Origin of the sequence: Nocardia sp. NPDC050630 (assembly GCF_044457245.1) — a bacterium.
Classification (GTDB): domain Bacteria; phylum Actinomycetota; class Actinomycetes; order Mycobacteriales; family Mycobacteriaceae; genus Nocardia.
Genome location: NZ_JBITGN010000011.1, coordinates 57672 through 173014, shown reverse-complemented (window position 1 = coordinate 173014; position 115343 = coordinate 57672). Strand labels below are relative to the sequence as shown.

108 protein-coding genes and 2 pseudogenes (1 of these 110 only partly in view) are annotated in these 115343 nt (G+C 66.2%); 62 read left to right on the top strand and 48 right to left on the bottom strand.

The window, feature by feature from the left end; genetic code table 11:
- Positions 1–939 precede the first annotated feature (939 nt).
- From ACIBG0_RS26330 to ACIBG0_RS26315, 4 genes and pseudogenes are all read left to right on the top strand, one after another.
- Positions 940–1161 (top strand): annotated as a pseudogene (locus ACIBG0_RS26330) (catalase); the annotation flags it as partial.
- A gap of 48 nt (positions 1162–1209) precedes the next feature.
- The gene (locus ACIBG0_RS26325) at positions 1210–1461 is read left to right on the top strand and encodes a catalase-related domain-containing protein (protein ID WP_397035867.1); all 252 of its coding nucleotides are present in this window, start codon (positions 1210–1212) and stop codon (positions 1459–1461) included.
- 245 nt (positions 1462–1706) lie between these two features.
- Entirely contained in the window at positions 1707–2747 is a 1041-nt protein-coding gene (locus ACIBG0_RS26320; RefSeq protein ID WP_397035865.1) for a catalase family peroxidase, read from the top strand.
- Positions 2737–3303 (top strand): cytochrome b, encoded by a 567-nt coding sequence (locus ACIBG0_RS26315; RefSeq protein WP_397035709.1) that lies wholly within the window; start codon positions 2737–2739, stop codon positions 3301–3303. The genes ACIBG0_RS26320 and ACIBG0_RS26315 overlap by 11 nt, the downstream gene beginning before the upstream one ends.
- Positions 3304–3377: 74 nt before the next feature.
- On the opposite strand, the gene ACIBG0_RS26310 is transcribed toward ACIBG0_RS26315, so the two are convergent.
- Complete coding sequence (locus ACIBG0_RS26310; protein WP_327100400.1) at positions 3378–3524, bottom strand: hypothetical protein; 147 nt, start codon at positions 3522–3524, stop codon at positions 3378–3380.
- A gap of 202 nt (positions 3525–3726) precedes the next feature.
- Positions 3727–3888 carry a hypothetical protein gene (locus ACIBG0_RS26305; RefSeq protein ID WP_397035707.1) on the bottom strand — a complete coding sequence of 54 codons (162 nt, stop codon included), beginning with the start codon at positions 3886–3888 and terminating at the stop codon, positions 3727–3729.
- Between the two features lie 181 nt (positions 3889–4069).
- On the opposite strand from ACIBG0_RS26305, the gene ACIBG0_RS26300 reads away from it, so the two are divergent.
- Positions 4070–5188 (top strand): NADH:flavin oxidoreductase, encoded by a 1119-nt coding sequence (locus ACIBG0_RS26300; protein WP_397035705.1) that lies wholly within the window; start codon positions 4070–4072, stop codon positions 5186–5188.
- A gap of 15 nt (positions 5189–5203) precedes the next feature.
- On the opposite strand, the gene ACIBG0_RS26295 is transcribed toward ACIBG0_RS26300, so the two are convergent.
- A complete protein-coding gene (locus ACIBG0_RS26295) occupies positions 5204–5359 on the bottom strand; it encodes a hypothetical protein (protein ID WP_397035703.1) in 156 nt (51 codons plus the stop codon).
- 90 nt (positions 5360–5449) lie between these two features.
- Here ACIBG0_RS26295 and ACIBG0_RS26290 point away from each other — a divergent pair, with 90 nt between their 5' ends.
- Together ACIBG0_RS26290 and ACIBG0_RS26285 are read left to right on the top strand one after the other, a co-directional pair.
- Positions 5450–8185, top strand: coding sequence for an AAA family ATPase (locus ACIBG0_RS26290; RefSeq protein WP_397035702.1), 2736 nt, complete (start codon positions 5450–5452; stop codon positions 8183–8185).
- 147 nt (positions 8186–8332) lie between these two features.
- A complete protein-coding gene (locus tag ACIBG0_RS26285) occupies positions 8333–9061 on the top strand; it encodes an SDR family oxidoreductase (RefSeq protein ID WP_397035701.1) in 729 nt (242 codons plus the stop codon).
- 164 nt (positions 9062–9225) lie between these two features.
- Here the strand turns inward: ACIBG0_RS26285 and ACIBG0_RS26280 are convergent, their stop codons facing one another.
- Entirely contained in the window at positions 9226–11982 is a 2757-nt protein-coding gene (locus ACIBG0_RS26280; protein WP_397035700.1) for an AAA family ATPase, read from the bottom strand.
- 349 nt (positions 11983–12331) lie between these two features.
- Between ACIBG0_RS26280 and ACIBG0_RS26275 the strand changes: the two genes are divergently transcribed.
- The 4 genes from ACIBG0_RS26275 to ACIBG0_RS26260 all read left to right on the top strand — a co-directional run bounded on the left by ACIBG0_RS26275 (position 12332) and on the right by ACIBG0_RS26260 (position 15167).
- Positions 12332–13060, top strand: coding sequence for a sigma-70 family RNA polymerase sigma factor (locus ACIBG0_RS26275; RefSeq protein WP_397035699.1), 729 nt, complete (start codon positions 12332–12334; stop codon positions 13058–13060).
- A gap of 86 nt (positions 13061–13146) precedes the next feature.
- Positions 13147–13527 carry an alpha/beta hydrolase gene (locus ACIBG0_RS26270; protein WP_397035698.1) on the top strand — a complete coding sequence of 127 codons (381 nt, stop codon included), beginning with the start codon at positions 13147–13149 and terminating at the stop codon, positions 13525–13527.
- On the top strand, positions 13527–13799 hold the full coding sequence (locus tag ACIBG0_RS26265) for an alpha/beta fold hydrolase (protein ID WP_397035696.1): 273 nt from the start codon (positions 13527–13529) through the stop codon (positions 13797–13799). The genes ACIBG0_RS26270 and ACIBG0_RS26265 overlap by 1 nt, the downstream gene beginning before the upstream one ends.
- A gap of 96 nt (positions 13800–13895) precedes the next feature.
- The gene (locus ACIBG0_RS26260) at positions 13896–15167 is read left to right on the top strand and encodes a low temperature requirement protein A (protein WP_397035694.1); all 1272 of its coding nucleotides are present in this window, start codon (positions 13896–13898) and stop codon (positions 15165–15167) included.
- Positions 15168–15272: 105 nt separating this feature from the next.
- On the opposite strand, the gene ACIBG0_RS26255 is transcribed toward ACIBG0_RS26260, so the two are convergent.
- From ACIBG0_RS26255 to ACIBG0_RS26240, 4 genes are all read right to left on the bottom strand, one after another.
- Positions 15273–17006: an L-aspartate oxidase gene (locus tag ACIBG0_RS26255; protein WP_397035692.1), complete on the bottom strand. Its 1734-nt coding sequence runs from the start codon at positions 17004–17006 to the stop codon at positions 15273–15275.
- A 65-nt stretch (positions 17007–17071) separates the two neighbouring features.
- Positions 17072–17812: an SDR family oxidoreductase gene (locus ACIBG0_RS26250; RefSeq protein WP_397035691.1), complete on the bottom strand. Its 741-nt coding sequence runs from the start codon at positions 17810–17812 to the stop codon at positions 17072–17074.
- On the bottom strand, positions 17809–18228 hold the full coding sequence (locus tag ACIBG0_RS26245) for an alpha/beta fold hydrolase (RefSeq protein ID WP_397035689.1): 420 nt from the start codon (positions 18226–18228) through the stop codon (positions 17809–17811). Before ACIBG0_RS26245 ends, ACIBG0_RS26250 begins: the two co-directional genes overlap by 4 nt.
- 4 nt (positions 18229–18232) lie before the next feature.
- Positions 18233–19279: a ferritin-like protein gene (locus ACIBG0_RS26240; RefSeq protein WP_397035687.1), complete on the bottom strand. Its 1047-nt coding sequence runs from the start codon at positions 19277–19279 to the stop codon at positions 18233–18235.
- Between the two features lie 166 nt (positions 19280–19445).
- Between ACIBG0_RS26240 and ACIBG0_RS26235 the strand changes: the two genes are divergently transcribed.
- From ACIBG0_RS26235 to ACIBG0_RS26220, 4 genes are all read left to right on the top strand, one after another.
- On the top strand, positions 19446–19883 hold the full coding sequence (locus tag ACIBG0_RS26235) for a cupin domain-containing protein (protein ID WP_397035685.1): 438 nt from the start codon (positions 19446–19448) through the stop codon (positions 19881–19883).
- Between the two features lie 18 nt (positions 19884–19901).
- On the top strand, positions 19902–20792 hold the full coding sequence (locus ACIBG0_RS26230; protein ID WP_397035683.1) for a hypothetical protein: 891 nt from the start codon (positions 19902–19904) through the stop codon (positions 20790–20792).
- Positions 20789–21262, top strand: a complete 474-nt coding sequence (locus ACIBG0_RS26225; protein WP_397035681.1) for a nitroreductase family deazaflavin-dependent oxidoreductase — start codon at positions 20789–20791, stop codon at positions 21260–21262. Before ACIBG0_RS26230 ends, ACIBG0_RS26225 begins: the two co-directional genes overlap by 4 nt.
- A 109-nt stretch (positions 21263–21371) precedes the next feature.
- On the top strand, positions 21372–21638 hold the full coding sequence (locus ACIBG0_RS26220) for a helix-turn-helix domain-containing protein (RefSeq protein ID WP_397035680.1): 267 nt from the start codon (positions 21372–21374) through the stop codon (positions 21636–21638).
- On the opposite strand, the gene ACIBG0_RS26215 is transcribed toward ACIBG0_RS26220, so the two are convergent.
- The 5 genes from ACIBG0_RS26215 to ACIBG0_RS26195 all read right to left on the bottom strand — a co-directional run bounded on the left by ACIBG0_RS26215 (position 21620) and on the right by ACIBG0_RS26195 (position 26355).
- A complete protein-coding gene (locus ACIBG0_RS26215; protein ID WP_397035678.1) occupies positions 21620–22195 on the bottom strand; it encodes a dihydrofolate reductase family protein in 576 nt (191 codons plus the stop codon). The two genes, ACIBG0_RS26220 and ACIBG0_RS26215, sit on opposite strands and share 19 nt — an antisense overlap.
- 195 nt (positions 22196–22390) lie before the next feature.
- Positions 22391–23365, bottom strand: coding sequence for a carbohydrate kinase (locus ACIBG0_RS26210; RefSeq protein ID WP_397035676.1), 975 nt, complete (start codon positions 23363–23365; stop codon positions 22391–22393).
- The gene (locus tag ACIBG0_RS26205) at positions 23352–24194 is read right to left on the bottom strand and encodes an ATP-binding cassette domain-containing protein (RefSeq protein WP_397035674.1); all 843 of its coding nucleotides are present in this window, start codon (positions 24192–24194) and stop codon (positions 23352–23354) included. Before ACIBG0_RS26205 ends, ACIBG0_RS26210 begins: the two co-directional genes overlap by 14 nt.
- Positions 24191–25189, bottom strand: coding sequence for an ABC transporter permease (locus tag ACIBG0_RS26200; RefSeq protein WP_397035672.1), 999 nt, complete (start codon positions 25187–25189; stop codon positions 24191–24193). The genes ACIBG0_RS26205 and ACIBG0_RS26200 overlap by 4 nt, the downstream gene beginning before the upstream one ends.
- A gap of 137 nt (positions 25190–25326) precedes the next feature.
- Entirely contained in the window at positions 25327–26355 is a 1029-nt protein-coding gene (locus ACIBG0_RS26195; protein ID WP_397035670.1) for a sugar ABC transporter substrate-binding protein, read from the bottom strand.
- Positions 26356–26488: 133 nt separating this feature from the next.
- On the opposite strand from ACIBG0_RS26195, the gene ACIBG0_RS26190 reads away from it, so the two are divergent.
- Positions 26489–27550, top strand: a complete 1062-nt coding sequence (locus tag ACIBG0_RS26190; RefSeq protein WP_397035669.1) for a LacI family DNA-binding transcriptional regulator — start codon at positions 26489–26491, stop codon at positions 27548–27550.
- A gap of 207 nt (positions 27551–27757) precedes the next feature.
- Here the strand turns inward: ACIBG0_RS26190 and ACIBG0_RS26185 are convergent, their stop codons facing one another.
- Positions 27758–28738 (bottom strand): aldo/keto reductase, encoded by a 981-nt coding sequence (locus tag ACIBG0_RS26185; protein WP_397035667.1) that lies wholly within the window; start codon positions 28736–28738, stop codon positions 27758–27760.
- A 184-nt stretch (positions 28739–28922) separates the two neighbouring features.
- The gene (locus tag ACIBG0_RS26180; protein ID WP_397035665.1) at positions 28923–29768 is read right to left on the bottom strand and encodes an SDR family oxidoreductase; all 846 of its coding nucleotides are present in this window, start codon (positions 29766–29768) and stop codon (positions 28923–28925) included.
- A gap of 245 nt (positions 29769–30013) precedes the next feature.
- Here ACIBG0_RS26180 and ACIBG0_RS26175 point away from each other — a divergent pair, with 245 nt between their 5' ends.
- Positions 30014–30928: a helix-turn-helix transcriptional regulator gene (locus ACIBG0_RS26175; protein WP_397035664.1), complete on the top strand. Its 915-nt coding sequence runs from the start codon at positions 30014–30016 to the stop codon at positions 30926–30928.
- Between the two features lie 243 nt (positions 30929–31171).
- Here ACIBG0_RS26175 and ACIBG0_RS26170 read toward each other — a convergent pair whose 3' ends face one another.
- The 3 genes from ACIBG0_RS26170 to ACIBG0_RS26160 form a co-directional block, all read right to left on the bottom strand.
- Positions 31172–32164: an isopenicillin N synthase family dioxygenase gene (locus ACIBG0_RS26170; protein WP_397035662.1), complete on the bottom strand. Its 993-nt coding sequence runs from the start codon at positions 32162–32164 to the stop codon at positions 31172–31174.
- A gap of 257 nt (positions 32165–32421) precedes the next feature.
- Positions 32422–32871, bottom strand: coding sequence for a cupin domain-containing protein (locus tag ACIBG0_RS26165; protein ID WP_397035660.1), 450 nt, complete (start codon positions 32869–32871; stop codon positions 32422–32424).
- Positions 32872–32916: 45 nt separating this feature from the next.
- Complete coding sequence (locus tag ACIBG0_RS26160) at positions 32917–33837, bottom strand: MBL fold metallo-hydrolase (protein WP_397035658.1); 921 nt, start codon at positions 33835–33837, stop codon at positions 32917–32919.
- A gap of 195 nt (positions 33838–34032) precedes the next feature.
- Here ACIBG0_RS26160 and ACIBG0_RS26155 point away from each other — a divergent pair, with 195 nt between their 5' ends.
- From ACIBG0_RS26155 to ACIBG0_RS26140, 4 genes are all read left to right on the top strand, one after another.
- Complete coding sequence (locus tag ACIBG0_RS26155; RefSeq protein WP_397035656.1) at positions 34033–35637, top strand: AtzH-like domain-containing protein; 1605 nt, start codon at positions 34033–34035, stop codon at positions 35635–35637.
- Positions 35637–36383 (top strand): cysteine hydrolase family protein, encoded by a 747-nt coding sequence (locus tag ACIBG0_RS26150; protein WP_397035655.1) that lies wholly within the window; start codon positions 35637–35639, stop codon positions 36381–36383. The genes ACIBG0_RS26155 and ACIBG0_RS26150 overlap by 1 nt, the downstream gene beginning before the upstream one ends.
- Before the next feature lie 221 nt (positions 36384–36604).
- Positions 36605–37180 carry a TetR/AcrR family transcriptional regulator gene (locus ACIBG0_RS26145; protein WP_397035653.1) on the top strand — a complete coding sequence of 192 codons (576 nt, stop codon included), beginning with the start codon at positions 36605–36607 and terminating at the stop codon, positions 37178–37180.
- 71 nt (positions 37181–37251) lie between these two features.
- Positions 37252–38040 (top strand): SDR family oxidoreductase, encoded by a 789-nt coding sequence (locus ACIBG0_RS26140; RefSeq protein WP_397035652.1) that lies wholly within the window; start codon positions 37252–37254, stop codon positions 38038–38040.
- A gap of 150 nt (positions 38041–38190) precedes the next feature.
- On the opposite strand, the gene ACIBG0_RS26135 is transcribed toward ACIBG0_RS26140, so the two are convergent.
- Positions 38191–39141 (bottom strand): PDR/VanB family oxidoreductase, encoded by a 951-nt coding sequence (locus tag ACIBG0_RS26135; protein WP_397035650.1) that lies wholly within the window; start codon positions 39139–39141, stop codon positions 38191–38193.
- Between the two features lie 32 nt (positions 39142–39173).
- Positions 39174–39851 carry a helix-turn-helix domain-containing protein gene (locus ACIBG0_RS26130; RefSeq protein ID WP_397035648.1) on the bottom strand — a complete coding sequence of 226 codons (678 nt, stop codon included), beginning with the start codon at positions 39849–39851 and terminating at the stop codon, positions 39174–39176.
- A 199-nt stretch (positions 39852–40050) separates the two neighbouring features.
- Here ACIBG0_RS26130 and ACIBG0_RS26125 point away from each other — a divergent pair, with 199 nt between their 5' ends.
- Genes ACIBG0_RS26125 through ACIBG0_RS26095 form a run of 7 tightly spaced genes read left to right on the top strand, consistent with a single transcriptional unit; the run spans position 40051 to position 47620 of the window.
- Positions 40051–41310, top strand: a complete 1260-nt coding sequence (locus ACIBG0_RS26125; protein ID WP_397035646.1) for an amidohydrolase family protein — start codon at positions 40051–40053, stop codon at positions 41308–41310.
- A gap of 8 nt (positions 41311–41318) precedes the next feature.
- The gene (locus tag ACIBG0_RS26120; protein ID WP_397035863.1) at positions 41319–42086 is read left to right on the top strand and encodes an ABC transporter ATP-binding protein; all 768 of its coding nucleotides are present in this window, start codon (positions 41319–41321) and stop codon (positions 42084–42086) included.
- Positions 42083–42928, top strand: coding sequence for an ABC transporter permease (locus ACIBG0_RS26115; RefSeq protein WP_397035644.1), 846 nt, complete (start codon positions 42083–42085; stop codon positions 42926–42928). Before ACIBG0_RS26120 ends, ACIBG0_RS26115 begins: the two co-directional genes overlap by 4 nt.
- Before the next feature lie 36 nt (positions 42929–42964).
- Positions 42965–44143, top strand: coding sequence for an ABC transporter substrate-binding protein (locus tag ACIBG0_RS26110; RefSeq protein WP_397035642.1), 1179 nt, complete (start codon positions 42965–42967; stop codon positions 44141–44143).
- A gap of 8 nt (positions 44144–44151) precedes the next feature.
- Positions 44152–45468, top strand: coding sequence for an FAD-binding oxidoreductase (locus ACIBG0_RS26105; RefSeq protein WP_397035862.1), 1317 nt, complete (start codon positions 44152–44154; stop codon positions 45466–45468).
- Positions 45465–46235 (top strand): creatininase family protein, encoded by a 771-nt coding sequence (locus ACIBG0_RS26100; RefSeq protein WP_397035640.1) that lies wholly within the window; start codon positions 45465–45467, stop codon positions 46233–46235. The genes ACIBG0_RS26105 and ACIBG0_RS26100 overlap by 4 nt, the downstream gene beginning before the upstream one ends.
- A complete protein-coding gene (locus ACIBG0_RS26095) occupies positions 46232–47620 on the top strand; it encodes an amidohydrolase family protein (RefSeq protein ID WP_397035638.1) in 1389 nt (462 codons plus the stop codon). The genes ACIBG0_RS26100 and ACIBG0_RS26095 overlap by 4 nt, the downstream gene beginning before the upstream one ends.
- A gap of 273 nt (positions 47621–47893) precedes the next feature.
- Here the strand turns inward: ACIBG0_RS26095 and ACIBG0_RS26090 are convergent, their stop codons facing one another.
- The gene (locus ACIBG0_RS26090) at positions 47894–48067 is read right to left on the bottom strand and encodes a hypothetical protein (protein WP_397035636.1); all 174 of its coding nucleotides are present in this window, start codon (positions 48065–48067) and stop codon (positions 47894–47896) included.
- A gap of 201 nt (positions 48068–48268) precedes the next feature.
- Here ACIBG0_RS26090 and ACIBG0_RS26085 point away from each other — a divergent pair, with 201 nt between their 5' ends.
- Complete coding sequence (locus tag ACIBG0_RS26085; RefSeq protein ID WP_397035635.1) at positions 48269–49861, top strand: HD domain-containing phosphohydrolase; 1593 nt, start codon at positions 48269–48271, stop codon at positions 49859–49861.
- Between the two features lie 239 nt (positions 49862–50100).
- On the opposite strand, the gene ACIBG0_RS26080 is transcribed toward ACIBG0_RS26085, so the two are convergent.
- Positions 50101–51915 carry an ATP-binding cassette domain-containing protein gene (locus tag ACIBG0_RS26080; RefSeq protein WP_397035633.1) on the bottom strand — a complete coding sequence of 605 codons (1815 nt, stop codon included), beginning with the start codon at positions 51913–51915 and terminating at the stop codon, positions 50101–50103.
- Between the two features lie 268 nt (positions 51916–52183).
- Between ACIBG0_RS26080 and ACIBG0_RS26075 the strand changes: the two genes are divergently transcribed.
- From ACIBG0_RS26075 to ACIBG0_RS26030, 10 genes are all read left to right on the top strand, one after another.
- Positions 52184–55438: an AfsR/SARP family transcriptional regulator gene (locus tag ACIBG0_RS26075; RefSeq protein WP_397035632.1), complete on the top strand. Its 3255-nt coding sequence runs from the start codon at positions 52184–52186 to the stop codon at positions 55436–55438.
- Between the two features lie 73 nt (positions 55439–55511).
- Entirely contained in the window at positions 55512–55949 is a 438-nt protein-coding gene (locus ACIBG0_RS26070) for a DUF4267 domain-containing protein (protein WP_397035631.1), read from the top strand.
- Between the two features lie 7 nt (positions 55950–55956).
- On the top strand, positions 55957–56409 hold the full coding sequence (locus ACIBG0_RS26065; RefSeq protein WP_397035629.1) for a DUF2871 domain-containing protein: 453 nt from the start codon (positions 55957–55959) through the stop codon (positions 56407–56409).
- A complete protein-coding gene (locus tag ACIBG0_RS26060) occupies positions 56406–57869 on the top strand; it encodes an amidase family protein (protein ID WP_397035626.1) in 1464 nt (487 codons plus the stop codon). The genes ACIBG0_RS26065 and ACIBG0_RS26060 overlap by 4 nt, the downstream gene beginning before the upstream one ends.
- A gap of 26 nt (positions 57870–57895) precedes the next feature.
- The gene (locus ACIBG0_RS26055) at positions 57896–59203 is read left to right on the top strand and encodes an FAD-binding oxidoreductase (RefSeq protein WP_397035624.1); all 1308 of its coding nucleotides are present in this window, start codon (positions 57896–57898) and stop codon (positions 59201–59203) included.
- A gap of 414 nt (positions 59204–59617) precedes the next feature.
- A complete protein-coding gene (locus ACIBG0_RS26050) occupies positions 59618–60070 on the top strand; it encodes a CBS domain-containing protein (RefSeq protein ID WP_329408195.1) in 453 nt (150 codons plus the stop codon).
- 28 nt (positions 60071–60098) lie between these two features.
- Positions 60099–61388 (top strand): SLC13 family permease, encoded by a 1290-nt coding sequence (locus ACIBG0_RS26045; protein WP_397035622.1) that lies wholly within the window; start codon positions 60099–60101, stop codon positions 61386–61388.
- Between the two features lie 545 nt (positions 61389–61933).
- Positions 61934–62746, top strand: a complete 813-nt coding sequence (locus ACIBG0_RS26040) for a DUF1206 domain-containing protein (RefSeq protein WP_397035621.1) — start codon at positions 61934–61936, stop codon at positions 62744–62746.
- Between the two features lie 258 nt (positions 62747–63004).
- Entirely contained in the window at positions 63005–63661 is a 657-nt protein-coding gene (locus ACIBG0_RS26035; protein ID WP_397035860.1) for a CatB-related O-acetyltransferase, read from the top strand.
- Between the two features lie 227 nt (positions 63662–63888).
- Positions 63889–64971, top strand: coding sequence for a fatty acid desaturase family protein (locus ACIBG0_RS26030; RefSeq protein WP_397035619.1), 1083 nt, complete (start codon positions 63889–63891; stop codon positions 64969–64971).
- Between the two features lie 188 nt (positions 64972–65159).
- On the opposite strand, the gene ACIBG0_RS26025 is transcribed toward ACIBG0_RS26030, so the two are convergent.
- The 4 genes from ACIBG0_RS26025 to ACIBG0_RS26010 all read right to left on the bottom strand — a co-directional run bounded on the left by ACIBG0_RS26025 (position 65160) and on the right by ACIBG0_RS26010 (position 68900).
- On the bottom strand, positions 65160–66323 hold the full coding sequence (locus tag ACIBG0_RS26025) for an oxygenase MpaB family protein (protein WP_397035617.1): 1164 nt from the start codon (positions 66321–66323) through the stop codon (positions 65160–65162).
- A gap of 25 nt (positions 66324–66348) precedes the next feature.
- The gene (locus ACIBG0_RS26020; protein WP_397035615.1) at positions 66349–67401 is read right to left on the bottom strand and encodes a polyprenyl synthetase family protein; all 1053 of its coding nucleotides are present in this window, start codon (positions 67399–67401) and stop codon (positions 66349–66351) included.
- Positions 67394–67675: a hypothetical protein gene (locus ACIBG0_RS26015; RefSeq protein ID WP_397035613.1), complete on the bottom strand. Its 282-nt coding sequence runs from the start codon at positions 67673–67675 to the stop codon at positions 67394–67396. Before ACIBG0_RS26015 ends, ACIBG0_RS26020 begins: the two co-directional genes overlap by 8 nt.
- Positions 67676–68237: 562 nt before the next feature.
- Positions 68238–68900: a GntR family transcriptional regulator gene (locus ACIBG0_RS26010; protein ID WP_397035611.1), complete on the bottom strand. Its 663-nt coding sequence runs from the start codon at positions 68898–68900 to the stop codon at positions 68238–68240.
- Positions 68901–69025: 125 nt separating this feature from the next.
- Between ACIBG0_RS26010 and ACIBG0_RS26005 the strand changes: the two genes are divergently transcribed.
- The 3 genes from ACIBG0_RS26005 (at position 69026) to ACIBG0_RS25995 (ending at position 73429) form a co-directional block, all read left to right on the top strand.
- The gene (locus ACIBG0_RS26005) at positions 69026–70381 is read left to right on the top strand and encodes a malonyl-CoA decarboxylase domain-containing protein (protein ID WP_397035610.1); all 1356 of its coding nucleotides are present in this window, start codon (positions 69026–69028) and stop codon (positions 70379–70381) included.
- A 44-nt stretch (positions 70382–70425) separates the two neighbouring features.
- On the top strand, positions 70426–71949 hold the full coding sequence (locus ACIBG0_RS26000) for an AMP-binding protein (protein WP_397035608.1): 1524 nt from the start codon (positions 70426–70428) through the stop codon (positions 71947–71949).
- Between the two features lie 166 nt (positions 71950–72115).
- On the top strand, positions 72116–73429 hold the full coding sequence (locus ACIBG0_RS25995; RefSeq protein WP_397035607.1) for an MFS transporter: 1314 nt from the start codon (positions 72116–72118) through the stop codon (positions 73427–73429).
- Positions 73430–73584: 155 nt separating this feature from the next.
- Here the strand turns inward: ACIBG0_RS25995 and ACIBG0_RS25990 are convergent, their stop codons facing one another.
- Genes ACIBG0_RS25990 through ACIBG0_RS25980 form a run of 3 tightly spaced genes read right to left on the bottom strand, consistent with a single transcriptional unit; the run spans position 73585 to position 77134 of the window.
- Complete coding sequence (locus tag ACIBG0_RS25990) at positions 73585–74604, bottom strand: dihydrodipicolinate synthase family protein (RefSeq protein ID WP_397035605.1); 1020 nt, start codon at positions 74602–74604, stop codon at positions 73585–73587.
- A gap of 55 nt (positions 74605–74659) precedes the next feature.
- Positions 74660–76144, bottom strand: coding sequence for an NAD-dependent succinate-semialdehyde dehydrogenase (locus ACIBG0_RS25985; RefSeq protein WP_397035604.1), 1485 nt, complete (start codon positions 76142–76144; stop codon positions 74660–74662).
- Between the two features lie 9 nt (positions 76145–76153).
- Complete coding sequence (locus tag ACIBG0_RS25980) at positions 76154–77134, bottom strand: ornithine cyclodeaminase family protein (protein WP_397035602.1); 981 nt, start codon at positions 77132–77134, stop codon at positions 76154–76156.
- Positions 77135–77272: 138 nt separating this feature from the next.
- On the opposite strand from ACIBG0_RS25980, the gene ACIBG0_RS25975 reads away from it, so the two are divergent.
- The 5 genes from ACIBG0_RS25975 to fdhD all read left to right on the top strand — a co-directional run bounded on the left by ACIBG0_RS25975 (position 77273) and on the right by fdhD (position 83045).
- Entirely contained in the window at positions 77273–77962 is a 690-nt protein-coding gene (locus tag ACIBG0_RS25975; RefSeq protein WP_397035600.1) for a GntR family transcriptional regulator, read from the top strand.
- Positions 77963–78141: 179 nt separating this feature from the next.
- Positions 78142–79227, top strand: coding sequence for an S-(hydroxymethyl)mycothiol dehydrogenase (locus ACIBG0_RS25970; protein ID WP_397035599.1), 1086 nt, complete (start codon positions 78142–78144; stop codon positions 79225–79227).
- Entirely contained in the window at positions 79224–79856 is a 633-nt protein-coding gene (locus ACIBG0_RS25965; RefSeq protein ID WP_397035597.1) for an MBL fold metallo-hydrolase, read from the top strand. Before ACIBG0_RS25970 ends, ACIBG0_RS25965 begins: the two co-directional genes overlap by 4 nt.
- 43 nt (positions 79857–79899) lie before the next feature.
- Positions 79900–82215, top strand: coding sequence for an FdhF/YdeP family oxidoreductase (locus ACIBG0_RS25960; RefSeq protein WP_397035858.1), 2316 nt, complete (start codon positions 79900–79902; stop codon positions 82213–82215).
- On the top strand, positions 82212–83045 hold the full coding sequence (gene fdhD, locus ACIBG0_RS25955) for a formate dehydrogenase accessory sulfurtransferase FdhD (RefSeq protein ID WP_397035595.1): 834 nt from the start codon (positions 82212–82214) through the stop codon (positions 83043–83045). Before ACIBG0_RS25960 ends, fdhD begins: the two co-directional genes overlap by 4 nt.
- Before the next feature lie 51 nt (positions 83046–83096).
- On the opposite strand, the gene ACIBG0_RS25950 is transcribed toward fdhD, so the two are convergent.
- The gene (locus ACIBG0_RS25950) at positions 83097–84023 is read right to left on the bottom strand and encodes a LysR substrate-binding domain-containing protein (RefSeq protein ID WP_397035593.1); all 927 of its coding nucleotides are present in this window, start codon (positions 84021–84023) and stop codon (positions 83097–83099) included.
- Positions 84024–84123: 100 nt separating this feature from the next.
- On the opposite strand from ACIBG0_RS25950, the gene ACIBG0_RS25945 reads away from it, so the two are divergent.
- Genes ACIBG0_RS25945 through ACIBG0_RS25935 form a run of 3 tightly spaced genes read left to right on the top strand, consistent with a single transcriptional unit; the run spans position 84124 to position 86812 of the window.
- Positions 84124–85302: a cytochrome P450 gene (locus tag ACIBG0_RS25945; protein WP_397035591.1), complete on the top strand. Its 1179-nt coding sequence runs from the start codon at positions 84124–84126 to the stop codon at positions 85300–85302.
- The gene (locus ACIBG0_RS25940) at positions 85302–85637 is read left to right on the top strand and encodes a non-heme iron oxygenase ferredoxin subunit (protein ID WP_397035590.1); all 336 of its coding nucleotides are present in this window, start codon (positions 85302–85304) and stop codon (positions 85635–85637) included. Before ACIBG0_RS25945 ends, ACIBG0_RS25940 begins: the two co-directional genes overlap by 1 nt.
- Positions 85634–86812: an NAD(P)/FAD-dependent oxidoreductase gene (locus tag ACIBG0_RS25935; RefSeq protein WP_397035588.1), complete on the top strand. Its 1179-nt coding sequence runs from the start codon at positions 85634–85636 to the stop codon at positions 86810–86812. The genes ACIBG0_RS25940 and ACIBG0_RS25935 overlap by 4 nt, the downstream gene beginning before the upstream one ends.
- A gap of 106 nt (positions 86813–86918) precedes the next feature.
- Here ACIBG0_RS25935 and ACIBG0_RS25930 read toward each other — a convergent pair whose 3' ends face one another.
- Entirely contained in the window at positions 86919–87386 is a 468-nt protein-coding gene (locus ACIBG0_RS25930; protein ID WP_397035586.1) for a nitroreductase/quinone reductase family protein, read from the bottom strand.
- A 72-nt stretch (positions 87387–87458) separates the two neighbouring features.
- Positions 87459–87911: a MarR family winged helix-turn-helix transcriptional regulator gene (locus ACIBG0_RS25925; protein WP_397035584.1), complete on the bottom strand. Its 453-nt coding sequence runs from the start codon at positions 87909–87911 to the stop codon at positions 87459–87461.
- An 88-nt stretch (positions 87912–87999) separates the two neighbouring features.
- On the opposite strand from ACIBG0_RS25925, the gene ACIBG0_RS25920 reads away from it, so the two are divergent.
- Complete coding sequence (locus ACIBG0_RS25920) at positions 88000–88350, top strand: DoxX family protein (protein ID WP_397035856.1); 351 nt, start codon at positions 88000–88002, stop codon at positions 88348–88350.
- A gap of 24 nt (positions 88351–88374) precedes the next feature.
- Here the strand turns inward: ACIBG0_RS25920 and pabB are convergent.
- The 7 genes and pseudogenes from pabB to ACIBG0_RS25885 all read right to left on the bottom strand — a co-directional run.
- Positions 88375–89394: pseudogene (pabB, locus tag ACIBG0_RS25915) on the bottom strand (aminodeoxychorismate synthase component I); the annotation flags it as partial.
- A gap of 119 nt (positions 89395–89513) precedes the next feature.
- Positions 89514–90383, bottom strand: a complete 870-nt coding sequence (gene folD, locus ACIBG0_RS25910) for a bifunctional methylenetetrahydrofolate dehydrogenase/methenyltetrahydrofolate cyclohydrolase FolD (protein WP_397035582.1) — start codon at positions 90381–90383, stop codon at positions 89514–89516.
- A gap of 9 nt (positions 90384–90392) precedes the next feature.
- Positions 90393–91259, bottom strand: coding sequence for a methylenetetrahydrofolate reductase (locus ACIBG0_RS25905; protein WP_397035580.1), 867 nt, complete (start codon positions 91257–91259; stop codon positions 90393–90395).
- Positions 91256–92161: a formyltetrahydrofolate deformylase gene (purU, locus tag ACIBG0_RS25900; RefSeq protein WP_397035578.1), complete on the bottom strand. Its 906-nt coding sequence runs from the start codon at positions 92159–92161 to the stop codon at positions 91256–91258. The genes ACIBG0_RS25905 and purU overlap by 4 nt, the downstream gene beginning before the upstream one ends.
- A 103-nt stretch (positions 92162–92264) precedes the next feature.
- Positions 92265–93644, bottom strand: coding sequence for a hypothetical protein (locus tag ACIBG0_RS25895; RefSeq protein WP_397035576.1), 1380 nt, complete (start codon positions 93642–93644; stop codon positions 92265–92267).
- A 224-nt stretch (positions 93645–93868) separates the two neighbouring features.
- Positions 93869–95059 carry a cytochrome P450 gene (locus ACIBG0_RS25890; protein ID WP_397035574.1) on the bottom strand — a complete coding sequence of 397 codons (1191 nt, stop codon included), beginning with the start codon at positions 95057–95059 and terminating at the stop codon, positions 93869–93871.
- A gap of 33 nt (positions 95060–95092) precedes the next feature.
- Positions 95093–95284, bottom strand: coding sequence for a ferredoxin (locus ACIBG0_RS25885; protein WP_397035572.1), 192 nt, complete (start codon positions 95282–95284; stop codon positions 95093–95095).
- Between the two features lie 194 nt (positions 95285–95478).
- Between ACIBG0_RS25885 and ACIBG0_RS25880 the strand changes: the two genes are divergently transcribed.
- The 5 genes from ACIBG0_RS25880 to ACIBG0_RS25860 all read left to right on the top strand — a co-directional run bounded on the left by ACIBG0_RS25880 (position 95479) and on the right by ACIBG0_RS25860 (position 99790).
- On the top strand, positions 95479–96345 hold the full coding sequence (locus ACIBG0_RS25880) for an ABC transporter substrate-binding protein (protein ID WP_397035571.1): 867 nt from the start codon (positions 95479–95481) through the stop codon (positions 96343–96345).
- Positions 96342–96788: a hydroxyphenylacetyl-CoA thioesterase PaaI gene (gene paaI, locus ACIBG0_RS25875; protein WP_397035569.1), complete on the top strand. Its 447-nt coding sequence runs from the start codon at positions 96342–96344 to the stop codon at positions 96786–96788. The genes ACIBG0_RS25880 and paaI overlap by 4 nt, the downstream gene beginning before the upstream one ends.
- Positions 96789–96891: 103 nt before the next feature.
- Positions 96892–98406, top strand: a complete 1515-nt coding sequence (locus ACIBG0_RS25870; RefSeq protein ID WP_397035567.1) for a bifunctional 3-(3-hydroxy-phenyl)propionate/3-hydroxycinnamic acid hydroxylase — start codon at positions 96892–96894, stop codon at positions 98404–98406.
- Positions 98407–98444: 38 nt separating this feature from the next.
- On the top strand, positions 98445–99383 hold the full coding sequence (locus ACIBG0_RS25865) for a VOC family protein (RefSeq protein ID WP_397035565.1): 939 nt from the start codon (positions 98445–98447) through the stop codon (positions 99381–99383).
- 260 nt (positions 99384–99643) lie between these two features.
- Positions 99644–99790, top strand: a complete 147-nt coding sequence (locus ACIBG0_RS25860; RefSeq protein WP_397035563.1) for a hypothetical protein — start codon at positions 99644–99646, stop codon at positions 99788–99790.
- A 133-nt stretch (positions 99791–99923) separates the two neighbouring features.
- On the opposite strand, the gene ACIBG0_RS25855 is transcribed toward ACIBG0_RS25860, so the two are convergent.
- Genes ACIBG0_RS25855 through ACIBG0_RS25840 form a run of 4 tightly spaced genes read right to left on the bottom strand, consistent with a single transcriptional unit; the run spans position 99924 to position 104443 of the window.
- Positions 99924–100895 (bottom strand): fumarylacetoacetate hydrolase family protein, encoded by a 972-nt coding sequence (locus ACIBG0_RS25855; protein WP_397035562.1) that lies wholly within the window; start codon positions 100893–100895, stop codon positions 99924–99926.
- A complete protein-coding gene (locus tag ACIBG0_RS25850; protein WP_397035561.1) occupies positions 100892–102838 on the bottom strand; it encodes an acetoacetate--CoA ligase in 1947 nt (648 codons plus the stop codon). Before ACIBG0_RS25850 ends, ACIBG0_RS25855 begins: the two co-directional genes overlap by 4 nt.
- Positions 102835–103410: a cupin domain-containing protein gene (locus ACIBG0_RS25845; protein ID WP_397035560.1), complete on the bottom strand. Its 576-nt coding sequence runs from the start codon at positions 103408–103410 to the stop codon at positions 102835–102837. The genes ACIBG0_RS25850 and ACIBG0_RS25845 overlap by 4 nt, the downstream gene beginning before the upstream one ends.
- A 13-nt stretch (positions 103411–103423) precedes the next feature.
- Positions 103424–104443, bottom strand: a complete 1020-nt coding sequence (locus ACIBG0_RS25840; protein ID WP_397035558.1) for a fumarylacetoacetate hydrolase family protein — start codon at positions 104441–104443, stop codon at positions 103424–103426.
- Between the two features lie 103 nt (positions 104444–104546).
- Here ACIBG0_RS25840 and ACIBG0_RS25835 point away from each other — a divergent pair, with 103 nt between their 5' ends.
- On the top strand, positions 104547–105143 hold the full coding sequence (locus ACIBG0_RS25835) for a TetR/AcrR family transcriptional regulator (RefSeq protein WP_397035556.1): 597 nt from the start codon (positions 104547–104549) through the stop codon (positions 105141–105143).
- Positions 105144–105176: 33 nt separating this feature from the next.
- Here ACIBG0_RS25835 and fahA read toward each other — a convergent pair whose 3' ends face one another.
- The 5 genes from fahA to ACIBG0_RS25810 form a co-directional block, all read right to left on the bottom strand.
- Positions 105177–106382 (bottom strand): fumarylacetoacetase, encoded by a 1206-nt coding sequence (gene fahA / locus ACIBG0_RS25830; RefSeq protein ID WP_397035555.1) that lies wholly within the window; start codon positions 106380–106382, stop codon positions 105177–105179.
- Positions 106379–107212 carry a hypothetical protein gene (locus tag ACIBG0_RS25825; protein WP_397035553.1) on the bottom strand — a complete coding sequence of 278 codons (834 nt, stop codon included), beginning with the start codon at positions 107210–107212 and terminating at the stop codon, positions 106379–106381. The genes fahA and ACIBG0_RS25825 overlap by 4 nt, the downstream gene beginning before the upstream one ends.
- Positions 107209–108402: a homogentisate 1,2-dioxygenase gene (locus tag ACIBG0_RS25820; RefSeq protein ID WP_397035551.1), complete on the bottom strand. Its 1194-nt coding sequence runs from the start codon at positions 108400–108402 to the stop codon at positions 107209–107211. The genes ACIBG0_RS25825 and ACIBG0_RS25820 overlap by 4 nt, the downstream gene beginning before the upstream one ends.
- A gap of 84 nt (positions 108403–108486) precedes the next feature.
- The gene (locus ACIBG0_RS25815; RefSeq protein ID WP_397035550.1) at positions 108487–110100 is read right to left on the bottom strand and encodes an FAD-dependent monooxygenase; all 1614 of its coding nucleotides are present in this window, start codon (positions 110098–110100) and stop codon (positions 108487–108489) included.
- Positions 110101–110110: 10 nt separating this feature from the next.
- Positions 110111–111073, bottom strand: coding sequence for an MBL fold metallo-hydrolase (locus tag ACIBG0_RS25810; RefSeq protein ID WP_397035549.1), 963 nt, complete (start codon positions 111071–111073; stop codon positions 110111–110113).
- 120 nt (positions 111074–111193) lie between these two features.
- On the opposite strand from ACIBG0_RS25810, the gene ACIBG0_RS25805 reads away from it, so the two are divergent.
- The 5 genes from ACIBG0_RS25805 to ACIBG0_RS25785 all read left to right on the top strand — a co-directional run.
- Positions 111194–111733: a MarR family winged helix-turn-helix transcriptional regulator gene (locus ACIBG0_RS25805; protein WP_397035548.1), complete on the top strand. Its 540-nt coding sequence runs from the start codon at positions 111194–111196 to the stop codon at positions 111731–111733.
- 157 nt (positions 111734–111890) lie between these two features.
- Positions 111891–112565 carry a TetR/AcrR family transcriptional regulator gene (locus ACIBG0_RS25800; protein ID WP_397035547.1) on the top strand — a complete coding sequence of 225 codons (675 nt, stop codon included), beginning with the start codon at positions 111891–111893 and terminating at the stop codon, positions 112563–112565.
- 276 nt (positions 112566–112841) lie between these two features.
- The gene (locus tag ACIBG0_RS25795; protein ID WP_397035546.1) at positions 112842–113693 is read left to right on the top strand and encodes a hypothetical protein; all 852 of its coding nucleotides are present in this window, start codon (positions 112842–112844) and stop codon (positions 113691–113693) included.
- Between the two features lie 182 nt (positions 113694–113875).
- Complete coding sequence (locus ACIBG0_RS25790) at positions 113876–114319, top strand: hypothetical protein (RefSeq protein ID WP_397035545.1); 444 nt, start codon at positions 113876–113878, stop codon at positions 114317–114319.
- A 102-nt stretch (positions 114320–114421) separates the two neighbouring features.
- On the top strand, positions 114422–115343 hold the 5' portion of the coding sequence (locus ACIBG0_RS25785; RefSeq protein WP_397035544.1) for a PLP-dependent cysteine synthase family protein. It continues 206 nt past the right edge of the window; only the first 922 of its 1128 coding nucleotides appear in the window; the start codon lies at positions 114422–114424; the stop codon falls past the right edge of the window.

Below are 115343 nucleotides of genomic sequence, written 5' to 3'. Positions count from 1 at the left end.
ATGGCAGCGTCCGGTAACGAACGTTCGCGAGACACCCTGTGCCGCTTGTGAATGTTCGAACTCGTCTGTACTGCTGACGTGGGGGTTCGGCTCTGTTTGCGGCGGACTTCGAACATCGGCATGTCACGAACTCGCCTGCACTATTGTGCTTTTGGTTTGAACACGTATGCACGGTCAGACTCGGTCGCCTCGGATGCGGGCGTGCAGGTGCATTGAACCGCCAATTCAGCAAGTTTCGATATCACACCGCCGGCGTCGGAACTTCCACGGATCCGGTACGGGAACTGAAGTCCGGCTGCAGATTGATCCCTGGCGAGACAAACGCGGCGACCTCCTCGGAGTCCAACAGGTAGCGCACTGCCAGGCCGACCCCCAAGAGTGGCCCAGCACCCCCAGCTATCGATACCCGCGGCTCGGCGCACTGCCTCGATATCGGCGACACGCCTCGCGCCAGGCGCCATAAAAGTTGGGCCGATCGACCAACGCCCGCAGGGGCATCGCGATCTCTCAGACGGGATACGTACTGGTTCCGCTTGGTGCCGGTGGTTGTTCGGCGGCTGGTTCCGGGGGTGCGGTAGCGGTCAACGCGGCGGCGGCTTGTGTAGCGGCGGAAAGTGTTTCGATCGGCCAGGCCCGATCACGCATCGACACCGGACGGTGTCGCTTCCAGTCGGCGACGCCCGATGGCCGCCAGCCACCCTCGACCCGCTACAGCGGTGATCTCACTGACAGGCCCTCGGTCTGATTGGCGGAAGAGTAGGATTTTTTTCCGCAGAGCAGTGCGGGTGTAGCGGCGTTTTCGGCGCTCGAAGCACTGACGATGATCGGCGATTTATATGTTGCGCGGTGTGATGTCGCGACGGTATGTCGATTTGTGAGCTACAGGTTCGCCGCGCTAGGTCACTGCCCCGGATTTCCACACACATCGGAGGTCGGGAGATGAATACCTCACAGTCGAAACTGACAACAGATTCGGGTATTCCGGTTGAAAGCGACGAGCTTTCGCTGACTGTCGATCCCGGAGGCCCGATTCTGCTGCAGGATGCCTATCTGATCGAGCAGATGGCTCAGTTCAACCGGGAGCGGATCACCGAGCGGCAACCGCACGCAAAGGGCAGCGGCGCGTTCGGCCGGTTCGAGGTCACCGGTGACCTCAGTGCCGACAGCGAGCACTACCCACCCGCCAGTTGGTACACCGACGGCGACATCGTGCGTACCGCCTATGAACGACACCGCGAAGACGAGGATTGGGGCCAAGCGGGAACCCTCGTCCGCACCGTGAGGGATGCTGCAGCACGCGATCGCCTCGTCGACAACATCGTGAGCCACCTGCTGGCCGACGTGACCGAGCCGGTCCTGAAGCGTGTCTTCGAATACCTGCGCAACGTCGATACCAGCCTGGGGGACCGAGTCGAACACGACGTTCACGCACACAAAGGTGTCCACGCGGCCAAGTACTGATCACAGCCGCATCGACCTGAGGCGCATCGCAGGCAAGGAGTCCAGGCGATCGCCCGCGATAGGTGAACCGCTCCGGATCCGGCATCGAGACCAGTAGCGCAGGCGGCGGAAAGGCAAGGTGGCGAGTGCAAGGCAGCAATGATTCCGGCCATCGGGACGAGTCGGACACCCAGCCCGACCACGGTGCCGATCCCGCACCGGATCGATGGCTGAACCGGGTCACGCTCACCCGGCGAAGCGCGCTGATGGGGATGACGACGGTGGCCGGTGTCGCCGCGGTGGACGTTGGTGCGTTTGCCTTCGCGGGCGGCTGGCTGCGGCCCGACGCGCTGACACCTGGACGGTTCGTCGACCGGTTCGAACATGCGTACGGGCGTCACGACGGTTTCCGGCGCAACCATGCCAAGGGCCTCAGCGCCAGCGGCACCTTCCAAAGCAACGGTGCCGCTACCGCGGTGTGCAAGGCGACCGTGTTCAAAGCCGGGACGGTTCCGGTGATCGGCCGGTTTTCGCTTTCCGGCGGGCTGCCCGATCAGCCCGACAAACCGGACACAGTTCGCGGCCTGGCACTGCTGTTCTTACCGCCCGGTGGCCAACAGTGGCGCACCGCGATGGTCAACATCCCGGTCTTCGTCGACAGCACACCGCAGGGATTCTACGAACGACTGCTCGCCACCAAGCCGGTGCTAGAGACCGGCAAGCCCGACCCGCAGCTGATGGCCGCGTTTTTGGACCGCCACCCCGAGTCCTCCGCCGCCATGAAGATCATCAACCAGTCCCCGCCCAGTTCGGGGTTCGCCAACAGCACCTTTCACGGGCTCAACGCGTTTCATTTCACCAACGACACGGGCGCCACCGCTCCCGTCCGCTGGGTGGCAGTCCCGTTACAAAACGGTCAGCCCACCGGTGCCCCGCCGTCGGCACGGAACGACTACCTGTTCGACGCCCTGATCGACGCGGTGGCGCGCGGTCCGCTGAGCTGGCGGCTGATCCTGACCATCGGCGACCCCGAGGACCCCACCAACGATGCCACCAAGCGGTGGCCGGATTCACGGCCCACGATCGACGCCGGCACCATCACGATCAACGCCGTCCAGACCGAGGCCGCAGGAAACGCACGCGACATCAACTTCGACCCGACCGTGTTACCCGACGGCATCGCAGTATCCGACGATCCGCTGCTGAGCGCGCGCTCTGCCGTCTACGCCCGCTCATTCACCCGCCGCGCCGCTGAGCCCAAGCGGCCGAGCGAGGTCAACGTCGCCCAGGTGCGCGATGAGCGATAACCCCGGCCGCTTCACCCTTCTTTCGAGACTGTTGCACTGGTCGATGGCGGCAATGGTCATCGCCCAACTGCTCCTCGGCGTCACCATGGTGGCGTCGCTGAGCTACTACCCCCTGCTGCTGGCCATCCACCGACCGCTCGGCATCACGATCCTCGTTTTCGCAGTGGTGCGGTTGGTCAATCGACTCACGCATCGGCCGCCGCCATTCCTGGCCACGATGAGCCGCCGGGAACGCAAGATCGCGACGTGGTCGGAATATCTGCTGTACGCGCTACTGTTTGTGCAACCCCTGATCGGCTGGGCAATGCTCGCGGCGGCCCACTACCCGATCATCCTCTTCGGGCCGCTCCACCTTCCCGGTATCGCGCCGCACAACATCACCCTGTACGGCGTGCTGCGAATCGGCCACTCAATTCTCGCGTTCCTGCTCTTCTTGACCTTTACCGCTCACATGAGTGCAGTCGTGTTTCATACCCTCGTGCTGCGCGACCGGCTCATCGACCGTATGGCACTGTGGCCGACCAAATCTGCCGCCGCAGCGGATCACCAGGCCTGAGCTGGGCAGGATCACGAGGCGCCGACGGCTTCGGCGTCCACTGCCGCGATCCGGCCACTCTCGCGGCAGCCGGACTAAATGAAGCCGATAGCGGCCAGCCCGTCGACGATCGGACCGGCCGTGTCAGTCAGCATCAGCCGTGAGCCGACCAATACGCCGAGGACCACCGCGAGCATCGCGACGGCAATGCCGACGCCCCGAAGGAATCGCCAGTCGAACATGTCCGCCACCCTAGTCTCGAGACCGGGCGCGCGCTCTGAACTGCGGAAACGCTTCGCAGGTTGGCGCCTTGGCGGGGCGTGTCGAACATGGGAACGGGGACGACCTGCGGTTTTCGGGTGGGCGGTTGGCGATCCTTGGGCATGTGCTCGCGCCCGCGCTCGCCGAGGGCCTGCCATTCCGGGACGGTCATGACCTTCTCGACTACGGACAGGGTTCGGCACCGGTCGCCGCCAGGGTCAGCGGCAGGAAGACATCGTGGGGCCCTTCGAAGGTGAACAGGCCGTCGGCGCCGCACGCGACCAATTCGTTTGCCCGCGAGACGGCTTCGTCGCGACGACCGTTCAGCTGGAGACCGATCTTCATTGTTGCGCCGTCCTGCCCGCGGCCACCAGCGCATACAGCGCGTCGGCCATCCTCGACACGAACAGCTCGGCCTCCTGGCTGCCACGCGAGAGCGCGTGGAATGTCGTTGTCCCGCGAGTATCGCTGTTCGAGTGGGACCCGGCCGATTGCCCGAAAGCCCCGACACTGGCAGGGTGTCGCCGTGGACCCCCTGTTCTCGCCGCTGCGCGTCAGATCGCTGACGCTGCCCAACCGCATCGTCATGTCCCCCATGACCCGGCGGCACTCGCCGGCCGGAGTACCCGGCGCCGACGTCGCCGCCTACTACCGCAGGCGAGCCGACGGCGGCACCGGACTGGTCATCACCGAGGGCATCGGGATCGATCACCCGACGGCGGTCGACTGTGTGAAAGTGCCTCGGCTGCACGGTGAATCGGCGCTGGCCGGATGGCGGCACGTGGTCGACGGTGTGCACGAGGCGGGCGGCCGGATCGTGCCGCAGCTCTGGCACGTTGGCCCGCTGTGGGGTGCGATGAGTGCGGTGGACCCGACACCGACTCCGCTGCGCCCGTCCGGGTTGTGGGGCCGGGTCGGCCGCACCGGATACCCGCAGCGGTACCTGACCTGGGCCACCACCCCGACCGCCGCGATGACCGAGCGCGACATCGAGGACGTCATCGCCGCCTATGTACGCTCGGCGCGCAATGCCGTCGACGTCGGCTTCGACGGCATCGCCCTGCACGCGGGCCACGGCTACCTCCTCGACGCGTTCCTCTGGGACGCCACCAACCAGCGCACCGACCACTGGGGCGGCGACTTGCGCCGACGGACGAACTTTCCGGTCGAAGTGGTGCGCGCGGTCCGCCGCGCGATCGGCCCCGACCTGCCGATCTTCTACCGGTTCTCCCAGCACAAGCAGCAGGACTACACCGCCCGCATCGCCCGCACCCCGGACGAGCTGGCCGTGATCCTCACCGCCCTGGTCGAGGCGGGCGTCGACGTTCTCGACGCCAGCACCCACCGTTTCGACCAGCCCGCCTTCGACGGCAGCGACCTGACCCTGGCCGGTTGGGCCAAGAAGCTGACCGGGGCGCCGAGCATGGCCGTCGGCAGCATCGGTCTGAGTAAGTCGTTGCGCGAGAACGGCATTCCCGAACCCGCATCGCTCGACGAGATGTACCGGCGGTTGTCGGACGAGGAGTTCGATCTGGTCGCGATCGGTCGCCTCCATCTGGCCGACCCGGCCCTGGCCAATACCCTCCGCTCCGGCGGCCCGCTCCCCGCGTTCGACCGTGAGCGTCACGCGGACGTGCTGTTCTGATCCACGATCCACGGCCTAGGGGTCGCGGAGCAGCTGCTCGATCCGTGCAGCGCAGAACGCGGTCACAGCGGTCTCCGGCGGTAGCTGTAGCCGGTGCGCCATCCGCAGCAGCGGGATACTGAGCAGGACGGCCGCCCGTATCTCGTTGTAGCGCAGGTTGCGCACCGTCATCCCGCTTCCAAATGCGAAGCTTTCGAGTCAGGATGATCACTCCATGATTGCTGGACCGGCTCAGATCTACCGCAGTGAAGGCAGGCGAGGGTGACGTTTCGGGGGCATCTCGAACTAGTGGGGCGGGGGTCGGAGTGCGCTGCCCTTGATCAGCTGATCGTGGCCGTCCGCATGGGTGAGAGCCGTGTGCTCGTCGTGCATGGCGCGCCGGGAGTAGGGAAGTCCGCGCTGCTCCAGTACCTGGAGAGTTCGGCGACTAGCCTGCGGGTGCTGCGTGCGGTCGGTGTCGAGTCCGAGATGGAGCTGGCGTTCGCCACCTTGCACCAGTTGTGTGTACCGCTGCTGGATTCGCTGAAAGAACTCCCCGCGCCGCAGCGCGACGCGCTCGAGACAGTCTTCGGGATGCGAGCAGGCACCCCGCCGGAACGCTTCCTGGTCGGACTGGCGGTGCTCAGTCTCCTGTCGGATGCCTCGGAGAGCGGTCCGGTGCTGTGCGTGGTCGACGACGCGCAGTGGATGGACCGGGCCTCGGCACAGGTCCTCGGCTTCGTGGCCCGTCGGCTGCTCGCGGAGTCGGTCGCGCTGGTCTTCGCCACCCGCAAGTGGACTCAGGATCTGCTCGGCCTACCGGAGCTGGAGGTCATGGGGCTCGGCAAGACCGACGCCCACGCCCTGCTCGACTCGGCGACCCCGACCCGGCTCGATCACCACATCCGTGATCGGATCGTGGCCGAGGCCAGGGGGAACCCGCTCGCCCTGCTCGAGCTGCCCCGCGAGCGCACCGTCACCCAGCTGGCGGGCGGGTTCGGCCTGCTGCACACCGATACACTGCCCAACCGGATCGAACAGAGCTTCCTTGCGCGGATCGAAGGACTGTCCGAGCAGAGTCGGCTGCTTCTGCTGATCGCCGCCGCCGAGCCCGTCGGTGATCCCGCACTCGTGTGGCGTGCGGCCGAACGGCTCGGTCTCACACCGGCGACGGCCCTCGACGATGTGACGGAAGGGCTGCTGTCCTTCGACATTCGCGTAACCTTCCGCCACCCACTCGTGCGGTCGGCGGTGTACCGAGCCGCCACGGACGAGGATCGCCGGGCGGTGCATCTGGCGTTGGCGGAGGTCACCGACCCGCGGGTCGACCCGGACCGCCGTGCCTGGCACCTGGCGTCCGCCACCGCCGAACCGGATGAGACCGTCGCGGCGGAACTCGAGCGGTCCGCCGACCGTGCGCAGGCGCGCGGCGGGCTGGCCGCCGCTGCCGCCTTCCTACAGCGGTCCGTTGCCCTGACCATCGACACCTCGCGGCGCGCCGAGCGCGCCGTGGCGGCCGCGGACGCCAGCGTCCGGGCGGGTGACCTGGATGCCGCACGGAGACTCGTCGACATCGCGGAGCTCGATGCGGGAAGCGAATTGATCCGCGCGCGAGCCCATTTGGTAAGAGGTCGCATCGCGCACGCGGCGGGCTTCAATCACGAGGCGCCGCCGATATTGCTGGCGGCGGCGCGGCGGCTCGAGCCCTTCGACATGGATCTCGCACGGGAAACCTATCTTCTCGCCTGGGGTGCGGCGGCGTGGGGTGCCGGTGATGGTGAGAGCCTCGCGGCGATCTCCGGGGCGATAAGGGACCTCCCTCCCCGCGAGGGCAGCCCGCGTCCCATCGATCTGGTGCTCGCGGGCTGCGCGCTGCTCGTCACCGAAGGTCGGAGCACCGCGATCACCACGTTGCGAAGCGCGATGACCGCACTTGTGGACCTGCCCGTGCCGGACCTCCTGAAATGGGGTTGGGCGGCTTGCGGCCTGAGCCCGGCAGTCTGGGACGAACAGGTCATGATCGAGACGTACGTCAGAGCGGCCGAGGTGGTGCGTACCGCCGGGATCTTGACCGAGCTTCCTATTTATCTCGCCTCGTTGGGGGCAGCGACCTCGTTGATCGGGGACTTCGCCGGCGCGGCCGGGATCGTCGCCGAATCCGAGGGCATCGCGGCCGCCACGGGTATCCCCCTCGCCCCGTACACCACGATCATCCTGACGGCGATGCAGGGCAAGGAGGCCGAAGCGTCGGCGCTGATCGACGCCACCATCGAACAGGCCGGAGCCGATGGCCAGTTGACCGGTGTCACCACCGCGCACTGGGCGGCCGCGATCCTCTACAACGGCCTCGCCCGTTACGAGGAAGCGCTGTCGGCGGCCCAGGCCAGCACCCGGATCGCCCAGCTGATCGTCTCGGTGTGGGTACTGCCCGAGCTCATCGAGGCGGCAGTGCGCGCGGGCGACGACAAGGTTGCCGGCGGCGCACTCGAGCGTCTGGTCGAGGCGGCAGCGGCGGCCGACACGGACTGGGCGCAGGGGATCCTGGCGCGCTGCCAGGCGCTGCTGGCCGAAGGAACCACGGCGAACGACCTCTACCGCGAAGCGATCGAGCGGTTGAGCCGGACGCTGTTGCGCCCCGAGATGGCGCGTGCCCATCTGCTGTACGGCGAGTGGTTGCGCCGGCAATCACGGCGCGTCGACGCACGGCATCAATTGCGCACCGCCTACGACATGTTCGTCTCGATCGGCATGGCGGCCTTCGCCGAACGGGCCCGCCGCGAGCTGCTCGCCAGCGGTGAGAAGGTCAAGAAGCGCACCGTCGAAGCATCGCGCGACGAGCTGACGCCGCAGGAAAGGCAGATCGCGTTGCTCGTCGGAGAAGGCCTCTCCAACCCGGAGGTGGGCGCTCGGCTCTTTCTCAGCCCACGGACGGTCGAGTGGCATCTGCGCAAAATCTTCACGAAGCTGTCGATCACTTCCCGTCGACAGCTTCGGGGTGCCTTGCCACACGGCGAATGATGCCCGTGCCAATCCCTGGTCTGCGTGGACCAGGGGCTCTCCCGGGGGCGACCGGGCAGCCGGACGCGCGAGTCTGACCGCGTCGGCTGTACGTGCCGAACGCGTCCTCGACCCAGGGAAATGAGGCAGTCTATGTCAGATCGGCCGTTGGACGGAGCCGTCGCGCTCGTCACCGGCGCCAGCAGCAGCATCGGCGAGGCGACCGCGCGGCGACTCGTCCGTGAGGGAGCGTCGGTCGCCTTGGTCGCGCGCGGCGGCGACCGCCTGGACCGCGTCGCGGACGACATCATGACCCTGGGCGGTCATGCCGTCGCGGTGGCGGCAGATATCACCGAGCCGGCGCTCGCCTACCAAGCGGTGGAGGACACACACGATCGGCTCGGACGCCTGGACGTCCTGGTCAACAGCGCCAGCATCATGGTGCTCGACACGGCGCTGCACTCCCCGATCGAGGAGTGGGACCGGATGATCTCGCTCAATGTGTCGGCGCTCCTGCACATCACACACGCCGCAGTCCCGTACCTGATCGACGCGGCCGCGACATCGCCACGGCGGGTCGCGGACCTGGTGAACGTGGGCTCGGCGGCCGGGCGGGTCGCCCGGCCCGTCGGCAGTGTCTACAACCTGACCAAGTTCGGCCTGAACGGGTTCACCGAATCGCTTCGCCAGGAACTGCTTCCCGAATGCGTGCGGGTCAGTGTAGTGGCGCCCGGGGTCGTAGGCGGGGCCGCCTACGACGCCGCTTGCCGGCAGGTGGGCCGGAGGGAAGCACTGCGGCCGGAGGACATCGCGGACACGATCGCCTACATCGTCACGCGCGATCGGCGAGTGGCCGTCAACGAGATAGTGCTCCGGGGAGGCGGGCAAACATGGTAGCAGGCACGTCACATCCGGGCGGGGCCGCGCTGTCCTTGATCGTGAAAGGCGTCCGGCCGAGTCACGAGGTAAGAGCACGGAACACCGGGTTTCAGGCGGCTCCTCGGAGTATGCGTCAAGCAGAGCGTGGCTGGTCCTACCCCGCCGCCGGACGCCTTTTATCCTCAGCTGTCCAGCGCTGCGCGGAGCTCTTTCCGCGAGGTGCGGTCGAGCTTGGTGAACACCTTGCGCAGATGCCATTCGACCGTGCGGGGACTGATAAACAACTCGGCGCCGATCTCGGAGTTCGTCAGTCCATCTCCGGCGAGCCGGGCGATCTGGGCTTCCTGCGCGGTGAGGGTCGCACGTGCCTCGACCGCGCGCTGGCGTACCGATTCGCCGGTGGCCAGGAGTTCGCGACGGGCGCGCTCGGCGAAAGCGCTTGCGCCGAAACGGTTCAGCATCTCGTAGGCGGTTCGCAGTTGCTCGCGTGCCTCGACGCGCCGATTCTCGCGGCGCAGCCACTCGCCGTACACCAGGTGGGTACGCGCGAGGTGCACTGCGACCCGGCTGCGCGCGAGGTGCTCGATCGCCTCGCGGTACAGCAGGTCGGCGGCCTGGCCGTCACTGAGCAGCGCTTTCGACCGGGCCAGGATGCCGAGGGCCCATTCCGTGCCGCTGGCGTTGGCTCGCTCCTCGAGTTCTCGCAGCGCTGTCGCGGCAGCCTCGTGGGCATCGGCACGGGCAGCCGCTTCCACCAGTTCGGCGAGAGAAAAGCCGAAAGCCCCCAGATCGTCGTGCTGGCAGCCCTTTTTCGCGCTGGCCAGGGCGGCCTCGTACTGACCGAGACCGTTGTACAGCACCGCGAGCAAGTAGTCGCGCAACCCGATTGCTCGCCCCTCGCCCCAGGTGGTCGCCCATCGTGCCTTGTCCTGGATCAGCGCCGAAGCCTGGGCATCCTGCCCACGCCAGGCAATCAGCAGCAGCGAAGCGTATCCGAGGGGCGAGTTGCCGGTCGCCTTCGTGATCGCGTCGGACTCTTCGACCAACGCCGAGGCCATCTCGAACTCTCCGGCGTGCAGATGCACGGCAGCGCGGTAGGTGAGGGCCAGAGGAAGGAAGTTGAGGGCACCGGTCTCGCGCGCGGTCCGGACCCCGTACGTGGTCAGTTCATGCCAGGTCTCGTCATCCCACATGTCGGCGGCGGCCAGCCCAGCGAGCCAGAGCCAGCGCATGGTGTCGTCCCTGTTGTGACCGGCACCCCTCCGAAACGCCCGCAGAGCAAGCTTCAACAGTGCCGCACCCCCGACGAAGCCCTCGGCGAACCGCGCCGCCAGGCCATCGAGAAGCGTGTCGACCAGCCGCGGTGGTCGCGGCCCGGGCGGTGCGGTGCGAGCTGCCTCGGCCACCCGTCGCACTCCGCCTTCGTCGAGGCGGCCAGCGAAAACCGCTGATCCGATTGCTTCAAGGTACGCCTCACGCGCTTGCTCCTCGTCGAGGAGTGCCAGCTGATCGGCCGCGTCGAGCAGCAACGGCAGCGCATCACCGCCACGCCTGCGCGCGAACACGATCTGGCCGCGCAGCCGGGCCAGCCGCCCGCGCTGAAGCTCGTCCAACGGGCCCATCTCCGCCGCGGCGAGAAGCTCGAGCGCAGCATCGGGGGCACCGGCCTCGAACGCGGCCTGCGCCGCCGCGACCGCCCGCGCTCCACGTCTGCCCGGATCAGGCGTGAGACCGGTCGCACGTCTGAGGAACGCGGCCGCCGCCGCGATACCGCCGCGGGCTTGGGCCCTGTCGGCTGAACGTTCCAGTTCGCCCGCCACCGCCTCGTCCGGTTCGACCGCCGCGCTGGCGCGATGCCAGGCTCGGCGATCCGGGTCCGATACTGGATCGGTCACCTCGGCCAGCGCGCGATGCACGTCCCGGCGCCGTCCGGGATCCGCCGCGCGATAGGCCGCCGAACGCACCAGCGGATGGCGGAATCGCACCCGCGCGCCGAACTCGACCAGCCCCGACGCCTCGGCTGTCGCCGCAGCGTCGGCCCCGATATCGAGTCGGTCGGCCACCAGCCGCAACAACGATACGTCCCCCACCGGTTCGGCTGCTGCCACCAGCAACAGCCGTTGTGTCGCATCCGGAAGTGAGGCGATACGCCGCAGGAAACTCCGCTCGATCCGACTCACCACAGGCCGAGCGTCCGGACGCCCGAACCCGCCGGCCAGCTCCGCCGCTGTAAATCCTCGTGGCAACTCCAGCAAAGCCAGCGGGTTACCGCGCGCTTCGGCAACGATCCGGTCCATGACGCGCTCGTCGAGCCGCCCGGGAACCGCCGATTCCAACAGTGCACGGGCGTCGCCGTCACGCAGACCCCGGACCACAAGCTCCGGCAAACCCGCCAACGGGTCATCGTCCGGATCGGGCGTCGGGGTTCGCACCGCGAATACCAGCGCCACCCGCTCCGCGAGCAGTCGGCGCGCGACGAAGGCCAACGTCTGTGCGGACACCCGGTCCAGCCACTGAGCGTCGTCCACCACGCAGACCAGCGGCTGTCCCTCCGCCACCTCGGCCAGCAGGCTGAGCACCGCCAACCCGACCAGGAAACGGTCCGGCGCGCTCCCCGTGCTCAGACCGAACGCGATGGCCAACGCCTCGTGCTGCGGCCCGGGAAGGCGATCGAGATGCTCCAACATCGGCGCGCACAGCTGGTGTAACCCGGCGAACGCCAGCTCCATCTGGGACTCGACACCGGCAGCCCGCACGATCCGGCAGCCTGTCGCGCTTCGCGCCAGGTACTCCACCAACGCGGACTTGCCGATTCCCGCCTCACCACGAAGCACCAGGACCTGACTCCGGCCGGATCCGGCCTCCGCCAGCAACCGCTCCAGCGCCTCACACTCACTACGCCTGCCACGCAGCCCGCGCAGCGAATGCTTGCTCGACATCACCACCACCGCCGAATCTACAAGAGCCCTACGCAGTCAGCGGCAGGCCCGCTAATGATCTCACCCGTGTGAGCACGGTCTACAGAGCCACCTGGGTGGCCTGCCGCACAGTCTTGCCATCGGAACGTCGCCGCGGCCATTGCCGACGTGCGTTTGGCCGCAATAGCGATCCCAGGGAAGAGACGACGGGCACGTGTCCCTGGCCCCGCGTCCCCAGGGATTTGCCCGGGATTGCCAAGGGCGCGACCAGACCCCGTGCGGGGCGACGGTGGCTATGCGGCTCAGTGGAGCCGCCCATAGCGATCGCCGAGCCGGATGGCGGTCGAGGCCACACGAAAGGACGACCCACATGTGCTTGACGAGCACCACCAACGTCACGTCCGAGCCTGATTCGTCGCCTGGTCGTCTTTCGCCGGAAGCCGCCCGATACGTGGCGGACTTCCAGGGCGTTCGTCCGCGCCTGTTCGGGATTGCGTACCAGATGCTGGGGCGAGTGGCCGACGCCGAAGACGTCGTACAGGACGTCTGGCTCCGCTGGCAGGGCGCCGACCGAGCACTCGTGCGTGATCGGATCGCGTTCCTGGTGACGATCACGACACGGGTCACCCTGAATGCCGTCGGCTCGGCCCGCGCTCGCCGCGAGGTTTCTGTCGATCACTGGCTACCAGGGCAGGTTGTCGCCTCCGAGGATCCGTCACAGGTGACCGAAAGGTCGGTGGACCTCGAACGCGCCGTCGTGCTTCTGCTGCAACGGTTGTCACCCACTGAGCGCGCCGTTTTCGTACTTCGCGAGGCGTTCGACTATCCGTTCCGCGATATCGCCGAGAAGCTCCGGATCAGCGAGGCCAACGCGCGCCAGATCGGGAGGCGAGCTCGCGCGCACCTCGCCGGGCCACGGCACGAGCCTGTTCATCGGGCGGCCCGCGACCGGTTGCTGAGGGCCATCCTCGACGCCGCTCAGGATGGCGCTGTAGCAGATCTGGAACGTCTGCTCGCCCACGACGTCGTTTCCCATTCCGTGCCTGATCGGAAGATGAGCCGACAGCACCTGAAAGCGGTCATGGCGACGAGACCGTAAGCCGGGCAAGGCATTCGTGCCGTCTCGTCACAGAACCCGAGGGATGCACTGTCCTTGGTATCAGTGACAGCACAGAAGGCAGTCAGATGAAGAAGCCAATCCTCGAACCGCTGGCGCTGAAGTTCGCCGACGCCACCGCCCAACCTCCGTTCCTGTATGAGCTCGGGCCCGACGGCGCGCGTAAGGTGCTCGACGACATCCAGGCTGCGCCGATCGACAAGATCCCCGTGCGGGAGAAGTGGGTCACAGGCCCCGCCGAGGTCGGTGACGTGCGGCTCCGCATCGTCGAACCCGTTGGCCCCGAAGACAAGTTGCCGGCCGTCCTCTACATCCATGGCGGCGGCTGGATTCTCGGCGACGCGGGCACCCATGACCGGCTAGTCCGCGAGCTGGCTGTCGGGGCGAACGCCGCGGTGGTGTTCGTCGGCAGTTCGCCGCCGATGTGCCCCATGGTCAGGCGGTCGTGATGAGTGCGACCCAACGCCCCGTCACCGAAATCGTCCTCACCACGGGACTGCCTACCGAAACCCCGGCCTGGAAGTCGATCCCGTCGTGGTTGGTCTACAGCGACGCGGACCTCAACATTCCGGTAGCCCTGCACCGCTTCATGGCCGACCGAGCGGGCGCCAAAGCGACCCGCGAGGTACCCGGTGCGTCCCACGCCCTCAGCGTCTCCCAACCGGACGCGGTGACGGCATCGATCCTCGACGCCGTGCACGCGACCGTTTCGTCGCGGTAGCTGTCGTTGCCCGGTGTCCGGGCAGCGGGCCACCCGCCCAGCCACCCGGGCACCCCATCGGTCCAACACCTGGACAAATCTCAGGAGTCGCCGCAGATGAACATGACACCATCTCCGTTCCCGGCCGACAGTAAACGCGGTGGACCGCTGCGTGTTCGGATGCGCGGTCGGTCCATCGACGAACCCCATCGTGCGTCGACGCAGCTGGAATTGCTCTTCGACCTCACCTTCGTGGTCGCTGTCGCCGGTATTGTGGCGCGGCTCGGGCACGCTGTCGGCGAAGGTCATCCGGCGTCGTCTGTGGTGCCGTTCCTACAGGTCTTTTTCGCCATCTGGTGGGCGTGGATGAACTTCACATGGTTCGCATCGTCCTATGACACCGATGACATTCCGTATCGCCTGCTGACATTGCTTCAGATGGTCGGGGTGCTGGTGCTTGCCGCGGGTGTCCCCGCCGCGTTCGAGCACGACAACTACACCGCGATCACCGTCGGCTACCTGGTGATGCGGAGTTGTCTTGTGGCGCAATGGCTCCGGGCAGCTCGCGAGGACCCACCGGGCCGACGGACCGCTGGGCGGTATGCGGCAGGCATCGCGGCATTGGAAGTGCTGTGGTTGGCTCGGCTGGTACTAGCTGAACTCGGGGCGCTGCCGGGAGCGGCGTCACGGCTGGTGTTCGTCGCGCTCGTCGCCTTGGAGCTCGCGGTTCCCGTGTGGGCCGAGCGGGAGCGTGGCACCGCATGGCATCCGCACCACATCGCCGAGCGCTACACGCTTTTCACGATCATTCTGCTTGGTGAGAGCGTGCTCGCGGTATCCACCGGTGTGGCCGACGCACTCGATGGCGGTTTCCGCCTGTCGCTTGTTGTGGTCGCGTTGTCGGGGCTGGTTCTGCTGTTCGCATTGTGGTGGCTGTATGAGCTACAGCCCGGTGGTGACGGGCTGGCGGAGCGGCGAACTCGGTCGTTCCTGTGGGGCTATGGCCATTATGCGATCTTCGCGTCGCTCGCGGCACTCGGTGCTGGCTTGGAAGTCGCTGTGCGCAACAGCGACAATCGTGGCGGCTCACCGCTTGTCGCAGGCTATGCCGTGGCGATTCCGGCCGCCGTATTCCTGGTATTGCTGTGGGCGGCTCACGCCGGCCTGGCGTTAACGTCGCGGATTCGCCCGCGCGTGCTGTTCACAACGGCGGCAGCAGTTCTCGTCGCGCCGGTTGCCACGGTTGAGATCCCGAACTCGACCGTTGCCGCGATTGCGCTGGCTGCCACCGCGGCCCTGGCCCTCTCGCTGCGTGGCGGAATCCCCTTGGGCCGCGACGACACGCGCGATACGGACCCCGCCGATGGTGACCCTGATCCAGAAACGTGAGGTGAACGCCGCGACGTACTTCGCCACCCGCGACCGCACGAATACCGGTGCCCATGCTCGGTCAACATACGGAATGCGGGCGCTGAGAACGCCCGCACGCCGCGATCATTCGACCAGCTTCCCGTCCGCCGAGACGTCCCGCATCAGCCGCGCGATGTCGACTGGAATATCGGGGATCTCCTCCCGCTCGAGCCGACCGGGACCTGACCACACAAAGTTCACGCGCAGCCCAGGATCGAGTTCGGGGTAGTCCGAACGGTTGTGGCAGCCACGGGTTTCGCGCCGTTGCAGGGCCGCTTCGAGCGTGGCGCGCGCCGCGAGTGCCGACGATTTCAGATCGAAGGCGAGCGCCAGATCCTGGAAGCCTGCCGCGTCGGGATGTACGCCGATATTCGCCATCCGATCCTCGGTCTCATCGAGCTCGGACAGCCCGGCCCGAATCCCGGCCTCGTCCCGGACCACACCGGCATGTTCGGTCATGGTGTTGCGCAGGGCGCGTTGCAGAGCTCGAACATTCTCCCCGCCGTCCGCCGCCAAGAGCGCGTCGACCTCGGCGCGTGCTTCGGAGAGCGCACCCTCCGACCGCCGCTGGGCGCACAGTTCGGCCGAGTACCGCGCCGCGGCCTCACCGACGATCCGGCCGTAGACGAGCAGTTCGATCAGCGAGTTGCCGCCGAGCCGGTTGGCGCCGTGCAGACCGCTGGAAGCTTCGCCGATCGCGTAGAGGCCCTCGACGCCGGTGCCGTGATCCTCCGGCCGCACCCACACGCCGCCCATCGAATAGTGTGCGGTGGGGGCGATTTCGATCGGATCGCGGGTGATGTCGAGCATTTGCAGTTCCAGCATCGTCTGGTAGACCCGCGGCAGCCGCCGCATGATCGTCTCGCGTGGCAGGTGTGAAACATCCAGCCAGACACCGCCGTTCGGGGTGCCCCTGCCCTCCTTGATCTCGGTATAGGCGGCCAGTGCGACGCGGTCGCGGGTCGAGAGCTCCATCCGGTCCGAGTCGTACCGCTTCATGAACCGCTCACCCTCGGCGTTGCGGAGGATGCCGCCTTCGCCGCGTGCGGCTTCCGAAACCAGTGTCCCGGCGGCATTCTCGGGTTCGATGAGCCCGGACGGATGGAATTGCACGAGCTCCGGATCACGGATACGACCGCCCGCGAGCACGGCCAGCCGGAACGAGTCCCCGGTGTTCTCATCACGCCGGGAGGAGGTGCGACGCCAGATCCGGGTATGCCCGCCTGCCGCGAGAATCACGGCATCGGCCCGGAACACGTAGCGCTCGCCCGTGTCGAGATCGAACCCGTACGCACCGAATACCACGTTGTCGCGCACCAAGATTCGGGTCACATAGCAGGTGTCGATGATCTGGATGCCGAGTTGGGCGGCACGATTCACCAAAGTCCGCTGGATCTCGAGGCCGGTGTAGTCACCGGCGAACGCCGTGCGCCGGTAGGTGTGCGCGCCGAAGAATCGCAGCGAGATCCGCCCGTCGGATTCGCGAGCGAACGGCATTCCCCAGCGCTCGAGGTCTTCGATTCCACGCGCGGCGTTCTCGGCCACGATCCGGGCGGTATCAGGTCGCGCCAGCAGATAGCTTTCCGTGATCGTGTCCGCGGCGTGTTGTTGCCAGCTGTCCTCGGCGTCCATCGTCGACAGCGCGGCATTGATACCACCGGCGGCGAGCGTGGTGTGTGCGTCCGCCTTCGGCCGCTTGCCGACCACCAGTACGTCGATGCCGCGCTCTGCCAGTTCGATCGCCGCACGAAGGCCGGATCCGCCGGTGCCGATGACGAGTACCGACGTCGCAATCTGACGTTCGTACGAATTGATCATCGATTCGTTCCCTTCGAAATGGAGGCAGTACGCGCGGGCGGCTGTCTGCTGCCCGCGCGATCAGGTCAGTTGCTGGCCAACCACTCCGACAGCCGCGTCTGCGCCAGTTGTGCGTCACGGCCGGGCAGCAGTTCGAGCTTCGGCAGCGCCCCGAAATACCGAGCCTGGGGATCGGTGACCACGGTGCGTGGATCCGAACGCACGGTCAGCACGGTGCCGATCCACTGGTCGAGGCCGAATACCTCCGGACCCGCGACCTCGATGGTGCCGTTCATCGGGGCGCCCGCCGCCATGCGGCCAACCGCCGCCGCCACATCGTCCGCGGCCAGCGGCTGCATACTGGCACCCGAGAGCCTCACCTCGCCGTCAACGGTCGAGGAATCGGCTATGCCACCCGCGAATTCGAAGAACTGCGTGGCGCGCACGATCGAGTACGGCAGGGCCGACCCCTTGATCAGCTCCTCTTGCGCCACCTTCGCCCGCAAGTACCCGGACTCCGGCAACCGTTCCGAACCCACCACCGACAGGGCGACGTAGTGTCCGACGTCGGCCGTACCGGCGGCCTCGAGCAGGTTCGTCGTGGAGGTCCGGAAGAACTCCATGACATCGTTGTCGGCGAACGACGGCGAGTTGGAGACGTCGACCACCACGTTTGCGTCCTGGAGTACCTCTTTGACGCCCTCACCGGTGAGGGTGTTCACGCCCGTGTTGGGCGCGGCCGCAACCGCTTGGTGGCCATGCTCACTCAGTCGTGCGACGAGCTTCGAGCCGATCAGCCCGGTGCCGCCTATAACGACGATCTTCATGATCGATCCTTCCGTTCGAACGTTGCTGCGGGTCCGGCGAGACTCCGCTGCATCAAGGACAGGACGGTCGACGATTCCGTGACAGCACTCCGGTTCAGAGGTGGTCGGCGTCGATGTGCAGAGTCGACGATGTCGCGCGCAATCGCCGACTGGTGGCCGCTGCGCACTGTCTGCGCGGACAGGAAGGTGGTCAGGCCGTAGCCGCGCAGGAACGGGACGATCACCCGGTACCAGTCCGCTGCCAGTTGCGAGCCGACGTCGGCGTAGCTGTAGACGTCATAGGGCCAGACGTGCAACAGGATGACGGGTTGACCTGCGCCGGGCCCGTATTCGGCGTAGCCGACATCGAGTACACCGGCGTTGATCTGCTTGATCGGGCCGGGTGTGGTGTTGGAAGAACGTGGAGTCGTTGTCATTCGATTACGCGCGATCCTCGGGTGCCACGTACTCGAAGGTCGGGCCCGCGGTGGTCCGTCCGTCACCGCTGGGCATCTTCATGAGTGCCTGGGCCTGGGACTTCAAGGCGTACATCGCCCCTACCGCGTCTCTCATCTGCGACGGGCTGCCGTTGAAAGTGTCCTCCAACAGATAGAGCACAAGACAGTAGGTGTTGTTGAATTCCTCCTGCGCGCGGCGGATCGCGCTGCCTTCCGGATAATCGGTCGTCCGCGGGTTGGGTCGCATCGGCTGAATTTTGCTGGGGTCGAGCAGGATTGGTTCACCAGTAGGTCCGGAATGTGGAGTGTCACCGAGGCGGAAACGTCGGCCTTTCTTCAGTTCGAGGAAGCGGTAGTAGTGGGCGACTTGGTCGCGATCGGGGTGGAAAACGTCCTTGTCTCCGTCCCACACCTCGGTCCGTGCCGCGCCTTCGCCCTGCTCGACGATCTCCGCCAGCGCGGCGAGCGCGGACTTGAGGTCATGTACGGGAATCACCTGTCCGCCACCGCTGTTGAAATGCATCTCGTTGAGCTGTCGGTTCGGGTCGCCGCTGAAGACAGCCTCTTCGCCGAGGGTGTCGACCAGAGTGCGGATGCCGGCTTCGACGGAGACGTAGAACTGCCCGATCGTGTGGTACCCATCGGTTTCGGGTGGCGCGTCGGCTGTGGCGGGTTTCTCGATTTTCAAAAACAGTTCGAGAGCCTCCGGTCCGAAAGGTGCGAGATTCACCTGTACGGACGGGTCCCCGTGTGGCAGCGGATGTGGGTACTGCGGCAGCAATTCGGGCGCGTCGAGTGTGGGCTTGCCGCCCACGGCGTTCAGCAGATTCGCCGCCAGCGCCAGATGCAGCATCTCCTCCACGAACACACTGCTGATGGCCTGTGCCGCTTCGGCATTACTGCCCGGTTCCAGGGAGTACAGCGCACACAGATACGGCGGTATGGTCGCATGCTCGAGCTCGATCGCCCATTGCAGATGGCGACGTAGATCGTCCAATGTCTCGATGGGGTGAGCGCCACCGATGCCCATGATCGAACCTCTTCTCGGCAAGTCGTCAGGTTGTGTCGGCAACTTGGACAAGGCATCCCGGCAATCTGTGACAAGCTACGAGACCTTTTGGCCTGCTGTCACAACGCCGAGCCGTCCGTGGTCCTAGATGTCGACCCAGCGACAGACAACGAGCGAAGGGACCCCGATGAACCATGGAACAGCAGCGTCGAAGGCAAGTAACAGCGTGTGGGAGACGGCACTCACCGTCGTTCAAGAGGCCACGCCGCCCTTCATTCCGCAAGGGGCACACGCGAGGACCGTTGTCATCGACTATCCCCCGGGCGACCCGGGTGCGCCGCCGCACCGGCACCCGGGTGGCCCCGCGTTCGGCTACGTGATCGAAGGCGAGATGCTGTTCGAACTGGAGGGTGAGCCTCCTCGCGTCGTCAAGGCCGGTGAAGCTTTCTGGGAGCCCGGCGGCGACGTCATCCACTATTCGGACGGCAACAACCGCGACGACGTCGGACTCCGTTTCGTCGTCACCATGATCTGCGATCCCGGCCAGCCCATGCTCGTTCTCGTCGACGACGAGGAACTGCGCGCTCACGGCGGCCGTCGCGTCCCGACCAAGCCGAAAGCGTAAGTAAGGAAGGGCATTTCGATGTCGAAAATCCTGCTGCAAACGACGATCACCGAGCACGCCGATGACTGGGACATCAGCCGGTTCTCGCTGCTGGCCGACGAGCTGCGCGCCGCGGGGCACGACGTCACCGCGCGCAACCGGGTCAGCCACGGCGAGAACGACCCGATCCTGAGCCGTCTCGACAATCTGAACTTCGACCAGCTGTGGCTGCTGGCCGTCGACGTCGGGGACGGCCTCACCGACACCGAGTCGCAGGCAATCGTGCGGTTCCGCGCGAACGGGGGCGGGGTGCTCACCGCGCGTGACCACCAAGACCTGGGTAGCTGCCTGCTGAGACTCGGATCCTTGGGCGAGGTGAACCACTTCCACGACAAGAATCCCGACACCAGCAGGATGCGCGACGACCAGGACACGCCGACCATCTCGTGGCCCAACTACCACTCCGGCGCCAACGGCGACTATCAACCTGTCCTCACCGAAGAACCGGTGCACGATCTCTTGCGCACCAACGCATCTGCCAGCGGCCGCATCGAATGGTTCCCGGCCCACCCGCACGAAGGCGCGGTATCGGCGTGCGTGCCGTACGCCACCGTGCTCGCGCAGGGCCGAAGCACGGTGTCGGGCCGCCGATTCAACCTCGCTGTCGTGCTGGACGGGGAGGTCGCGGCAGACGGACGGCCGATGGGCCGGGCACTCGCCGAATCGACGTTCCACCACTTCGCCGACTACAACTGGGATCTCGACCGCTGGGCACCCTCCTTCGTCAGCGAGACACCGGGCACGCAGATCAAGGCCGACCCATCTCGGCTCGCGATCTACAAGGACTACGTCCGCAATATCGCGACGTGGCTGCACCCGGCGACCCGGGATCGATCGCCGGCCGTGAAGTCCATTACGGGAATCGCGTGACCGCCGTGTACCTGCCCAGCCCACATGACCGGGCGCGTGAGCAGGCCGCCCGGTATGAGGCAACCAGCGGGCGCGAGGGAGGCACGCTGGATGGGCGGCCAGTGGTCATCCTGACCACCACAGGAGCCAGAACAGGCCATATCCGCAAGAACCCCATAATGCGGATCAAGGATGGCGACACCTACGTCGCCGTGGCGTCTAACGGCGGAGCCACCACCAACCCGTCGTGGTACCACAACCTCATCGCACACCCGGAGGTGTGGTTGCAGGACGGTGAGATGATCCACCGATTCCGGGCTCGCGAGGTGCGCGGGGAGGAGAAAGCGCGCTGGTGGGTGGTCGCCGACCGCGCGTGGTCCCACTTCGCGGCCTTCCGTGCCGAAGCCGGCGATCGTGAGATCCCTGTGATTGTGCTGGAACCGATGACGCCCCGCGATCACAACGCAAAGTCTGCTTCGACGGTCAGTTGACCCTGAACAAATCGCCGGTCGTCACCGTTCCCATCTGTAGCGCGTCCCGCCGGGGGCACGAACCCGCGGCAACCGGACCATTGCGACACTACGGGGTTCGCCGCCAGCAGTGGCCGAGCGGACGCTCGAGCGCCGTTTCCGGGCGGTGACGGGGCTTACGCAGGGTGCCGTCCGGCAGATCGGACGTGCCCGCACCGCCGCACTACTGCTGACCTCGGGTGAGGCTCCGGGCGAGGTCGTCAACAAGCTCGGGTACTACGACGAGCCCCATCTCGCCCGCGCGCTGCGCCGGTACGTCGGGCGGACGGCCCGGCAGCTGCGCGCCCAGACCGGCGGCGCGATCGCGCTCGATCCCGCTCAGTGCACGACCTCGTAGACGAGCTTGGCCACTCCGTTGGAGTAGGTCGCCGACTCCCGCAGCCGCAGCGTCTGCTCGTCGCGGTCCGACCGGCCGAACAGGCTCTTACCCGCCCCCAGAAGAACCGGGAACACGAGCAGGTTGTACCGGTCGATCAGGTCGGCGTCCGACAGGCGCCGGGCCAGCTCGGCACTGCCATGAATGTAGATCGCGCCGCCGTCGGTCTGCTTCAGCTTCGCGACGTCGTCTTCCGATCGCAGGATCGTGATCGGGCCCCACCCGTCGATTAGCGCGTCATCGGTCAGGCTGGAAGAGACGACGAACTTGGGCAGGTCCTTGTATGCGGCATGATCGTCCGAATCGCGCCAGATCGGGGCGAACGCCTCGTAACTGCGGCGGCCGAACATCAACGCAGTGGTGTCGGCGAGTTCCTCCCCCTTGAGCGAGAACGCCTCGGGCACGAACTCGGTTTCCATCACCCACCCACCGCTGCGGTGCCCCTCGGCTTTGCCGCCCGGCGAGTCCACGACGCCGTCCAGCGACATGAAGCCGGTGTAGACGAGTTCGCGTGTCATCAGTTCCTCCCACTTATGAGCATCGGATTTGCCTGCGGTCAGCCTATGAACAGCCGCGCCCACTGTCTTGGACGAAACCGACACCACCAGCCGCACCCGGCATGCACAGCGCCGGATCTCGCATGATTTTTCAGATTGTTGCCGGGATAGCCCCCTCAATGCCTCGACTTATGGCTGGCCGAACCACCCGATCCGTCACCGACCTGTGAACAGCTCGGCGGCCGTCGGCGGGTCCGCTCCGCGGCGGCCGCAGGTCAGCGCTGCGACCATGGTGGCCTCGTCGAGAATGGCGGTGAGGACGTGCTTCGGGATGGCACGCAGGGCTTCTCGGCATGCGGCGCCGAGCAGATGGTGATCGCGCAGACCGGCGAGAATGCCTGCCGTGAATGCGTCTCCGGCGCCGACCGTGTCGATCACCTCGACGGGGCGGCCGGGGCGATGGATGGGAGTGGCGTCTATGGCAGTGGCGGCAAGTGCGCCGTCGGGGCCCAGTGTCACGATCACGAGAGCAGGGCCGCGGGCGGACCAGTCGGCGACCACCTCCTCGGGGTTGCGGCCCGGGTACAGCCAAGACAGATCCTCGGCGCTAGCCTTCACGATGTCGGCACGAGCGATCATGGCGTGTACTCGGTCCAGGATGTTGTCGCGAATCATCAACTGCGGGCGGAAATTCGGGTCGTAGCTGATGGTGGCCCTAGACCGGGCACGGTCCACCAGGCGGGTCAAGGCGTCGGCGCCAGGGGGCACGGTCAGCGCCAGTGAGCCGGTGTGCAAGGCCAGCACGCTGCCGTCGAGAGCGGTGGACAGTTCGGAGTCGGTCCACTGCCAGTCGGCCGTGCCGTCGACGCGAAAGTCATAGTGCGCCATGCCATCCGGGTCGACATCGACGATCGCCAGTGAGGTCGGCTCGGTGGCGTCCACAACATGATCGAGAGCGACGGCGTTGTCCCGCAGGTGGTTTCGGATGCGATGGCCCAGCGGGTCGCCGCCCAAGCGGGCCAGCATCCGAACCGGCACGCCCAGCCGGGCCAAGCCGACGGCCACGTTCGCGGGGCTGCCACCGGGCACCGCCTGGAAGCGATCGGGGGCGTCGGTGAGTACCAGGTCCACCAGCGCCTCCCCCGCGACCGCGATCAGGCCGCGATCGGCCACGGCCTCAGTGGTGGACACGGTTGTTGTCGACCTCCGCGCCGGCCATCGCACCGGTCATGATCGCCACCGCATCGGACATGGAGAATTCGTGCGGGCGGATCACCGCGACTCGGCGGCCGAGCCGCTGGATGTGCACCCGGTCGGCGATCTCGAACACGTTCGGCATGTTGTGGCTGATCACAATGACGGCCAAGCCGCGGTCGCGGACCTCGCGGATCAGATCCAGCACCATACCGGTCTCCTTGACACCCAGCGCTGCCGTTGGCTCGTCCATGATCACCACGTGCCGCGCGAAGGCCGCGCCGCGCGCGACCGCGACACCCTGGCGCTGGCCGCCGGACAGTGTCTCCACCGCTTGCTTCATAGATCGGATCCCGATCTTCAGATTCGACATGTGCTGCTGCGATTCTCGTACCATGCGATCCTTGTCGATCATCCGGAACACCGAGCCGAGGATGCCGCGGCGCCGCAGTTCCCGGCCCAGGAACAGGTTGTCGGCGATATCGAGGGCTGGTGCCACCGCCAGCTCCTGATAGACGGTCTCGATACCTGCCCGGCGGGCGTCGGTCGGACGCCGGAAGCGCACCCGTTTGCCGTCGAGCAGGATCTCGCCCTCATCCGGGATCAGCGCCCCCGACAGTGCCTTGATCAGCGAGGATTTCCCGGCACCATTGTCGCCGATGACCGCGAGGATCTCGTTCGGCAGCAGGTCGAAATCCGCGCCGTCGAGCGCAGTGACCTGACCGTAGCGTTTCACCAGGCCCGTTGCCTGCAGCACCGGCTGTACCGCGGCCTGAGCTCCGTCGCCTACGGTGGTGGCGTCGCCTGCGGTGGCTGTCTCGCTCATTTCTGCCTCCTGCGGTTGAGCTGGTCCACGGCCACCGCAGCAATCACCAGGATGCCGGTGATCAGCGTCTGGTAGATCGACGGCACCCCCGTCAGTTGCAGGCCGTTACGGATGATGCCGACGATGAGCGCGCCCAGTAGCGTGCCGATCACGCTGCCACGTCCGCCGAACAGGCTGGTGCCGCCCAGTACCACGGCGGTAATCGAGTCCAGATTGTCGGTTTGGCCGGCATTCGGGTCACCGACGCCGGTGCGGGCCACCAGCAGCAGCGCCGCCAAGCCGTAGATCAGGCCCGCGACCGTGTAGACGGCGAGAAGCACACGGCGGGTGTCGATGCCGCTGAGCCGCGCCGCCTCCGGGTTATTGCCTACGGCGTAGACGTGCCGCCCTGCCGCTGTCAGCCGCAGCCCGTACCAGGTGATCGCGAACAGCACCAGCATCGCCACCGACCCGTAAGTGATGTCGGTCTCGCCCAGCGGAAATGTCTTGTCGAAGAACGTGAATGCGTCCGGCAGACCCGAAATCGTCTGTTCCTGCGAGTAGATGTGGGTGAGCGCGAACGCGATGCCATACGTGCCGAGAGTGACGATGAACGGTGGCAACTTGATCAGGCTCACCAGCGTGCCGTTGAGCAACCCGAACGCGGCCGTCAGCGCCAGCCCGAGCAGAATCGCCAGTGGCACAGGCAAACCCGTGTCGACGGCTAGCTTGGTGATTGCGATGTTGCCCAGCGCCATCACCGCACCGTTGGACAGATCGATACCGGCGGTGAGGATGATCAGCGTCTGGCCGATCGCCAGCGTGCCGACCACCATCACCTGCTGCACGATCAGCGAGAAGTTGTCACCGGCCAGGAACCGGTCGGACTGGGCGGTGAAGTAGACCACCGCGATCAGGATCGCGATCACCGGTCCGACGTTCGGCACCGACAGAATCCGGTTCAGCGCTGAGTGTTTCGGCTCCGGCGGCGCGGGAGACGTTGTAGTTGCGGTCATGCGAATCCTCGCTCGTCGACGAAATCAGGTGGACCGGGCCGAGCGCACACCGGGACAACGAGGGCCGTCACCATCCCGGCATACGGCGCAGCTTCATTCGCCGTCCCGGCGTGCTTTCCGGCTGGGGACAGGGGTTCTCAGCCCCAGCAGTTGTCCAGGCCGTACTGCACGTCCTTGGAGTCGACGCCGACCTGCGGCTTGGCGGTGATCAGCGTGACGCCGGTGTCGGTGTAGCCGCTGGTCTTGTTGCCGTTCTTGGCATAATCGACGATCGCCTGCACGCCCGCACTGGCCATCTTCAACGGGTACTGCTGCGAGGTCGCCGCGATCTTGCCGTCGCGGACCGCCTGCACGCCGGTGCATCCACCGTCAACGGAGACGATCATCGCTTGGTTCTCCTTGCCGGCGGTCTTCAGCGCGGTGTAGACACCCAGTGCGGACGGCTCGTTGATGGTGTAGACCAGGTTGATGTCCGGATCCTTCTGCAGGCAGGTTTCCATCGCCGTCTGCGACTTCGCTTGGTCGCCCTGAGCGGGCTGCGCACAGACCACGTTCGGGGCGGTGACGTACTGCGCCATGTCCTGAGTGGCCTGCGCAGCGCCGTAACCGGACAGGAATCCGTTGTGCCGCAATACGCCGACGGTCACGCCGGGGTTGAGGTCGATCATCGCGATCTTCACCGGCTTGTCACCCTGGACGGCCTTGGCATAGGTGCCGATCAATTGGCCTGCGGTGAAATTATTGGTGGCGAACAGCGCGTCGACCGCACTCTGGGGATCGGTCGGGGTGTCCAAAGCGATCACTTCGACACCCTTGGCACGGGCCTTCTCAACTGCTGGGACGATCGCCTTCGTATCGCTGGCAGTGAGCAGGATGCCCTTGGCTCCCGCATTGACCATGTTCTCGATCGCCGTCACCTGGCTGGCGTTGTCACCGTCGAACTTGCCTGCGGCGGTGAGCAATTTGACGCCAGCGGCATCGGCCTGCTTCTGGGCACCCTCCTTCATCTTCACGAAGAAGGGGTTGGTGTCGGTCTTGGTGATGAGCCCGACGACGACCTGCCCGTTGTTGCTGTTGCTCGACCCCTTGCCGCAGGCGGCGACGGAGAAGGCCAGGGAAGTGACCGCGAAACAGACGGCGGCGATGCGGACGACACGAGAGGACATCGGTGTACTCCTGCAGGTACTACTTAGACAACGTTGTCAGAGACCATATAACGTGATCTACGCCACGTCTAGAAGTTTCTTCTAGCGTATTTGACGGTTCTCGATCGAACACAAGCGAACGGAGAGCGTTGCTATGTCAGCGTTGTCAGAATCCCAGGCGCCACGCCGGGGCGCCACCATGCGCGACGTGGCGGCGCTGGCGAGGGTGAGTATCAAAACGGTGTCGCGCGTGGTCCGCGGCGAAGGCGGCGTTTCGCCGGAACTGGCCGCGCGGGTCACCGATGCGGCAACCATGCTCGACTATCGGCACAACCTGGCGGCCAGCACGTTGCGCGGGCACGGCCAGAAGACCGCCGCGATCGGTCTGGTACTGATGGACGTCGCGAACCCGTACGCCTCGGCGCTGCACCGGGCGGTCGAGGATTTCGCGCACAGCCGGGGCACCCTCGTCTTCGCGGTAAGCAGCGACGAGAACCCGGCCCGCCAGCGCGAGGTGCTGGACGCCCTGCTGTCCAGACGAGTGGATGGACTGATCGTAATGCCGGTGGGCACCGATCACGGCTCTCTGCTGCACGAGCAGCGTCGCGGTACCCCGGTCGTATTCGTGGACCGCATGCCGGCCACCACTGAAATCGACAGCGTCACGGTCGACAACCGCACCGGCTCACGCCTTGCCGTCGAACACCTGGCCGCCGCAGGCCACCGCCGCATCGCCTATCTCGGTGACCTGCATACGATCTGGACCGCTGCGGAACGTTACGCCGGCTACATCGAGGGCCTTGCCCACACCGGCATACCCCTCGATCCGGAACTCATCTGCGCCGACCTGCACTCCGCGGCGGCCGCCGAGGCCGCCGCTGGGGCGCTGCTCGACCGCCCGGACCGCCCCACCGCCCTGTTCGGCGCCCAGAATCTGGTGACCGTTGGTGTGCTGCAAGCGATCCGGAAGCGTGGCTTGCAAAACCGGATTGCCGTTGTCGGTTTCGATGATCTGCCGCTGGCCGAACTGCTGCAGCCAGCGCTCACCGCCATCACCCAGGATCCGGCGACGATCGGCCGCGTCGCCGCCGAAATCCTTTTCGCCCGCCTGGATGGTGACGATAGCCTCCCCCGCCACGAGGTGATACCCACTCGCCTACTGGTCCGCGGTTCCGGCGAGATCTCTGCAGACCTTCGGTCACCTCACAGTCAATAGCCAGGACATGCTTCAAACTCATTGCACAGCTGGTGTATATAACCGACGAATATGCGATCCCGTAATCACCGCGCACGGGGACCAGATCGCAGGACTGACACATTTCCTATCCGACCGGGCCGGCCTCCCAGCGCGTCGGCGTCGGACGGCGTCCACCAGAGCCGCGTTGCCTTCGACTGGGACAGGCGGGCGCAGCGGCGCCGACGGTCAGCCGTCGATGGTGGCCATGTTCGCCTCGTCGTGGCGCTCGCCGGCGGCTGGCGTGAGGTTGTTCAGGCGGTCGAGCTGAGCGGCGTTGAGTTCGATGGCGTCAGCGGCGGTGTTTTCTTCGACGCGCGAGACCCGCCGGGTTCCGGGGATGGGGGCGATGTCGTCGCCGCGGGTCAGCAGCCACGCCAGCGCGGTCTGTGCCGGGGTGGCGCCGACCTCGGCGCCGATGGCCTGTACTTCATCGACGATGCGCAGGTTGCGCTGGAAGTTCTCGCCGGTGAAGCGCGGGTTGGTCTTGCGCCAGTCGTCGTCGGCGAAGTCGTCGACGGTGCGGATCTGCCCGGTCAGCAGGCCATGGCCGAGCGGCGAGTAGGGAACGAACCCGATACCGAGCTCGCGCAGCAGCGGGAGGATTTCGGCCTCGACGTCGCGGGTCCACAGAGAGTATTCGGTCTGCAGCGCGGCCACCGGATGCACGGCATGCGCGCGGCGGATCGTCTCGGGGCCGGCCTCCGAGAGTCCGATGTGGCGCACCTTGCCTTCGGCGACCAGCTCGGCTAGCGCGCCGACGGTTTCCTCGATGGGCGTTTTCGGGTCGACGCGGTGCTGGTAGTACAGGTCGATGTGGTCGATGCCCAGCCGCAGCAGCGATCCTTCGACCGCGGCCTTCACGTTGCCGGCGCTGCTGTCGATGACGCCGGGGCCGCCGCCGGCGTGGGAGACGAGACCGAACTTCGTCGCTACCACGACGTCGTCGCGCCTGCCCTTGATGGCCTTGCCGACGATTTTCTCGCTGTGGAAGGGGCCGTAGATCTCGGCGGTGTCGATGTGGGTGACCCCGAGGTCCAGAGCCCGGTGGATGGTGCGGATCGACTCGGCGTCATCGAGCCCCCCGCCCGTGGTGTAGGTGCCGGCCATGGTCATGGCTCCCAGGCCGATGCGGGAGACATCAAGCCCACCCAGGGATACGTGCTTCATCAGGTTCTCCTTGTCGTGACGGCCGTCAGGCCCGGTCGGTAGTCATGGTCGGTGCCGCGCCAGCTGGCGGACTGTGCTTCGGTGGTCCGCGCTGCCGACAGGCGTCGTTCCCGGTAGCGGGTCAGCTTCCCTAGATGCATCCGGCGGCTCTGCCTCGGCTGGGGTGGCGGGGTGTATGTGTTGCTCAGGCGTGGGCGTCGTCGTAGGCCAGGCTGTTGCCCAGTTCGCGGGATGCCTCGGCCTGGGTGAGGAGTTCCCTTGCCTTGGCCTCGGCGGCCTCGATGGCGTCGGTGCCGGCGACAAAGCGCTGTAGGGGCTTGTCCTGGCCGGCGATGATGAGTAGGGCGCGGGCGAGCTTGGCGGGGTCGCCGGGTTGCCGACCGTTCATGCTCTTCATGCCCTCGATCCTTGGGGCGGTCCGCGGGGCGTAGTCGTCGATGGACAGCTCGGGCCAGGTGGTGGAGCCGTCCACGAGGAGTTCGGTGCGGAAGTAGCCGGGCTCCACGACCGTGGTGTGGATGTTGTACGGCTCGACGTCGTAGCGCAGTGACTCCATCCAGCCCTCTTCTGCGAACTTGGAGGCAGCGTAGGCGGCGGTGAACTCCATGCCGACCAGTCCGGCGGTCGAGGTGATGGTGATTACGTGGCCGGCGCGCTGCCGGCGCATGATCGGCAGGACGGCGCGGGTGACGTTCATCGGACCGAAGAGGTTCGTCTCGAACTGCTGGCGCATCTGCGCGGGCGAGATTTCCTCGAAGTAGCCGGTGAAGAGGTTCCCGGCGTTGTTGATCAGTACGTCGACGCGGCCGAAGTGGTCGACGGCGGCCTGCGCCGCGGCCTCGGCATCCTCGATGCTGGTGACATCCAGCTTGGTGACCAGCAGGTTGTCCTGCGGCCCGCCCAGGGTCTTCTCGATCTCTGCTTGGCGGCGGCCGGTGGCGACGACCTGGTGACCGGCGGCGAGGGCCTCGCGAGCGATGTCCGTACCTAGACCTCGTCCGGCACCGGTGACGAGAATGACCTTGCTCATGTGATTCCTTTCAGGCGCCGTGATCCGGCACCCGGGTGTGTGGTGGTGATCCGTGCAGCGCCGACGGCGCCGCAGAGAGGCAGGAGACCAGCCGCACAAGCCAGCCGCCGTATCCGGGCCATTCGCACTGCCGTGGCAGGTGCACCACCAACAAAACCAGTTGTCACGAGAGCGTGGGAGTCCCTGATGAGGGGGTCACTGACAGGGACCCCCAACCCGGCGGAAGCGCTCGTAGGGTGGACCCCATGGCAGGAACCAACCGTGACATCCGTGCTGATTTCCGCGCGGAGATCCGGGAATTCCTGGGCACGCGACGAGCCAGGGTCACCCCCGAGCAGGCCGGACTACCCCTCTACGGCGGAGACCGCCGACGGGTTACCGGGCTGCGCCGCGAAGAGGTCGCCCTGCTCGCGGGAATCTCCAGTGAGTACTACACACGGCTGGAGCGCGGCAACGCCACCGGCGTCTCCGAAAGCGTCATCGAGGGCATCGCGCGAGCACTTCAGCTCGACGAGGCCGAACGAATCCACCTGCTCGACCTCCTTCGCGGCGCCGGCACAACCCGTCTGCCACGCCGTCGGCCCACCCAGCAGCGGGTGCGGCCTGCGGTGCAGCGCGTCCTCGACTCAATGAGCGGCACACCCGCGTTCATCCTCAGCGGGCGCGGTGACATCCTGGCCGCCAACCATCTCGGGCGCGCGCTGTTCTCGCCGGTCTACATCGACCCTGCGCGGCCGCCCAACAACGCCAGGTTCGTCTTTCTCAGCCCGCACGCGACCGAGTTTTTCCGCCATTGGGACGAGGTCGCAGGGGACACGGTCGCCATGCTGCGTGCCGAGGCCGGCCGCGATCTCTACGACCGGCGGCTGACGGACCTGATCGGGGAGCTGTCCACCCGCAGCGAGGACTTCCGGCGCCGCTGGGCCGCCCACAACGTCCGGATGCACACCACCGGCGTGAAGCTCCTCCACCACCCGGTCGTCGGCGACCTCGACCTGCCCTTCGAAACCTTCCCACTCGGCGACGGCCCCAGCCAGTTCCTCCTCACCTACACCGCTGAGCCCGCGTCCCCCTCGCAGGACGCCCTGAACCTGCTGGCCAGCTGGGCCGCGAACAACGACGACATCGAGCGGTCCGCGTCGGCCGAGGCACCCGACTGAACGATGAGCCACGCGAGTCGACATGCCTGTCCGCGAGCACGTAATTTGCGTCGAAATTTACGCAAATACGTGCTCGAACACCTCCGCTATCTCACCCACGGCGACGTGGCTTCTACCTCGCTGCCGCCGATGCGATGATCGGAACGTTCGGCTTCCTCGTACCGTCTCGGCAACCCATCCAACGCGACCGTGTGGTCGGGCCTGTTCGACGTGATCCTCGACGGCTTCGTCTCGGTGGTGAAGTTACCCTCGCGGCCGGTAGTTGGCCTGCACACGCTGAGCGAGGAAGTCGGCGGCGGTCACCGGCGGGTACTTGTGGCGCGGCCCCTGGATGACGGCGTCGCGGTCGGCCTGGGCGAAGTAGGCGATGCTGTAGCGGTCGCCCTGGTATTCGCCCGCGCCTGGGCTGCGGACACGGTGGAAGTTCGACGGCAGTTCGTCATCGCTCCAGCGGGTGAGCATGTCACCGATATTGCAGGTGATCAGTGCGGACGACGGGGTTATCGACGTCCATTGCTGCTCCTGCATCTCTTTGCCGGGGCAGACTTGTAGGCCACCCTGCCCGTCCCGCTGGAAAAGCAGTGTCAGACAGTCGAAGTCGGTGTGCGCACCCGCACGCCAGGGACCCGGCGCGCCCTGGAGTTCTGTCGGAACGGCGAAGTAGTGCAACAGCCGAAGCGTGCTCTGGTACTGCGGGGATTCCGGATCATGCGCCTTGGTGAAGTGATTGCGGTCCAGGCCGAGGCGATCGGCGAAGCAGGAGAGTACGCGCATCGCGACAGCCCACGCCTGGTACTCGAAATCGAGCATGTCGGCGCGGAATTCGACCAACTCCGCTTCGCTCGGCCACAGCTCGGCCATATGCGGGCGGGTGATCTGGTAGGACTCCTTTTGATCGGGCACGCCGATGGATGGGCGTACCTGACTCAGGATCTCCCACCCGGCGTTATTCTCCTTGACCAGTGGATATCGCGCCTTGGTCGACTCGGGAAGCGCGAAAAACACTGCGGTGTGGGCGAATACATTGTCGATCTGGTGCTGCGGGATGCCGTGCCCGGAGAGCTGGAAGAAGCCGATCTCGGTGGCCGCGGCCCATAGCTGATCGGTGATCTCGGCGCGGCGGTCCGCGAAATCGGTCAGGTCGATGACGCGGATATCGCGGGCGTCGGTCTCCACGCCGAGGCCGCCCATCTGCTGCTCGCGGGATACCTCGGACAGGTCGTAGCTTTCGGTCATTGTCAGTCCTTGTCTGCGTGGGGTTTTCAGCTGCCGACGTTGATCGACGGGTCGAGGAATTCCTTGATGACGATGTCTTCGGCGCGCAGGTTGTTCGGTATATTCGCGGCGCAGGATCGAGGCGAATTCGTCGATCACCCGCTGTACCCCGGCCTCGTCGAAACTGCCGATCACACCGTCGGTATCGTTGCCGATGAGACGTCGATGAGTAGTGAGATTTGCGTTGCAGTGCTGAGTGTTTCGGACCGGCGGCAAATTCAATAACTCGGCGCGGAGTCGAATCCTGTTGCCAGAGTGCGGATATCCGCGTCGGACAGCCGCGTGGGTGTGCCGCGGTCGACGAGATCAGCGAATCCTGCGTCATCCGCCATCACGGTGATCGTGTACAGCCGTTCGGTGTCGGAGGTGTTCAGAATGCGGTGTTCGGATCCCGGTTGCAGGATCAGTACGTCGCCCGCGCCGAGGTCGACGGCGTGTGTGTCGCTGTGTGCGCGGGCAGTGCCGGCCAGCACGATGAAGATTTCGGCCGAATCCTCATGGGAGTTCAGTGGTTGCGCACCGCCCGGCTCCCAGATTTCGAGGAATACGCTTGCGCTGGAGCCGTGTTCGGGTCCAGCGAGTGTGCACAGCCGTACCGTGTCCGCGGGTGAGATGAGAGCTGCCGACAGGTCGGCGAGGTGTCGTACGACGGGAGGTGCCCCAGCCATATCGGATCCTTTCGGGTAGATGTCGCTATCGCCGCGGAACGCGGTTCAGGCGACGGGTGGTGTGAGCAGGGTGACCGGACCGCAGTCGTGGCGGGTTACCGGCTGGCCGAGCATGTCGCGGGCCGGCCCGGCGATCGTTGTTCCCTCCAGCATCGCCGCCGCGGCATGGGCGACCTCGGTGGCCGCACTGGCCGGTAGTTCGCAGATAAGGTTGTGGGCGGCCAGAATTCGGGTGATCGGGAGCTTCGACAGGCGGTGCGTCGATTCGGCGAACCGGACGGGGTCGGCTCCGGCGCCGTGCAGCCAGTGGGCGGCGGCGAGCACCGTGTCACCCGAGAGCAGCGTGCCGGTGGTGTGGTCGAACAGGCACAGGGTGTCCGGCGCATGGCCGGGCGTGTGCAGTACCTCGAACTGTCGTCCACCCAGGTCGATGATTTCGCCGTCGGCCAGCGCCCGGCTGATCGGGGTCGGCGGTATCGCCCACTGGGTCAGGTCCGGCAGCGGACGTAACCGACCGACCCGCGCCAGGGTGAAGAAATACTGGGCATCCAGCAGGGCGAACCGGTCGAACTCCGCGACCACCCGCGACACGGCGGCGGCATACATACGAAGGAACGCTGGATCGGCGGCGGTGTGCAGGCACCCGGAATTCGGGTCCGCAGCCGTGGGGTGGGCGGCGAAGTCGATAACGTCGACCTGCGCGGCGAGGTCGGCATTGCCGCCGCGGTGATCGATGTGGTGATGCGATGACACCACCAACACCGGCAGCGCCGTCAACGCCTGCACCACTTCGGATATCGGAGCGATGCCGAGCCCGGAATCGAACAGCAGCGCGGTGTGCTCGCCGATGACGAGGTAGCTGGCGACATGCCCGGGTTCGTTGATCAGGTGGATGCCCTCCCCCATGTCTCGAACGTGGAACCAGGACTCCGCTTCGGCACAGAAGGTGGGAGCTCGTGAGGCCACCGCGGCTCCTCAAATGTTGATGACAGTTACATTTGCCAATGTAGGGGCGCCGCGTTTCCGGGAAGTAAAGGTTGCGGACCGACCGTCGAACGGAGCGAAGATCGCAGTCCATCAACCGGTCGCGGCAAAAAGGTTCACAACAGCTTTACGTGAACAATGTTCATCACATCAACATTCATGGCTACCGTCTGACCGGTGATCTCTCCCTTCGATGACCTCGACGCCGATCTACGTTCGGCATTCGCGCGGTATGAAAGGGCCTTGATGGCCAACGATCTCGCCGAACTGGACGCCGCATTCGCCGACGGTCCTCGGCCGATCCGCAGCGATCCGGCAACCGCGCTGGTCGGCCACGCCGCGATCGCCGAGTTCCGGGCCGGGCGAGCCGGCGCACCGACCCGCTCCCTCGTGCGGGTATATGTGCGCAGACTCGGCCCCGATGCCTCGGCGATCGTCGCGGAGACCCGCCGAACGGACGGTTCACAAGGTGTCCAAACCCAAGTCTGGGAGCGCGACAGCGGCGGTCGATGGACCATCACCGTGGCGCATGTGTCCGGCGGTGCCGCGCCCACCGACGGCAGCACGGTCAGCCCCGACTCATCAATTTGGCGTGTCGCGCCGGACGAGGCGCCGCTCGTGCGCGGCGGCCGAGGACCGCTCCGTGGTGCGCGGGTGGCCGTCAAAGATCTGTTCGCGGTGGCCGGACATGCGATCGGAGCGGGGAACCCGACCTGGCTGGCGGCAGCGCCGGTGGAGTCCCGTCACGCCGCGGCGGTATCCGCATTGCTGGCGGCCGGGGCCGATATCACGGGTATCGCAACCACCGACGAGTTGGCATTCTCACTTGCGGGCGCCAATATTCACTACGGCGCGACACCGAATCCGGTTGCGGCGCACCGAGTCAGCGGCGGGTCGAGCAGCGGTCCGGCAGCCGCGGTCGCCGCCGGGTTCGCCGATATCGGCCTCGGCACCGACACCGCAGGCTCGATTCGCGTCCCGGCATCATATTGCGGGCTCTACGGGCTACGCACGACCCACGGGGTGGTCGCGCGGACGGGTCTGGTGGGTTTGGCGCCGAGCTTCGATGCCGTGGGCCTGCTCACCCGCGATGCGACGTTGCTCGCCCGGGCGGGCGGGGCGCTGCTGCCGAATCAAGAAGTACATCCGGTCACCAAGGTGGTGGTGGCACCGGAACTGGTCGATCTGCTGGACCCCGCGGCACGCGAATCCTTTTGGGCTGCAGTGCAGGCACTGACGCTGCGCGATGCGGCCGCTGGAAACGTATTGCCACCGCCGGAGACCATCGCGCTCGACTACCCCGGCGGCGCCGGGCTCGACACGGTTCTCATGGCATTCCGCACGGTTCAGGCCGCCGAGGCTTGGCGCTCGCACGGCACCTTCGTGTCCGCTCAGCCGACCGCGTTGGCGCCCGATGTCGCCGCTCGATTCCACGTCGGCCGCGAGATCGACACCGCAACCGAGACCGAAGCACGCGGCCTGCTCGACGACATGAGCACTCGGCTGCGGCGGATACTTCCCCCCGGCGTCGTCCTCGCGCTGCCCGCCGCGTCGTCGGCGGCTCCACGCCGAGACGCTTCGTCGGCGGAGGTGGAAGCGGTGCGGCAGCAGACATTGCGATTGACCTGCCTCGCGTCGCTGGCAGGTCTGCCCGCGTTATCGATGCCCCATCTCCGGGCGGGGAACCTGCCGGTCGGGTTGTGTCTGCTGGCCGGACCAGGACAGGACTCCACCCTGCTCACCTTCGCCATTCCACCTTTCGACCGACAGGACCACACCTGATGTCCCGAAACTCCTGGTCGCTGTCCGGCGACCATGCGGATCTGCGTCGCCCCATCCCTCCGCCACACTCGCTGGAGCTCGATGCTCTGCCGCAACGGGTGAGCATCGATCTTGCGCGCACCGCGTTGATCGTCATCGACCTGCAGAACGACTTCTGTCATGTCGACGGGTGGCTTGCGCGCATCGGAGTGGACGTCTCGCCCGCACGTGCGGCCGTCGATACTCTGCGGGCGGCGCTGCCGGCCGTGCGCGGAGCCGATATCCCGGTCGTGTGGGTGAATTGGGGCAACCGGCCGGATCAGGCCAACCTGCCGCCCGGTGTGCTGCACGTCTACGATCCTGCCGGCACTGGCGTCGGAATCGGCAGTGTGGCAACCGCTTCGAGCACCGCAGTGCTCGAAGCGGGCAGCTGGGGCGCGGACGTAGTCGATGATCTCGAGATCGCGCCAGCAGACATTCGCGTCGACAAGTACCGGATGAGTGGATTCGTCGATACGGTTCTGGATTCCGTGCTCCGCAACCTGCGGGTCGACACCCTGCTGTTCGCTGGTGTGAACGCCGATCAATGCGTGTTGTCGACATTGATGGACGCCGCGAACATCGGCTACGACGTGGTGCTGCTCACCGATGCGGTGGCCACCACCTCGCCCGAATACTGTATGGCGGCAACGACGTACAACGTCCGACAGTGTTTCGGGTTCACCGCGACCGCTGCGGACCTCGTCCGTGGACTCGCCTGCGTCTAGTGCGTTGACGACGAACGTCCGCCGGGTTGGGTGATACGCCGCCGGGTTCCGGCAACGGACCGGGAGTCCGTGACACTCTCGACGGCGGTAGTTGCTGTCGGGAGTGTGGGTTGGTCTGCACTGGAACCGGTTCGGGCCTGTCGGCTGAGCGACCCGGAAGGTCGACGGCCGCGGCCACCAGTTTTCTTGACCTAGGGGTCAATAACATTTAGAGTCGTCGCATGGGCAGGCCACGGAACTTCGAAACCGATACCGTGGTCGAGCGCGCGATGGAGGAGTTCTGGACCCACGGGTACGCCGGTACCTCTCCCGCGCAACTCGCCGAGGCCACCGGCGTCGGCAAGGGCAGCCTGTATCACACGTTCGGCAGCAAACGGCAACTGTTCGACCAGGTATTGGCCCGCTACGGACGGATGGGCGTGGAGCACGCCGAGGAGCTGCTGTTCCAACCGGGAACCGCCCGCGAACGCATCGGCGCGTACCTGCGTCAGACCGTGGATTCCGATGTCGCACAGCCGGTTCGGCGGGGTTGTATGGTCGTGAATACGGCCGCCGAGCTCGGTGGCCACGACGAGGAGATCACCCGAGCCCTGCGCGGCATCGAGGATGGCATCGTCGCCGTGCTGGCCGCCCGGATCGAACAGGGCCGACGCGACGGCGACGTCGGCCCCGACGTCGATGCGCGGGCCACGGCCGAGTTCCTGCTCAACACCAGCGTCGGCCTGCGCATCATGGCCAAGACCCGCGACACCGAAGCGCTGTATCGCACTATCGACGTCGCCCTGACCGCCCTCTGACCGATCCGCCACGTTGCGGTGGCTCTCGCATACCCCAGTTTTTGACCTGTAGTTCAAGAAAGGAAGTCTCCATGGATCTCGAATTGACCGGCAAGACCGCCGTCGTCACCGGAGCAAGCCGCGGCATCGGCCTGGCCGTCGCCGAGACGTTGTCCGCTGCGGGCGCACGCGTGGTCGGCGCCGCCCGCACCATCACACCCGAACTCGAAAAGGCCACCGTGGCCACCGCTTCGGTGGATCTGAGCTCGCAAGACGGCGCCACTGCGCTCGTGGACACCGCGCTGAAAGAGCTCGGCGGCATCGACATCCTGATCAACAACGTTGGTGGCGGCGACGCCGACCAACTGACGCTGCGCGGATTCCTCGACAGTACCGACGATCAGTGGCGGCACTTCCTGGATGTCAACCTGTTCAGCGCCGTCTGGGCGACCCGTGCCGCCCTGCCCAGCCTGCTCGACCGTCGCGGCGCGATCGTGAACGTCTCCTCGATCAACGCACATCTCCCGTCCGCCGGGCCGGTCGGCTACAGCGAGGCCAAGGCCGCGCTCACCGCCTTCGGCAAGCGCCTGAGCGAGGAGTTCGGTCCGCAGGGAGTCCGCGTCAACACGGTCTCGCCGGGCGTGGTCGGCACCCGGATCTGGCGCGGTTCCGAATGGGTCGGCGCGAAGCTCGCCGCCGCACAGGGCATCTCGCACGAACAGCTGCTGGCGGCGCTGCCGGACCAGTTCGACATCGCCTCGCGCCGAATCTCCGAACCGGAAGAGGTCGCGGCCCTCGTGGCGTTCCTGGTCTCGGGCAAGGCTACCAACATCGTCGGAGCCGACCTCGTCATCGACGGCGGGACCATCAAGACCAGCTGACCCCCTACATCAGGACATCGCGCGGCCGGCGCGTTGGCCGCCTTCGCCCCGGTGCGGCGAAGGCGGCCCCAGCGGCTGGATAAGGCAGCCCCAGTGGCCCGGTACTACCGCTCCGTTCGTGCCGCCGAATTCGATCGGGCATTCAGCGCTTCACAGTTCGAGCACCAATCGTGCTCCAGCGCAGCGTGATACGCAGATCATCATGGACTCGCCCTCGGCGCGCTCCTCCGGCGACAGCACAGAGTCGCGGTGGTCGACCTCCCCGCTCACCACGCCCGTCTCGCAGGTTCCGCAGGTCCCTTCCCGGCATGACGAGAGTGCGACCACGCCGCATTCCTCGGCCACCTCGAGTATTGATCGAGTCGCCGGGACCGTGAGCGTCAGCCCCGACATCGCGAGGGACACCTCGAACGCGACCGCGGCAGACTCCGCGAAATCTCGCGCGACGAACCGCTCAGCGAACACATCGACCGCCTCGAGTCCCGCGCAAGCGTCCTCCGCGGCGGCGATCAACCCTGCTGGACCGCAGGCCATTACCGCGGTTCCCGGCGTCGAATCGGCGAGCAGTGCCGCCACATCCAGGCGTCCCGCGCGCGCCGAGTGATGCGGTAGGACCGCATCGCCGTAGCGTTCGCGTAGCTCACGCAGGTAAGCCATGGCCGACTCGTCACGGCCGGTGTATATAAGCCGCCACGGCCGCCCGCTGCGCTGCGCGGCGGCGGCGAGCGCGAGCATCGGCGTGATCCCGATACCGCCGGCGATCAGCACGTAGCCGAGTGCACGCACGAGCGGAAAGTGATTGCGCGGCGGCCGGATCGAGGCCGTTGCGCCGATCGACAGGAGTTGGTGGGCCCGGACCGAACCGCCGCGCCCATGCGCCTCACGCAGTACCGCGATCCGATAGGAAATGGTGTCGTCGGGATCGGAAACCAGCGAGTACTGCCGGACGATCCCGTCGCCGAGTAGTAGGTCGATATGCGCCCCCGCCTGCCACGGCGGTAGCCGGTCACCGTGCGGGTGGCCGAGGGTGAACTCGTCGATGTTCTCGGCCACTCGGCGGCGGTCGCGTACGACGACGGTGATGGAGTCGGAATCATTCATCAGGGCCTCCAGGAAATACGGGCCCCGCCTAGTTATTTGTCCCAGCCACGGGAATCCGCCTCGCGCCCAGCCGCTTTCACGACAATCAGCCTGGCATGCGGGCCGCCCACCACACGCCACCGGTGTGGTGTGCCGCCAGTGTAGTAGAGGCTGTCACCGTCGGCGAGTCGCGCGTGGCCATGGTCACCGAGGTCGACCACGATCGCCCCCTCGACGACGTACACCCACTCGTCCTCGTCGTGCTCGAAGTAGGGGCCGAACTCGGCATGCACATCGACGAACTCTTGCGGGTAGAACGATGCGCGCCCGTGCACCAGCAGCCGGGTCGAGCCCTCCTCCTGCCCCGATCTGGCGATACCCCGCGGCAACTGGACGCCCTCGTGGGATCGGATCACCTGCCCCTCGGCGGTCCCTTCGGCGTCCTCACCGCCGCGGGTGTCCGCCGCCAGCATCAGTTCGACCTGGGTGGTTCCCAGCGCTTCGGCGATGCGAGCCAGTGTCAGCATGCTCGGCCGTGCCAGGCCACGTTCGAGCTGACTGAGGAACGGGTGCGAGATCTGCGCCTGCTCGGCCAGCCGGACCAGGGTGAGTCCGCGATCACGCCGGCGGCGGCGGATCTCGGCCCCGAGCATGGTTTGCGCGTCGACGGTCGCCTTTTTGGTCACGTTCTCCACCTTCATATCCCACCACCGATCGTCGAAGTGCGTCACGGACGGGCACCCGCACGCTAGACCACCCGTTGTCACGTCGGCGAATTAACAAGACCGTAGCTGGCTCGTTCATCTACCCGAAACAAGGCGGCTGAATAGTGCTAAATGTTGATCACATCAACATTAGCTCTATCCGTAACGTCTCGCCGACCAGCCACGAGCGGGCCACCACGACCTGTTTCTCTCTCGAAGGACCTCCATGGATCATCCGCTACCGCAGCGTGTTTCGCGCCTGTGCGGGGCAACCTTGCCCGACGGCTCGGTGGTCGATCTCGACATCGGACGCGACGGCGGGCACTCGCTGGTGACCGCGGTTCGCGCGAGTGCACCGGACCGGATCGGCGAAACCTCCGACACCTCAATAGATCTGACCGGTTTCGTGCTGTTGACCGCACCCGCCGAGCCACACGCACACCTGGACAAGGCGCTGAGCTGGGATGCGCTCACGCCGACCTTCGGCAATCTCGGAGCGGCGATCGACACATGGCGCCAGGGCAGTGCAGAACTGACCGAGGAGTCTTTCCGCAGCCGGGCGACCGCGGCGGCATCGGCCCTGTTGCGCAACGGCACGACCGCCATTCGGTCGCACGTCGACATCCTCGGTGGCACGGACCCGTTGCGCGGTATCCGCGCGGTGCACAGCGTACGTAGGCGATTGTCCGGGCTCGTCGACATCGAGATCGTGGCGTTGACACCCCCGGCGGCCGATCCCGGACTGCTCCACGCGGCCCTGGACGCGGGCGCCGATTTGATCGGTGGCGCACCGCATATCGCGCCGGACCCGATCGCCGAACTCACCCGGCTACTCGATATTGCCGAGGCCCGCGGAGTCGGCGCCGACCTACACGTCGACGAGTTCCTGTGCGGCGACCACCACACACTGGCCCACTTCGCCGAGCGGGTCGCCGGGTGGCCCGCCGCCCGGACGCGCACCGCTGGGCACTGCTGCAGGCTCGGCACCATGGCCGCGGACGAACTGGCCGCGCTGCTGGCCACCGTGGCGCGCAGTGGCGTGGGGATCGTCAGCCTGCCCATCACCAATTTGTATCTGCAGGGCTGGGATGACCCGGTCGCTATGCCGCGCGGATTGACCGCGCTCGCCGCGCTGCTCGACGCGGGCATCCCCGTCGCGGCCGGTGCCGACAATGTCCGCGATCCGTTCAACCCGATCGGCCGCAGTGACGCACTCGAAACGGCCGCACTGCTGATCACGGCTGGTCATCTGGCGCCGGAAGTGGCCGTGCACTTGGTTACCGACGGTGCGCGCGCGGTGCTCGGCTTGCCCGAGGCCGGCGCGAAACCCGGCGCCCGCGCGGAATTTCTCGCCGTACGCGGCAGCAGTCTGCTCGATGTTGTCGCGAACGCACCTGCCGACCGGATCGTCATTCGCGACGGCGCGATCGTATCCATCAGCCGAACCGACCATCGCACAGCCGATTTCGCAGTACTGGAGGTCTGATGTCCAGCATGCCAACCATGAGCGCCGCCCCGCCTCGCCCCGGCAGTCAGGTGCTCGGATTCGAATCGACCGAGCTTACCTATCCCAACGGCACGGTCGCGCTCTCGGGCGTTGATCTGACAGTCCGGGCCGGTGAATTCGTCAGCGTCGTCGGGCCCTCTGGATGCGGGAAGTCGACGCTGCTTCGAATCGCCTCCGGCCTGGAGTCCGCGACCGGGGGTTACACCCAGGTCGGGGCGAATCGGATCGGCTATGTGTTCCAGGACGCCACCCTGCTGCCATGGCGCTCGGTGCGCGACAATGTTGCGCTACTGGCCGAACTCGATCACATGGCCAAGGCCGAACGCTATCGCCGTGCCGACGATGCCATCGAGTTGGTCGGTCTCGCTGGGTTCGCCGAACACCTGCCGCGCATGCTCTCCGGCGGTATGCGGATGCGGGTGTCGCTGGCTCGTTCGCTCACCGTTGATCCCGAGTTGTTCTTATTCGACGAACCTTTCGGCGCACTGGATGAGATCACGCGACAGCGGCTCGGCGACGAGATCACCGAACTATTCGACGACCGCCGCTTCGCGGGCCTGTTCATCACGCATTCGGTGACCGAGGCCGTGTACCTCTCGACCCGCGTCGCGGTGATGTCGGGCAGGCCGGGCCGCGTCGTCGAGGAGATCGACATTCCGTTCGACTTTCCGCGCCGACCGGATATCCGCTTCACCCCCGAATTCACCGCACTCGCGAGCCGAGTCTCGCAGGCGCTGCGAGGAAGTCACACATGAGCGTCGAAACACTCACTGCCGCAACAGTATCCGATCCAATTGTGACCATCGCCCCGGCGCGCACGGTCAAACTGCGTACGGTCCTTGCTCCGCTCGCGGTCCTGGCCATGGTGATCGGCGCCTGGTACCTGGTCACCTACACAGTGTTGGCACCGTCGCGCCGGTTTCTGATGCCGCCGCCGCACGAAGTGGTAACCGAAGGCCTGCTCGGTCCGGGAGCGCCGGATATGTGGGAGGCGTTGCGGCGGACCGCGACCGTGGCGTGCGCCGGTCTGGTGATCGCCGTGGTCCTCGGGATCGTCTGGGCGGTGCTGATGTCGCAAGCCGGTTGGGCGGAGATTGCCCTGTTTCCTTATGCGGTGGTGCTGCAGTGTATTCCGATCCTGGCATTGGTTCCGCTGATCGGCTTCTGGTTCGGTTTCGGATTCACCGCGCGGGTGTTCGTCTGCGTGCTGATTGCCCTGTTCCCGGTGGTGTCGAACACGCTGTTCGGGCTGAAATCGGTGGACAAGGGCCTGCGGGAACTGTTCGCGCTGCGTGCCACTGGCCGGATGACGGTGCTGCGCAAGCTCGAGTTCCCGGCCGCGATGCCCGCCATTTTCGCCGGTGTCCGGATCTCGGCCGGGCTCGCGGTGGTCGGCGCGATCGTCGGCGACTTCTTCTTCAAGCAGGGCGATCCCGGCATCGGCATCCTGATCGACAACTACCGATCCCGGCTGCAGTCACCCGAATTGTTCGCCTCGATCCTGCTGGCCTCCGGCCTCGGCGTCGTAGTTTTCGCGTTCTTCAGCTGGCTGTCTCGCCGGCTGGTCGGCGCTTGGTACGACTCCGCCCGCAACTGAAATCCCACCCTGCCGCTGCGCCCCTTTGGGAGAAACATGAGAACACTTAGTCTGCCGCGTTCGGCCCGCCTGACCGTCTCGGCGACCGTCATCGGCCTCGCCGTACTGACCGGCTGTGCCCAAACCGACAGCCCGACAGCGACTTCCGGTTACAGCGGCCCGATCGGCGCGATCGACTTGAAGCAGGTCTGCCCGACGAAAATCGTGGTGCAGAGCGATTGGAACCCGGAGGCCGAACATGGCGGCCTCTATCAACTACTCGGTCCGAACCCGGCGATCGACGCCGCGGGCAAGAAGGTCACCGGTCCGCTTTTCGCCCACGGTGAGTACACCGGGGTGGACCTGGAGATTCGCGCCGGTGGCCCCGCGATCGGATTCCAAACCGTGACATCGCAGATGTATCAGGACGACTCGATCATGCTCGGCTTCGTCGACACCGACCAGTCCATCCAGTCCGCGGCCACCAAACCGACCACCGGCGTCTTCGCACCGCTGGAGATCAACCCGCAGATGATCATGTGGGATCCGGCGACCTATCCGAATGTGCACTCCATCAGCGACCTGAAAGCCGCGAAGGCGACCGTGCTGTACTTCCAGGGCGCCGCCTATATGGACTATCTGACCGGTGCCGGCATTCTCGACAAGAGTCAAGTGGACGGCAGCTACGACGGCACACCGGCCAACTTCGTCGCTGCCGGCGGCGCCAAGGCGCAACAGGGGTTCATCAGCACCGAACCCTATCTCTACGAACAGAAGATCGCCCAATGGCACAAGCCGGTGGCCTACCAGTTGCTGCACGACACCGGATTCCCCGTCTACAAGTCCGCGCTCGCGGTCCGGTCCGGGGAGCTGGAGGCGGATTCGGCGTGCCTGCAACGCCTTGTTCCGGTAATGCAGCAGGCCCAGCTCGACTATTTCGCCGATCCGGCCACGGCCAACGATCTGATCGTGCAGGCAGTCGACAAGTACGACACCGGCTGGGTATACGACGCGGGTAACGCGGCCTATGCGACGAAGCGCATGCGCGAGGCCGGTGTGGTCGGCAACGGCGGCAATGCCACGGTCGGTGATTTCGACACCGCGCGAGTTCAGCGGGTCATCGACATCACTCGGCCGATCTACACCGAGCAGAAAGTCTCGGTCCCACAAGGACTGACGACCGAACAGATCGCGACGGACCGATTCATCGATCCCAAGATCGGATTCGCGTCGTGACCGCCGCCATGATCGAGGCCGGTGATCGTCCCGACTTCGGCCCCGAGCAACTCGACGGCCTGGTCGATGACCTGCTCGCGCTGCTCGGCCCGCGCGGCGTGAGTACTCTCGACCGCGCTCTGGACCGCGCCTCCCGTGACGGGTCGGGGATGAGCCCGATCCTCTCGGCCCAGCAACCCCTCGGGCGGCCGGACGCGGTGTGTTATCCGAAGACGGCCCAACAGGTTCCGGCGATTGTGCGGGCTGCGGTGCGTCGCGGCGTACCGATCACCACGCGCGGCAAGGGCACCGGCAACTACGGCCAAGTGGTGCCGCGCTTCGGCGGCCTTGTCATGGACATGACCTCGCTGGCCGGTATCCAGGACATCACCGACACCACCATCACCGCGGAGGCGGGCGCCAGGATGATCAACCTGGAGCAGGCCGCGTGGGATGCCGGACGGCAGCTCTGGATGTACCCGTCGACCGCGCAATCCACCCTCGGCGGATTTCTGGCCGGTGGCTCCGCCGGTACGGGCACCATCGTGCACGGTCGCAACCACATGGGTTTCGTGGAATCCGTCGATGTCGTCTACGGCCACGAAGATGCCGAACTGCTCCACCTCGAAGGTGCTGCGGCACAGCCGATGGTGCATACCTATGGGGTGGCGGGGATCATCGTTTCGGCCACGGTCCGGTTGGAACCACTGCAAGACTGGAGGTGCGTGTACGCCAGCTTCGGGTCCCATTACGAGGCATTCCCGGCCGCCATGCGCGCCGCGTCGATCGAACCGAAGCCGCGGCTGTTGTCCGCCGATGGTGCGATGATCGTCGACGCACTGCCGTCGGACCCCGCGTTGGTGCTCGGCAGGGCCAGTGTCCGCGGCATCGTCGACGCCGCGGCGCTCGACGAGACGGTTGCGGTGCTGGAGGCCGGTGGCGGCCGAATCGAGGCGGTGCGCGAGGGGCTGGCGCAGACGATGCGGCTGAGCACCCTCTCTTACAACCACCCGACCTGGTGGCTGCAGAAAGCCGTGCCGGACACCTACTTTCACATGGAATGCCAAGGCGACGCGCTCGTCACCCGGCTTCGGGAGGTGGAGGACGTCTATGACGGCGGGATGCTGCACTTGGAAGTCGGGCATCAGACCATGTTCGGGATGATCAACGGCGTCTACCACGATCCCGAACAGGTATTCGCCGGGGTGCCCGCGCTCGAGGCGCTCGGCGTCGCTGTGCATTCGCCGCACCAGTCCTATGTCGATCTCGACGCCGATCGGGTCCGGGCGCTGGCACGCAGCACCGATCCGAAGGGTCTGCTCAATCCAGGAAGGTGGCAGCGGTGACCACATCCACCCGGCACTTCGCCGATCTGACCACGGCCGAAGTCGTCGAGGCGCTGAGCCGCGACTCCGTGCTCGTGCTGCCCACCGGCGCAATCGAACCGCACGGCCCACATCTGCCGCTGCGCACCGATCTGGTGCTGGCCGAGGCCGTTTCCGGCGCCGCGCTCGATCGCGCCGCCGCCGAGGGCAATGACGTATGGTTGCTGCCCGCATTGGGATACACCAAGTCCGACGAGCATGCCAATCTGCCCGGCGCGATGTGGTTGCAGGCGGAGACGATGATGCGCGTCGTAGTCGATCTGGGGCGCAGCATCGCCGCGACTCCGGCGCGGCGGGTCTTGTTCGTCAATTGCCACGGCGGCAACTCGGCCCTGCTCGAGGTGGCGCTACGTGAATTGCGCCGCCGATTCGACCTGCAGACCTTCCTCTACGCATCGCCTGCCCGGCCAGGGCCGACCGAGGAGGGTTTCGGCATCCACGCCGGATGGGCCGAGACGTCGATGATGCTGCACGTGCGCCCCGATCTCGTCGATATGGCCAAGGCGAAAGCGGCTGTACCGCACTCGATCGCGGGTCACAAGCACGTCGGATTCGGTAAACGGGTCCGATTCGGTTGGCTCGCCGACGATTTCGCCGAGTCCGGCGTGATCGGCGATCCGACCGGTGCGGATGCCACGTTCGGCGCCGAACTATTCGAGAGCACAGTCGGTTCCCTGGTGCAGGCCATCCCGGAGGTCAGCACCTTCGATCCCGGACGCGTCGGATGACCGTACTGACAATCAAGAATGCCACGCTGCTGCCCGTCGCGGGAGATCGCGAGTGGTTGCACGGCTGGATGACCGTCGATGCCGACGGCCGGATATCCGGTGTCGGAGAAGGAGATCCGCCTGCCGAGGGTGGTGAGGTCCGCGACGTGGCGGGCGCCATGGTCGGGCCCGGCTTCGTCTCCGCGCACAGCCATATCTTCACCGGTGGAATGCGGGGTGTCGCCGCCAACAGCACGCTTTACCCGTGGGTCACCCGCAACACCGAGATGCTGCTCGCCGCAGGCGCCGAGGACCTGTATTGGCTCACCCTGGCCGGGTCGTTCGACTTTCTCGCCAACGGCATCACCTCGGCCTACAACTTCACCCAGAGCCGGGTGCTGGCGCTGTTCGACTACGCCTCCTCGAGCATGAAAGCCGCCGCTGTTCGGCCGCTCGAGTTTCTCACCCGCCAGATCGACGCCACCAGCGACGCGGGCATCCGATTCGTCGCCAGCGTCCGGCTCGACGATGAGCAACTGCCCGAAGACGAAGCGCTCGGGACCTTCGGTGCGGTGATGGATTACGCGAAAACGACGGTGCCGCCGAATCTTTACCTGGGGGGCTCGGTCTACGGATCCGTACAGTGGTCGACCTCGCCTGCCACCGCCGAGCGTGAACGCACCATGATGGACCGTCACGGTGTCACCAACCAAGCCCATTTCGTCGAAACCGCGGAACAACTCGACATCCAGCAAGCCAAGTTCGACTGGTACGACGAAGCCGGAGTCCTCGGCCCGGATTTCGCGTTCGGCCACTTCGTCCATCCCACTGACCGAATGATCGACCGCGCGGCCGAGACCGGATGCGCGATGGTGTGGCAGCCGATGTCCAACGGCCGCCTCGGATCCGGGATCGCCGATATACCAAGGATCTCGGCCACCGGCATGCGTGTAGGGATCGGGCTGGACGATCAATCGTGCACCGACGTGTCCGACCCCTTCGAAAACATGCGCACCGGCCTGTACACCCAACGCGCGCTGCACAGCGACGCAGCCATCCTGACACCGGCACAGATGCTCCGACTGCACACATTCGGCGCGGCATCGGCCATTGGCGCAGCAGACCGGATCGGCTCGCTGGAGGTCGGAAAATTCGCGGACTTCATCATCGTCGATCCGTTCGACCCCGACACTGGACCAGTCTGGGATCCGGTCGCCACCTACGTCTTGGCCTGCTCGACACGCAACCTGCGTGCGGTGTACGTCGGCGGGCACTGCGCATGGGCCGGTAGCCGCTCGACCCATCCGCTCGCCGATCAGGCCACTCGCGAACTGCACCAACGAATGGTCCGAGTAGCGGCGGCCAATGGTTTTCACCCAGCCCTTCGGTCACAGACCCACCTTTAGCCCGGCATTGGTCGCTGCCCACGGCGGCAGGGCGGCCACACCTGGCAATTCACCTCGGCGGCCTGCACCTCGTCGCTCCCCTGGATCGTCGCACGCCTCGGGCTTCCGGTGAGGACATCGCGGTCGTCCCGCTGCCCGCCTGTACCGCGCCATGGTCCGCCTCGGCCGCAGCAGTCCGACCCACGCACCCCGCGACCCAAACTCTCCTGGCACCTGAGCAGACGCGATCGAAAGACGAACCAGGCGATCAGTCTTGGCCGTGCTCGCGCCGGATCACTCGTGTTGAGAGGCCGCCGCAGCGGCGGCCGCGCTCTGGTCGTGGTCGCGCAGCAGCCGCAGGACGGTGGCCGGCGAGGGGTGGCGGCCTTTCTTCTCGGCGTGGGTGATGACCAGGCGGGCGGCGATGTCACGCAGGCTGTGGCCGTTCTCGCGCAGGTGCAACGCCATGGAGAGCATGGCCTCGTCGGCGACGGCGGCGCCGCCGATGGTTTTGCCGCGCTGACGTCGGAAAAGCCCTCGAGATTTTGGGAAAGCACATGAGCTCGTGGAAATGCAGTCAGATCCGCTGGGGCCCGTGGGGGCATTGAGGCCGGTGTCTCGTCTTTCGTGCTGAGATGGCCGTTGTTCATTCGGGTGGACAATGGGAAGATGCACCCGCACGGGAGGCTGCCCGGCTCGGAAAAGGGTCTGAGCAGAGCCGAACTGCTCGCCGCGATATCGCTTGCGATCGACCTCGGTCTGGGTCAACCGATGGAACACATGCTTCGATCGTCCTTGATCGCGACACGGATCGCCGAGCGAATGGGGCTCGACCTGCAACAGCGAGCGACCGTGTACTACACCAATCTGGTCGGTTGGATCGGTTGTCACGCCGACTCTCACGAACTCTCGGCGCTCTTCGGCGACGATATCGCCTTCCGGGCCGGCACCTACGCGGTGGACACGACCGGCCTGCCGTTTCTGCGGCTGATGATGAGCCATGTTGGACGCGGATTGCCAGGCTGGGAGCGGGGCATCCGTGCCACCGCCTTTCTGGTCACAGCTCGCAGCCAGGTCGCCACACTGATCCAGTCGCATTGCAGTTCCGCCGGGGTTCTGTCCGATCGGATGGGCTTGGACGGGCAGGTCGGAAAGGCCCTGGCCTACGTCTTCGAACGCTGGGACGGCCGGGGGTTGCCCAACGGTTCTCGCGGAGAGGATATCCCGGTCGAGATCCACATCGCTCACGTCGCAGACGTGGTCGAGGTGCACCTGAGGACAGGTGGGCTCGAGCAAGCGAAGGCTGTTCTCCGCTCTCGGCGCGGCAGTCAGTTCAGCCCGGCCGTGGCGGCGGTGTTCGATCGTGATGCGGCGGCGATCGTGGACGGGTTGCTCGAAATGGACGTCTGGACCGTGGCGTTGGCCCAAGCACCGGATCGTGACCGAACCCTGACGGACCAGGAGAGCGACAAGTTACTCGAGGCCATGGCTGATTTCGTCGATCTCAAATCTCCGTTCACTCTGGGGCATTCGCGTGGCGTCGCGAATCTGGTGGCCGGGGCAGCCCAATACCTGGGTATGTCGCCGTCGGACATCAAGCATCTCTACCGTGCCGGCCTCGTGCACGGCCTCGGCAAAATGGGGGTGTCCAACCAGATCTGGGAGAAGAAGGGGCCGCTCACTACGGCTGAATGGGAACGGGTACGGATGTATCCGGATCTGACCGGCCGGATACTGAGCCGAGTCAACGGCTTGGAGTCGGTGGTGCCCGTCGCGATGAAGCACCGGGAACGGATCGACGGGTCCGGCTTTCCCCGGGGGATCGCCGGCGCGGAGTTGACCGCGTTGGACCGGCTGCTTGCCACGGCGGAGGCTTATCAGCGACTGCTCGAGCCGCGTCCCCACCGGCCGCCGCTCGATCCTCGCGGCGCTGCCGATCAGTTACGGAAGCAGGCGCGCGCCGGACGCTTGGACGCCGAGTCGGCTGCGGCCGTGCTTGCGGTGGCCGGTCCGCGGATATCGCGGCGGACGCCCTGGCCGGCCGGGCTGACCGACCGCGAGGTCGAGATCCTGCGACTCGTCGCGCAGGGGCGGTCGAACCGAGAAATCGCGGCCGAACTATTCATCGCCGAGAAGACGGCACGCAACCACGTCGAACGTGTCTACGCCAAGCTCGGCGTCAACAACCGCACACAGGCCAGTCTCGCCGCGATCGATCGGGGTCTGGCGGGCTTCCCGGTCAATGCGGCTGTGGGAAATTGAAGCATCCACTGCGCCAGGTACTTCAGCTCGGCAACCACCAATGATGCTGCCCGGTGCGGTATTCGATGTCACATGGCTCAGCGCGTATTCGGTGCGCGTCCGGGTGGACGGCATTGACAGTTGACAGGCCGGTCTGAACGTCGGGCTGTGCACCCGGAAGTGGAACATCGTTGGTGCCCCACGCCCGGTGCCCGCCGACATCTGTTCAGACATCTGGCGGGACCGACTGTGCGGGGCCTTCATCGCCGGGATGCGTCGGGCCGGGACCTCCGGTCCAACACCCATACCGTGGCCAGCATGAGGCCAACGGCGAACGAGGCGAGCGCGATGAGATTGGCGCCCGTGCCTCCGTGGAAGGTGTTGCCGTAGGCGGACATGGCCGGCAGCGTGGCGGTGTACCGGTCGAGATCCAGGTCGCGACCCAGCGCTTCGAATGCGTGGCGGTTGGATAGGCCGAGACTCATCACGCGTCCCGGGAAGGCCATCTCGTCTACGGGGACTATGGCGCCACCGAACAGAACCTGAGGGAAGCAGAGCATCGGCAGGGCGAGGGCGGCCTGCGCGGCGTTGGAGACCGCGGCCGACGCGAGCAATCCGAGGGCCAGTGCCGAGGTCGCCTCGATCACAATCGTCACAAACAGGAAGGCGTACACGTCCCATCCAACGGCGGGGAGCCGACCGAGCACCCGCAGCACACCCAGGAGCAACGCGCTCACTCCAGCCAGAACCGGAAAGAGTGCTGTCACCTTGGATGCCACGTAGGCGCCCACGCTGAGGCCGGCCAGGCGCTCCCGCCGGAAGATGGCCATCTCCCCGACGATCTGGAGCAGGCCGTACGTAAGGCCGAAGAAGAAGCCTGCGAATGCAATCCAGAACACGATCTGGGCCGGGCCGATGTCGGCTTCGCTACGCGGATCGAACGCGCCGCGCTTGAACAGCGTCGCCATCATCGCAGTGACCAACACCGGTGAGCCGAGCAGGACCGCCAGGGTCAGCCGGTTGCGAAGGAGAACATCGACATTGCGTCGGGTAAGTAGCCACCATTGCCGGACCGTGCCCGTGTGCTTGACGTCTGAACGGGTGGCAGGGATGGGCAGTAGAGCCAAGTCAGGTCGGGCTTTCGACTTTCCACCGCTGTCGGCGAATCGCTCTGCCCAGATCTGCGGGGTGTGCTCACGAGCCAGCCGGTCGTACACCTCGGTGAGATCCTCCACGCCGAAGTAGTGCCGAGCCTCGGTCGGGCTGCCGGTGAAGGCCAGGTGGCCGTCGCGCGCCAGGAATACCACCCGGTCACACCGGTCGATGCCGGCCGGCTCATGCGTCGTGAGGACGACTGTGACCCCGCGCTGGCTGAGTCGGCGCAGCAGGCGCATCACGTCGGCTGCGGTCGACGGATCTAGCCCCGAGGTGGGTTCGTCGAGGAAGAACAGGTGTGGCCGGGTCAGTAGCTCCACGGCGATACTGGCCCGCTTGCGCTGGCCGCCGGAGAGCGCTCGGACCGGCACCTCGGCCCGATCGGCCAGGTCGAGGTCATCCATGGTCTCTTCGACTATCCGGTCCGCCTCGGCCGCCGATGTGCCTGCGGGCAGCCGCAGCCGCGCCGCGTAGTGCAGTGTGCGGCGCAGGGGCATCTCGAGGTGGATGATGTCCTCTTGGGGCACGTAGCCGATACGGGAATCGGCACTGACTCGGGCCCGGCGAACGACGCCGTCATGCCGAATCTCCCCGGCAGACGGTGGTCGCAGTCCCGCGAGGATCTCCAGCAATGTGCTCTTTCCTGCTCCACTGCCGCCGGCAATGGCGACCAACTCGCCTGGTTCGATCGACAACGACAGCTCCTGAAGAATCTGCCGCGACCCGACATGCCGGCTTACGTTGACCGCATCGACCCGCCCGCCGCCCGGCATTCCACGTGCGTGATCTGAAGTGTGCTTACCGAACCGCTCGACGGTCGGTGGTTCGAATGTCAATTCGGTCATGACCGGTGATCTCCATGATTCCTGAACTCGATTTGTCATGCCCTGATCATCGGTCCGCCGCCTCCGTGGTCGCATGAGGCGTTTGCCTCAAATCGCACCCAGGAATGAATCGCCTCACCGGGCAGCGGGGCCACGCGGTTGCCCCGGGCGGCAGGGCGCAAGGCGACTGTGTCGGCCTTTCGACGCAGATCCACCAGCTACGGCCGGACACCGACCGGGTCCTCGCGGCCGTCGGCTTCCGCCGGAGGCGGTTCGATAGCCGCAATGCGGCGAGGTCGGAGGTTCGCCCGGTTTGACGAGCGGGCCGGGCGCCACGCAGGATCGACCGCGAGGTGGACGATTCATGCTGGTAAGGCTATTGGGGCCGGTGATGGTGGAGGCCGCGGACGGGACGAAGGCGTCAGTCGGGGGGCCGCGGGTGCGGGCGTTGCTGGGGTTGCTGGCGCTCGAAGCCGGGCGAGTGGTGCCGGCGGCGCGGCTGGTGGACGGGGTGTGGGGGGACAACCCGCCGGCGGGGACCGGGAATGCGTTGCAGACCTTGGCGAGTCGGTTGCGCGCGGCGGCACCGGGCGCGGTGCGCAATGACGGGGGCGGGTATGTGCTCGAACTCGCGCCCGAGGACGTCGATGTGCATCGGTTCACGCGTGAGGTCGAGGCGGGGCGGACATTGCTGGCGGCCGGTGAGGCCGAACCAGCCATCGCGTGCTTCGATGCCGCGCTCGCCTTGTGGCGCGGGGAGCCGTTGATCGATGCGGGGGAATCGGAGGCATTGCGCGCCGCGGCACTACGATTGACCGAACAGCGGCTCGAGGCAGTCGAACTGCGAGCGGACGCCTTTCGTGCCCTGGGCCGAGGCGGCGAGGTATTGCGTGAGCTCCGCACGGAAGCAGCGGCACATCCGTTCCGGGAGAAGCTGGCCGCACGACTGGTGCGGGCGCTGGCGGCAGCGGGACGAACATCCGAGGCGATACAACAGTTTCAACGAACCGAGACCCTGTTACTGGACGAGCTCGGGACGAAACCCGCCGAGGTGCTGCGTTCGGCCCTGGCCGACATTCACACGAACGCATCCCGTAGTCCCGCAGTCGACGAACCTGCCATCGATACGACGCCCGGATCGGGTCGAACGGCAGCATCCCGGACCAGCGGGACACCAAAGGTGTCCGTGCCGCTGCTGCCCAGGCGGTTCACCAGCTTCGTCGGACGCGGACGCGACGTGGAAGGAGTGCGACGGACGCTTCGCGAGGCCCGACTGGTGACACTGTCGGGCACCGGGGGCGTCGGGAAGACCCGGCTGGCCGCCGAGACGCTCGGGGCGCACGCCATGGACTGGGCGGACGGTTACGCTTTCGTCGAACTCGCCGCACTCGAGCGGGAACGGGCCGACCGGCCGGCCATGAACGCGGTCGGAGTGGCGATAGCGAACGCGCTCGCTCAGTTCGAGCGACCCGACGAACTGTCCACGGAATGGGCCAATGTACTGGAGCGGACGCTGTCCGGCCGCCGAATGCTGTTGGTACTCGACAACTGCGAGCATGTCGTGGAGGCGACCGCGCGCCTGATCGACGATCTGTTGCAGCGGCTGCCCCTGCTGCGGGTGCTCACCACGAGCCGGGAGCCGATCGGCGTGGACGGCGAGCGACTGTATCCGGTCCGGACCTTGGACCTGCCGGAAGCCGACGCGGGTATCGTGGCGGTCACCGCATCGCCCGCGGTCCGGCTGTTCATCGACCGCGCCACCGCGGCGCTCCCGGATTTCGCGCTGTCCGAGAGTAATTCCGCGGATATCCGCGCCATCGTGCGCAGCCTGGACGGCATGCCGCTGGCTATCGAACTTGCCGCCGCTCGCCTGCGGAGCCTGCCGCTGCCGGACCTCAGCGCGCGGCTCACCGATCGCTTCCGGCTGCTCACCAACAGTACTCGCCACGCGGTCCCGCGCCATCGCACCCTGCACGCGGCCGTCGCCTGGAGCTGGGGACTGCTCACCGATGCGGAAGCCGCAGCAGCACGGCGTTTTTCGATTTTCGCGGGCGGGGCGACCTTGGACGCCGTCACCCGGGTGTGTGGTCCGGACGCCATTGACACGGTCACCTCACTGGTGACGAAGTCGTTGGTAGACTTCGATGGACAGCGCTATCGAATGGCCGAGACCATCCGAGCCTATGCGACAGCGGAATTGACCGCCGCCGGCGATGCGGACGAGGTCGCCCGCATCCATGCCGACTGTTTCCTGGAATTCGCTGACGCCGCCGCCCAGGGATTACGCACTGCCGCACAACCCGATTGGCTCGCGCGGCTGATCGCCGAACACGGCAATTGCGAAACCGCGCTGCGGTGGGCGCTGGACGTCGGCGACGGCGAGCGTGCGGTTCGCCTGTACGCGAATCTCGTCTGGTATTGGCTGCTGCGCGGATTGCATGGCGACATCTCCGAACGCCGCCGCGAGGTCCTCGCCCTGCTCGGCGACACACCGCCACCGGGGTGCACCGGGGCCTATCTGGCCTGCCGATACGCCGAGGAGCTGCCGGCGTACTTCACCAACATCTGGTGGGGCCAAATCCGGGATGACACAGGGCAATTCGAGCGGCTGACCCGCGCGGCCCTCACCGAGGATCGGCCCCCGCACCCGATGTTCGTGCTCATACTGGCGCTGCGTGACCTGCTTGGCGACGACGACAGCCTGTTGACCGCGTGCACCACCTCCGACGATCCATGGCTACGCGGAAATGCGCTGATAGCACGAGGTTTCGATGAACTGGGCGGCGACCATCCGGCCCGCGCCCTGCCTACCCTCGAGGCGGCGCTGACCTGCCTGAGCGCGCACGGTGACAACCGGTCACACAGCCGCGCCCTGATCTCCCTGGCCAGCTACCGGACCCGGATGCTCGGCCTGGACAGCGCCCGCCCGCTGATCGCGAGCGCGCTGGAACTGCTCAGCGCCGACCTGGGCGCCGGTGAGCGCATGGGCGTGCTGCTCTTCACGGCGGATATGCACCTAGTCGGCGGCGATACCGACGGCGCGGCAACCTATATCGACCGGGCCGAGGCCCTGATCACCCCGCACATCGTCCCTGCGCCCGGGCGCTTCCTGGCGGCGATGCAGGCGCACCTGGCGCACCTGCGCGGCGACAACGACCGTGCGATGGAACTGTACCGGCGAATGTCCGAGCAACCGCTGCCCGCCGGCCCGCCACCCGCAGGACGCCACGATACCGTCCGCTTCGTAAACCTCGCCTTCGTGAGCACCGCGCACGCGGCGGCCCTGGTCGCGGCGGGACGGCCGGACGACGCGCTGCGAGAGCTGGCCATGCCCCGCGATCTGGCCGCCCAGACCTCGGCGGCGCTGCTGGCCGAGATCGGTATCGGTTATGCCCTGGTTGCTCTGGCGAAGGGTGCCCCGGAGTGCGCGGCCCGCATTCTCGGCGCCACCGACCGGATCAACCGGAGGGCCGGGGTGATCCGCATCGGCCCGTTCCGGCGGCGGGCGCTCGACCAGGCGGAAGCGGCGCTCGGGCCTGTGCGCCTCGGCGCGGAGTTCCTCGCGGGCGCCCGGCTTCCGGACGAGGCGGTGCTCGAACTGCTGCGTACCGTTCGCTGACAACGACTGTCAGCGAACGGTACGGGCCGCACTGGATGCTCGGGACGCGTATCCCATCGATCCAGGAGTGCTCATGTCCATTCCCTCGAACACGGAATCAGTTGTTTCCGTGCGTGGTTCCCGCCGGCTCGGCGAACGTCTCGGTACGGCAGGCGCCGTACTGGGAGCCGGGTTCATCATCTCCGTCGGCGGCGGTTATCTGTTCGCCCCGCAGCGACTGGCCCCGGGTTTCGGCCTCACCGACTGGCCGCGCGGTGACGCCGACGGCTTCCTGAATGTCAAAGGCGTCCGCGATGTGGTCACCGGCTTGATCATGCTGGCCCTGCTCGCGGCCGGGCAGCGCCGCGCCCTCGGCGTCACCCTGCTCACCATCGCCCTCATCCCGACCGGCGACATGCTCACCATCCTGGTCCGCCGCGGCTCCACCGCTACCGCCCTGAGTGTGCACGGCCTCACCGCCGCCCTGGTAGCCGCCACCGGCGGGCTGCTGCTGCGCCGTGAAAACCGTTGAGCGCCCGATGAAGACGCTGTTCAATACCGCGCACATTTACATGATCATCGGCCTGATTGCCGGATTCTACTACCGCGAGATCACCAAGGCCGAACATTTCACCGGGCGATCGGAGCTCGGTGTCGTGCACACCCACGTGCTGGCGCTGGGCATGCTGTTCTTCCTCATCGTGCTGGCCTTGGAGAAGCAGTTCACGCTCAGCGCCCGGAAAAACCTGTACGCCTGGTTCTTCTGGCTGTACAACATCGGCCTTGTCATCACCATCGCGGTCATGACGCTGCACGGCACCCGCACCGTGCTCGGCAGCAGCAGCGGTGAGGCGATCGCGCTCGGCGCGGGTGTGGGCCACATCCTGCTTACCGCCGGGCTGATCCTCTTCTTCATCACCCTCGGCAAATCCATCGACGACAGCCGAACACCGCGCACCGCAGCGGTATTCGCCGAACAGGAGGCATCGTGAACACCGGCCAGGACAGCGCGCTGTGGACGCGGGACGCGGTCTCGCTCGCGACGCTGATCGCCGAGGGCGCGGTCACCGCGGCCCAGGTCGTCGAGGCGCATCTCGAGCGCATCGAGCAGGTCGATTCCGAAATCGGCGCGCTTACCACGGTATTCGCCGAGACCGCGCGCGCGGAGGCGGCCGCAGCCGACCGCAGGGTGCCGATCGGGCCGCTGCACGGGGTTCCGGTCACCATCAAGAACAACCTCGATGTCGGGGGCAGCCCGACCACCTGGGGCGTGGCGGCCTTCGGACAGGCTGTCGCGGCAGCGGATGCACCCGCGGTGTCCGCACTGCGGCGAGCCGGGGCGATCGTCATCGGGCGAACGAACATGCCGGACTTCGCCACTCGCTGGCACACCGACAACGACGAGGCGGGCCCGACGGTGAATCCGTGGAACCCGACTCGCAGCCCGGGCGGTTCCAGCGGCGGTGACGCCGCCGCGGTAGCGGCGGGCATGACACCCCTCGGCCTGGGCACCGACTTCGGCGGTTCACTGCGCATACCCGCCGCGTTCTGCGGAGTCGCCTCCCTGCGCACCACACCCGGCCGGGTAGCGGTGGCCTCGAGTCTGTCCGGGGCCGCACCCGCACCGACGAACCAATTGTTCGCGGCACCAGGACCGTTGGCGCGCAGCGTGCGCGATCTGACGACCGCCTTCGAGGTCCTCAGTGACAGCGCTGATCTGCGCGATCCCGGATGGATTCCGGTGCGTGACGTGACCGATACCGCCCGGCCCGCGGTCGCCGTCACGCTCGGTGACGATATCGATCCGCAGCTGCGGGCCGCGCTGCTCGGCTGCGCCGACGCCCTCGAACGCGCGGGATATCCGGTAACCGAACTGGATCCGCCGCAATTGGGCGAGGTGGCGGCGGACTACGGCCGATTGGTCTCCACCGAGGTGGTGGTCCAGCGCCGCGAAGTCATGCGGCGAGTCGGCAGCGCTGGACTGAACACCTTCATCGACGCGGCGATCGACCTGTTCCCGCCGCTGGATCTGGCCGGCTACATGACCGCGCTGGGTGAGCGCCTCACCCGCCGCGCGGCCTGGTCCCGCTTCCTCGCGGAGCATCCGATCGTGCTCGGCCCGGTCTCGGACGAACTGCCCTGGCCGGTCGGCTACGACCTCGGCGGCACGGCACAAGTCGCGACCATGTATGCGGCGCACCGCCTCACTATCGCCGCCAACTACCTGGCCCTACCCGCGGTCACGGTTCCCGCGGGCGTCTCGGCCGAGGGGCTTCCCATCGGGGTCCAGTTGATCACCGCCCCATTCGCCGAGCGCCGCGCGCTGACTGCCGCCGCCCATATCGAAGTGGCCTTTCCGATGCCCACGCCCATCTCCCCGGCAACCGACCCGGCCACCCGGGACCCTGCCTGGGGCCAGGCTCCGTCCAGTGGCTCGGGCACGACACGGTGAACATTTTTGTAGCGAAGGGAATCCAAATGTCACACAACACATTGCGATCCGCCGTGCGCGGACGGGTACTGCTGCCGGGTGACGAAGAGTTCGATACGGCACGGACGCCGTGGAATCTGAATATCGACCAGCCGGTCGCGGCTGTCGTGCACGTCGAAGACGCGGAGGATATGGCCGCCGTGGTCGGCTACGCGCGTGACGCGGGCCTGTCGGTGACCGCTCAGCCCAACGGCCACGGCGCTTCCGGTGATACCGCCGGCACCATTCTGGTGCGCACGCGCCGGCTCGATCGGATCGAGGTGGATCCGGCGCGGCGACGTGCCCGCGTCGGCGCGGGAACCAATTGGGGCCAGCTGCAGGCGGCGGCCGCCCCGCACGGCTTGACCGGGCTGGCCGGAAGCTCCCCGGTGGTCAGCGTTGTCGGCTATACCCTCGGTGGCGGATTGTCGTGGTTCGGCCGTAAATACGGTTGGGCGGCCGACAGCGTCCGGTCCTTCGACATCGTCGATGCCGATGGTCGTCGAGCGCGGGTCACCGCGGAGTCCGACCCGGAGCTGTTCTGGGCATTGCGTGGCGGCGGCGGGGATTTCGCACTGGTGACGGCAGTGGAGTTCGATCTGTTCGCGGCTCCCGGCCTGTTCGGTGGCCTGATCGTCTGGCCGGCCGAGCAGACCGAGGCCGTCCGTGATGCCTTCCAGGACATCACCGATCACGCACCGGCCGAACTCACGGTCTGGCTCAATCGATTGGAGCTGCCGCAGGCTCCGCCGGTAATCGCGATCGCCGCCGCCTACCTGGGCGAACCGGCGCACGGACGGGACCTGCTGCGACGGGTGGACACGATCGACGGCATCCTCGCGGACACCCGCCGGGAATTGTCCCCGGCCGAGTTGGGCGCCATCGTCAACGAGCCCACCGCCCCAGGCCCCGGATTGCTCCGAACCGAGCTGCTGACCGCCCTGGACGAGACCGCCGCCGAGATTCTGCTGCACGCACCGATCGATCCGCTGATGGGCATCCAGCTCCGGCAGCTGGGAGGTGCGCTCGCCGTGCCCACCCGAGGCGCGGTTCCGCCGTTCGCGGAGCCCTATGCACTGTCTCTGCAGGCCACCGGCTCGGACCCCGACACGGTTGCCGCGGTACATGCCACTCAGAAGCGCATCATCACCGATCTGGGCGCACGAGTCAGCGGCCGCAAACCGTATACCGTCCTGTCCGCCGGCGACAGTGTCGCAGAGGTTTTCGACACCGGCACCCTGGACCGGCTGCGAAAGCTCAAGCAGGCCCGCGACCCACACGGCGTATTCCGCGCCAACTTCCCGATTCCCCGCTGAGCCTTCGGTTCGAGACCGAGGTCAGGCACCTCCGCACAGCGTTGCCTCGCGATCGTGATCGGCGGGGCAGCGCTGTGCTTGCGATCGGCTATCGCACCTGCTTGCGGTGGCCTGACTGGCAGCGCCGAGCAAGCCGACGGCGGCAGACACACCTCACCGTGCAGCGCTGGGCTCTGATCGACGGTTCACGACTATTCGCGGTTTGCCTTGGTGGCATCTTTACGGCATCTTTACGGTAGGTGCGCCGGGAAGTCTGGTCGGCAACCCGGCCCTGCTTCGGGTCGGGCCGTCCGGCGATGGGGACTGACATGGTGCGTACGCGAGTGTTGTCTTCGACGGAGCCCATAAGGGCTGCCGGTGGCGGCGAGCCCGGATGTGCCGCGGTAGGGATCGCGGCGGTCGTATCGTACTGGTGTGCACGCAAGTCAGATAGCCGAGGACTATCCGTCGGTGACCATGGATTCCGAGGCGCTGGCCGCGGCGAGGCTGCTGGCCGAGCATCGGCTGCCGGGCATCGTGGTAACGGATGCGGATCAGGTGCCGCGCGCGGTGCTGCCCGCTTCGCAGGTGGTGCGGTTCCTGGTCCCGGGATATGTTCAGGACGATCCGTCGTTGGCGGGGGTGTTGTCGGAGTCGGTGGCCGACCGGATCGCCGAGGCGTTGCAGGGCAAGACCGTCGGCCAGTTACTGCCGGAATCGACGGGCAAGCCGATCGTGCCGGTGGCCCGGGCCGACGACACAGTGGTGGAGGTGGCGGCGCTGATGGCGCGCTGCCGGTGTCCGCTGATCGCGGTCGTCGAGGGCAAGCGGATGATCGGGGTGATCACCGCGTCCCGGTTGTTGCAGGTGGCGCTCGCCAAGACCTGACCGGTAGCTGCTGCGCGGGTGGCCCGCGGTGACCGCGATCGCGATTGTCGTGTTCGTGGTCTCCTACGTGCTGATCGCGACCGAACGCATCCACAAAACCATCGCCGCGCTCGCCGGTGCCGCAGTTGTCCTGGCTGTGGGCGTGCTCGATTCCGAGCAGGCGTTCTTCTCCCACGACACCGGTATCGACTGGGATGTCGTCCTGTTGCTGTTCGGGATGATGGTCATCGTCGGGGTGCTACGTCAGACCGGGGTGTTCGAATACACCGCCATCTGGGCGGCCAAGCGCGCCAAGGGATCTCCCGTGCGGGTCATGATCATGCTGACGCTGATCACGGCGGTGGCCTCGGCGTTCCTGGACAACGTCACCACCGTGCTGCTGATCGCGCCGGTCACCCTGCTGGTATGCGACCGGCTCGGCATCCGGCCCGCGCCGTTCCTGATCGCCGAGGTGCTGGCGTCCAACATCGGTGGCGCGGCCACGTTGATCGGTGACCCGCCCAATATCATCATCGGCAGCCGAAGTGGCTTGTCGTTCAACGACTTCCTGGTACATATGACCCCGATCGTGGCGCTCGAGCTGGCCGTGTTCATCGTCGTGCTGCCGCGCTTGTTCCGGGGTTCTTTCGATGTGGCGCCCGAGCGGATCGCGGACGTGATGGCCCTCGACGAACGCGAAGCGATTCGGGATCTGCGGCTGCTGGCCAAGTGCGGGGTCGTGCTGTTGGCGGTATTCACCGGGTTCGTGGGGCATTCGATCCTGCATATCGATCCGTCTGTGGTCGCGCTGCTCGGGGCCGGTGTGCTGGTACTGGTCTCCGGGACCGAGCCCGAGGATTACTTGTCCGGGGTCGAATGGGAGACACTGCTGTTCTTCGCCGGCCTATTCGTCATGGTCGGAGCTCTGGTCGAAACCGGGGTCGTGGAGACGATGGCCAGCTGGGCCGCCACCGCCACCGGCGGTAACGCTCTGGTGGCGGTGATGTTGATCCTGGTGGTTTCAGCGCTACTGTCCGGGATCATCGACAACATCCCGTACGTGGCGACCATGAGCCCGCTGGTCGCCGACCTCGCAGGTGGGATCGACAATCCAGTACACGCGGACGCGTTGTGGTGGTCGCTGACCCTAGGCTCGGACTTCGGTGGGAACTTGACCGCGGTCGGCGCCAGCGCCAACGTGGTCATGCTCGGTATCGCCGCCCGCGCCGGGGCGCCGATCTCGTTCTGGGAGTTCACCCGCAAGGGTGCGGTGGTCACCGCGATCACCATCGTGGTCGCCGCACCGTATCTATGGTTGCGCCACTTCATATTGAGCTGACCTCGAAACACCGCCCCTCCCACCGTCCTTGGCCGATTGCGAGAGGAGCAGCATGCCGATACCGCCGGAGACCACCGCCGAGACGGTGCGCACTGTTGCTGCCGGATCGAACGCTCGCCCTCGGATACGGCGGCTGGTCCGGCACCGGGCGTGGCCGCTGGGTCGGAACCGGGCGTGGCCGCTGGGTCGGAACCGGCACGACTTGGACGGGCTACCGCGGCCAACCGGTGGTCCAACTGGCCGGAGCTGTCGCCGAACACGGGGTGCTCCCCCGCGCATCCTCGGCACCGCTCGATCCCGGGCGAACGCGCAGGAGCTGAAGAAGGTCTGGCACTACCTCGCTCGGTTCGGGAGGAAGGGCTGAACATTTCCGTCGCTCGGCACGGGGATCATGGGAGTGGGTCTGATGACTCGGTGTTTGCCCGGTCAAAACAGAACGGCACGACCTGGGCGCCGGGCCGGCGAGGTGCTTTCTCCGCGCACCTGGGTATCCGGTCGATGTCCTGCGCTGGCTTCGCGCCGTGATACCTGGATGGAGGAGCAGCATGACCCACCCCGGTCTATCCCATACCGTCGGGCAGTTCGCCCAGAGCAGCGTGTTCGCGCGTTTGGCCCGCGCCGGCTATGTCATGTCCGGCCTCGTCCACCTGCTCATCGGCTACATCGCGATCCGGCTCGCGTTCGGCGGTGGGGGCAACGCTGATCAATCCGGGGCCATGGCGGAACTGGCGGATAAACCGGGTGGCAAGTTCACCCTGTGGGTGGGTGTGGTCGCGTTCGTGCTGATGGCGCTCTGGCGGCTGGCGGAGGCCGTCTTCGGCAGCGCGTCCGAGCCGGGCGCCGACAGCCGAAAGTCCGAAGTGTTCGATCGGGCCAAAGCGCTGGCGCTGTCCGTCGTCTATTTCGCGTTCGCGATCACCGCGTTCCGTTTCGCGCAGGGCAGTGGGCAGCCGAGCAGTAGCCAGAGTGTCGGGCTCACCGCACGTCTGATGCAGCACACGGCGGGCACGATTGTGCTCGTCGCTGCTGGGCTGGTCATCATCGCGGTCGGCGGCTACCACGTGTACAAGGGAGCCAAGCAGAATTTCCTCGACGATCTGCGCGGAGTCCCGAGCGCCTTCGTGCGGAGGCTGGGCACTGCGGGCTACATCGCCAAAGGGCTGGCCGTCGCCGCGGCGGGGTTGCTGGTGATCCTCGCCGCGACCGAATCCGATCCGAATAAGTCCGCAGGCTTGGATGGGGCCGTGAAAACGCTCGGCGCGCAACCTTTCGGCATGGTCCTGCTCCTGATTGCCGGGGCGGGCATCATCACCTACGGGCTCTACAGCTTCGTCATGGCCCGCAGCGCCAAGATGTAGCGCCGAGCGGCTACCGCACCGCGATCAGAAGCTTGGGTTGCCGCCACAGGGTCGAATTCCGCGAGGGAAATCTGGGGCCGATCGGCCGTAGGATGCGGCTAGCTCGCTGGGACACAACCGGATCCGTGCCCAGCAGCGCTACCGCAGCCAGCTCGGCGTCCACTGCGCATTCCTGGCCGTGGGTAGCGGCCATCGAATCTCGGTGGCACTGTCGTGACCGCCCGTCCCACCAACATCCACGAATACGAGGACCTCGAATTGTCACCGGATCCCACCACTGTTCATCCTCTGCTCGCGCACGACCGCGTGGTGTTTCTGAAACCCTTGGTCAGCTCACCGAATATTGTTGTGGGCGAGTACACCTACTACGACGACCCCGACGGTGCGACGGACTTCGAGCGTCGCAACGTGCTCTACGCGTACGGACCGGAGCGACTGATCATCGGAGCATACTGCGCTATCGCGGCCGGGACCAGGTTTCTGATGGCCGGTGCCGAGCACCCGACCATGGGCGTGTCCACCTACCCGTTCACCATGTTCGGCGGCCGGTGGGCCGAGCAGACGCTGGATATCGTCACTTCCATGCCCAGCCGAGGAGACACCGTCGTCGGCAACGATGTCTGGTTCGGCTACCAGTCCACGATCATGCCCGGTGTGCGGATCGGCGACGGCGCCATCATCGCGGCCGGTGCGGTGGTCACGGCCGACGTGCCGCCCTACACCATCGTCGGCGGCAACCCCGCCAAGCCGATCCGGCAGCGCTTCGATAGTGCCGACATCGAACGGCTACGCCGTGCCGCCTGGTGGACCTGGCCCGCCGAGCTGGTGGCCGAACACACGCGCATCATCATGGCCGGAACACCCAGCGACATCGAACGCATCGCTATCGAGCACCGCCGAGTGGAAACCCTTTGATACAAGGGCTCATTGACGGCTAGGTGGTAACTGGTCAGCCGCCTTGGTCCGCGGTACGCATCCGGTATCACACCGCAGTCCGATCCGATGTCATACCAAAGGGTTACGGGTAACGAGAATCGTGCCGATAGCTTCGGGGTATCGAAATCGGCGCCCCTCCGATGTCGACCGGCCGGCATCGTCGACGGACGGAGGTGGCGTCTCCGACTCAGCTCTCAGGAAGATCTATGACGACACCTGCCTTGGTCCCCGAGTCATCTCCACGGTCACCGCGGCGCGGCGCCGACGGTGATTACGCCCGTCTGTTGCGCAGGATCTCCGACGCGGGGCTGATGAACCAACGTCTCGTCTACTACGCGGTCCGGCTCAGCCTCGTCGGGGTCGCGTTCGCGGCCGGCTGGGTGGCGTTCGTCCTCGTCGGTGATTCGTGGTGGACGCTGTTGGTCGCGGGGTTCATGGCCGTGACGTTCGCTCAGGTCGCCCTCGTAATGCATGATGTCGCGCACCGCCAAGTCTTCCGGCTACGGCAGCCGACGGAGCTCGTGGGCCGCCTTGTCGGCAATGTCGGCATCGGCCTGGGTTACGGCTGGTGGCAGGACAAGCACACCCGGCATCACGCCAACCCGAACCATGAGGAACTCGACCCCGATGTCGCGCCCGACATTCTGGTCTGGTCACAACAGCAGGCACGGTCCAGCCGCGGTCTGCCTCGTCTCATCGGGAGGGCGCAGGCGTTCCTGTTCTTCCCCCTTCTGTTGCTGGAGGGCCTGAACCTCCATGTGGCCGGCGTCCGTGCACTCCGAAATCGATCGGTCAAACACCGCGGATTGGAGGGCACACTGCTGTTCGGACACTTCGTCGCCTATCTGGTCGCACTGTTCGCGGTCCTGCCCGCCGACAAAGCCTTCGCGTTCCTTGCTGTGCACCAGGGCCTCTTCGGCCTGTATATGGGCTGCATCTTCGCCCCGAACCACAAGGGCATGCCAACCTTGATCGGCGACGAACGTCCCGACTACCTCCGTCGTCAGGTGCTGACTTCCCGCAATGTGCGGGGTGGCGTGTTGACCGACCTCGCCCTCGGCGGCCTCAACTATCAGATCGAACATCATTTGTTCCCGAGCATGCCGACGCCGAACCTGCGTCACGCCCAGCTGATCGTTCGCGACTACTGCACCGAAATCGGAGTGCCGTACCACGAAACCGGGCTGATCTCCTCTTACCGCGAGGCGCTGAGACACCTGCACCACGTCGGCGCTCCCCTGCGCACTCCCGATCGACAACAGGGTGGAGTGCCACAACGCAATCGTTGAACACAAGCTGGGCGCAACGATGCCCTGGGCACACCGTCGCAATCGGCAGCTGCGGTGCTGGGCGTTCGCTCATCGGAATGTGCGAGCGTGGATCCCGAACGCGGACAATGGCAATCTGGCATTCGTCCGCGACGCGCCGCATGAGCACGCACTTACACGGATGTCGCCTCGCGCATGTACTGATCGTGTCAGGTAGTGATGGAGACGGGCGGGGGTGTCCAGCGACGGGTACGCGAAAGTGTGGATGAGACACCGAACTCCGCCTTGAGATGGTCCGGGATGGCGTAATGCATGACGCGGCCGCGGGTGAGGGAGCTGAGTTCGAAAAGGGTGGTGAAATGGCCGAGGCGATCGAGGGCCCATGCGCCCATCGGGGATTTGTCCTCGATCGTTTCCAGGATTCCGAGCAGGGTGGGCGCGGTCTTGACGGCTGTATCCCAGGCGGTGCGCGGCACTTGCAGCCAGTCGGCGCAGGTGTCTCCGATGAGGTAGCGGATCAGTGCGGAGACGATGGGGTCGAAGAAGGTTCCGGGTACGACTTCCTCGTAGAGGTCGATGAGCTGTCGGGTGAGGCGGACGCCTTCGTCGCTGGGGCCCATATGGCGGGTCATATAGAGGTCGTGGAATTGCCGCGCGGAGTCCACATCCTGTGGTGCGTGCTGCTGATCGACGCCGAGCATGGCGCCGACCACGCGCCAGGCGTAGAAGTACGCCTCCGCGCCGTCGACGCTCATGTGGATGTTCAGTCGGTGCAGGCTGTCGAGCACGAGGAGGGAAAACAGCATCTGGCCGCCGATCATGTCCTCCTGGCAGATGGGAGTGCCGAATGTATCAATGTCCCATCGGTTTTCCTGGTAGAGATGGTGACGGATCGCCGCGTGCAGCAACCGCACTTTCTGGACCGCGGGTATGAAACGGCTGCCTGCCTCGAAGGCATCGGGCTGCATCAGGTAGACGGTGAACTGCCCGGTCTGGGCCATGCGTTTGGAGGGGTACTCCAGCGAATGCGTGGCCGACAGCAGTTTCGCGACCGGCGGCAGAACGTAGCAGGCCGGCATCGCGGCAAAAGACAGTGCGGTGGAGATGTGCACGTTGTTATCGATGAAGAACTGCCTGGCCTTCTCCATCTCATCCCAGTCCACCCATGCTGGGGGAGTTGAGGTTTCGTGCAGATAGTCCCGGGCGACGTCGGGCAGACCGTCGGGCAGGGGCGCGCCCGCGGTGGAGACATAGCGCATGAGCGTGTTGAACTTGCCCACCTCGCCGCGTTCGAACATCGTGGTAACGGTGGCGTCGGCGATTTCGTCGCCGTATTGCCGCAGTGCATCCAATGACGTTTCGGTGTAGGTCATCTGGGCTCCTGATATCAGGCGAGGATTAATGCCGGCGTGCGGTCGCGGCATGGGCGAGTTCGGTCAGTGCTCGGGCGGCGTGTGTCGTAACGCCGACGCCGCCCAGTGCGGAGGTGGCCTCCTCGACCCGCGCGGTAATCATCGATTCGATTCGGGCAGGAGCCTGGACACGGGTCATCAGATCGCGGATTTCGTGCAGGTCGTCGTTGCTGGGGTCGCATCGATTCAACAAGCGCCGCAATTGTTTACGCTGTGTGCGGTCAGCGGCCTGCCAGGTCTCGGCGAGCAGGGCGGTCGGACGTCGAGTGCGGAGGTCGTCGAGGCTCGCTTTACCGGTCTGGGCTGGATCGCCGAACAGGCCGAGTAGGTCATCGCGCAGTTGAAACGCTTCGCCCAGCGGTAATCCATACGCGGACAATGCCTTCAGCAGCCGGGGGTCGGCGCCGGCCAGTGCGCCGCCGATGAGCAACGGCTGCTCGACGGTGTACTTCGCGCTCTTGTATCGCACCACCTTCAACGACTCGGCGATGTCCGGTGCTGCACCGGTGCAGAGGATTTCCAGGCACTCCCCGGCGATCAATTCCCGAGCCAGCGACGCCCACAGGGGCCGCGCTCGCGACAGGTACGCCGAGGGCAGGCCGCTGGCGACGAAAAGCTGTCCGGCCAACGCCATCAACATATCCCCGACCAGCATCGCGAGTGCCCGGGCGGACGATTTGGTGCTCGGTCGATCCGACAATGGTTCCCGCAGTTTGACGTGCGCGGTGGGCAGACCGTGCCGCAGGTGACTGTCATCGATGATGTCGTCGTGCACAGCCGCCGCGGCGTGCACCAATTCCATTGCCGCCGCAGCCCGCACGACTGCGTCACTATCCGGCTGTCCGGCCGCCCGCCAACCCCAGTAGCAGAACGCCGCTCGCAGCCGTTTACCGTGCGTGGTCGCCACCACGATCTGGTCGGCCACCGGCCGCAGTTGCGGGTCGATGGTCAGGAACTGGTCGTACTCCTGTCCGACGAACTGTTCCAGCGCGGCATCCACGCGAGCCTTGAAGGCGCCCGGATCGTAGTGATCAGACATCACTGGAGGTGCCACGTCGCGCCACAACCTGCCGGGCGAGGATTTCCAGATGCGCCTCGGACACTGTCGCATACCGGTCCAGCGCAAGGCGTCCGCGCGCCTTCAGATCCGTTTCCACCTCACCCGCCAGCCCCGACAAGTCCGACCGCCGCAGCAGCCCCCGAAGCCGATCCACCGCGGGCCCGACCCGGCTCAGCGCCAGATCCGCGAGTCCGGCCGCGAGCAGTACGGCGTCCTCTGCGCGGCCACCGGAATGATTCGAACTCTGCGACATGCGATCACGCTCCATCCATACGTTCGGCACCCGGCATTCGTGCAGTTCCGTCCGGCTGGAATCGGCCTGACCCGCCCAGTGTGGCAGCAAGCCCACCCGGACACGCCGAGAACTGCTGGAAGCTATGGCATCTGAACGGGTCTCGGAGCGCACCGGGGGACGTCCGAGCCGTTTCGTTTGGTGATCAGAGATGAAACCCGTTGGAGCAGAGCGGTGTTCGGTGTTCCGGGCAGCTACTGAACAACGGACGAATCCGTCGAATTTCACGTCACGTGCGGCAATGCGGCGAACGCACGTGTGGCCGGGTCGATTCCATGGCTGGGCTCGTCCCGAGCATGTCGGCGGGTCTTTTCGGGTCCCGCCCAGCATGGTTCGGGATGCGGCAGTTACTGGGGCGTGGACCGCCCGAGGTCGGCGTCGACAAGCAGGTCGCCGCGCCCGGTGTCGTCCACTCGGTCGGCTCGAGGCACTACTGTTCGGCTTCGGAAATGGTTGGCCACGCCCGACGATTCGTCGCCCGTTGCTCTGGTGCGGGCCAGCATTCCGATCAATTCGGCCTCGGTCAGCGCCCCGTCAGCTGCCGCCAAGTCCGCACCAGTTGGCTGAACTCTTTGACCTGCACGAGCACGTGTTCACGGGCGGCGTTCTCCGCGGCTTCGGAGTCTCCGGAAGCGATGGCGTCGGCGATCTCACGGTGTTCGGTCAAGGATCTACGCATGCGGTCCGGTACTCGCAGCTGTAGCCGCCGGTACGGCTGTAGGGCTCGTTTGAGGGTGAGGGCCTGCTGCCGCAGATACTCGTTGCCGCAGGAGTCGTAGATGACGCCGTGGAACCGGGCGTTGGCGTAGTAGTAGCCGTCGGCATCGCCGGTAGTCGCGTGGTTCTCGCACTCCTTCAGCGCGCGTTCGAGTTCATCGAGTTCCGCCCGTTCGATGCGGCGCGCGCAGAGCCGTGCCGCCATCCCTTCGAGTTCGGCCATGACCTCGAAGCGTTCGGCCAGCTCGGAAATGCTGAGCTCGGTGACGTAGGTGCCCTGCTTGGGGCGGATCTGCACCAGTCCGGAGCGCTCCAAGGCCAGCAGCGCTTCTCGGATCGGCGTGCGAGAGCATCCGAACTCCTGCTCGAGCTGTAGGGCATCGAGGCGTTCGCCGGGTCGATAACGGCCGTGGACGACGGCGTCCTCGAGCGCGTCGCGTACACGCTGGGATTCCGGGACTCGAGCCAATGTGCACCTCCGAGAGCAGATTACTCGACCACCAGGGGTGGCGCGCCTCACATTTATACTCTATCGTCCCTGTTGTATACATCACGGTCTCTAATGCATACAGAGACGGTGGAAAGGAAATCGCGATGGGGCAAGAAGACGGCTGGCTGCTGACCGACCTGTTCCGAGCTCTCGGGCGACAGCACGGCAGCGACCCGGCGGACACCGATTCGCTCGTGTCCCCGCTGGACCAGCTGCTCGCCGCCTGCGAGGTGCTGATGAGCGATATGGGCGAAGCCTCGATGCGCGCGGTCGCGACTCGGGCCCTCGCCGCCTACGCCGAGCTGGACGACAACGACAAACTCGCCTTCTTCACCCACATCACTACGACCTACGATGTCGACGGCGATCAGGTTCGGGCCGCCTTCCGGCGGTGGGATGACGCACGCAACGCCGGATCCGGGGGCGAGGAGGAGCTGGTCCGGCTCTTCGACGTGGTCGAACCGGCCCGCCAGCAATTGCTCCGCCGGATGAACCACGCCCCCGACGCCACCCTGGCCCTGGTCGAGATGCGCGCGGACCTGCGGCGGCTGTTGCGCCGTCACCCGGAGTTGCGCCCCCTCGACCACGACTTCCACCATCTACTCACCTCTTGGTTCAATCGCGGCTTCCTCCGTATGGAGCAACTCAGCTGGGATTCACCGCCGGAGCTGCACCAGCATCTCCTGCACTACGAGAAGGTCCACCCCATGGCGAGCGCGGCCGAACTCCGCCGTCGCCTCGAGCCCGCGGATCGCCGCGTCTACGCCTTCTTCCATCCAGCGACCGGAAACGTGCCACTGATATTCGTCGAGGTCGCCCTGGTGCAGGGCATACCGGACACCATCACCCCATTGCTGAAACCCGGCCCGGAGCTGAACCCCTCGGCAGCGGATACGGCGGCGCTGTACTCGATCAACAATGCCCTGGACGGATTGGCCGGAGTCTCTTTCGGCAGTTTCCTCATCAAGCAGGTCATCGAGCAGATCGGGGAGCAATTGCCACATCTGACGCAATTCGTCACACTTTCGCCCATCCCCGGATTCCGGCGCTGGCTCGACAGGCAGGCCGAACAGGATAAGGATCTGCGACGGATCGTCCAGGAGTTGGCGGACATGGCAGCGCCGGCGGATCTGAGTGCGGCGGACATCGAGCAGATCCATGCCCGGCTCTGCAAAGCGCTGGCCCACTACATCGCCGGCGAGCGGGAGAACGACGGACGACCTCTCGACCCGGTAGCGCGATTCCACTCGAGCAACGGAGCCACGGCCTGGCGGCTGAACTGGCCGGCAAACCCCTCACCGGAGGCCTGGCGGCAGTCCTACGGCGCGATGATCAACTACCGCTATGACCCGGCGAAGCTGGAGCGCCAGCACGAGGACTTCGTTCGCCGCCGCATCGTGGCACTCGATGGGCCACTGCGGGACATGTTCACCGAATCTCCGGCAGCGTCCCAGCTGTGAGATACCGCCATCACCACAGACGACGAGAGAGGAACAACCCCCGGATGTCGCCCTTCCCGACCATCTACCGATCCTTCGCCGAGCAAGCGCGGCGGCGGCCGGACAAGACACTGTTCGAACTGCCCGACAACCGGTGCATCACCTACCGTGAGACCGCCGAGGCTGTGCGACGGATTGCCGCCCGGCTCGTCGCCGACGGCGTCACGCCGGGCGACCGGGTCGCCATGCAGGTGGAGAAATCTCCGGAGGCCATCGCGCTGTACCTCGCCACCCTGCGGATCGGAGCCGTCTTCCTGCCGCTGAACACCGCCTACACCGGGGCGGAGATGGATTACTTCCTCGGCGATGCACAGCCGCGCGTGCTCGTCTGCTCCCCGGATCGCCGAACCGACCACGCCCACCGCGACGGGGAAGGGCTCATTGTCGAGACCCTCGGCGTCTCCGGCGACGGCACCCTCCTCGAGGGCGACGACCGCTACGAAGAGGTCTACGACGCCACAGCCGAAGACCCGGCGGCCATCCTCTATACCTCCGGCACTACAGGTCGTTCCAAGGGTGCGGTGCTCACCCACGGCAACCTCGCCTCCAATTGCGGTGCGCTACTGGAGGCCTGGCAGTACACCGCCGAGGACCGGCTGATCCATGCCCTGCCGGTCTTCCACGTCCATGGGCTGTTCGTCGCGGCGAACATGACTCTGGCGGCGGGCGCCAGCATGTACTACCTACCCAAGTTCGACTCCGAGGCGATCATCGATCTGCTGCCCCTGGCCACTGTGCTCATGGGTGTGCCCACCTTCTATACCCGCCTGCTGAAAGACGACCGGCTCACCCCGCAGACCTGCGCCTCGATGCGGCTGTTCGTCTCCGGCTCCGCCCCGCTGCTCGCGAGCGACCACGAGGCCTTCGAAATCCGTACCGGCCACGCCATCCTGGAGCGTTATGGCATGACGGAGACCGTCATGAACACCACCAACCCCTACGAGGGCGGACCGCGCAAGCCCGGCACCGTCGGGAAACCGTTGCCCGGCACGGAGATTCGAGTAGTAGACCGCGAGAGCGGTCGGGCACTGCCGGACGGCGAGGTCGGCGTCGTGGAGGTCCGCGGCCCCAATGTCTTCGCCGGTTATTGGCAGATGCCCGAGAAGACCGCTGCCGAGTTTCGTGCGGACGGCTTCTTCATCACCGGCGATCTGGGCCGTATCGACGAGGACGGCTATTTGTGCATCGTCGGCCGAGACAAGGACCTCGTCATCTCCGGGGGCTACAACATATACCCCAAGGAGATCGAGGAGCTGCTCGACACCCACCCCGACGTGCTGGAATCCGCCGTGATCGGGGTCCCCCACCCGGACTTCGGGGAGACCGTGGTCGCCGTCGTCGTCCCGGCTCCGGGCCGGGCGCCCCAGGCCGGGGAGTTGCTGGAATTCATCGCCGGTGACCTCGCCCGATTCAAGCAGCCACGTGCGATCCGCGTCGTAGAGTCGCTGCCCCGCAATGTCATGGGGAAGGTGCAGAAAGCCGAACTGCGGAAGCGCTACGCCGACCTGTTCGCCGGCGTGGGTACGTGATTCGAGGGCAGTCGGACTGGCCGCCCGACTCCTCTCTCCTCTCGGTCAGGAGAAGACAATGCGCAAGTTTCTGGTCCGGATCGACACCGCGAGCTGACCCGGCAGCTTACCGAATGTCCCTGCGCCCCAGGGCTATCTCCAGTTCCACCTGCGAATCGAGAATACAGTGCAGATCAACGACGATCCCATACAGACCATCACCACCACCGACGACCCCGTCCGGCTCACCTCCATCCAGCGCCGCGCCTTCTGGGGCTCTTTCGGCGGCTGGGCCATGGACGGATTCAACTGGACTGTCTTCGGACTCGTCCTCGCCCCAACCATGACCGCCCTGCTGCCACGCGCCGGCATCGAGCCCACGGCCGCCAACATCGGCTGGTACGGCCAGATCAGCGCCGCCCTGTTCCTCCTCGGCTGGGGTTGCTCGGCAATCTGGGGCCCGATCGCCGACCGCTTCGGCCGCAAACCCGCGATGACGCTGTCCATCCTGATGTACGGCGTATTCACCGCACTGGCAGGCCTGGCCACCAACTTGTGGGAATGGAACGCCTTCCGCTTCCTGGCCGCCATCGGCGTCGGCGGCGAATGGGCCATGGCCGGAACTCTGCTGGCCGAGGTGCTCCCCGAACGCGTGCGTGCCCGCTTCGGCGGCGCCATGCATTCGGCCGCCTATGTCGGCGTGCTCGCGGTATCGACGCTGTACCTGCTAGCCGGGCCGGAGCTCGGCTGGCGCGGCATGTTCCTCATCGGCGGGCTACCTGCTCTGGCGGTATTCCTGATCCGCAAAACGACCCCGGAACCTGAACGCTGGCAACAGGAATCGACCGAGAACACCCGCCGATCGTTCTGGCAGCCGGTCATCGAGGTCCTCACTCCCCCGTACCGGGCACGCACCCTCGGCAATCTGTCTCTGCTGGTGGTCTGTGTCATCGGCCTGTGGGCCGGATCCACCTACGTGCCCACCGCCGTAACCGAGCTCGCCCAGCACGCCGGATGGACCAAAGAGGCCACCGTCCGCCTCGCCGGCGTGTCCTCCATGACCGTCGCCGCGTTCACCATTCTCGGCTGCTTCCTCGTCCCCGGCATCGCCAATCGGTATGGCCGCCGGGCCACCCTGGCCGGAATGTACGTCCTGATGATCATCGGCGCTATCGGTGCGTATGCGGTCGCCTACCCGCTCCACTCGATCCCACTGATCTTCGTGTTCCTGCCGATCCTCGGCCTGGGCGGAGCGAACTTCGCGGTCTTCACCATCTGGCTGCCCGAGCAATACCCCACCCGGATGCGCGCCACCGCATTCGCCTTCACTACCACGTTCTCTCGGTGGTTCGCCGCCGCCGGCACGTTCCTCATCGGCTATGGCATCCACGAAACCGGATCTCTCACCATCCCTTTGAGCGCAACCGCGCTGGTATTCGTGCTGGGCATCGGCCTGGTCCGCGCCGCACCGGAAACCCGCGGCGCAACACTGCCCGACTGAGATGGAGCTGGCCATCGTCGGTGACGAGGCTGCGAACGCAGATCGGCGTGCCGCTGCTCGGTTCGGAGTCGGCTCCGTCAGTGAATGCCCGAAGGGCGCGGCCGACCGGAAATGCCACCCTCCGGTCGGCCGACGCCACTGATCAGTGGAAATTTCTACGCGGGATTGCGGCCGATGAAGAATTCCCGGAACGGGTCCATGCTCGGCTCCAGACGGGAATCGATCAAACCCTTACGCAGCGCGGCCATCTGGTGATCGTGGATGCGCATGGTGGGCATCCGCAGCGGCCCGCCGTTGTAGCCCTGCAGCCACCCCTGGAATTTCCACGCCTGGCGGTTCAGCACGGAGCCGCCGTGCACCGCGCCGAAGAGGCCGGCCTTGACTTTGCGGGCCGGGTGCAGCTGCCAATAGATCTCGGTGGCCTCGTCGTACTTGCCGTCCCGCAGCAACTGCATGACCCGGGGAATCATCGGGCCGAAGAACTCGTGATCACTGGTGGCCGACAGCTGAATGGGCATGACCTGCGAGAGCGGGATGAGCTCACCCTCGATCGGGTTCGAGATGACGACTTCCTTGCCGAATAGCCGCGTGCATTCGATGACGCTCTGGATGCTCGGGAATCCGCCCTCGGCCTTGATCACCGCGACATTGGGAATCTCGTCGATCATGCGGCGGATGAGCCGGGTGGGGATATCGGAGGGGTGGATTCGGCTGCTGAAGCCCCAGGACACCATCGGGAACAGGATGATGGCGAGGTTCGTCGCATCGGCCACCGCTTTGGTGTAGTCGAAGATCTCCTGCTCGGACTCGGGATAGAAGTTCGGTGGGTACGACAGCAGCACCAGGTCCGCGCCGACTTTCTCGGCTCGCTGCACCGCCTCGATGTTCTGCTCGAGGTCGTTCCAGCTCGCGTGGTGGACGATGTAGAAGTCCTTACCGCCCTCGTCCTTGGCGATCCGCAGGAAATTCACGTATTCCGGCAGCGTGATGCTGACCTCGGAAATACCGAGACTGCCGATGAAGCCGTGCTCCTTCGCCAGCCGGATGTCGTGGCGAATGCCGTTCTCGTTGATGTCGCGTAGGTCGTTGGTGAACGACGGAATGGTGCAGTTGATCGCACCGACAAGCTTTTCCCGAGCCCAGTCCCGGACTTCAGAAAGGTTGTACTCGGCCATGTGGGCCTCCTTGCCGCTGTTTCGATAGATGGGGTGATTACTCGAGCGGCTGCGCTCAGAGCGCTCCGCTGCCCGCCCATGCCAGGTACTTCATCTCCAGGTATTCATCGATGCCGTAGATCGATCCCTCCCGGCCCAGGCCGGACTGCTTGATGCCGCCGAAGGGCGCGGTCTCGTTCGAGATCAAGCCGGTGTTGATGCCCACCATGCCGGCCTCCAGGTTCGCCGCAACGCGCCAGACCCGCTCCGCATCGCGACTGAAAAGGTAAGCGGCCAAGCCGAATTCGGTGTCGTTCGCCTGCCGGATCACCTCGGCCTCGTCGGTGAACGGGATCAGCGGGGTGATCGGGCCGAAGGTCTCCTCGCGGGTGATCTTCATACTCGCGGCGACATCGGCCAATACGGTCGGCTGATAGAACAGGTCGCCGCGCTCATGCCTCGCGCCGCCGCAGACCACCCGCGCACCGTGCTCGACGGCGTCGGAGACGTGTTCCTCGACCTTGGCGAGCGCCGCACCATCGATCAGGGGTCCTTGTGCGACACCGGGTTCGAAACCGTCGCCGACCGTCAGCTCGGCGACTCGCTCGGCCAGCAGCGCGGTGAAGCGTTCGTAGATACCCGACTGCACATACACCCGATTCGCGCTGATGCACGCCTGGCCGGTGTTGCGGTACTTCGCGGCCAGCACGCCCGCGACGGCGGCCTCGAGGTCCGCGTCGTCGAAGACGATCGCCGGCGCGTTTCCGCCCAGCTCCATCGACACCTTCTTGACGGTCGCCGCCGACTGTTCCAGCAGCAGTCGTCCCACCTCGGTCGACCCGGTGAAACTCACCTTGCGGACCAGCGGATTGCCGGTGAGTTCCGGGCCGATCTCGCGTGCCTCGCCGACCACCACATTGAAGACGCCGGCGGGCACGCCGGCACGCCGGGCCAGCTCCGCCAGTGCCAGCGCCGTCAGCGGGGTCTGCTCGGCGGGCTTGACCACCATCGTGCAGCCTGCGGCCAGCGCCGGCGCGGCCTTGCGGGTGATCATCGCGGCGGGGAAGTTCCACGGTGTGATCGCGACGCAGACACCAACGGGTTCCTTGAGTACCAGCACCCGGTTCGCGGCATCCGGAGCCGGGAAGATGTCACCGCGCACCCGTTTGGCCTCTTCGGAGAACCACTCGAGGAACGATGCGGCATAAGCGATCTCGCCCCGCGCCTCGGACAACGGCTTGCCCTCTTCGATGACGATCAGCCAGGCCAGGTCCTCGGTGTGCTCGGTCACGAGGTCGAACCACCGCCGCAGAATCCGGGAGCGTTCTTTGGCGGCCAACGCCCGCCACCCGGGCAGCGCCCGATGCGCGGCATCGATGGCGCCCGCCACCTGTGCCCGGCTCAAGGACGGCAGCTCGGCCAATTGTTCTCCAGTCGAAGGGTTTTCGACGAAAAAGCTGCCGGAGTCACCGTGCTCGACCCATTCGCCGTCGATGAACGCCGCACTGCGGGACAGCAGGACGTCGGCGAGCATCGGCTGATCGGTCAGAGGAATTGCCATGGTGCGTCCTTACTTTCGAACGGGCTGGATGTGGATCGGCAGTTCCGACCCGAGCCCCGTGGTGCGGGCGGCCTCCGCGCACATGGCGGCGACGGCCAGATCCTGCACCGCGGAGCCCACGGACTTGTACACGACGATCTGTTCCGCGGTCGTGCGACCGGGATGCCGTCTGGAGACGAGATCCGACAGCGCGGCGATCCGGTCGGTGACGTCGACCCCGGCCGCGGCCGCGGCGATGAGGTCGCCGCTGTCGTGCAGCACTTCCTGAAGTACGTCCGCGATGAGGACATCCGCGCGCGCGATCACCTCAGGATCGACTTCGCGCTGTTCGCGCACGGTGGAGCCGATGGAGACGACCGTCGTGCCCGGCTGGAGCCACGCACCGAGCAGGATCGGCGACTCGTCATAGGAACGCGCCGCGCAGATCACCAGATTCGCGCCCGCCACGGCCGCCTGCGGCGACTCGGACGCGATGATCGAGGTATTCAGATCCGCCAATTCCGCGGCGAAGCGGGCTCGGCTCTCCGCGCGGGGGCTGAACACGTGCACGGCCTCGAGGTCGCGGACAGCGGCGAGTGCGCGCACGTGCTTCTTTGCCTCGAAGCCGGAGCCGATGACGCCAACGGTCACCGGTCCGGGCACGGCCAGCAGGTCGGCCGCCAGGGCGGAGGTGGCCGCGGTGCGGAAACCGGTGATCGAGTTGCCGTCGAGCAGCGCCACGAGCTCCGCGGTGTGCTGATCGAACAGGGAAATCAGGTAGGAGAACTGGCGCACGCCGATCGCACCGGCGATGGTCTTCAAGCCCATCAGCGCGCCGCTGCCCGGCACGCCGCTCATGGTCCGCAACATAGAGGTGCCGCCGCGTGCGATCGTCCGCTCCGGAAATCGCGATTCCTCGGACGCCGCCCCGTACGCCTCCCGCAGTGCGGCGATGGCGGGTTTCCAGTCGAAGACTGATTGCACTGTGGCGTCATCCAGTAGGAGCGTCAATCGTCTCCCCTTCCTCTCCGAGCGGTATCGATACTAAACGGATCGTATCGGATTAGGATGTGACGCACCATAGGGTTGGACATTGGATATTGGATCCGCCGGTAATCCGCGCCGGCGACAGCACAGGGAGTGGTGAGTATGGATTCGATCCACCGACGGGTCGCGGACAAGGTCTGCGATCGACTGCGCGACCGGATCATCGGCGGCGACCTCAGTCCCGGTGACCGCATCGATCCGACCGAGGTCGCCACCTCCCTCGGTGTCAGCCGCACCCCGGTCCGTGAGGCACTGCTGCAACTGGAGGCGCAAGGACTAATCGAACGACTCCCTTACCGAGGCGTGGTGGTGACCGGCGTAGATCCGGCCGAGGCGGAGGACATCGCAGTGCTGCGCATCCACCTGGAGACGTTCGCGACCCGCCTCGCGGTGCCGCGGCTGCGCCCGGCGGATCTGGACCGCATGCGCGCGGCCAACGAGAAACTGGCCAGGGCGATGGCCGACCCGACTGCCGCGCAGAACTCCTTCGGACCGTTCAACCGCGCGTTCCATCAGGCGCTGTACCAGGCAGGCGGTTCCAAGACGCTGTCGCGCCTGACGAGTGACATGGCGGCGCGGGCCGAGCGCATTCGCATGCACTTCGACGTCCGGCGGGGCAATGCCGTCGCCGAACACGAGCGCATCCTGACCGCGTGCGTGGCGGGCGACGTCGAAGAGGCTGTGGCAGCCACCCGCGATCATCTGCTCGCGGTCCACCTGCGGGTAATGCCGGACGACTACCGGATTCCGCCAGGTTCGGCTCTCGAGGCCACACTGCTCGAAAACGGTTGAAAATCTTGTAAAACGAAACGATTCGTATAGGATGAGTCACGCGCGAGTCGGCCCGCCAAAGGGATAGGGATCACCCTCCACCCGGCCAGGTCCGCGAACGGATCGCCGGAGTCAGCCTCGCTGTCCAAGCATGCCCATGAACGCATGGCTCGATCTATTCAACGGAGGAACAGCCAGTTATGCCGCAGCAGGTCCGTGGAATCATCGCCCGCAAGCCGGGCGCACCGGTCGAATTGACCGATATCATCGTCCCCGATCCCGGGCCGGGCGAGGTCGTCGTCGCCGTCGCCGCGTGCGGCGTGTGCCATACCGACCTCACCTACCGAGAGGGCGGCATCAACGACGAGTTCCCGTTCCTGCTCGGACACGAGGCCGCGGGCACCGTCGAAAGTGTCGGCGCGGGAGTCGAATCCGTCGAGATCGGCGATTTCGTCATCCTGAACTGGCGGGCCGTGTGCGGCAGCTGCCGGGCCTGCCGGCGGGGCCGCCCGCAGTACTGTTTCGACACCTTCAACGCCACCCAGAAGATGACGTTGACCGACGGCACGGAGCTGACCCCGGCGCTCGGCATCGGCGCGTTCGCCGATAAGACCCTCGTCCACGCGGGCCAGTGCACCAAGGTCGACTCCACCGCCGATCCGGCGGTCGCCGGACTCATCGGCTGCGGCGTCATGGCCGGGCTGGGAGCGGCGGTGAACACCGGGAACGTCGGCCGCGGTGACTCGGTGGCTGTGATCGGGTGTGGCGGTGTCGGCGATGCCGCCATCGTTGGCGCCCGGCTGGCCGGCGCGTCCACGATCATCGCCGTGGATCGCGACGAGCGGAAACTGGCCTGGGCCACCGACCTCGGCGCCACCCACACCGTCAATGCCACCACCACCGATACCGTCGCCGCCGTCCAGGAACTCACCGGCGGCTTCGGCGCCGACGTGGTCATCGATGCGGTGGGCCGCCCGGAAACCTGGAAGCAGGCGTTCTATGCTCGCGATCTGGCCGGCACGGTGGTGCTGGTGGGTGTGCCCACCCCGCAGATGCGGCTCGATATGCCGTTGATCGACTTCTTCTCCCGCGGCGGCGCGCTCAAATCCTCCTGGTACGGCGACTGCCTGCCCGACCGCGACTTCCCGATGCTGATCGACCTCTACCGGCAGGGGCGCCTGCCCTTGGACAAGTTCGTCAGCGAGCGCATCGCCCTCGATGACGTGGAGCGTGCCTTCCACACCATGCATGAAGGCAAGGTGCTGCGGTCGGTGGTCGTGCTGTGAGTGGGCGGCTCCGCGTCGAACGGGTGGTGACTTCCGGAGTCTTCGAACTCGATGGCGGCACTTGGGAAGTCGACAACAATGTCTGGGTCATCGGCGACGACGATGAGGTCGTCGTCGTGGACGCGGCCCATGACGCCGAACCCATCCTGGAGGCCATCAGCGACCGCGATGTCATCGCCGTCGTGTGCACCCATGGGCACAACGATCACGTCACCTTCGCCCCGCAACTCGCCGAATACGCCTACGCGCCCGTCCTGCTGCACCCCGGCGACGATCCGCTCTGGCAGCTGACCCATCCGGGCGAGCCCTACTGGCCGCTGCACGACCAACAGCGCATCGGCATCGCAGGGACCGAGATTCACGTCCTGCACGCACCGGGCCATTCCCCGGGATCGGTGTGCCTGCACCTGCCCGAAGCCGACACATTGTTCTCCGGCGACACGCTGTTCTCCGGTGGACCGGGGGCGACGGGGCGATCGTTCTCCGATTTCCCCACCATCATCGGGTCCATCCGCGATCGCCTGCTCACGCTCCCGGAGCACACCCGCGTCTACACCGGCCACGGCGACGGCACGACCATCGGCACCGAAGCGCCCCACCTGTCGGAGTGGATCGCCCGCGGGTACTGACCTCCCAGTGTTCTTCCCATTTCGTAAGAGAGTGATTCCAGCCATGCACCGCAGCGCGCCGGTACGAGACACCGACGAGTCCGAACTCTCGGTCACCGCCCCCAAAACCCAGGCGGCGGGCGTGACCGCGGTGACGGTGGCCTTGAACCACGCGGTCGGAGAGATGGGCGTGCTTCGCACGGCGCGGACGCTGGCGCGCGTCAATCAACGGCACGGCTTCGACTGCCCGGGCTGCGCGTGGCCGGAGCCGGCCGGGCATCGCCGCCCGGCCGAGTTCTGCGAGAACGGGGCGAAGGCCGTCGCGGAAGAGGCGACAGTGCGGACCGTCGGACCGGAGTTTTTCGCCCGGCATTCGGTGCGGGAGTTGGCCGACAAGTCCGGGTACTGGCTCGGCCAACAGGGTCGGCTGACCCATCCGATGGTCTTGTGGCCCGGCGGGACTCACTACTCCCCCATCGACTGGGCGGATGCCTACCGATTGATCGCGGTCGCGTTGCGCGGCCTCTCCTGCCCCGATGAGGCGCTGTTCTATACGTCGGGCCGCACCGCCAACGAGACCGCGTTCCTGTATCAACTGCTGGCGCGCAGCTTCGGCACCAACAACCTGCCCGACTGCTCGAACATGTGCCATGAGTCCTCGGGCACCGCGCTGACCGGATCCATTGGTATCGGCAAGGGCTCGGTGTCGATCGACGATTTCGAGAAGGCCGATCTGATCGTGGTGGCGGGCCAGAATCCCGGCACCAACCACCCACGCATGCTGTCCGCGCTACAGCGGGCGAAGGCAGCGGGGGCGAAGATCATCGCGATCAATCCGCTGCCCGAGACGGGCCTGATCGGCTTCCGCGACCCGCAGACGGTCAAGGGCCTCACCACCGGAGTCCAGATCGCCGACGACTTCCTCCAGATCCGCCTCGGCGGCGATATGGCGCTGTTCCAGGGGCTGGGAAAACTGCTGTTCGAGGCCGAGGATAGCGCACCCGGCACGGTGGTCGACCGGGAGTTCGTGGACCGGCACGCCGCGGGCTTCGAGGCTTACGAAAAGCACATGCGCGCAGTGGATCTCGCCCTCGTCGAGGAAGCGACCGGCCTGACTCGCGAACAGCTCGAACGCACCGCCGCCCGGCTCGCCGGTTCGAAGGCGACCATTCTGTGCTGGGCGATGGGACTGACCCAGCAGCGCCACGGTGTCGCCACCATCGAGGAGGGCACGAACCTGCTGTTGGCGCGCGGCATGATCGGCAAACCGGGTGCGGGCGTGTGCCCGGTCCGCGGGCATTCGAACGTGCAGGGCGACCGCACCATGGGCATCTGGGAGAAGATGCCCGAAACTTTCCTCGCCGCACTGGATTCCGAATTCGGGATCACCAGTCCCCGCAAGCACGGTCATGACGCCGTCGACGCCATTCGCGCCATGCGGGACGGACACGCCAAGGTGTTCTTCGGCATGGGCGGGAACTTCGTCTCCGCCGCTCCTGACACCGACACCACCGAGTCCGCGCTGCGCAACTGCGAGTTGACCGTGCACGTCTCGACCAAACTCAATCGCAGCCACGTCGTGCACGGCACGATGGCGCTGATCCTGCCCACCCTCGGCCGCAGCGATCTCGACCTCTCCCCCGCCGGAACCAAACAGCAAGTGTCGGTGGAGGATTCGATGTCAATGGTGCACCTGTCCACCGGACGGCTGCGGCCGGTGAGCGAGCACCTGCGCAGCGAGGTCGCCATCGTCTGCGAACTCGCGCAAGAGCTCTTCGGCCCCGGCCATCCGGTGCCGTGGAACGAATTCCGGCATGACTACGACGCCATTCGCGATGCCATCGCCCGCGTGGTGCCCGGCTGCGTCGACTACAACGAGCGGGTGCGCCACCGCGACGGCTTCCAGCTACCCCACCCGCCCCGCGACGCCCGCGAATTCCACACCACCACCGGCAAAGCCAATTTCGCGGTCAACGATCTGCACTGGCTGCCGGTCCCGCAGGGCCGGCTCATCCTGCAAACCCTGCGCAGCCACGACCAGTACAACACCACCATCTACGGACTCGACGACCGTTACCGCGGAATCCACCAGGGGCGCAAGGTCGTCATGGTGCACCCGGACGATATCGCCGGCCTCGGTTTCGCCGAAGACGATCTTGTCGACCTGGTGTCGGAGTGGACCGACGGCATCGAACGCCGGGTTACCGGCTTCCGGCTGGTCCCCTACCCCACTCCCCGTGGCAATGTCGCCGCCTACTACCCCGAAACCAACCCGCTCGTCCCACTCGACCACGTCGCCGAACGCTCCAACACGCCGGTCTCCAAGGCTGTCACGATCCGTCTGGAACCAGCATCGTCCCCGGCCGGAGCGCAGCCATGAGCAAGGTGACCGCACGCCGCAGAATGGTGCGGGTGACCGCGACCGGGGAAATCCGTCGCCCCGATACCTTGGCGGTCGAAGAACCCCTGGAAATGCGCATCGGTGGCGAGTCACTGAACGTCACCATGCGAACCCCGGGCAACGACATCGACCTGGTCCACGGATTCCTGTACAGCGAGAACATCATCCAATCCGTCGACGACATCGTCTCCGCGCGATATTGCGCCGGAACCGATGCCGACGGGCAGAACACCTACAACGTCCTCGATATCCAGCTACGTCGGCCGCGACCGCTGCCGAAGCGCCGGTTTATCACCAACAGCGCCTGCGGACTGTGCGGCAAGACCACGGTCGACGACGTCCGGATCCGAAGCCGATTCCGGCCCGGATACGGCGATTTCACGATCGACTCCGACGTGCTGTCCACCTTGCCCGACGAATTACGCTCCCAGCAGCAGGTGTTCGCCGCGACCGGCGGATTGCACGCCGCCGGTCTGTTCACCGCCGACGGCACGGCCCTGGTGGTCAGGGAAGATGTCGGGCGACACAACGCGGTGGACAAGGTTATCGGCTGGGCCGTGCGCGAAAACCGGGTTCCCACAGCGGATCTCGCTCTTATCGTGAGCAGCCGCGCCTCGTTCGAGCTGGTACAAAAGGCCGTGATGGCGGGTATTCCCATGCTGGGCGCGGTCTCGGCCCCCAGCTCACTGGCGGTGGATCTGGCCGCCGAGGCCGGGCTCACGCTCGTCGGCTTCCTGCGCGGCGACACCATGAATATCTATACCGATGTGCATCGCATAGCCCTGCGCCCGATCGCCGCAGCCTTGTAATTCATCACCGGCGCATAGTCCGATGCCACGGCGAGCGTCGGCCGCCGTGACTCATATTCGAGCAGGTACCGGGCCGGCGCGCAGCAGTTCACGAGCCATGTCCGCGAAGGCCCGCGCACGCCGGGTCATTCGCGCAGTGGAGTTCATGACGAGTAGAACGTCGACCGGCGGCCCCATTCCGTCGAGATCGACCGACGCGACCGCACTGCCGTCGTAGCTGCGCTCGGTCCCGGGCCGGTGCAGCAGCACCGCCCAGCCCATACCGCGGCCGACAAAAGTGCGCACGGTCTCGACGCTTCTGGTCCGGTAGCGGATATCAGGCGTAAGGCCGGCCTCGGCGATCCGGCCGGTGAAGAACTCCAGGCTGGGCGGCATATCGATCATCACCATCGGCTCGTCTATCAGGTCGGACAGCGCGACGGTGCGCCGCGCGGCGAATCGATGTCCGGCCGACAGCACCGCGTAGGGGGCGCACGAATACAACGGCTGGGTCGTGACATCGCTGCCCAAACCGATGTCGTACATGATCGCCAGATCACACAGGCCGTCGGCGAGCCGCCGCTGCAGGCCTTCGACGGTGTCCTCGACGAGGTCGATCTCCAGTTCCGGATAGCGGACCGGCACCTCCTCGAGAATTCTGCCCATCACGAACGGGGTGATCGTCGGAAAGCAGCCGACGGCGAGCCGACCCGAGATATCCCCTCCGATGGTGCGCACCGCGCTTTCGAGTTCACCCACATGGCCCAGCACCTGCCTGGCATCGACGAGCAACTGCCGTCCCGCGGCCGTCAGCGCGGGCGCTTTGGCGGGTCGGCGGACCAGAACTTGTACGCCGAGCGCTTTCTCGAGCTGACTGATGGCCAATGACACTGCGGTCTGCGAAACGTGGAACTCCGCAGCCGCCGCGCTCAATGTTCCGCGTTCGACGGTGGCCACGAAAAATTCGAGTTGGCGCAAGGTGACGTCGAGCGACTTCATAAGAATAACTTAGAGCAAATGCCCGATATATGTGCTTTTCATAGGAGATGGCGCGGATCACACTCATGAGGTGCAACACCCTCGATGAGGAGGAATCCCGGTGCCGACACCGCAAATCGCTCTCGACCTCGACGCCATGATGGTCGACCCCTTTCCCACCTTCGCCGCCCTGCGCGAGTCCGACCGTTGGACCTGGTCCGAAACCATGAAAATGTGGCTGGTCAGCCGCTTCGAGGACGTCGTCTTCGTGGACTCGCATCCGGAGATCTTCTCCACCGAGATCCCCGGCGCGCTGCTCACCCGCACCCTCGGGCAGACCATGATCCGCAGCGAAGGAGATCTGCACCGCCGCCTCCGGGGCGCCGGTGACGAGCCGCTGAAGCGCCGCTCGATCCAGCGCGCCTGGCCCGAGGTCATCGACGACCTCGCCCGGTGCTATCTCGAGCCACTGCGCGGTCGCGGAAGCGCCGATCTGGCGACCGATTTCGCCAACGGCTTCACCGGGGCATGCCTGCGGGAGGTGCTCGGTCTCCTGGACGCCACGCCCGAGGACATCCACCGCTGGTCCGACGCCTATATCGGCGGTTTCATCAACAACACCGACGATCCCGAGGTCTGGAAGGTCGTCGAGGACGCACGCGCCGAGAACACGGAGGTGGTCCGGCTGGCCATCGAACGGGTGCGCCGCGAGCCCGACGCCACGGTTGTCTCGGCCATGGCCCACGCCAGCCCGGACGCACCACTGTCCCTCGAGGAGATCGCGGCCAATATCCAGCTCATGATCGCCGGCGGTTTCAACGACGCCCGCGACGCGATCGCCACCCTGCCGTGGCTGCTGATGACCCACCCCGAGACCCGCCAGCGGGTTCGCGAGGACAGCGCGGCATTCGAGCGCGCCATCGACGAATCCGTGCGGTGGCTGACACCGGTCGGCAGTTACCCGCGCCGCTTGATCCAGGACTTCTCCGGTCCCGCAGCGGATTTGAAGGCCGGTGACACCGTCCTGGTGCTGGCCATGGCTGCCGATTACGACGACCGGAAGTTCGCCGATCCCGAGAAGTTCGACATCGACCGCCCCGGACTCGAGGATCACCTCGGCTTCTCCGTCGGTGCGCACTTCTGCCTCGGCAGCCATCTGGTGCGCGCGATGATGCGCGCCGCCGTGCCTCGGATCCTGGACCTGCCCGGTATCCGGCCGGCCGCCAAGCCGCGGTTCGTCGGCTGGCAGTTCCGTGGACCGGCGTCCGTGCCGGTGCAGTTCGATCAGACGGAGAAGTAATGAGCGACACCATGATTCGAATCAAACTCTGCGACCGCGCGGACGTTCCGGCGAACGGCATCATCCGCGTGACCGACGTGCCGGGGATCGACATTCCCCTCGCGGTGGCCGACTCCGATGGCGAGATCTTCTGTATCGCCGACACCTGTAGCCATCAGACGGCCTCGTTGTCGGACGGCTGGATCGAGGACGGCTGCGTCGAGTGCCCGCTGCACGAATCACGCTTCGATCTGGCGACCGGGTCGCCCGATGTACCCCCGGCCCGTACACCGATCGCCACGTTCCCGGTGGTGGTCGAGAATGGCCAAGTCTTCCTCGTGGAGGCGCGATCATGACCCACATCGCCGTGGTCGGCGCATCGCTGGCCGGCCTGCGCGCCGCCGAAACCCTGCGCGCGGAGGGATTCGACGGCGAGTTGACGATCATCGGGGCCGAACCCCATCCTCCCTACGATCGTCCACCGCTGTCCAAGGACTTCTTGCTCGGCAAGATCGAGACCGCTGATATCGCGTTGGCGGACAACGCCGCCCGCGATGCCCTCGAAGCACGCTGGCTGCTCGGCCGGGCGGCAACCAGCCTGCGCCAGGGCGAGGTGACCGTCGACGACGGTGAAACCCTGACCGCCGACGGCATCGTCATCGCCACCGGCGCGCGCGCCCGCCGCATTCCGATGGGCGGCGAACTCACCGGAATCCACGTCCTGCGCACCCTCGACGATGCCGTATCGCTGCGGCGGGAACTGGCGTCCGCGCAGCAGGTGGTGATCGTCGGCGCCGGCTTCATCGGTGCCGAAGTCGCCTCCACCGCAGCCACTCTCGGCAAACGGGTAACCATTGTCGAAGCCGCGGAACAGCCCTTCCACAGGCACCTCGGCCCAGTGGCCGCCGACCTGCTGCGCCGGACGATGAGCGACCACACCGTCGCGATCCGAACCGGCCGCACCGTCACCGAATTCGGTGGTGCACAGCGGGTTTCGACTGTCGTGCTGGACGACGGCACCCGGCTGCCCACCGACCTGGTGCTCGTCGGAATCGGCGCGATCCCCAATACCGAGTGGCTCGAGGGATCCGGTGTGCATTGCGACAACGGTGTGCTGACCGACGCCTGGGGCCGGACGAATGTGGCCGGCGTGGTCGCCGCCGGCGATGTGGCGCGCTTCCAGCGCGGCGACCGGCAGATCCGAGTCGAGCACTGGACTGCGGCCTCGGGCATGGCGGCCACCGTGGCGCGGGCGCTGCTCGCTCACCTCACGAGTGGAGCGCCCTGCGCCCCGCATGTCGATCCGCCCTACTTCTGGTCCGACCAGTTCGGCCACCGGATCCAGATGGTCGGCCGCATCCGGGCTGATCTTCCGGTCGATATTGTCGAGGGGGCCATCGACGACGCTCGGTTCGTCGCCGTCCAGCGCCGCGACGACGCAGTCACCGCCGTGCTGGGCTGGAGCATGCCTCGCGAATTCACACAGTGGCGGCGGCGGAACAACGATTCCCTCCGGGCAGCCGCCCACTGACGCAAACGCGCGGGTGAGAACGTACTGCGCGCACGGACCGCGGAATAGACTTGGACTACCCCATATCGACCACTTCCGCCACCGACTCGGCGCATGCCGAATCGATTCAGACAGTTCGGGGTTTCAAGCGTATGACCGGCAGTTGACGGTCGGTCTGCTCTTGGATCTTCGCGAAACTGGGTACCGCAGCGGTGATCATCTGCCATGCTTCGGCGCGCTCGGCGCCGTGCAGCTGCTCGGCGGTCACCGCGAGCTTGCGGCCGGCGACGTCCACGGACACCCTGGCCGGATTCGCGGCGAGGTTGTAGTACCACGCGGGGTTGTTCTTCACCGGCCCGCCCGCCGTGGCGAGAATCAGCCAGCCACCGTTCTCATCGGGGTATCCGGCGACCGGAGTGGCGCGTTCGGCTCCGGTCCTGCGGCCGACGGTCGTCAGCACAAGCCCGTCCATACCACCGATGAATTTGCCGCCCCGGCGCGCCCACTTGGCGGCGAGTCCGTTGATCAATCTGTGCAGTGGTCCCGCCTTGGGTTGGGGCCTGCCGCGGGTTCCGTTGCGCGAGTCGAAGCTCATAAGACCTCCTGGATCGTTGCCCGCGGGCACTGATGCTGTTGTCCCACAGCGCTTTCGGGGAACGGTATGTGCTCAGCAAGCATCGTCGGCGCGGGTATCCGCGGCGACGAACTCGGAACCCTCCGTGACCTTCGCGAGGAGACCCACCAGGGTTTCGATCTCACCGGGCGTTAGTGCGGCGAAGAAGCTCTCCTCCGCAACGGTCAGGTCCTCGGCAATTCGCTTGGCGATATCGACTCCCGCCGGAAGCAGGGTGACGATATGGCGGCGGCGGTCGGCCGGATCGCGGCGGCGTTCGGCCAGGCCCATCTCCTCGAGTTGATTGAGGATCGCCACGACGATGCTCGGGTCACAGCCGAGCGCCGCCTGCAGCGCCTTCTGACTGAGCGGGCCGAGCTCGGCGAGGACGCTGAGCGCGCGACTGGACCCCTGTTTGAGTCCGTAGGCGCTGAACACCTCGTGTATCCGGGCCATGGCCTGCTGGCCGGCGAACGCGAGGTACATGCTCGGCCTATCACTGATCATCACAGAATTGTAGCATCGGCTCAACTATAGAATATAATCAATAATTTGAGCTTTATATCATTGATTATCTCAATCATTGGAGATTTACATGTTCGTCGCCTACGTGCATCATCGCCGCACTCGTGTCGGCTCTGCTGTTGTTCTCCGCCGGAGGCAAACTCACCAAACAGCAGCAACTCGTCGACCAGATGCTCGCGCTGCGGGTCCGCTCGGCATCCTGCCGTTCCTGGGCGCGGCGCAGATCGCCGGTGCGCTCGGCCTGATCATCGGCATCTGGTTCGCGCCGCTCGCCATCGCCGCCACGATTGGCGTCGCGCTGTACTTCGTCGGCGCGGTCGGTGCGCATCTTCGTGTCGGCGACAATGTGGGCACGCTCCCGGCGGCCGTGCTCGTCGTCGTCTCGGGCGTCCTCATCGGCTTGCGTGCCGCCGTGCTCTGACGGACCACGCGGCAGGATCCGGGCCTTGGTGATCAGCTCCCGATACTCGAGGTCCGGGTCGGAGTCCCAGGTGATGCCGCCGCCCGCCCCATAGGAACACCGCCCGGATTGCCGGTCCAGTTCGGCCGTCCGGATCGCCACGGAGAATCGGGCCGAGTCCGGACCGACGACGCCGATGGCGCCGCAATACACACCACGCGGACCCGGTTCGAGCGTTCGGATGATGTCCATGGCGGCGCGCTTGGGCGCACCCGTCACCGAGCCGCACGGGAACAGCGCGCGAAATATGTCGGTCAGCCCGACTCCCGGCGCCAGCTCGGCCGTGACCTCGGATGTCAGCTGATGGACGGTCTCGTACAGTTCGTGCCGGAACAGCGACGTCACCCGGACGGTTCCCAGGGCGGCGATGCGGCCGAGATCATTGCGAATGAGATCGACGATCATCAGGTTCTCCGCGCGTTCCTTGGCACTGGCCCGCAGCGCTGTCACCAGCGCCTCGTCCTCTTCGGCGGTGCGCCCCCGGGCAGCGGTGCCCTTCATCGGCCGCATCCGGATTCGGTGGCCGTCGGTCTCGAAGAACAGCTCCGGACTCGCGCTCGCGACAATCCGGCCACCGGTGTCGAGATAGGCGTTGTACGCGCCGTTCTGGGCTCGGGCGAGATGCGCGTACAGCCCCAGCGGCTCACCGCGTACCGGCGCGGTGAGCCGGCTGGTGAGGTTGACCTGATAGGTGTCGCCCGCGGCGATGCGAGCGCGTACGGCCGCGACGGCGGCGCCGTGCTCCGAGTCGCTCCACGCCGGCTGCCAGCGCCCCGCGCCGAAGGTCGTGGCGGGGCTGGATCCGACTACCGGCACCTCGACCGGCGCGTCGCTCATCCCGAACCAGGCGAGGGGCAGGTCCGCGGCCGGGGCGTGGACAGGTAGTGCTGGGTCGAGCCCTGCGGCGGCCTCGTAGCTGACGAACCCGAAGGCCCACGCCCCCGACGCGGTGGCCCGGCGCACTTCGTCGAGCACCGGCGCGACGTGCGCGGGCGAGGTGGCCATGATCGTGTTGCGGGCGGCCGGGAACAGCAGGGCCTTTCCAGTACGCAGGTCGTCGAAACGCGCCCACGGACCGCTGGAAGGCGGTGCTGAACGGGCAGCGGAATCTCGGGCCGCGACCGTCACGCGGAGACGAGTACGGGATCCTGTTGCCACCGCGCTGCTTCCAGCGTGTTGCGCAACAGCATGGCGATCGTCATCGGGCCCACTCCGCCGGGGACCGGCGTCACCAGGCTCGCCGTCTCCGCCACTTCGTCGAACCGGACGTCCCCGCGCAAGCCGTCCGCGGTGCGGTGAATACCGACGTCCACCACCACCGCATCGGCACGCACGGCATCGCCACCGATCAGCCCCGGCACCCCGGCAGCCACGATCACCACGTCGGCGCGACCGACGACCTGGGCCAGCTCCCGGGTGCGGGAGTGGCACATGGTGACAGTCGCGTTGCGCGCCAACAGAAGTTGCGCCATCGGACGCCCGACGAGGACCGACCGCCCGACCACGACCACCTCCGCACCGGCGAGCGGAACCTCGTACTCGTCGAGCAGCCGCATGACCCCCGCCGGCGTACACGGGCGCAGTCCGGGCCGGCTCTGGGCGAGCAATCCGGCGTTCTCGACCGTCAGCCCGTCCACATCCTTCTCGCGTGGAATCCGCGCGACGAGGGCCTCGGCATCGAGATGGCCCGGAACCGGCAACTGCAACAGGATTCCGCTGACCTCGGAGTCGGCGGCGAGTTCGTCGAGGACGTCCTCGACGTTCCGCTGTGTGCTTTCCGCCGGGAGCCGCCGGTGGAAGTCCCGCATCCCCGCCGACACGCAGGCACGACGCTTGTTGCGGACGTAGACCTCCGATGCCGGGTCCTCGCCGATCAGGACGGTGGCCAGGCCCGGAGCCCGGCCGCCGCCAGCGATGAAGTCCGCGACTTCCCGCGTTACCTCCTCGCGGACTCGGCGAGCGATCTCCTTGCCGTCGATGAGCTTGGCGGTCATGTATCTCCTTCAGACTCGGGCGAGAAAACCGTCGATCCATTCGGCGGTGGTCCGCAGTCCACCAAAGGTGTAGAAATGCAGTCCGACTCGGCCATGGTTCGCCGGATCGATCCGCTCGGCGAGTTCACGGATGAAGCGCTCCGGGCCCGCGGTGCCGAGCAGGTTTGTCACCGACAGCCCGTACTTCTTGGCGATGGTTGCGCTGGATCCGACCCCGAGCCGGCTCGCCATGGTGAGCAGGCGCCGCACTCCGGCGGGTCCCGGCACGCCGACGCGGATCGGTAGCGTCACATCGCGTGCGCGGGTCTGTTCGATCCAGTCGATGACGGCGTCGACATCGAATCCGAACTGCGTGATGACTTCGCCGGACAGATTGTGCTCGGTGAGCGCGGCGGCCTTCTTCTCGAGCGCCGCCCACAGTTCACCGGTGGGTATGGCGGGGTGGGCTTCCGGATATCCGGCGATGCCCACCTGCCGCACACCGTGCTGCTCGAGCAGTCCCGACTCGATGATCGTCAGGGTGTCCGGGTAGGGCCCCTCGGGGCGAGCCGGGTCGCCACCGATGACGAATAGGCTTTCCGCCGTGCCGTCCGCACGCAGCGCCGAGAGAAATTCGACCAGAGCGTGCTCGTCCGGTAACCGGCGAGCCGCGATATGCGGCACCGGCGTGAAACCCGTTCTCTTCGCGGCCAGTGCGGCGCCCCGGCGCAATTCGAGATTCTCATTGGCCAGATAGGTCACGTTGATGCGGGTCCCGGCAGGCAGGAGAGCGCGCGCTGTGTCCAATTCCGGCACATCCTTGCCGGTTATCTCCAGGGAACAATCAGCAAGAATGTCGTAGGACACGGGTTCGGCCTTCTTTCCGGCGGAATTCATGAAGCGAAGACGATCGTGGAATTGCCATTGCGCAGCACTCGGTCCTCGCAATGCCAGGCGACCGCCCTGGACAGCACCAGCCGTTCGACATCGGCGCCGCGCTGCGTCAGTTCGGCCGTGGTCGCGGTGTGACTCACCCGCACCACGTCCTGCTCGATAATCGGCCCCTCGTCGAGATCCTCGGTGACGTAATGCGCTGTCGCGCCGATGAGTTTCACGCCGCGTTCCTTGGCTTTCCGATACGGCCCCGCGCCGATGAACGCGGGCAGGAACGAGTGGTGAATATTGATCATCGGCACGCCGACGTCGCGGATGAAATCCGCGGAGATGATCTGCATGTACCGCGCGAGAACGATGAGATCGACGTTGCCCTGGAGCAGCCGCAGATGTTCGGCCTCGGCGGCCTTCTTGTCTCCGTTGCGGATCGGGACGCAGAAGAAGGGAATGCCGAATTGCCGCACCTCATCGGCGAGGTCGGGGTGGTTGGAAATCACCATCTGCACCGATATCGGCAACTCGCCCCGGCGGTGCCGCCACAATAGGTCCAGCAGGCAGTGGTCGGTCTTGGAGGCGAAGATGGCGACCCGCTTGGGCTGCGAGCTGTCGATCAGTCGCCAGTCGAGTCCGAGATCGTTTCCGATCACTCGTTCGAGTGACGCTTCCAGGTCGGGACGCACGAGCCGGAAATCCGGAACCTGAAATACGGTGCGCTGAAAGAACTGCCCGCCGTGCGGGTCGGTCGAATACTGGTCCAGCGAAACGATATTCGCACCGGCGTCGGCCAGCACGGACGAAATCGCGGAAACGATTCCCTCCCGGTCGCGGCCGTGGATGACCAACCGGCCTTCTTCCGCGCTGTAATCCGATGCGACGGTCGCTTTTTCAGGGGCGGCTAGGGTCATGGGACGTTGCTTTCCTCGGTCCGATAGTTGGTGGGCTGGCCCGAAGGTCCGAGACCGCGTGCACCAGAGGTGGTCTCGGATCAACAGGGACAGGCTCCAAAGGTCAGACTGTCGCGGTCCGATAGGTGGTGCGCGCGTGCTCGGCCAACGGGGCCGGCTGCACGGTGGCGCGAATGGTGACCTGGACGTGTTCCTCGACCTGCAGCTTGTTCGAGTTGGGTGCTTCGCCCCAAACCAGGGTGACCTCGGTCCCCGGCTCGGCGTGAGCGCTGTCGACTACCGCGAGCGACAGGACGGCCTTTTCGTTCGCGGAGTAGCCGGTGTAGGCCGAGATCCCGATCTCCTGGCCGCCGGCGAGGACCTTGTCGAACTGGAAGGTGGCATACAGCGGCATCGGCAGGTTCAGGACCTTCGCACCGACACCCGGCTGGAACGTGATGGCGACGGCGCGCGCGACATCCTCACCGTTCCACACCAGCGTCACCTTCTTGCGGCGCTTGTCGCGGCCCTCGGTGACCATCTTCTCCAGCGCCTCGCGCCCGATGAAGTCGTGGTCGAACTTCACCACGCGCCCGTAGTCGAGGTCGTACGGCGTGAGGTAGTAGTCCTCCACCCGCGCGCCGGAGAAGCTGCCGCCCAGGCTGGTCACGACCGGCTTGCCGGTGGCCTCCAGCCACTTCCGGTATTCGGCCAGCAGTTCGTCGTCGGAGTAGATGGCCGGCATCGGGCGGGCGAGCCAGCCCGATTCGAGCGCATTGGTCAGGTAGGCCAGGCCGCCCACCCGGCGCATGCCGAACTCGGTGCCGGCCTCGAGCAGGGCCGCCAGCACGGCGTTGTTGTCCTCCCATGGACCGAACAGCTCGTAGCCGGGCTCACCTGCCATACCGTGGCGCAGCGCCCGGACCTGCTTGCCGGCGATGGTCAGGTGACCCATGCCGAAGAACTTCAGCTTCGGCGGCTCGGCCCCGAGCGCCTTCGCCATCACGTCGAAGGCCTTCGGCCCCTGGACCTGGTAGCGGTAGAACTCCGGATTCCCTTGGCGGACATAGGAGTTGTCGTCGCGCCGCACCTTCACATCGAAGCTGCGGGTGTCGGCGTGGAAGTTGATCCAGTCCACCGACGGCGGGCCGCCGACGACGCGGAACTCGTCCTCGGCGAGGTGGAAGACGATGCTGTCGCCGATGACGTATCCGTCGCGGTTCACAGCGACGAACTGCTTGGCCGTGTCGACGGGGAATTTCGTGAAGTCGTTGACGCCGATCGAACTCAGCAGCGCCACGACATCCGGACCCTGCAGGTTCAGATCGGTCATATGGTGCGACTGGTCGTACAGACACACACTGTCCCGCCAGGAGCGCTGCTCGTCGACCCAGTTGGAGTACTCCGCGGGCAGGCGCGGCATCGCGAACGGCGGATGCTGGGCATTGCGGAGGATGTCGATGATTCCGCCGGCCTTGATGACTTCTTCGATGTTGTGCGCCATGCACTGTCCTTTCGTACCGAACGAATTGGACCGAGGTGAAGTGAGAGTGGCCCGATGGCTTGACCACCAGCTCAGATGTGGTGGGCCTGGGGCCGACGCGCAGAGCCGCGCCTTACAAAACGATCCGTTTCGTCTCGAACTATAACCATGTTAGTTGAGTCACGTCAACGATATGGTTGTATAAATGATTGACCAGGAAAGACGTTTGACAGGAGCGGGGCGGATCAGGCCGTGGTCACGGTCACGGGCAGCGCGGACAAGCCGCGCAACACGTTGTTGTAGTGGCGAACCGGAGTCCCGGCATGGAGGTGGGTAACCCTGCGCAGCAGCGCGTTCAGAACCGCCTCGCCCTCGATGGTCGCCAAGGCCTGCCCCGCGCAGCCGTGCAGCCCATAGCCGAAGCCGAGGTGGTCGCTGTTCGCGCGGGTGATGTCGAAGCGGTCGGCATCGGCCCACTTGCGTTCATCCCGGTTGGCCGAGCCGTAAAGGACCGCCAGGCGTGTCCCGGCCGACAGGTCGATGCCCTCGAGGGTCACGCCCGTCCGCACGGTACGTCCGAAGACCTGCACCGGGGATTCGTAGCGCAGCACCTCGCGCAACGCCTGTGGAACCAGCGCCGGGTCGGCTCGCAGCGCCTGCCACTGGTCGGGGTTCTCGGCGAACAGCCACACCGCGTGGGCGAGCGCGTGCACCGTCGTATCCATGCCCGCGGCGATATAGGCCAGCACCACGAAGGGCGCGGCCTCCGCTGGAATCCGCCCGGCATCGGCGGCCTCGTAGACCGCGCGGCCGATACTGCCTTCGGCCAGCACGTCGCGGGTCACGGTGACCATCACGTAGGCCGTCAGCGTGTCCAGGACCGGGAGCGACGTCCGAGTGCGGGCGTTGTCGGGGCCGAATGTGTTGAAGTTCGCGTCGAGCAGCGGCAACAGATCCGCACGCCCCTGCTCCGGTAGCCCGATCAGATCACCGACGATGTCGACCGGGAAGCGGTGAGCGAGTTCGGTCACCGCGTCGAAGGAGCCTTTCCCGACCAGTCGATCGATGAGTTCGTCAGCGCGCCGAGCGATTTCGGGCCGCAGCGCGCGCACGGCGCGCGGCGCCAGCCGTTCGGCCATCACCCCGCGCATCTGATCGTGCCAGGGCGGATCGGCGCGAATGACGCCCCGATCGCTGATGAACTCCTTCGCCGCCTCGTTGAGCGCGATATCGGCCGACGAGAACGACTTCCAGTCCCCCAGCACCTGGCGAGCCTGCTCGTAGCGCGGAACCGCATACGCGTCGATCCGGTCCAGATAGACGAGCGGGCCCGCATCGCGCAGCGCACGGTAGACCTCGTAGGGAGCCTCCATCACCTCCTCGGAGAACAGGTCGACGTCGGACCGCGGGACGGAAGCGGAAGTGGGAGCGGACATCATAAGATCCTTTTGATAGGGGCCCGGGTTGGGCTACGACTCGAGGTGCAGGGCGGCAACCGGGCAAAGCCTGGCCGCGGACTCGGCTTTGCGTGCGAGCGCCGGCGGTACGACCGCCTGGGTGACGATCACGACCGCGTCATCGTCGAGGTCGAACATCTCGGGTGCCGCCTCGACGCAAAGTCCGTGGCCTTCGCAGCGAGTGAGATCAGCGCTGATCTTCATGTTCTTCTCCTGATCATCGTGCATGGACTAGAAACAGAAACGATCCGTTTCGTTGCATACGGTACAAAGACCCGATAGACCAGGAGGCATAATGAGCGAATTTCCAGGGCCATCTCGCCACCCACTCGCGGCCGTATGTGTCCTATACGTACCGTTTCATAAGTGTGATCCGGTGGATCAGGAAAGGTAGACCCATGACTCTTCGACTACGCCAGTCGGTATTCGTCCCGCCGCCGCTGTGCATCGTGGCCAGTCAACTCGGCTTTCTCACCGAAGCCGGGGTCGAGGTCGACACCACGCTCACCCGCTCCTCGGAGCAGCAGCGCGGCCAGCTCGTCGGCGGTGACTGCGACCTGGCCGTGACCGCCATCGACAATCTGATCGTCTGGAACGCCGCCGGCGCCGGGATTCGGCTGCTCGCGCAACTCGAGCGGACCACACCCCTGCACCTGGTCGGTGGTCGGGTGTTCGGCGCGATCGAATCGCTGCGTGGGGCCGAACTGGGCGTGGACGCGGTCGACAATGGGTTCGCCGTCGTACTCCGGCACATCCTGCGATCCCACGGACTCATGCCGGGCGACTATGTTCTGACCCCGGTGGGTGGGGTTCGCGAACGCTACGACGCGCTGCTCGCCGGCGATATCGCGGCGACCCTACTGGGGCCGCCGCTGTACGAGTTCGCCCGACAGGAGGGGTTGCCGGTACTGCTGGCAGTCGGTGACGAACTGCCCGACTATCCGGGGCAGGGATTGGTGGCCGGACCAGCCGGGATGGAGTCCGCCGAAGCGATCGGCCGGTACCTGTCCTGCCTGGAGCGGGCGCGCCGATGGCTCGGGACCGCCGAGACCCCGCAAGCGATCGACGTGCTGGTCCGAGGCGGCTATACCGAGCCCGCCGCCCGGGCGAGCCTGCACGTCACCCCCGCGTCCCTCACGCCGGCCGGCGCCGGGCTGCGGCGTCTCTTCTCGATCCGCGCCGAACTGGACATGACGCCACCCGGCGCACCCGGAGATGGCGAGCTTTTCGAGCCCGCTCCCCTGGCCGCGGCGGTGCCCGCGTGAGCGCCACTGGCAACAGCATCGGCAACGGCGTCGGCCGGGTAGCAGACGTGGTGTGGGCGCTCCTGGATACCGACCAGGTGTCGCGGATGCTCGACATCAAGGTGTTGTCCGCCGATGAGGGCCGTGCGCGGGCCCGCATGCAGGTCCGGCCGGATATGGTGAACGGACACCGGATCCTGCACGGCGGCTTGGTCTTCACTCTCGCGGACACAGTATTCGCCTGTGCCGCAAACAGTTTCGGTCCCGCCGCGGTCACCGCGGCCGCCGACGTCCAGTTCCTGCGCCCGGCATATCTCGGTGACGTCCTGATCGCCGAGGCGGCCATCCGCTCCCGCTCGGGCCGGACCATCATTTGCGACGTGACCATCCGGCGCGGCGACGAAGTGGTCGCCGAGTTCCGGGCGCGCGGGAGTCTGCTCGGTGAGCGAAGCTCGGCCCAATAGTCGCGACCTGCGTGAACTCCGATCGCAGCAAGGGATTGTGATCCGCGCCGCACCGACGTACAGTCTATTCGATACGATACGTTTAGTACACAAGGGAGTGATGGTGTCGTACGACTACGAAGTAGCTGTCATCGGTTGCGGACCGGTAGGGGCAACCGCTCTCGCCCTACTGGGACGCGCGGGAATCTCCGCGATCGGAATTGAACGCGAGGCTGCCACCTGGCCCCATGCCCGCGCCGTGCATTTCGACGGCGAAACACTCCGAACACTGCAGGCATTGGGTATCGGCGAGCGGGCGTCGGCGATCTGCGAGCCGATGACCGAATTCCGCATGGAGAACGAGGCGGGCGAGATCATCTTCGAGCTGCCCACCGGTCAATTCGGTACTCAGGCATGGCATGACGATTTGATGTTCCATCAGCCGGATATGGAGGCGCTGCTGCGCGAGGAACTCGAACGACATCCGAAGGTACGACTGTGTTCGGGGCGCACGCTCCTCGATTTCACGCAGGACTCCGACGCTGTCCGATGCCGGGTCGAGAATGCCGATGGCGCGACGGAATTCATTACCGCCCGCTGGATGATCGCGTGTGACGGCGCCAATTCGCCGGTGCGGCGACAACTCGGCGTCGAGACCGAGAAGCTCGGTTCCGACGACCCGTGGCTGGTCGTCGACGGTCTGCTGCACGGCGGCCCGGGCCTGCCCGGCACGATGGCATTCCTCGGACACCATTCCCGGCCCGGACTGTGGGTCCGCTTGCCCGGCGACCGCGTACGGATGGAATTCAAGGTCATGCCCGGCGACGACCCCGCTGAGATCGTGACCCGTTCGGCCATCGAACGCATCAGCCGGGGCGTCCTGTCGGTCACGAACTTCGAACCCGACCGGATCGCCATCTACACATTCCGGGCTCGCGTCGCGGAGCAGTGGCGCGTCGGGAACGTCTTCCTCGCCGGCGACGCCGCACACCAGGCGCCACCGCTGTGGGGCCAAGGTCTCTGCGCCGGTATGCGCGACGTCGCCAATCTGGCGTGGAAGCTGAAAGCGGTAGCCCGCGGCACCGCCGCGCCGACCCTGCTCGATACCTACCAGAGCGAACGGCTACCGCATGCCCGCTACTGGGTGGAGAAGGCAGCCACCATGGCCCATCTCGTCCAGACGACCGATCCGGCAACGGCCGCGGGTCGCGACGCGCATATCCGCAGCCACCCTCAGGACGTGTATCCACCCCTCCCGACGCTCGGACCGGGATTGCATGCGGGTCCGGACGATCCGAACGCAGGACATCTCTCGCGCCAGCCCATGCTGGCGGACGGGACTCGCCTCGACGACATCGTTGGTGCGCGCTTCCTGCTGGCGACCACTGCCGAGTTATTCGCCGGGCTCCCCGAGGACCGGCGAATCGAGGTCGAGGCCAATCCCGAGATCGTCGTTCTGACCAACCCTGAACAGGTCCGCGAGCTTCTCACCGCGGTCGACTCGCACGCCGTCGTGGTGCGGCCGGACCGGTACGTACTCGGCGCCGCCGATACCGCGACGCGGCTCGCGGAGTTGCTCACCATGATCCCCGCGCTCACCGCCGCACCGCCGACGCCCGCCGCGCCCGTAGTGGCGTAGAAGCCGGCACCGGCAAATTGAATTTCGAAGGAGGAAGAATGTCGTTCAGTCCGATCACCCATCTGCGTCACGTCGACATCGCCGTGCCCGACTACGACAAACAAGTCGAGTTCTATGCCAAGCACTGGGGTTTGGCCACCACGGGTGACGAGCGCGACGTGAGCTACTTCGCCGCGGAAGGCTCGCCGGAGCAGTACATCGTGCGGGTCCGGAAGGCTGCGGAGAAGCGGCTCGACCTGATCTCGCTCGGTGCGGCCGACCGCGCGGCCGTCGATGGACTCGCCGCCCGTCTCGGCAGCGAGGGCGTGCAGCTGATCAATGAGCCGGATATCCTCCAAACCCCCGGCGGCGGTTATGGTTTCCGATTCTTCGACCTCGAGGGCCGCACCATCGAGGTGTCGTCGGATGTGGAGACCCGCAAGCACCGCAAGATCGAGGAGAAGGAAGACATCCCGGTGCGCCTGTCGCACGTGGTCTTCAATTCGCCCGAGCCGGAGAAGATGACGGCGTGGTACGAGCAGCATCTGAACTTCCGGCTGTCCGACACGAATACCCATCCCCGGATGGGCGGGCTGTTCTGGTTCTTGCGCTGCAGCGACCAGCACCACAGCATCGCGATCTCCCGCGGCCCGCATACCGCGCTGAACCATGTCTCGTTCGAACTGCGCGGACTGGACGAATACCTCTATGGCAGCGGGCGTCTCATGCGCGCCGGAGTCCCCAAGATCTGGGGCCCCGGCCGGCATCGCGCCGGTGACAACACCTTCACGTACTTCCACGACCCCAACGGCAACACCATGGAGTACACCACCGAGCTCGCGACCATCGACGAGGACACCTGGCACCCCAGCATCTACGACGTGTCCGATCCGGCGACTTCCGATGTGTGGGGAATCGCGGAGACCGCGGACGAGTGGATCAGCAAGCAGATGTTCAACGACCCCGACAAGGGCCAGTTCGTCGCACCGCCCATGTGAGATATCGGGCTCGGTCAGCGGGCGGGCGGCAGCGAATTTCCAGCTGCCCCCGCCCTTTTCGGGTCCCGGGGCGTGACGACCGGCTTCATGATCACCTCGAGCAGCCGAAGGTTTCGGAAACGGATCGAACGGGGATTGGATGCGCAGGCCGTCCATCATCGCGAGCACCAGGGTAGCCTTCTCGTCCGCCGATAGGTACCGCTGTCCATCGACGGGGGGAGCGCACTGCTGCTGAAGCGCGTGCGGATGCGCTCGCGCCGATGAAGAACTCGGCGCGGGATGTGTGGGGTCTGTGGGCGCCCGGTATTCCCGACGACATCGCCCGCGTCGTCCTCTGCCGCGCCTCGGATCTGTCGGCCTTCATGACGGGCAGCACGCTGCTTGCCGACGGCGGCAGCACCGCCTGACCAAACCTTCTTCGGTTGCGGCATTGGAAGATTCGGTGCCGCCGGGTGCCGAGCACTGGATGTCCCGGCGGCACCGACCGAGGGCCCGACCGCGGTGGTACTGCGGTCGGGCCCTCGGTGCGCTCGCCCTCGATCAGCCCTGGGTGGAGGCCGATCGGCAGACGGTGCGCTGCTTTCCGAGGCCGGTGATCTCGGCCTCCATCACGTCCCCCGCGCGCAGGAACCGCCCATGGTGTGAGCCGTTGCCCGCGGGCGAACCGGTGATGACCATGTCGCCCGGCTCGAGCGTGGTGTAGCGGGAGATATAGGAGATCAGCTGCGCGGGGCCGAACAGCATGTCGCTGGTCGATCCCTTCTGCATCAGGTCGCCGTTGAGGTGCAGGGTGATCTCCAGATCGAGCGGGTCCGACACGAATTTCGCCGGGGTGAGATACGGCCCGGTCGGATAGAAGGTGGGCGCGTTCTTCGCCCGCATCCAATCGGTGCCCATCATCGGAATATCGCTGCGCGGCACCAGACTCCGCGTGGTCAGGTCGTTGCAGATGGTGTATGCGGCGACCGAGTCGATGGCCTCGGCCACGCCGACATCGCGAGTCCGGCGTCCGATGATCACACCGAGTTCCAGTTCCCAGTCGTGGTTTTCGCCCACGGACGGCAGGATCACGTCGTCATAGGCACCGCTGATGGCTGTCGGCACGCCGACCCAGACATAGGGGTCGCCATGGGCGGCCCGCTCGTCGGTCTCCCGGGCGGCCTGCTCACGCAGTTCCGCTTCGGACGCGCCGGGGGTTCCGATACGGTGGGCGACCGTGATCTGGATGATGTGCTCGCGGTAGTTGGCGCCCGCCGCGAAGATCTGCCCGGGCCGCTGCACCGGCGCGAGCACGCGTAATTCCTCCACCGGACGGCCGTCGCCGGTCACCGTATTCGCCAAGTCCTGCAAGGAGCGCAGGGCAGGCTCCCAGTCGCGAAGCATCGCCGCCGTCGACGTATGTGGCAGGACCGTGCGCGTGTCGTACACGCGCCCGGCCACGACGATTCCCGGATATGGCGGCTGGTCTCCGTCTGCGAAGGTGCCGATGTGAAAGCTGACGTCGTTGCTCATACTGTCTCCAGAGTGTGTCGTCGGTGTGCGAAGTCCTCGTATTCCCGCAGCAGATCGCTGTCGTCCACCGCGCCCAGGTCCACGACATCGGTCAGGGCCGCGCCCTGGAGCATGCGCTTGACGGGGACCTCCAGCTTCTTCCCAGTCCGCGTATGCGGGATGGCGCGCACGAACACGATGTCGTCGGGTACATGCCGCGGCGACAGCAAGGTACGCAGCGCTTCCGCGATCCGAGGCCGCAGCGCATCGTGATCCACACCGTCGATCGCCGCCACGAACAACACCATGTCGTAGTCGTCGGCGCCGAGTTCGGCCCCCACGACCAGGGATTCCCGCACTTCGGAGAAATCCTCGACGACACGGTAGATCTCCGCCGATCCGATCCGGATGCCCTGGCGATTCAATGTGGAATCCGAACGCCCGTGGATCACCGAACTGCCGTCAGCGTCGAATTCGATGAAATCGCCGTGCCGCCAGATGCCGGGGAACATCTCGAAGTAGCTGGCCAGGTAGCGCCTGTTGTCCGGGTCGTTCCAGAATCGCAGCGGCATGGACGGCATCGGCTTGGTGACGACCAGTTCGCCCTGCTCCCCCGCCACCGGATTACCGTCAGCGTCCCACGCGGCGACCGCGACACCGAGTGCCGGTGCCTGTAGTCGCGGCTTGCGCACCGGCAGTTCCGGGACGCCGCCGACGAAGATGGAACAGATGTCGGTGCCACCGCTCATCGATGACAGCCACATATCGTCGAAATGCTCGTAGACCCAATCGAATCCGGCTTCCGACAGGGGTGATCCGGTCACCTGGAGCGTGCGCAACCGGCTTCGGGGCGGCTGCACGCCCGCCTTCAGGCAGGCGTGGATATAGCCAGCGCTGAGTCCCATGACGTCGACGTCGTGTTCGGCCGCGACCTGCCAGACGCGGCCCAGTTCGGGCCGGACCGGGCTACCGTCGAGCAGCACCACCGTCGCGCCGACGCCCAGGCCGGAGACCAGCATGTTCCAGACCACCCAAGCCGTGCTGGCGACGTTCATGTAGTGATCGCCCGCCCGCACATCGCTGTGGATGCGCAGCATCTTCAGATGCTCCAACAGCACACCGCCGTGGCCGTGCACGATGCCCTTGGGGATTCCCGTTGTGCCGGAAGAGAACAGCACCCACAGCGGATGCTCGAATGGCACATCGGTGCATTGAAGTTCGGTGTCTGCGTCGGTGACGGCAGCCCAGGTTCGCACCGGAACGTCGAAGGCGGGCCATTGCCCCGGACGCAGATCATCCACCCAGATCACGTGCTCGAGATCCGGCAATTCGGCTGCCACCTCGGTCATTTCGACGGTTCGCTCGTGCTCGCGTCCACCGTGCCGGTAGCCGTCCGCGGCGATGAGTACCCGCGGGCTCAGTTGAGCGAAGCGGGAGACGATCGCACTGGTGCCGAATTCCGGCGAACACACCGACCAGATGGCACCGACCGCGGCACACGCGAGCAGTGCGACCACGGCCTCGGATCGATTGGGCAGTACCGCGGCCACCCGGTCACCGGGCAGCACGCCCATCGACCGCAGCGCCGCGGCCAGGGCCGCCACCTGCCGGTGCAGCTCCGCGCGCGATACGGTATGCGACCGGTTGTCGTCGTCCACAATGATCAGCGCGGTCTTGGGGGCCTTGCGCAGCATGTGCTCGGCATAGTTGACGGTGCGGCCGGGAAACCAAGCGCCACCAATCATTTCGTCCGGAGCGACCGGACCGGTCGGTGCGCCACCCAGCCGGACATCCTCGAAGTCGGCCATGGCCAGCCAGAACCGGTCCGGATGTTCGGTCGACCAGCGCCACAGATCCAGGTACTCGGCATCCCGAAGTTCGGGGGGCAAACCCGCCCGGAAGCGAGTGACCTCCGCGGCGGCCACCCGCTCCGAGCTGGGCCGCCACACCACATCACTGGTCACGGCCGCGCCTCGTCGAACAGCGGCAGCGAACCGAGCAGGATGAACGCCATCCGGCACGGCTTATCGCTGCGGTTGGACCACGAATGGCTGGTGCCGCGCTGGACGACGACGTCGCCGGGTTTCATCAAGCATTCACCCTCGTCGGTCATCAGCCAGATCTCACCGTCGAGCACGATGCCGTAGTCGAGGGAGTCGGTGCGGTGGAACCAGAAGTGCCGGGAATCCTGCTCCGCCGCAGCACGCGCGTGCTCGCCACCGAATTCGCTGAACATCGTCTTCGCCGCGCGGTCGCTGTATGCGGCATCCGGCGGGAAGGTGGCGATCCGGAAGATGCTGCCACCCACCTTGGGGTACATGGGCACCTGTGTGTCAGCGGTGGCTGTGTCCTCGTTTCCGGCATTGGAGATATCGCCGGGCTCGGTGAGCCAGGCGACACTCGCACCGAATCCTGGAACATCCTCGGACACAAAGACATTCGGGCAGTCGCCGACGCTGACGATGATCGACCGGCCGTTCTCGTCGTGGCCCGTCACGATCCGGCGAACGGGCGCGATCACGGTGTTTTCGGTCATTGGGCGTTTCCTCTCAGACTGTGGCCGTACCGAAGGGGTACGGACGCGGCTCCGGCCACCACGGCGCGGTCGTGGGTTCGGCGCTCAGCCGGTTGCGCAACACGCCGACGCCGCTGATCTCGAGTTCGACGACATCGCCCGGCCGCAGCTTCTTGTCGATTTCGAGGCCGGAGCCGTTGGGTAGCGTGCCCGAGCCGATGAGGTCACCCGGCTGCAGGTTGTCGCCGATGGAGACATAGGCCAGCAGTTCGGCGGGGGTGTAGATCATGCCGTCGGCCTTGGTGCTGGTCCACTGCTCGCCATTGACATGGACGGAGCCGGTGATGGCGTCGAAGTCTTGGAACTCGTCCATGGTCGTGATCCACGGGCCGATACCGTAGGCGAAGTCCTTGCACTTCTGCGGGCCCATACCCATCCCCATTTCGGAGCCCTGCACATCGCGGGCGCTGAAGTCGTTGAAGATGGTGAGACCGAACAACTTGGACTGCGCCTCATCGGGCGTGAGGTTGCTGCCGTAGCCTCCGACAATCAACCCGATTTCGAGTTCGTAATCGACGAATTCGGAGTAGCCCGGGTAGGGCACCTCTTGGTCGTGCCCGTAGACCACACCGGTGGACCCCTTGAAGTAGCCGGGAGTCTTGAAAAGCTGTGGATTCGGCAGACCGCCGCCGACCTTCTCGTGGAACTGCTTCATATGCAGCGGGAAAGTCAGGCCGTCGCGGATCACCGGCGGATCGACAGCGGGCTGCCAGTCGACCTCACCGATCGGCAGCGACGCATCGTCACCTGCCTGGTCCACCGCCCATCGCGCGGCCTCGAGGAATACCGGACCTGCCGCGATCGCGGCGGCCATGCTCGACGGGAAGTACGCGGCCGCGAGCCGCTGTGCGGCCGCGTCGGACGCCGACCCGCGCTGACGGCCGATGCGGTAGGCCTGGGCTAGATCCACCACTCGATCCCGATCCGGTTCGACCGCGACGAGCCTGGTTTGGTCGCCGTCCGGCGTCGAACGGGAGATTCGGCTGAGCTTCATTGCTAACCACCCTTAATGTCATCCGAAACGTTTCGTATCGTATATGGATTATAGAACCATGCCAATACCATGCTTGACAATGGATTCGGGATAACATCCTCTTGTGGCTGTACGAAGCGAATCGAGTCGACAGGCGATCCTGGACGCAACCATGGACCTACTGGTTCGGGATCGGAGACGGGCGACCACCGTCCAGAAGCTGACCATCGAGATGATCGCCAAGCGGGCGAAGGTCAGTAAGGCGACCATCTATCGGTGGTGGCCCAACAAGGCCGCCGTGGTCATAGACGCCTTCATGGAGGGTCATTTGCCACAGGTCCGAGTTCCGGAGGATCTTCCGGTCCGCGAGGCCCTCGAAACCCATGTGAAGTCACTGGTCGCTCGGTACGCCGGACCGCAGGGGCGGCTGATCGCCCAGATCATTGCCGAAGGGCAGTACGACCCGGCGACCCTCGCCGACTTCAAGACCCGGTTCTGGAACGACCGATACGCCGCGGTGGACAAGCTGATTCGCCGAGGCGTCGACGAGGGCGTGTTCCGTTCCGACATCGAACCGGGCGATGCGGCCGAGATGATCTACGCGCCGATCTACTTCCATTTGCTCTTCGGTACCGGCCCGCTGGACGATTCGCTGGCGAAGCGGCTCGTCGACCAGGCTATCCGCGGACTCGCGGCATCAGCGGCGGATACCCCGGACTGACTCGCGGTACCCGCCGCCGCGCAGAACAATGCGTCAGCAACGCACTGCTTCCGGTGGTTGAATGCGGGCGGTGACCTCGCCGAGGCTGATCAGCGCACCGGAAGGACCGGGGGCGGATCCGCTCAGCGTCACGATATCGCCGTCCTCCAGGAACGTGCGGGTGCCGCCATCGGGCAGGTGCACCGGCTCGGTTCCGTTCCAGGTGAGTTCGATCAGCGAACCACGCTGATCCGCAGCCGGTCCGGACACCGTGCCCGAAGCGAACAGATCACCCGTACGCAGGCTCGCACCGTTGACCGTCATGTGCGCGAGCATCTGCGCCGGAGACCAATACATCTGCGCGTACGGCGGCCGCGACACGGTGTGCCCGTTCAGCGCGAATTCCAGCCGCAGATCCAGTCCCCACGGCTCCGACTCCGCCAGGTACGGCAACGGTTTCGGATCCTGCGGCGGCGTCGGTACCCGCGCGGCGGCCAGAGCTTCCAACGGAACGATCCACGGTGAGATCGAGGTGGCGAACGACTTGCCGAGGAACGGCCCGAGCGGTACGTATTCCCAGGCTTGGATATCGCGGGCCGACCAGTCGTTGACCAGGCACACGCCGAAGACATGGTCGGCGAAATCCTTGGTGGACACCGGCTTTCCCAGTTTGCTGGGTGTGCCGACCACATAGCCGACCTCGACTTCGATATCGAGGCGCGCCGACGGCCCGAATGTCGGCACCGGATCCGACGCAGCCTTGCGCTGTCCCCGAGGACGAATCACCGAAGTGCCGGAGGCGACGACCGTGCCTGCGCGGCCGTGGTAGCCGACCGGTAGATTCTTCCAATTCGGCAGCAGCGCAGCCGAATCCGGGCGAAACATGGTGCCCAGGTTGGTGGCATGGTGCTCGCTGGCATAGAAGTCGACGTAATCGGCTACCTCTATCGGTAGGTGCAGCGTGACCTGGTCCACCGGATGCAATATCTCGGCCGCGCGGGCTCGTTGCGTCGGGTCGGTGAGCAAGTCGGTGATCCGACGACGGGTCGCTGTCCAGAATTCCCGCCCACAAGCCATGAAGTCGTTCAGCGAAGCACTTTCGAACACCTGGTCGTCCAGAGCCGCCCGTAGATCGAGCACATGATCACCGATCCGGACTCCGATGCGGGTTACTCCGCCCGATGGCGAGAAGACTCCGTAGGGCAGGTTGTCGATTCCGAAGCCGGAGCCCTCGGGTACCGGCGCCCAAGTGGTGGTCATTGTGAAATCCTTTCCGGGTCGATAAGTCCTAAGGCCTGGGCCTCGGCCACCGGGATGGTCGTGCTGCACGATCCGTAGCTCGTGAGCAGGCCACGTGTGGCCGCGACGGCCGCGGCATCCAGGGTGGTGGCCGCGCGCACCAACCGCAGGGTGTCGTCGCTCAGCAGGGTGGCCTCGATCGCTTCCGCGTCCGTGCCCCCGGCGGCGGCCGCGGCCGCGAGCACCAAATTCAGAAATCCGTGGTGGGTGAATCCGGTCCGCTCATCGGTGTAGCGCACCGCGTGATGCAGACCGGCGGTGGCTTTGACGGGGACGCCCGCACCGGCAGCGGCGACCAGTGCGTCCGCCAGCGCGGGTGCCGACGGAAACAATTCCGGTCGAATGCCGCCGCAACGGAGCTTCAGGCCGACGCCGAGCCGTGCCAGTTCGGGGGTGAGGACCGCGATGTCGGAGTAGGCCGTGGGCTCGACGAAAACCGGTATACGGTCCGGCAGCTGGGCGATCACCTCCGCCACCGGTACGTTCGCCGCAGCGAGTGGGAACTCGATCAGCGCCAAGTCGAGAGCCGGGGCGGCTGCTATGTCCGAAAGCGCGGTCGCCAGTCCGGACAGGCCTTTGTCCGCGATTAGGCCGACGCGAATGCGGTCGCCGATTTCGAGTTGGGCGCGCAGTTCGCCGATACGGCTCGCCGGGCACAGGAATCGGTGCGTCAGAACCGGACTGGCCGCGAGGCTGTCGGCCCGGTGCCGCGCGACAGCGTCGGGCATGCTCAATGCGGTCGGCGGGAACAGTCCGGCATCGTCGACCAGACCGTCCAGTAGTCCGGTCATGAGTTCGCCCGCGACCAGCTGCCGACGTAGACGCCGTCATCGCAGGCCATTGCGCCCTCGCCGAGCTGCAGCGGCCGGAAGGTGTCGACCATGACGGCGAGCTCGTCGAAGAATTCTTTACCCAGGCTGCGCTCGACCGCACCTGGCTGTGGGCCGTGCGCGTGCCCGCCCGGGTGCAGCGATACTGATCCCTGCCCGATTCCGGTGCCCTTGCGCGCCTCGTAGTCGCCGCCGCAATAGAACATCACTTCGTCGGAGTCGACATTCGAGTGGTAGTACGGCACCGGCACCGATAGCGGGTGGTAGTCCACCTTGCGCGGAACGAAGTTGCAGATGACGAATTTGTTCCCCTCGAACACCTGATGCACCGGCGGCGGCTGGTGCACCCGGCCGGTGATCGGCTCGAAGTCGGAGATATTGAAGGTATACGGGTAGAGGCAGCCGTCCCAGCCGACAACGTCGAACGGGTGGTGCGGAACGAGATAGCGCGTGCCGGCGATCCCGTTGGGTCCCCGGTGTTTGACGAGGACTTCGACGTCGGTCTTCTCCGACAACAGCGGCTCGGCGGGGCCGTGCAGATCGCGTTCACAGTACGGAGCGTGTTCGAGCAGCTGGCCGAAGCGCGACAGGTAGCGCTTGGGCGGCGCGATATGACTGTTCGCCTCGATCACGTAGGCGCGCAATGGTTTTCCTGATACCGGCAGCCATCGGTGTGTGGTCGCCCTGGGCAGGACGACATAGTCGCCCTCCCGCACCGGCAGCGCTCCGAACACCGTCTCCACGAGGCCCGCGCCCGACTCGACATACACACACTCGTCGCCGATGGCGTTGCGGTACAACGGTGATTCCGCACCGGCGACGACATAGGAGATGCGGACGTCGTCGTTGCCGAGCACCAGTCGACGACCCGTCACCACGTCGATCGCCTTCCACTCATCACCCGCATACAGCGCGGGCAACAGTAAATGCCGCGGGATGAGCGGATGGTTGGGACTCAGCGAAAGGTCTCCGGGCTCCCATGTCGCCGCTTCTCGGATCGCCGAGGGGATATGCCGGTGATACAGCAGCGAAGAGTCACTGGAGAATCCCTCCTCCCCTATCAACTCCTCGTAGTACAGCGCACCGCCGCCGGTGCGGAACTGGGTATGTCGTTTGGGTGGGATCTGTCCCACCCGGCGGTAGTAGGCCATGTCGAAAACTCCTCGATTTATAGTCAAATCATTGACCATTTAGGCGGTCGGCAACGCTGAAACGAGCACTCGAGCACCGCGCCGTCAGGCCACCACGGCGACCTCGGCCGGCGCACCGCCGGCCCGCCGGATCGCACCGGTCAGTTCTTCGACACTCGGTTCGACCAGTGCCGCGGCAATGTAGGCGTCGGGTCGCACCAGCCAGACTTCACCGGGTTCGGATCGCAATGCGGCAGTAAGTGTCCCTTCGCGGTCGATCGCCGCGATCTCCAGCACCCGGATCGGCGCTGACGTGGCGGTGGTCGCGCACCGCGCCAGGGTCTGCACATCCACACCCGGTCCGGCCAGCAGCAGCAATCCGTCGCGAGCGAACTCCCGTAGCCGTCCGTGCCCGCCATCGGGCAGGGTGACCGGCGCGTCGGGCGCGATGATGCCCGGGGCAGTGGGCGCAACGGTGCCACGGGGCGGCCGACCATGGAAGGGACGGCCGGGATCCGGGGTGGTCAGCGGCGAATCGACATACCAGAACGGCTCGGACAGCCGACCAGAGTCGACCGCCGCACTGGTAGCGGGATCCACCGCCGCGCGTTCGAGGGTGTCGCGGCGCACCCGGCGCTGCTGGTCATCGCGCGGCACCAGGAAGTTCATGGTGTCGGTGGTGACCTCGATATTCTCCAGAGCGGCCGCGTGTCTCTCGACGTGGTAGCTCTCCAGCAGTTCCGCCGATGCCCAGCCGTTGAGCACGAAAGCCAGCTTCCACGCGGCGTTCTCGGCGTCCGCGACGCCGGAGTTCAAGCCACGCGCGCCGAATGGCGACACCAGGTGGGCGCAGTCGCCGGCCAGCAGTACCCGGCCCACGCGCATGCGGTCGACGACGCGAGAGTGGAAGCGGTACACCGAGTTCCATACGATCTCGTAGTCCGTGTCGCCGATGATCCGGCGAATCCGCGCGTCCAGCGCGCCGCTGGCTCGCTCCGCGTCGAGGTCGTAGTCGCCGGGCACCTGCCAGTCGATGCGGAACGTCGAGTCCGGGCAGGGATGAATGAGCACTTGCCGGCCGGGATTCCACTCCGGGTCGAAGTAGAAGCGGCGTTCGGTGGCCCAGTCCGGCAGATCGGCCCGGATATCGCAGATCAGGAACCGATCATCGAAGGATTCACCGGCGAAGTCGATGCCGAGCTCACCGCGCAGGTCATCGCTGCGCGGGCCGCCGCACGCGACGGCGTACGCAGCAGTGACGGCCGCCTCCCCCGCTGGAGTGACGCAGCGCAGGCGGACACCGGTGTCGTCCTGCGCGACTCCGGTGACGGTATGGCCCCAGCGCACGTCGATCAGTTCGGACGCCGCGATGGCTTCGTCGAGGATCTGCTCGGTGCGGGTCTGCGAAATATTGACGAACGCCGGGAACGCCGACTTGCCGTAATCCGGCAGGTCGTAGGAGAACAGTTCGCGATCACGGTAGAAGGTGCGGGCCGTGGTCCAGGTAACGCCCTCCTGCGCGATGCGGCGTCCAGCGCCGACGGATTCCCATACATCGAGCACGTCACGCTGCTGACAGATGGCCTTCGAGCCGATCTCGTCGCGCTGTGGCCGGGCATCCAGCACGATCACGGGGATACCCCAGCGGGCCAGCAGCAGCGCGGTCGTCTGACCGACCGGCCCATTGCCGATGACGGCGACCGTCTTATCGGTTGTCATGTCGAATTCCTCAGTCCTGCAGCTGGTTCCAGACTTCACGGTCACGCTCGGCGGTCCAGATAACGGGCCGCTCGATACCGGACAATTCGTCCCACACGCGGGAGACATCGAACGGCAGGCAGTGTTCGAAAATCGGCCAGCGCCCGTAGCGGTCGAACAGCGCCACGTGCGTGGCCTCGAACGCCTCCTTCAGGGTTCCGCCACGCTGGTGCACCGTGCCCACCTCGGTCAGCATGACCCGCAGGAAGTGCCGGGTCTGCTCGATCGCGGCGTCGCACGCATCACGCCCCCGGGCCACCGCGCCGCGGCCACCGATGAGCTGTTCGGCGCCCAGTGCTTCGACGGCGTCGAGGGTGCCGGTGGCCCATTCCCGATGGAAGGCGTCGCCGGTGTACAGGGCGGCCTCGGCCTCGACCAGGTCCCCGGCAAACAGGATCTTGTGCTGGGGCAGCCAGGCCACGATGTCGCCCTCGGTGTGCCCGCGGCCCAGAAACTTCAGCTGCAGGTTGCCGCGGTTGCCACCGAGGTCGATGGTGACCGAGTCGGAGAAGGTCTGGGTGGGCCAGGCCAGTCCGGGAATGGTGTCGGGCTCTTTGAAAAGTCGCGGCATACGCCCATACTCGGAATCCCAATCCTGTTGTCCGCGTTCGGCGATGAGCTTGCGCGTGTTGTCGTGCGCGATGACCACTTCCGCGTCGTAGGCGCTGGCGCCGAGTGTGCGCACCGCGTGGTAGTGCGACAGGATCAGGTATTTGACCGGCTTGTCGGTGTGCTCGCGCAGCTTCGCCAGCCATTGCCGCGCCGCGACCGGCGTGGCCAGTGCCTCGAAGCAGACGACGAAATCCTCACCCTCGATCGCGCCGATGTTCGGATCCCCCTCGGCGGTCAGCGCGTACACACCGTCGGCGAGCAGCTCGAGCGTCTGCACCTTCTCGCCGAGATCCGCCGAAGAGGCGAAAGCCTTCGTGGTCATCAGCCCTCCATTAGTAAATGGTTTGATTAATTTCAGCCGAGTGTAGCGTGAACCACACCATTGGCAAGACCCGTTCCCCGTCACTGCCGCCGGCTGCGCGGACGTCATTACCCTGTGCTCATGACCACGGCTCCGGAGTCCCCCCGCAACCTCGACTACCTGACCTTCGTCGACTACGCGGTGAACAAGGCCAATCGCGAACTCCCCCAAGTCGATCCCACGGCCATGCGGATGGTGCTGACCCTGCACCGGGTCACCAGCGCGCTCGTCTACGACCTCGAAGCGTCGGTCCACCGCCCCCACGGTTGGAGCTGGCCCGGTTTCCGCATCCTCTTCGTCCTGTGGCTGGCCGGGCCGATGGAGGCCAAGCGAATCGCCGAACTGTCCGGCAATAGCCGAGCCACGGTGTCGGCCCTGGTCAACACCCTGGAACGCGACGGCCTGGTCACGAGGGAACGTGCCGAGCGCGACCGCCGCGCGGTGCGGATCGCCTTGACGGAAGCGGGCCATGACGCCATCGCGGACGCTTTCCGTCAGCACAACGAGCGCGAGCAGGCGTGGGCCAACGCCCTCACCAAACCGGAACAGACGATCTTCATCGGCCTGCTCGAGAAACTCATGTACGGTATGGCCGACGTCGCCGAGAAGCGCCGCAGCTGACTCCGACCCGTGGCCCTCTGGTCGATAGTGGATACCATCCTGATGTGGCTGTACGAATCGAATCGAGTCGCCAAGCGATCTTGGATGCGACTCATGGTCGACCAGGCCATCCGCGGGCTTGCGGCACGATCGGCGACCCCGAGGTAGGCGCAAAACCGTGACTGCCGATCGCGACGTCGAACCCCGCCGCAAACGGGCGGATGCGGTCCGCAACCGTCAGCGCATCCTGACCGCCGCGGAACAGTTGCTGGCCGAGCGCGGCATGGAAATGACGCTCGACGCCGTTGCCGGCGCGGCAGGTATCGGTGTCGGCACCGTCTACCGTCAGTTCTCGAACAAGAGGGAACTGATCAATGAGTTGTTCGAGGGATACCTTCGGCAGATCATCGACTCGGCCCAAGCGGCGACTCGCGACCCCGACCCCTGGAGAGGGCTCACGCGATTTGTGGAAGCCACCTGCGAAATCATCGCGGGCAACCGCGGATTCGCCACCGCGATGAGCGAGTTGCAAAACGAGGCAATCCTTTTCGAAGTCCATCGCGGCGAGCTCATGCTCCCGATCGCGGTGTTGCTCGACCGCGCGAAAAAGGCCGGCGTGGTCGAGCAGAGCATGGAACCGGTCGATGTTCTCGCAATCATCGGCATGATCCACCTCGTCGCGGCAATCACCGAACCGGTCGCTCCGGAGAACTGGCGGCGGTACCTTGCCGTCCAGCTCAACGGCTTCCGCACCGACGCTGCCCCCGAGTTGCCGCTGCACCCGGCCGCGTTGTCACCGGATCAGCTGAACCGAGCCCGCGCGGCCGCGGCCGCGCGCCGCAAGCAGCCCTGAGCGATCATGTGTCGGCATCTCCCGGGCCGATCGGTTATCCGCAAATCGGTTCGCCCCGAACGTATCGCTTATTCAGTCGCTCAATAGATTTCAGTTGCCAAGCAAGTCTGGCTTGCCTTGCCCGAACATCCGGCGTTGTTGTCGCTGATCCGGTCCGCATCCCCGCAGGGGCCGGGGGGCGACGTGAGGCGCATCACACGCCGCCATATTGCTTGTACCCCCGGGGGGTATTACTTTTCCTTTGGGTAGAACCAGAGCAAGATCGGAGAGACGGCGATGATCACGCAGACGCACACCAATCATCACGGCACGCACGGGGATCATGCGGCACACGCAGATCGCAACGCTCATGCCCACCGCACCACCGTTGCACCCGCCCACATGGGTCACGGCGACCACGCCACGCACGGCGGTGGACTGCCGGGCGGACTCCAGATCACCCAGGACGGTTACACATTGGCGCTCGCGGAGCCGATCACGACCCCTGGTGAGATCGACTTCCGGTTCCGGATCCTCGGGCCGGACGGTGCGGCGGTCACCGACTACACCGCCATCCACGGCCGTGACCTGCACCTGATCGTCGCGCAACGGGAGCTGACCGGGTTCTGGCACGTGCACCCCGAACTCAAGACCGACGGCACCTGGACGGTGAAGCTGAAGCTGCCGGAAGCGGGCGCGTACCGCGTATTCACCGATATCGCCCCACGCGCGCTCGGCAAGACAATCACCCTCGGCGCGGATCTGGCTGTCGCCGGCGCGTACGAACCGCGACCCGTTCCGGCGGCCGCGCGCACCGCGACGGTGGACGGCTACGAGGTGACCCTCGCGGGTGATCTCGTGCCCGGCGACGGCCGACTGCTCACACTGACCGTGCACAAGAACGGTGAGCCGGTCATCGATCTGCAGCCCTACCTGGCCGCCTACGGACATCTGGTGATCCTGCGAGCGGGCGACCTGGCCTATGTCCACGTCCACCCGAACGGCGAACCCGGCGACGGGGTGACCGCTCCTGGCCCGGGCGTCGCCTTCCACACTGCCGTCCCCGGCCCAGGAACCTACCGACTGTTCTTGGACTTCAAGCACGGCGATGTCGTCCGCACCGCCGCGTTCACGCTGCCGACTGCCTGATGCGCTGGCCGATCCCAACGCCGCGGGGATTGAAATCCCCACCACAGCATGAAGATTCGAGCCGAAAACACAAGGCGTGCAGTGTGTTTCCGGGTTCTCGGCGCGAGAGCACGGATGTCGGAAGGTCCGAGCGGGGTGTGGGAGGAGGCTTCGATGGTGAGCAAGGAGTCCGATGCCGGCGTGTGGTCGCTGTGAAGCCCACCGGTCGGTCGCGGCTCGCCGGCTTGGCGCTGGCGCTACTTGCCGCAGCGCTGCTCATCGCGCCACTGCTGCACTGCACCCTGCTCACTGCCGGTGGCCATTCCCATGGAACTGATGAGCACTCCCATCAGACCACCACTGCCCTCTTCGCCTCGGCTGTGGCTGACGCGGCACAAGCCATCGCCCATCCCGATGAGCACCACGGTGCGCCGCATGACGTCCACTGCGTCGTCACGGTTGCGCTACCGGTAACCGCCGGCGGTCTCGTGCCGCTGCTGTCGTACCTATTTATGCTGGGCGCGGCCGTGATCTTCGCGCCGGTGTACCGGCTTGGTTCCGGTGGAGTGCGTGGTCCTCCTGCCGCGGCCACGCCTATCGTCAGCGGCAGAGCCCTGCTGACGCGTATCTGTATCGCCCGACGCTGATCGGTCAGCGCCAGGCCGTCGAGTTGTCCCCTGTCGGCCGGTGTCCGCTGCCCGCACGTCTCTGCGCCCTACGGGGCGGTATCGATACAGAAAGCGACAGTCATGGACAAAGTTGTGCTCAACACGCGTGCCGAGGTTCCCGCGGCGCTGGTGGCCGCGCCGGGCCCGGCCCGGCACCCGGATACGTTGGTCGGAAACACCCCGATTCTGTGGGTCGGCGAACCGCTGGCACCGGCGGGTCGAGGGTTCTGGGCCAAGCTGGAGGGGGTCAACCCGGGCGGAATGAAAGACCGCCCCGCCCTGCACATGGTGCGGCGAGCCAAAGCGCGCGGCGACTTGGCGCCTGGCGCCCGGATCATCGAATCCACCAGCGGCACATTGGGTTTGGGTCTGGCTCTGGCGGGATTGGTGTATCGGCATCCGGTCACCATGGTCACCGATCCAGGCCTGGAGCCGATCATGGCGCAGATGCTCGCCGCGTACGGAACACAGGTCGATCTGGTGACCGAGCCACATGTGCTCGGTGGTTGGCAGCAAGCCCGGCGTGACCGGGTGCTCGAGTTGCTCGATCGTGAACCCGATGCGTGGTGCCCGGACCAGTACAACAATCCGGATAACGTCGACGGCTACGAGTCGCTTGCGATCGAGTTGATCGAACAGCTCGGTAGTGTCGATGTGCTGGTGTGCGCGGTCGGCACCGGCGGTCATTCGGCCGGGGTGGCGCGGGTGCTGCGGCGGTTCAACCCGGATCTGAAGCTGATCGGGGTGGACGCCGTGGCCTCGACGATCTTCGGTCAGCCCGCCGGTCCGCGGCTGATGCGTGGGCTGGGCTCGAGCATCTATCCGCGCAACGTCGACTACGCCGCATTCGACGAAATTCATTGGGTCGCACCGTCGGAGGCCGTCTGGGCATGCCGTGCACTGGCCGCCACGCACCACGCAAGTGGCGGCTGGAGCGTAGGCGCGGTCGCGCTGGTGGCGGGCTGGGCCGCCCGCGCGCACGATTCCGAATTGCGAATCGCGG

Coding starts and splice junctions, on each gene's coding strand:
- ACIBG0_RS26320 (WP_397035865.1), top strand. CDS start 1,707: ATGGGGATGACGACGGTGGCCGGTGTCGCCGCGGTGGACGTTGGTGCG.
- ACIBG0_RS26315 (WP_397035709.1), top strand. CDS start 2,737: ATGAGCGATAACCCCGGCCGCTTCACCCTTCTTTCGAGACTGTTGCAC.
- ACIBG0_RS26310 (WP_327100400.1), bottom strand. CDS start 3,524: ATGTTCGACTGGCGATTCCTTCGGGGCGTCGGCATTGCCGTCGCGATG.
- ACIBG0_RS26305 (WP_397035707.1), bottom strand. CDS start 3,888: ATGAAGATCGGTCTCCAGCTGAACGGTCGTCGCGACGAAGCCGTCTCG.
- ACIBG0_RS26295 (WP_397035703.1), bottom strand. CDS start 5,359: ATGACGGTGCGCAACCTGCGCTACAACGAGATACGGGCGGCCGTCCTG.
- ACIBG0_RS26280 (WP_397035700.1), bottom strand. CDS start 11,982: ATGTCGAGCAAGCATTCGCTGCGCGGGCTGCGTGGCAGGCGTAGTGAG.
- ACIBG0_RS26275 (WP_397035699.1), top strand. CDS start 12,332: ATGTGCTTGACGAGCACCACCAACGTCACGTCCGAGCCTGATTCGTCG.
- ACIBG0_RS26270 (WP_397035698.1), top strand. CDS start 13,147: ATGAAGAAGCCAATCCTCGAACCGCTGGCGCTGAAGTTCGCCGACGCC.
- ACIBG0_RS26265 (WP_397035696.1), top strand. CDS start 13,527: ATGAGTGCGACCCAACGCCCCGTCACCGAAATCGTCCTCACCACGGGA.
- ACIBG0_RS26260 (WP_397035694.1), top strand. CDS start 13,896: ATGAACATGACACCATCTCCGTTCCCGGCCGACAGTAAACGCGGTGGA.
- ACIBG0_RS26255 (WP_397035692.1), bottom strand. CDS start 17,006: ATGATCAATTCGTACGAACGTCAGATTGCGACGTCGGTACTCGTCATC.
- ACIBG0_RS26250 (WP_397035691.1), bottom strand. CDS start 17,812: ATGAAGATCGTCGTTATAGGCGGCACCGGGCTGATCGGCTCGAAGCTC.
- ACIBG0_RS26245 (WP_397035689.1), bottom strand. CDS start 18,228: ATGACAACGACTCCACGTTCTTCCAACACCACACCCGGCCCGATCAAG.
- ACIBG0_RS26240 (WP_397035687.1), bottom strand. CDS start 19,279: ATGGGCATCGGTGGCGCTCACCCCATCGAGACATTGGACGATCTACGT.
- ACIBG0_RS26235 (WP_397035685.1), top strand. CDS start 19,446: ATGAACCATGGAACAGCAGCGTCGAAGGCAAGTAACAGCGTGTGGGAG.
- ACIBG0_RS26230 (WP_397035683.1), top strand. CDS start 19,902: ATGTCGAAAATCCTGCTGCAAACGACGATCACCGAGCACGCCGATGAC.
- ACIBG0_RS26215 (WP_397035678.1), bottom strand. CDS start 22,195: ATGACACGCGAACTCGTCTACACCGGCTTCATGTCGCTGGACGGCGTC.
- ACIBG0_RS26205 (WP_397035674.1), bottom strand. CDS start 24,194: ATGAGCGAGACAGCCACCGCAGGCGACGCCACCACCGTAGGCGACGGA.
- ACIBG0_RS26200 (WP_397035672.1), bottom strand. CDS start 25,189: ATGACCGCAACTACAACGTCTCCCGCGCCGCCGGAGCCGAAACACTCA.
- ACIBG0_RS26195 (WP_397035670.1), bottom strand. CDS start 26,355: ATGTCCTCTCGTGTCGTCCGCATCGCCGCCGTCTGTTTCGCGGTCACT.
- ACIBG0_RS26190 (WP_397035669.1), top strand. CDS start 26,489: ATGTCAGCGTTGTCAGAATCCCAGGCGCCACGCCGGGGCGCCACCATG.
- ACIBG0_RS26185 (WP_397035667.1), bottom strand. CDS start 28,738: ATGAAGCACGTATCCCTGGGTGGGCTTGATGTCTCCCGCATCGGCCTG.
- ACIBG0_RS26180 (WP_397035665.1), bottom strand. CDS start 29,768: ATGAGCAAGGTCATTCTCGTCACCGGTGCCGGACGAGGTCTAGGTACG.
- ACIBG0_RS26175 (WP_397035664.1), top strand. CDS start 30,014: ATGGCAGGAACCAACCGTGACATCCGTGCTGATTTCCGCGCGGAGATC.
- ACIBG0_RS26170 (WP_397035662.1), bottom strand. CDS start 32,164: ATGACCGAAAGCTACGACCTGTCCGAGGTATCCCGCGAGCAGCAGATG.
- ACIBG0_RS26165 (WP_397035660.1), bottom strand. CDS start 32,871: ATGGCTGGGGCACCTCCCGTCGTACGACACCTCGCCGACCTGTCGGCA.
- ACIBG0_RS26150 (WP_397035655.1), top strand. CDS start 35,637: ATGTCCCGAAACTCCTGGTCGCTGTCCGGCGACCATGCGGATCTGCGT.
- ACIBG0_RS26145 (WP_397035653.1), top strand. CDS start 36,605: ATGGGCAGGCCACGGAACTTCGAAACCGATACCGTGGTCGAGCGCGCG.
- ACIBG0_RS26140 (WP_397035652.1), top strand. CDS start 37,252: ATGGATCTCGAATTGACCGGCAAGACCGCCGTCGTCACCGGAGCAAGC.
- ACIBG0_RS26135 (WP_397035650.1), bottom strand. CDS start 39,141: ATGAATGATTCCGACTCCATCACCGTCGTCGTACGCGACCGCCGCCGA.
- ACIBG0_RS26125 (WP_397035646.1), top strand. CDS start 40,051: ATGGATCATCCGCTACCGCAGCGTGTTTCGCGCCTGTGCGGGGCAACC.
- ACIBG0_RS26120 (WP_397035863.1), top strand. CDS start 41,319: ATGCCAACCATGAGCGCCGCCCCGCCTCGCCCCGGCAGTCAGGTGCTC.
- ACIBG0_RS26115 (WP_397035644.1), top strand. CDS start 42,083: ATGAGCGTCGAAACACTCACTGCCGCAACAGTATCCGATCCAATTGTG.
- ACIBG0_RS26110 (WP_397035642.1), top strand. CDS start 42,965: ATGAGAACACTTAGTCTGCCGCGTTCGGCCCGCCTGACCGTCTCGGCG.
- ACIBG0_RS26105 (WP_397035862.1), top strand. CDS start 44,152: ATGATCGAGGCCGGTGATCGTCCCGACTTCGGCCCCGAGCAACTCGAC.
- ACIBG0_RS26095 (WP_397035638.1), top strand. CDS start 46,232: ATGACCGTACTGACAATCAAGAATGCCACGCTGCTGCCCGTCGCGGGA.
- ACIBG0_RS26090 (WP_397035636.1), bottom strand. CDS start 48,067: ATGGCGTTGCACCTGCGCGAGAACGGCCACAGCCTGCGTGACATCGCC.
- ACIBG0_RS26085 (WP_397035635.1), top strand. CDS start 48,269: ATGCACCCGCACGGGAGGCTGCCCGGCTCGGAAAAGGGTCTGAGCAGA.
- ACIBG0_RS26080 (WP_397035633.1), bottom strand. CDS start 51,915: ATGCGACCACGGAGGCGGCGGACCGATGATCAGGGCATGACAAATCGA.
- ACIBG0_RS26075 (WP_397035632.1), top strand. CDS start 52,184: ATGCTGGTAAGGCTATTGGGGCCGGTGATGGTGGAGGCCGCGGACGGG.
- ACIBG0_RS26070 (WP_397035631.1), top strand. CDS start 55,512: ATGTCCATTCCCTCGAACACGGAATCAGTTGTTTCCGTGCGTGGTTCC.
- ACIBG0_RS26065 (WP_397035629.1), top strand. CDS start 55,957: ATGAAGACGCTGTTCAATACCGCGCACATTTACATGATCATCGGCCTG.
- ACIBG0_RS26055 (WP_397035624.1), top strand. CDS start 57,896: ATGTCACACAACACATTGCGATCCGCCGTGCGCGGACGGGTACTGCTG.
- ACIBG0_RS26040 (WP_397035621.1), top strand. CDS start 61,934: ATGACCCACCCCGGTCTATCCCATACCGTCGGGCAGTTCGCCCAGAGC.
- ACIBG0_RS26030 (WP_397035619.1), top strand. CDS start 63,889: ATGACGACACCTGCCTTGGTCCCCGAGTCATCTCCACGGTCACCGCGG.
- ACIBG0_RS26025 (WP_397035617.1), bottom strand. CDS start 66,323: ATGACCTACACCGAAACGTCATTGGATGCACTGCGGCAATACGGCGAC.
- ACIBG0_RS26020 (WP_397035615.1), bottom strand. CDS start 67,401: ATGTCTGATCACTACGATCCGGGCGCCTTCAAGGCTCGCGTGGATGCC.
- ACIBG0_RS26015 (WP_397035613.1), bottom strand. CDS start 67,675: ATGTCGCAGAGTTCGAATCATTCCGGTGGCCGCGCAGAGGACGCCGTA.
- ACIBG0_RS26005 (WP_397035610.1), top strand. CDS start 69,026: ATGGGGCAAGAAGACGGCTGGCTGCTGACCGACCTGTTCCGAGCTCTC.
- ACIBG0_RS26000 (WP_397035608.1), top strand. CDS start 70,426: ATGTCGCCCTTCCCGACCATCTACCGATCCTTCGCCGAGCAAGCGCGG.
- ACIBG0_RS25990 (WP_397035605.1), bottom strand. CDS start 74,604: ATGGCCGAGTACAACCTTTCTGAAGTCCGGGACTGGGCTCGGGAAAAG.
- ACIBG0_RS25985 (WP_397035604.1), bottom strand. CDS start 76,144: ATGGCAATTCCTCTGACCGATCAGCCGATGCTCGCCGACGTCCTGCTG.
- ACIBG0_RS25975 (WP_397035600.1), top strand. CDS start 77,273: ATGGATTCGATCCACCGACGGGTCGCGGACAAGGTCTGCGATCGACTG.
- ACIBG0_RS25970 (WP_397035599.1), top strand. CDS start 78,142: ATGCCGCAGCAGGTCCGTGGAATCATCGCCCGCAAGCCGGGCGCACCG.
- ACIBG0_RS25960 (WP_397035858.1), top strand. CDS start 79,900: ATGCACCGCAGCGCGCCGGTACGAGACACCGACGAGTCCGAACTCTCG.
- fdhD (WP_397035595.1), top strand. CDS start 82,212: ATGAGCAAGGTGACCGCACGCCGCAGAATGGTGCGGGTGACCGCGACC.
- ACIBG0_RS25950 (WP_397035593.1), bottom strand. CDS start 84,023: ATGAAGTCGCTCGACGTCACCTTGCGCCAACTCGAATTTTTCGTGGCC.
- ACIBG0_RS25940 (WP_397035590.1), top strand. CDS start 85,302: ATGAGCGACACCATGATTCGAATCAAACTCTGCGACCGCGCGGACGTT.
- ACIBG0_RS25935 (WP_397035588.1), top strand. CDS start 85,634: ATGACCCACATCGCCGTGGTCGGCGCATCGCTGGCCGGCCTGCGCGCC.
- ACIBG0_RS25930 (WP_397035586.1), bottom strand. CDS start 87,386: ATGAGCTTCGACTCGCGCAACGGAACCCGCGGCAGGCCCCAACCCAAG.
- ACIBG0_RS25925 (WP_397035584.1), bottom strand. CDS start 87,911: ATGATCAGTGATAGGCCGAGCATGTACCTCGCGTTCGCCGGCCAGCAG.
- ACIBG0_RS25920 (WP_397035856.1), top strand. CDS start 88,000: ATGTTCGTCGCCTACGTGCATCATCGCCGCACTCGTGTCGGCTCTGCT.
- folD (WP_397035582.1), bottom strand. CDS start 90,383: ATGACCGCCAAGCTCATCGACGGCAAGGAGATCGCTCGCCGAGTCCGC.
- ACIBG0_RS25905 (WP_397035580.1), bottom strand. CDS start 91,259: ATGAATTCCGCCGGAAAGAAGGCCGAACCCGTGTCCTACGACATTCTT.
- purU (WP_397035578.1), bottom strand. CDS start 92,161: ATGACCCTAGCCGCCCCTGAAAAAGCGACCGTCGCATCGGATTACAGC.
- ACIBG0_RS25895 (WP_397035576.1), bottom strand. CDS start 93,644: ATGGCGCACAACATCGAAGAAGTCATCAAGGCCGGCGGAATCATCGAC.
- ACIBG0_RS25890 (WP_397035574.1), bottom strand. CDS start 95,059: ATGTCCGCTCCCACTTCCGCTTCCGTCCCGCGGTCCGACGTCGACCTG.
- ACIBG0_RS25885 (WP_397035572.1), bottom strand. CDS start 95,284: ATGAAGATCAGCGCTGATCTCACTCGCTGCGAAGGCCACGGACTTTGC.
- ACIBG0_RS25880 (WP_397035571.1), top strand. CDS start 95,479: ATGACTCTTCGACTACGCCAGTCGGTATTCGTCCCGCCGCCGCTGTGC.
- ACIBG0_RS25865 (WP_397035565.1), top strand. CDS start 98,445: ATGTCGTTCAGTCCGATCACCCATCTGCGTCACGTCGACATCGCCGTG.
- ACIBG0_RS25860 (WP_397035563.1), top strand. CDS start 99,644: ATGAAGAACTCGGCGCGGGATGTGTGGGGTCTGTGGGCGCCCGGTATT.
- ACIBG0_RS25855 (WP_397035562.1), bottom strand. CDS start 100,895: ATGAGCAACGACGTCAGCTTTCACATCGGCACCTTCGCAGACGGAGAC.
- ACIBG0_RS25845 (WP_397035560.1), bottom strand. CDS start 103,410: ATGACCGAAAACACCGTGATCGCGCCCGTTCGCCGGATCGTGACGGGC.
- ACIBG0_RS25840 (WP_397035558.1), bottom strand. CDS start 104,443: ATGAAGCTCAGCCGAATCTCCCGTTCGACGCCGGACGGCGACCAAACC.
- fahA (WP_397035555.1), bottom strand. CDS start 106,382: ATGACCACCACTTGGGCGCCGGTACCCGAGGGCTCCGGCTTCGGAATC.
- ACIBG0_RS25825 (WP_397035553.1), bottom strand. CDS start 107,212: ATGACCGGACTACTGGACGGTCTGGTCGACGATGCCGGACTGTTCCCG.
- ACIBG0_RS25820 (WP_397035551.1), bottom strand. CDS start 108,402: ATGGCCTACTACCGCCGGGTGGGACAGATCCCACCCAAACGACATACC.
- ACIBG0_RS25815 (WP_397035550.1), bottom strand. CDS start 110,100: ATGACAACCGATAAGACGGTCGCCGTCATCGGCAATGGGCCGGTCGGT.
- ACIBG0_RS25810 (WP_397035549.1), bottom strand. CDS start 111,073: ATGACCACGAAGGCTTTCGCCTCTTCGGCGGATCTCGGCGAGAAGGTG.
- ACIBG0_RS25805 (WP_397035548.1), top strand. CDS start 111,194: ATGACCACGGCTCCGGAGTCCCCCCGCAACCTCGACTACCTGACCTTC.
- ACIBG0_RS25795 (WP_397035546.1), top strand. CDS start 112,842: ATGATCACGCAGACGCACACCAATCATCACGGCACGCACGGGGATCAT.